Annotated in this window: 141 protein-coding genes and 2 riboswitches; of the genes, 111 read left to right on the forward strand and 30 right to left on the reverse strand. The window is 43.4% G+C overall.

Going from position 1 to position 110,902, the window contains the following annotated elements; genetic code table 11:
- Positions 1–235 precede the first annotated feature (235 nt).
- A complete protein-coding gene (locus J2S25_RS03855; protein ID WP_044395949.1) occupies positions 236–808 on the forward strand; it encodes a YdhK family protein in 573 nt (190 codons plus the stop codon).
- A 278-nt stretch (positions 809–1,086) separates the two neighbouring features.
- On the opposite strand, the gene J2S25_RS03860 is transcribed toward J2S25_RS03855, so the two are convergent.
- Complete coding sequence (locus tag J2S25_RS03860) at positions 1,087–1,779, reverse strand: response regulator transcription factor (RefSeq protein WP_044394524.1); 693 nt, start codon at positions 1,777–1,779, stop codon at positions 1,087–1,089.
- Between the two features lie 2 nt (positions 1,780–1,781).
- Positions 1,782–3,146 (reverse strand): sensor histidine kinase, encoded by a 1,365-nt coding sequence (locus J2S25_RS03865; RefSeq protein WP_044394525.1) that lies wholly within the window; start codon positions 3,144–3,146, stop codon positions 1,782–1,784.
- A 240-nt stretch (positions 3,147–3,386) separates the two neighbouring features.
- Between J2S25_RS03865 and J2S25_RS03870 the strand changes: the two genes are divergently transcribed.
- From J2S25_RS03870 to J2S25_RS03885, 4 genes are all read left to right on the forward strand, one after another.
- Positions 3,387–3,827: a GNAT family N-acetyltransferase gene (locus J2S25_RS03870; RefSeq protein WP_044394526.1), complete on the forward strand. Its 441-nt coding sequence runs from the start codon at positions 3,387–3,389 to the stop codon at positions 3,825–3,827.
- Positions 3,828–3,976: 149 nt separating this feature from the next.
- The gene (locus J2S25_RS03875; RefSeq protein ID WP_198528204.1) at positions 3,977–4,414 is read left to right on the forward strand and encodes a hypothetical protein; all 438 of its coding nucleotides are present in this window, start codon (positions 3,977–3,979) and stop codon (positions 4,412–4,414) included.
- 209 nt (positions 4,415–4,623) lie between these two features.
- Positions 4,624–6,060 carry a 4-hydroxyphenylacetate 3-monooxygenase, oxygenase component gene (gene hpaB / locus J2S25_RS03880; protein ID WP_044394527.1) on the forward strand — a complete coding sequence of 479 codons (1,437 nt, stop codon included), beginning with the start codon at positions 4,624–4,626 and terminating at the stop codon, positions 6,058–6,060.
- Positions 6,061–6,411: 351 nt separating this feature from the next.
- Positions 6,412–6,975 (forward strand): FAD-dependent oxidoreductase, encoded by a 564-nt coding sequence (locus tag J2S25_RS03885; protein ID WP_044394528.1) that lies wholly within the window; start codon positions 6,412–6,414, stop codon positions 6,973–6,975.
- Between the two features lie 167 nt (positions 6,976–7,142).
- Here J2S25_RS03885 and J2S25_RS03890 read toward each other — a convergent pair whose 3' ends face one another.
- The 3 genes from J2S25_RS03890 to J2S25_RS03900 all read right to left on the reverse strand — a co-directional run bounded on the left by J2S25_RS03890 (position 7,143) and on the right by J2S25_RS03900 (position 8,203).
- Positions 7,143–7,583, reverse strand: a complete 441-nt coding sequence (locus J2S25_RS03890) for an Hsp20/alpha crystallin family protein (RefSeq protein ID WP_044394529.1) — start codon at positions 7,581–7,583, stop codon at positions 7,143–7,145.
- Between the two features lie 23 nt (positions 7,584–7,606).
- Positions 7,607–7,849: a spore germination protein gene (locus J2S25_RS03895; protein WP_044394530.1), complete on the reverse strand. Its 243-nt coding sequence runs from the start codon at positions 7,847–7,849 to the stop codon at positions 7,607–7,609.
- Positions 7,850–7,924: 75 nt separating this feature from the next.
- Positions 7,925–8,203 carry a spore germination protein gene (locus J2S25_RS03900; RefSeq protein WP_044394531.1) on the reverse strand — a complete coding sequence of 93 codons (279 nt, stop codon included), beginning with the start codon at positions 8,201–8,203 and terminating at the stop codon, positions 7,925–7,927.
- A 138-nt stretch (positions 8,204–8,341) separates the two neighbouring features.
- On the opposite strand from J2S25_RS03900, the gene J2S25_RS03905 reads away from it, so the two are divergent.
- The 6 genes from J2S25_RS03905 (at position 8,342) to J2S25_RS03930 (ending at position 14,415) form a co-directional block, all read left to right on the forward strand.
- A complete protein-coding gene (locus J2S25_RS03905) occupies positions 8,342–8,770 on the forward strand; it encodes a cell wall hydrolase (RefSeq protein WP_044394533.1) in 429 nt (142 codons plus the stop codon).
- Between the two features lie 235 nt (positions 8,771–9,005).
- Positions 9,006–9,461 (forward strand): MarR family winged helix-turn-helix transcriptional regulator, encoded by a 456-nt coding sequence (locus J2S25_RS03910; protein WP_044394534.1) that lies wholly within the window; start codon positions 9,006–9,008, stop codon positions 9,459–9,461.
- A gap of 1 nt (position 9,462) precedes the next feature.
- Positions 9,463–12,582 carry an MMPL family transporter gene (locus J2S25_RS03915; RefSeq protein WP_307191247.1) on the forward strand — a complete coding sequence of 1,040 codons (3,120 nt, stop codon included), beginning with the start codon at positions 9,463–9,465 and terminating at the stop codon, positions 12,580–12,582.
- 256 nt (positions 12,583–12,838) lie between these two features.
- Positions 12,839–13,762 carry a selenium metabolism-associated LysR family transcriptional regulator gene (locus J2S25_RS03920; RefSeq protein WP_307191248.1) on the forward strand — a complete coding sequence of 308 codons (924 nt, stop codon included), beginning with the start codon at positions 12,839–12,841 and terminating at the stop codon, positions 13,760–13,762.
- A 106-nt stretch (positions 13,763–13,868) separates the two neighbouring features.
- Positions 13,869–14,141 (forward strand): ubiquitin-like small modifier protein 1, encoded by a 273-nt coding sequence (locus tag J2S25_RS03925; RefSeq protein WP_307191249.1) that lies wholly within the window; start codon positions 13,869–13,871, stop codon positions 14,139–14,141.
- A gap of 1 nt (position 14,142) precedes the next feature.
- Complete coding sequence (locus J2S25_RS03930; RefSeq protein WP_307191250.1) at positions 14,143–14,415, forward strand: MoaD-like domain-containing protein; 273 nt, start codon at positions 14,143–14,145, stop codon at positions 14,413–14,415.
- A 93-nt stretch (positions 14,416–14,508) separates the two neighbouring features.
- On the opposite strand, the gene J2S25_RS03935 is transcribed toward J2S25_RS03930, so the two are convergent.
- On the reverse strand, positions 14,509–16,350 hold the full coding sequence (locus tag J2S25_RS03935; RefSeq protein WP_307191251.1) for an aldehyde ferredoxin oxidoreductase family protein: 1,842 nt from the start codon (positions 16,348–16,350) through the stop codon (positions 14,509–14,511).
- 143 nt (positions 16,351–16,493) lie between these two features.
- Between J2S25_RS03935 and J2S25_RS03940 the strand changes: the two genes are divergently transcribed.
- Positions 16,494–17,522, forward strand: a complete 1,029-nt coding sequence (locus J2S25_RS03940) for a ThiF family adenylyltransferase (RefSeq protein ID WP_439117484.1) — start codon at positions 16,494–16,496, stop codon at positions 17,520–17,522.
- Between the two features lie 180 nt (positions 17,523–17,702).
- On the opposite strand, the gene J2S25_RS03945 is transcribed toward J2S25_RS03940, so the two are convergent.
- The 5 genes from J2S25_RS03945 to J2S25_RS03965 all read right to left on the reverse strand — a co-directional run bounded on the left by J2S25_RS03945 (position 17,703) and on the right by J2S25_RS03965 (position 22,354).
- Complete coding sequence (locus tag J2S25_RS03945; RefSeq protein WP_307191252.1) at positions 17,703–18,434, reverse strand: ABC transporter ATP-binding protein; 732 nt, start codon at positions 18,432–18,434, stop codon at positions 17,703–17,705.
- Complete coding sequence (locus J2S25_RS03950) at positions 18,431–19,129, reverse strand: ABC transporter permease (RefSeq protein WP_307191253.1); 699 nt, start codon at positions 19,127–19,129, stop codon at positions 18,431–18,433. The genes J2S25_RS03945 and J2S25_RS03950 overlap by 4 nt, the downstream gene beginning before the upstream one ends.
- Positions 19,130–19,163: 34 nt before the next feature.
- The gene (locus tag J2S25_RS03955) at positions 19,164–20,033 is read right to left on the reverse strand and encodes an ABC transporter substrate-binding protein (protein ID WP_307191254.1); all 870 of its coding nucleotides are present in this window, start codon (positions 20,031–20,033) and stop codon (positions 19,164–19,166) included.
- 2 nt (positions 20,034–20,035) lie between these two features.
- Entirely contained in the window at positions 20,036–20,956 is a 921-nt protein-coding gene (locus J2S25_RS03960; protein WP_307191255.1) for a helix-turn-helix transcriptional regulator, read from the reverse strand.
- Between the two features lie 615 nt (positions 20,957–21,571).
- On the reverse strand, positions 21,572–22,354 hold the full coding sequence (locus J2S25_RS03965; protein WP_307191256.1) for an undecaprenyl-diphosphate phosphatase: 783 nt from the start codon (positions 22,352–22,354) through the stop codon (positions 21,572–21,574).
- Positions 22,355–22,577: 223 nt separating this feature from the next.
- Between J2S25_RS03965 and J2S25_RS03970 the strand changes: the two genes are divergently transcribed.
- A complete protein-coding gene (locus tag J2S25_RS03970) occupies positions 22,578–23,753 on the forward strand; it encodes an FtsW/RodA/SpoVE family cell cycle protein (protein WP_044394544.1) in 1,176 nt (391 codons plus the stop codon).
- A 664-nt stretch (positions 23,754–24,417) separates the two neighbouring features.
- On the opposite strand, the gene J2S25_RS03975 is transcribed toward J2S25_RS03970, so the two are convergent.
- Together J2S25_RS03975 and J2S25_RS03980 are read right to left on the reverse strand one after the other, a co-directional pair.
- On the reverse strand, positions 24,418–24,753 hold the full coding sequence (locus J2S25_RS03975; protein WP_044391261.1) for a spore coat protein: 336 nt from the start codon (positions 24,751–24,753) through the stop codon (positions 24,418–24,420).
- Between the two features lie 24 nt (positions 24,754–24,777).
- Entirely contained in the window at positions 24,778–25,062 is a 285-nt protein-coding gene (locus tag J2S25_RS03980) for a hypothetical protein (protein WP_044391262.1), read from the reverse strand.
- Between the two features lie 218 nt (positions 25,063–25,280).
- Between J2S25_RS03980 and J2S25_RS03985 the strand changes: the two genes are divergently transcribed.
- A complete protein-coding gene (locus tag J2S25_RS03985; protein WP_044391263.1) occupies positions 25,281–26,198 on the forward strand; it encodes a proline dehydrogenase family protein in 918 nt (305 codons plus the stop codon).
- 33 nt (positions 26,199–26,231) lie between these two features.
- On the opposite strand, the gene J2S25_RS03990 is transcribed toward J2S25_RS03985, so the two are convergent.
- A complete protein-coding gene (locus J2S25_RS03990; protein ID WP_084221708.1) occupies positions 26,232–26,363 on the reverse strand; it encodes a YuzL family protein in 132 nt (43 codons plus the stop codon).
- Positions 26,364–26,592: 229 nt separating this feature from the next.
- On the opposite strand from J2S25_RS03990, the gene J2S25_RS03995 reads away from it, so the two are divergent.
- From J2S25_RS03995 to J2S25_RS04110, 23 genes are all read left to right on the forward strand, one after another.
- Positions 26,593–28,974, forward strand: coding sequence for a 3-hydroxyacyl-CoA dehydrogenase/enoyl-CoA hydratase family protein (locus J2S25_RS03995; protein ID WP_044391328.1), 2,382 nt, complete (start codon positions 26,593–26,595; stop codon positions 28,972–28,974).
- Between the two features lie 42 nt (positions 28,975–29,016).
- Positions 29,017–30,192 carry an acetyl-CoA C-acetyltransferase gene (locus J2S25_RS04000; protein WP_044391265.1) on the forward strand — a complete coding sequence of 392 codons (1,176 nt, stop codon included), beginning with the start codon at positions 29,017–29,019 and terminating at the stop codon, positions 30,190–30,192.
- A 57-nt stretch (positions 30,193–30,249) separates the two neighbouring features.
- A complete protein-coding gene (locus J2S25_RS04005; RefSeq protein WP_307191257.1) occupies positions 30,250–32,034 on the forward strand; it encodes an acyl-CoA dehydrogenase FadE in 1,785 nt (594 codons plus the stop codon).
- Between the two features lie 195 nt (positions 32,035–32,229).
- Positions 32,230–32,586 (forward strand): arsenate reductase family protein, encoded by a 357-nt coding sequence (locus J2S25_RS04010; protein WP_044391267.1) that lies wholly within the window; start codon positions 32,230–32,232, stop codon positions 32,584–32,586.
- A 53-nt stretch (positions 32,587–32,639) separates the two neighbouring features.
- Entirely contained in the window at positions 32,640–33,020 is a 381-nt protein-coding gene (gene gcvH, locus J2S25_RS04015) for a glycine cleavage system protein GcvH (protein ID WP_044391269.1), read from the forward strand.
- A gap of 145 nt (positions 33,021–33,165) precedes the next feature.
- Complete coding sequence (locus J2S25_RS04020) at positions 33,166–33,516, forward strand: toprim domain-containing protein (RefSeq protein ID WP_044391271.1); 351 nt, start codon at positions 33,166–33,168, stop codon at positions 33,514–33,516.
- A gap of 7 nt (positions 33,517–33,523) precedes the next feature.
- Positions 33,524–33,835, forward strand: coding sequence for a thioredoxin family protein (locus tag J2S25_RS04025; RefSeq protein WP_044391273.1), 312 nt, complete (start codon positions 33,524–33,526; stop codon positions 33,833–33,835).
- Positions 33,836–34,022: 187 nt separating this feature from the next.
- Positions 34,023–34,126: riboswitch (SAM riboswitch) on the forward strand.
- A gap of 80 nt (positions 34,127–34,206) precedes the next feature.
- Positions 34,207–35,523: an O-acetylhomoserine aminocarboxypropyltransferase/cysteine synthase family protein gene (locus J2S25_RS04030; protein WP_307191258.1), complete on the forward strand. Its 1,317-nt coding sequence runs from the start codon at positions 34,207–34,209 to the stop codon at positions 35,521–35,523.
- 113 nt (positions 35,524–35,636) lie between these two features.
- Positions 35,637–35,751, forward strand: a riboswitch (SAM riboswitch).
- A gap of 158 nt (positions 35,752–35,909) precedes the next feature.
- A complete protein-coding gene (locus J2S25_RS04035; RefSeq protein WP_044391275.1) occupies positions 35,910–36,935 on the forward strand; it encodes a methionine ABC transporter ATP-binding protein in 1,026 nt (341 codons plus the stop codon).
- Positions 36,928–37,596, forward strand: coding sequence for a methionine ABC transporter permease (locus tag J2S25_RS04040; RefSeq protein ID WP_044391277.1), 669 nt, complete (start codon positions 36,928–36,930; stop codon positions 37,594–37,596). The genes J2S25_RS04035 and J2S25_RS04040 overlap by 8 nt, the downstream gene beginning before the upstream one ends.
- A 15-nt stretch (positions 37,597–37,611) precedes the next feature.
- On the forward strand, positions 37,612–38,445 hold the full coding sequence (locus J2S25_RS04045) for a MetQ/NlpA family ABC transporter substrate-binding protein (protein ID WP_044391278.1): 834 nt from the start codon (positions 37,612–37,614) through the stop codon (positions 38,443–38,445).
- A gap of 282 nt (positions 38,446–38,727) precedes the next feature.
- Entirely contained in the window at positions 38,728–38,880 is a 153-nt protein-coding gene (locus J2S25_RS04050) for a YuzK family famiily protein (protein ID WP_198528152.1), read from the forward strand.
- A 518-nt stretch (positions 38,881–39,398) separates the two neighbouring features.
- A complete protein-coding gene (sufC, locus tag J2S25_RS04055; protein ID WP_044391281.1) occupies positions 39,399–40,184 on the forward strand; it encodes a Fe-S cluster assembly ATPase SufC in 786 nt (261 codons plus the stop codon).
- 18 nt (positions 40,185–40,202) lie between these two features.
- Positions 40,203–41,510, forward strand: coding sequence for a Fe-S cluster assembly protein SufD (gene sufD / locus J2S25_RS04060; RefSeq protein ID WP_307191259.1), 1,308 nt, complete (start codon positions 40,203–40,205; stop codon positions 41,508–41,510).
- Complete coding sequence (locus J2S25_RS04065; RefSeq protein ID WP_307191260.1) at positions 41,510–42,739, forward strand: cysteine desulfurase; 1,230 nt, start codon at positions 41,510–41,512, stop codon at positions 42,737–42,739. The genes sufD and J2S25_RS04065 overlap by 1 nt, the downstream gene beginning before the upstream one ends.
- A complete protein-coding gene (sufU, locus tag J2S25_RS04070; protein WP_044391286.1) occupies positions 42,729–43,175 on the forward strand; it encodes a Fe-S cluster assembly sulfur transfer protein SufU in 447 nt (148 codons plus the stop codon). The genes J2S25_RS04065 and sufU overlap by 11 nt, the downstream gene beginning before the upstream one ends.
- A 116-nt stretch (positions 43,176–43,291) precedes the next feature.
- Entirely contained in the window at positions 43,292–44,689 is a 1,398-nt protein-coding gene (gene sufB / locus J2S25_RS04075) for a Fe-S cluster assembly protein SufB (protein WP_044391287.1), read from the forward strand.
- 232 nt (positions 44,690–44,921) lie between these two features.
- A complete protein-coding gene (locus tag J2S25_RS04080) occupies positions 44,922–46,304 on the forward strand; it encodes a bifunctional metallophosphatase/5'-nucleotidase (protein WP_044391289.1) in 1,383 nt (460 codons plus the stop codon).
- Between the two features lie 66 nt (positions 46,305–46,370).
- Complete coding sequence (locus J2S25_RS04085) at positions 46,371–46,673, forward strand: YunC family protein (RefSeq protein WP_044391291.1); 303 nt, start codon at positions 46,371–46,373, stop codon at positions 46,671–46,673.
- Between the two features lie 589 nt (positions 46,674–47,262).
- On the forward strand, positions 47,263–48,375 hold the full coding sequence (locus tag J2S25_RS04095; RefSeq protein WP_044391294.1) for an HD-GYP domain-containing protein: 1,113 nt from the start codon (positions 47,263–47,265) through the stop codon (positions 48,373–48,375).
- A gap of 59 nt (positions 48,376–48,434) precedes the next feature.
- The gene (gene yunB / locus J2S25_RS04100; protein WP_044391296.1) at positions 48,435–49,193 is read left to right on the forward strand and encodes a sporulation protein YunB; all 759 of its coding nucleotides are present in this window, start codon (positions 48,435–48,437) and stop codon (positions 49,191–49,193) included.
- 152 nt (positions 49,194–49,345) lie between these two features.
- Complete coding sequence (locus tag J2S25_RS04105; protein WP_044391298.1) at positions 49,346–50,833, forward strand: sodium-dependent transporter; 1,488 nt, start codon at positions 49,346–49,348, stop codon at positions 50,831–50,833.
- 21 nt (positions 50,834–50,854) lie between these two features.
- Positions 50,855–50,962, forward strand: a complete 108-nt coding sequence (locus J2S25_RS04110) for a methionine/alanine import family NSS transporter small subunit (protein WP_084221709.1) — start codon at positions 50,855–50,857, stop codon at positions 50,960–50,962.
- A gap of 30 nt (positions 50,963–50,992) precedes the next feature.
- On the opposite strand, the gene J2S25_RS04115 is transcribed toward J2S25_RS04110, so the two are convergent.
- Positions 50,993–51,937, reverse strand: coding sequence for a M23 family metallopeptidase (locus J2S25_RS04115; protein ID WP_241768416.1), 945 nt, complete (start codon positions 51,935–51,937; stop codon positions 50,993–50,995).
- A gap of 258 nt (positions 51,938–52,195) precedes the next feature.
- Here J2S25_RS04115 and lipA point away from each other — a divergent pair, with 258 nt between their 5' ends.
- Complete coding sequence (gene lipA / locus J2S25_RS04120; RefSeq protein ID WP_044391301.1) at positions 52,196–53,110, forward strand: lipoyl synthase; 915 nt, start codon at positions 52,196–52,198, stop codon at positions 53,108–53,110.
- Between the two features lie 39 nt (positions 53,111–53,149).
- Here the strand turns inward: lipA and J2S25_RS04125 are convergent, their stop codons facing one another.
- On the reverse strand, positions 53,150–53,854 hold the full coding sequence (locus J2S25_RS04125; RefSeq protein WP_044391303.1) for a YhcN/YlaJ family sporulation lipoprotein: 705 nt from the start codon (positions 53,852–53,854) through the stop codon (positions 53,150–53,152).
- 125 nt (positions 53,855–53,979) lie between these two features.
- Here J2S25_RS04125 and J2S25_RS04130 point away from each other — a divergent pair, with 125 nt between their 5' ends.
- Positions 53,980–54,270 carry a YutD family protein gene (locus J2S25_RS04130; RefSeq protein WP_044391305.1) on the forward strand — a complete coding sequence of 97 codons (291 nt, stop codon included), beginning with the start codon at positions 53,980–53,982 and terminating at the stop codon, positions 54,268–54,270.
- Between the two features lie 44 nt (positions 54,271–54,314).
- Here the strand turns inward: J2S25_RS04130 and J2S25_RS04135 are convergent, their stop codons facing one another.
- Both J2S25_RS04135 and J2S25_RS04140 read right to left on the reverse strand, forming a co-directional pair.
- Entirely contained in the window at positions 54,315–54,602 is a 288-nt protein-coding gene (locus tag J2S25_RS04135; RefSeq protein WP_044391306.1) for a hypothetical protein, read from the reverse strand.
- An 82-nt stretch (positions 54,603–54,684) separates the two neighbouring features.
- Positions 54,685–54,951: a DUF3055 domain-containing protein gene (locus J2S25_RS04140; RefSeq protein WP_044391307.1), complete on the reverse strand. Its 267-nt coding sequence runs from the start codon at positions 54,949–54,951 to the stop codon at positions 54,685–54,687.
- Between the two features lie 263 nt (positions 54,952–55,214).
- On the opposite strand from J2S25_RS04140, the gene J2S25_RS04145 reads away from it, so the two are divergent.
- The 3 genes from J2S25_RS04145 to J2S25_RS04155 all read left to right on the forward strand — a co-directional run bounded on the left by J2S25_RS04145 (position 55,215) and on the right by J2S25_RS04155 (position 57,887).
- Entirely contained in the window at positions 55,215–56,504 is a 1,290-nt protein-coding gene (locus J2S25_RS04145) for an EAL domain-containing protein (RefSeq protein ID WP_044391308.1), read from the forward strand.
- A gap of 22 nt (positions 56,505–56,526) precedes the next feature.
- Complete coding sequence (locus tag J2S25_RS04150; protein ID WP_044391309.1) at positions 56,527–56,964, forward strand: DUF86 domain-containing protein; 438 nt, start codon at positions 56,527–56,529, stop codon at positions 56,962–56,964.
- A gap of 158 nt (positions 56,965–57,122) precedes the next feature.
- Positions 57,123–57,887: a TIGR01457 family HAD-type hydrolase gene (locus J2S25_RS04155; RefSeq protein ID WP_044391310.1), complete on the forward strand. Its 765-nt coding sequence runs from the start codon at positions 57,123–57,125 to the stop codon at positions 57,885–57,887.
- Positions 57,888–58,413: 526 nt separating this feature from the next.
- On the opposite strand, the gene J2S25_RS04160 is transcribed toward J2S25_RS04155, so the two are convergent.
- A complete protein-coding gene (locus J2S25_RS04160; RefSeq protein WP_044391311.1) occupies positions 58,414–58,923 on the reverse strand; it encodes a phosphatidylglycerophosphatase A family protein in 510 nt (169 codons plus the stop codon).
- 191 nt (positions 58,924–59,114) lie between these two features.
- On the opposite strand from J2S25_RS04160, the gene yutH reads away from it, so the two are divergent.
- The 5 genes from yutH (at position 59,115) to thrB (ending at position 64,665) form a co-directional block, all read left to right on the forward strand.
- A complete protein-coding gene (gene yutH, locus J2S25_RS04165; RefSeq protein ID WP_307191261.1) occupies positions 59,115–60,122 on the forward strand; it encodes a spore coat putative kinase YutH in 1,008 nt (335 codons plus the stop codon).
- Between the two features lie 72 nt (positions 60,123–60,194).
- On the forward strand, positions 60,195–61,172 hold the full coding sequence (locus J2S25_RS04170; RefSeq protein ID WP_307191262.1) for a 2-hydroxyacid dehydrogenase: 978 nt from the start codon (positions 60,195–60,197) through the stop codon (positions 61,170–61,172).
- A 186-nt stretch (positions 61,173–61,358) separates the two neighbouring features.
- A complete protein-coding gene (locus tag J2S25_RS04175; RefSeq protein WP_044391314.1) occupies positions 61,359–62,657 on the forward strand; it encodes a homoserine dehydrogenase in 1,299 nt (432 codons plus the stop codon).
- Positions 62,654–63,715 (forward strand): threonine synthase, encoded by a 1,062-nt coding sequence (thrC, locus tag J2S25_RS04180; protein ID WP_307191263.1) that lies wholly within the window; start codon positions 62,654–62,656, stop codon positions 63,713–63,715. Before J2S25_RS04175 ends, thrC begins: the two co-directional genes overlap by 4 nt.
- Complete coding sequence (gene thrB, locus J2S25_RS04185; RefSeq protein ID WP_307191264.1) at positions 63,712–64,665, forward strand: homoserine kinase; 954 nt, start codon at positions 63,712–63,714, stop codon at positions 64,663–64,665. The genes thrC and thrB overlap by 4 nt, the downstream gene beginning before the upstream one ends.
- 27 nt (positions 64,666–64,692) lie before the next feature.
- On the opposite strand, the gene J2S25_RS04190 is transcribed toward thrB, so the two are convergent.
- Entirely contained in the window at positions 64,693–64,929 is a 237-nt protein-coding gene (locus tag J2S25_RS04190; RefSeq protein ID WP_044391318.1) for a NifU family protein, read from the reverse strand.
- 152 nt (positions 64,930–65,081) lie between these two features.
- Between J2S25_RS04190 and J2S25_RS04195 the strand changes: the two genes are divergently transcribed.
- On the forward strand, positions 65,082–65,408 hold the full coding sequence (locus tag J2S25_RS04195) for a YuzD family protein (protein WP_044391320.1): 327 nt from the start codon (positions 65,082–65,084) through the stop codon (positions 65,406–65,408).
- 202 nt (positions 65,409–65,610) lie between these two features.
- On the opposite strand, the gene J2S25_RS04200 is transcribed toward J2S25_RS04195, so the two are convergent.
- The 3 genes from J2S25_RS04200 to J2S25_RS04210 all read right to left on the reverse strand — a co-directional run bounded on the left by J2S25_RS04200 (position 65,611) and on the right by J2S25_RS04210 (position 67,752).
- Entirely contained in the window at positions 65,611–66,813 is a 1,203-nt protein-coding gene (locus J2S25_RS04200; protein ID WP_307191265.1) for a tyrosine-type recombinase/integrase, read from the reverse strand.
- A 236-nt stretch (positions 66,814–67,049) separates the two neighbouring features.
- Positions 67,050–67,274 (reverse strand): helix-turn-helix transcriptional regulator, encoded by a 225-nt coding sequence (locus J2S25_RS04205; RefSeq protein WP_307191266.1) that lies wholly within the window; start codon positions 67,272–67,274, stop codon positions 67,050–67,052.
- Positions 67,275–67,371: 97 nt separating this feature from the next.
- On the reverse strand, positions 67,372–67,752 hold the full coding sequence (locus J2S25_RS04210) for a helix-turn-helix domain-containing protein (RefSeq protein WP_307191267.1): 381 nt from the start codon (positions 67,750–67,752) through the stop codon (positions 67,372–67,374).
- A 236-nt stretch (positions 67,753–67,988) separates the two neighbouring features.
- Between J2S25_RS04210 and J2S25_RS04215 the strand changes: the two genes are divergently transcribed.
- The 62 genes from J2S25_RS04215 (at position 67,989) to J2S25_RS04520 (ending at position 106,713) form a co-directional block, all read left to right on the forward strand.
- Positions 67,989–68,192, forward strand: coding sequence for a helix-turn-helix transcriptional regulator (locus tag J2S25_RS04215; protein ID WP_307191268.1), 204 nt, complete (start codon positions 67,989–67,991; stop codon positions 68,190–68,192).
- A gap of 14 nt (positions 68,193–68,206) precedes the next feature.
- Positions 68,207–68,476 carry a hypothetical protein gene (locus J2S25_RS04220; protein ID WP_307191269.1) on the forward strand — a complete coding sequence of 90 codons (270 nt, stop codon included), beginning with the start codon at positions 68,207–68,209 and terminating at the stop codon, positions 68,474–68,476.
- Between the two features lie 27 nt (positions 68,477–68,503).
- Complete coding sequence (locus J2S25_RS04225) at positions 68,504–68,977, forward strand: hypothetical protein (protein WP_307191270.1); 474 nt, start codon at positions 68,504–68,506, stop codon at positions 68,975–68,977.
- A 249-nt stretch (positions 68,978–69,226) separates the two neighbouring features.
- A complete protein-coding gene (locus tag J2S25_RS04230) occupies positions 69,227–69,364 on the forward strand; it encodes a hypothetical protein (RefSeq protein ID WP_307191271.1) in 138 nt (45 codons plus the stop codon).
- Between the two features lie 26 nt (positions 69,365–69,390).
- Complete coding sequence (locus tag J2S25_RS04235) at positions 69,391–70,104, forward strand: phage antirepressor KilAC domain-containing protein (RefSeq protein ID WP_307191272.1); 714 nt, start codon at positions 69,391–69,393, stop codon at positions 70,102–70,104.
- A gap of 93 nt (positions 70,105–70,197) precedes the next feature.
- Positions 70,198–70,782 (forward strand): hypothetical protein, encoded by a 585-nt coding sequence (locus J2S25_RS04240; RefSeq protein WP_307191273.1) that lies wholly within the window; start codon positions 70,198–70,200, stop codon positions 70,780–70,782.
- Positions 70,767–72,755, forward strand: a complete 1,989-nt coding sequence (locus J2S25_RS04245) for a coiled-coil domain-containing protein (RefSeq protein WP_307191274.1) — start codon at positions 70,767–70,769, stop codon at positions 72,753–72,755. The genes J2S25_RS04240 and J2S25_RS04245 overlap by 16 nt, the downstream gene beginning before the upstream one ends.
- The gene (locus tag J2S25_RS04250; RefSeq protein WP_307191275.1) at positions 72,755–72,988 is read left to right on the forward strand and encodes a hypothetical protein; all 234 of its coding nucleotides are present in this window, start codon (positions 72,755–72,757) and stop codon (positions 72,986–72,988) included. Before J2S25_RS04245 ends, J2S25_RS04250 begins: the two co-directional genes overlap by 1 nt.
- Entirely contained in the window at positions 72,985–74,088 is a 1,104-nt protein-coding gene (locus J2S25_RS04255) for a hypothetical protein (RefSeq protein ID WP_307191276.1), read from the forward strand. The genes J2S25_RS04250 and J2S25_RS04255 overlap by 4 nt, the downstream gene beginning before the upstream one ends.
- Entirely contained in the window at positions 74,085–74,786 is a 702-nt protein-coding gene (locus J2S25_RS04260) for an MBL fold metallo-hydrolase (protein WP_307191277.1), read from the forward strand. The genes J2S25_RS04255 and J2S25_RS04260 overlap by 4 nt, the downstream gene beginning before the upstream one ends.
- A gap of 32 nt (positions 74,787–74,818) precedes the next feature.
- Positions 74,819–75,169, forward strand: coding sequence for a hypothetical protein (locus J2S25_RS04265; protein WP_307191278.1), 351 nt, complete (start codon positions 74,819–74,821; stop codon positions 75,167–75,169).
- A 150-nt stretch (positions 75,170–75,319) separates the two neighbouring features.
- The gene (locus tag J2S25_RS04270; RefSeq protein ID WP_307191279.1) at positions 75,320–75,586 is read left to right on the forward strand and encodes an AbrB/MazE/SpoVT family DNA-binding domain-containing protein; all 267 of its coding nucleotides are present in this window, start codon (positions 75,320–75,322) and stop codon (positions 75,584–75,586) included.
- A gap of 38 nt (positions 75,587–75,624) precedes the next feature.
- Complete coding sequence (locus tag J2S25_RS04275) at positions 75,625–76,512, forward strand: DnaD domain-containing protein (RefSeq protein WP_307191280.1); 888 nt, start codon at positions 75,625–75,627, stop codon at positions 76,510–76,512.
- Between the two features lie 16 nt (positions 76,513–76,528).
- Positions 76,529–76,723: a hypothetical protein gene (locus J2S25_RS04280; RefSeq protein WP_307191281.1), complete on the forward strand. Its 195-nt coding sequence runs from the start codon at positions 76,529–76,531 to the stop codon at positions 76,721–76,723.
- An 11-nt stretch (positions 76,724–76,734) separates the two neighbouring features.
- A complete protein-coding gene (locus J2S25_RS04285) occupies positions 76,735–77,304 on the forward strand; it encodes a dUTP diphosphatase (RefSeq protein WP_307191282.1) in 570 nt (189 codons plus the stop codon).
- Positions 77,304–77,714: a RusA family crossover junction endodeoxyribonuclease gene (locus tag J2S25_RS04290; protein ID WP_307191283.1), complete on the forward strand. Its 411-nt coding sequence runs from the start codon at positions 77,304–77,306 to the stop codon at positions 77,712–77,714. Before J2S25_RS04285 ends, J2S25_RS04290 begins: the two co-directional genes overlap by 1 nt.
- Positions 77,715–77,725: 11 nt before the next feature.
- Complete coding sequence (locus tag J2S25_RS04295; RefSeq protein WP_307191284.1) at positions 77,726–78,100, forward strand: replication terminator protein; 375 nt, start codon at positions 77,726–77,728, stop codon at positions 78,098–78,100.
- A 36-nt stretch (positions 78,101–78,136) separates the two neighbouring features.
- Complete coding sequence (locus tag J2S25_RS04300) at positions 78,137–78,844, forward strand: hypothetical protein (RefSeq protein WP_307191285.1); 708 nt, start codon at positions 78,137–78,139, stop codon at positions 78,842–78,844.
- 19 nt (positions 78,845–78,863) lie between these two features.
- Positions 78,864–79,721, forward strand: a complete 858-nt coding sequence (locus J2S25_RS04305) for a hypothetical protein (RefSeq protein WP_307191286.1) — start codon at positions 78,864–78,866, stop codon at positions 79,719–79,721.
- A gap of 141 nt (positions 79,722–79,862) precedes the next feature.
- Positions 79,863–80,252: a DUF7694 domain-containing protein gene (locus J2S25_RS04310; protein WP_307191287.1), complete on the forward strand. Its 390-nt coding sequence runs from the start codon at positions 79,863–79,865 to the stop codon at positions 80,250–80,252.
- Positions 80,253–80,525: a hypothetical protein gene (locus J2S25_RS04315; RefSeq protein WP_307191288.1), complete on the forward strand. Its 273-nt coding sequence runs from the start codon at positions 80,253–80,255 to the stop codon at positions 80,523–80,525. It abuts the gene before it with no gap.
- On the forward strand, positions 80,526–80,810 hold the full coding sequence (locus J2S25_RS04320; RefSeq protein WP_307191289.1) for a hypothetical protein: 285 nt from the start codon (positions 80,526–80,528) through the stop codon (positions 80,808–80,810).
- A gap of 161 nt (positions 80,811–80,971) precedes the next feature.
- Complete coding sequence (locus J2S25_RS04325) at positions 80,972–81,121, forward strand: hypothetical protein (protein ID WP_307191290.1); 150 nt, start codon at positions 80,972–80,974, stop codon at positions 81,119–81,121.
- An 11-nt stretch (positions 81,122–81,132) separates the two neighbouring features.
- Positions 81,133–82,422: a DNA cytosine methyltransferase gene (locus J2S25_RS04330; RefSeq protein ID WP_307191291.1), complete on the forward strand. Its 1,290-nt coding sequence runs from the start codon at positions 81,133–81,135 to the stop codon at positions 82,420–82,422.
- 23 nt (positions 82,423–82,445) lie between these two features.
- Positions 82,446–82,766 carry a hypothetical protein gene (locus J2S25_RS04335; protein WP_307191292.1) on the forward strand — a complete coding sequence of 107 codons (321 nt, stop codon included), beginning with the start codon at positions 82,446–82,448 and terminating at the stop codon, positions 82,764–82,766.
- Positions 82,767–82,779: 13 nt separating this feature from the next.
- Positions 82,780–82,953, forward strand: coding sequence for a hypothetical protein (locus J2S25_RS04340; RefSeq protein ID WP_307191293.1), 174 nt, complete (start codon positions 82,780–82,782; stop codon positions 82,951–82,953).
- A 37-nt stretch (positions 82,954–82,990) separates the two neighbouring features.
- Positions 82,991–83,509: a DUF5651 domain-containing protein gene (locus J2S25_RS04345; protein WP_307191294.1), complete on the forward strand. Its 519-nt coding sequence runs from the start codon at positions 82,991–82,993 to the stop codon at positions 83,507–83,509.
- A 2-nt stretch (positions 83,510–83,511) separates the two neighbouring features.
- Positions 83,512–83,811, forward strand: a complete 300-nt coding sequence (locus tag J2S25_RS04350) for a hypothetical protein (protein ID WP_307191295.1) — start codon at positions 83,512–83,514, stop codon at positions 83,809–83,811.
- Positions 83,812–83,851: 40 nt separating this feature from the next.
- Positions 83,852–84,088, forward strand: a complete 237-nt coding sequence (locus J2S25_RS04355; RefSeq protein ID WP_307191296.1) for a hypothetical protein — start codon at positions 83,852–83,854, stop codon at positions 84,086–84,088.
- 82 nt (positions 84,089–84,170) lie between these two features.
- Positions 84,171–84,647, forward strand: a complete 477-nt coding sequence (gene ssb / locus J2S25_RS04360) for a single-stranded DNA-binding protein (protein WP_439117485.1) — start codon at positions 84,171–84,173, stop codon at positions 84,645–84,647.
- A gap of 36 nt (positions 84,648–84,683) precedes the next feature.
- Positions 84,684–84,851: a hypothetical protein gene (locus tag J2S25_RS04365; protein WP_307191298.1), complete on the forward strand. Its 168-nt coding sequence runs from the start codon at positions 84,684–84,686 to the stop codon at positions 84,849–84,851.
- Positions 84,852–84,866: 15 nt separating this feature from the next.
- A complete protein-coding gene (locus J2S25_RS04370) occupies positions 84,867–85,325 on the forward strand; it encodes a sigma-70 family RNA polymerase sigma factor (RefSeq protein ID WP_307191299.1) in 459 nt (152 codons plus the stop codon).
- A 317-nt stretch (positions 85,326–85,642) separates the two neighbouring features.
- Positions 85,643–86,557, forward strand: coding sequence for a terminase small subunit (locus J2S25_RS04375; RefSeq protein WP_307191300.1), 915 nt, complete (start codon positions 85,643–85,645; stop codon positions 86,555–86,557).
- Positions 86,541–87,806, forward strand: coding sequence for a PBSX family phage terminase large subunit (locus tag J2S25_RS04380; protein WP_307191301.1), 1,266 nt, complete (start codon positions 86,541–86,543; stop codon positions 87,804–87,806). Before J2S25_RS04375 ends, J2S25_RS04380 begins: the two co-directional genes overlap by 17 nt.
- Positions 87,807–87,817: 11 nt before the next feature.
- A complete protein-coding gene (locus J2S25_RS04385) occupies positions 87,818–89,263 on the forward strand; it encodes a phage portal protein (RefSeq protein ID WP_307191302.1) in 1,446 nt (481 codons plus the stop codon).
- Positions 89,256–90,269 (forward strand): minor capsid protein, encoded by a 1,014-nt coding sequence (locus tag J2S25_RS04390; RefSeq protein WP_307191303.1) that lies wholly within the window; start codon positions 89,256–89,258, stop codon positions 90,267–90,269. The genes J2S25_RS04385 and J2S25_RS04390 overlap by 8 nt, the downstream gene beginning before the upstream one ends.
- 13 nt (positions 90,270–90,282) lie before the next feature.
- On the forward strand, positions 90,283–90,591 hold the full coding sequence (locus tag J2S25_RS04395; protein WP_307191304.1) for a SprT-like domain-containing protein: 309 nt from the start codon (positions 90,283–90,285) through the stop codon (positions 90,589–90,591).
- 126 nt (positions 90,592–90,717) lie between these two features.
- Complete coding sequence (locus J2S25_RS04400; RefSeq protein WP_307191305.1) at positions 90,718–91,311, forward strand: phage scaffolding protein; 594 nt, start codon at positions 90,718–90,720, stop codon at positions 91,309–91,311.
- A gap of 16 nt (positions 91,312–91,327) precedes the next feature.
- Positions 91,328–91,639 carry a hypothetical protein gene (locus tag J2S25_RS04405; protein WP_307191306.1) on the forward strand — a complete coding sequence of 104 codons (312 nt, stop codon included), beginning with the start codon at positions 91,328–91,330 and terminating at the stop codon, positions 91,637–91,639.
- A gap of 39 nt (positions 91,640–91,678) precedes the next feature.
- The gene (locus J2S25_RS04410) at positions 91,679–92,701 is read left to right on the forward strand and encodes a major capsid protein (RefSeq protein ID WP_307191307.1); all 1,023 of its coding nucleotides are present in this window, start codon (positions 91,679–91,681) and stop codon (positions 92,699–92,701) included.
- Positions 92,702–92,715: 14 nt separating this feature from the next.
- A complete protein-coding gene (locus tag J2S25_RS04415; protein WP_307191308.1) occupies positions 92,716–92,997 on the forward strand; it encodes a hypothetical protein in 282 nt (93 codons plus the stop codon).
- A gap of 3 nt (positions 92,998–93,000) precedes the next feature.
- A complete protein-coding gene (locus J2S25_RS04420; RefSeq protein WP_307191309.1) occupies positions 93,001–93,372 on the forward strand; it encodes a head-tail connector protein in 372 nt (123 codons plus the stop codon).
- Positions 93,373–93,374: 2 nt separating this feature from the next.
- A complete protein-coding gene (locus J2S25_RS04425) occupies positions 93,375–93,740 on the forward strand; it encodes a hypothetical protein (protein ID WP_307191310.1) in 366 nt (121 codons plus the stop codon).
- Positions 93,740–94,132 carry an HK97 gp10 family phage protein gene (locus J2S25_RS04430; protein ID WP_307191311.1) on the forward strand — a complete coding sequence of 131 codons (393 nt, stop codon included), beginning with the start codon at positions 93,740–93,742 and terminating at the stop codon, positions 94,130–94,132. Before J2S25_RS04425 ends, J2S25_RS04430 begins: the two co-directional genes overlap by 1 nt.
- Positions 94,129–94,527 (forward strand): phage tail terminator family protein, encoded by a 399-nt coding sequence (locus J2S25_RS04435; RefSeq protein ID WP_307191312.1) that lies wholly within the window; start codon positions 94,129–94,131, stop codon positions 94,525–94,527. The genes J2S25_RS04430 and J2S25_RS04435 overlap by 4 nt, the downstream gene beginning before the upstream one ends.
- A complete protein-coding gene (locus J2S25_RS04440; protein ID WP_307191313.1) occupies positions 94,527–94,700 on the forward strand; it encodes a hypothetical protein in 174 nt (57 codons plus the stop codon). Before J2S25_RS04435 ends, J2S25_RS04440 begins: the two co-directional genes overlap by 1 nt.
- A complete protein-coding gene (locus J2S25_RS04445; protein WP_307191314.1) occupies positions 94,700–96,010 on the forward strand; it encodes a phage tail sheath C-terminal domain-containing protein in 1,311 nt (436 codons plus the stop codon). Before J2S25_RS04440 ends, J2S25_RS04445 begins: the two co-directional genes overlap by 1 nt.
- 14 nt (positions 96,011–96,024) lie before the next feature.
- The gene (locus tag J2S25_RS04450; protein WP_307191315.1) at positions 96,025–96,486 is read left to right on the forward strand and encodes a phage tail tube protein; all 462 of its coding nucleotides are present in this window, start codon (positions 96,025–96,027) and stop codon (positions 96,484–96,486) included.
- Between the two features lie 25 nt (positions 96,487–96,511).
- Positions 96,512–96,913 (forward strand): phage tail assembly chaperone, encoded by a 402-nt coding sequence (locus J2S25_RS04455; RefSeq protein WP_307191316.1) that lies wholly within the window; start codon positions 96,512–96,514, stop codon positions 96,911–96,913.
- Positions 96,914–97,104: 191 nt separating this feature from the next.
- Positions 97,105–99,402 (forward strand): tape measure protein, encoded by a 2,298-nt coding sequence (locus tag J2S25_RS04460; protein ID WP_307191317.1) that lies wholly within the window; start codon positions 97,105–97,107, stop codon positions 99,400–99,402.
- Entirely contained in the window at positions 99,402–100,070 is a 669-nt protein-coding gene (locus J2S25_RS04465; protein ID WP_307191318.1) for a LysM peptidoglycan-binding domain-containing protein, read from the forward strand. Before J2S25_RS04460 ends, J2S25_RS04465 begins: the two co-directional genes overlap by 1 nt.
- Positions 100,071–100,077: 7 nt before the next feature.
- Positions 100,078–101,040: an XkdQ/YqbQ family protein gene (locus J2S25_RS04470; protein WP_307191319.1), complete on the forward strand. Its 963-nt coding sequence runs from the start codon at positions 100,078–100,080 to the stop codon at positions 101,038–101,040.
- Complete coding sequence (locus tag J2S25_RS04475; RefSeq protein WP_307191320.1) at positions 101,040–101,357, forward strand: DUF2577 domain-containing protein; 318 nt, start codon at positions 101,040–101,042, stop codon at positions 101,355–101,357. Before J2S25_RS04470 ends, J2S25_RS04475 begins: the two co-directional genes overlap by 1 nt.
- A 5-nt stretch (positions 101,358–101,362) precedes the next feature.
- Positions 101,363–101,776 (forward strand): DUF2634 domain-containing protein, encoded by a 414-nt coding sequence (locus J2S25_RS04480; protein WP_307191321.1) that lies wholly within the window; start codon positions 101,363–101,365, stop codon positions 101,774–101,776.
- On the forward strand, positions 101,769–102,824 hold the full coding sequence (locus tag J2S25_RS04485; RefSeq protein ID WP_307191322.1) for a baseplate J/gp47 family protein: 1,056 nt from the start codon (positions 101,769–101,771) through the stop codon (positions 102,822–102,824). The genes J2S25_RS04480 and J2S25_RS04485 overlap by 8 nt, the downstream gene beginning before the upstream one ends.
- Positions 102,821–103,375, forward strand: a complete 555-nt coding sequence (locus J2S25_RS04490) for a putative phage tail protein (protein ID WP_307191323.1) — start codon at positions 102,821–102,823, stop codon at positions 103,373–103,375. The genes J2S25_RS04485 and J2S25_RS04490 overlap by 4 nt, the downstream gene beginning before the upstream one ends.
- Positions 103,375–104,709, forward strand: coding sequence for a hypothetical protein (locus J2S25_RS04495; RefSeq protein ID WP_307191324.1), 1,335 nt, complete (start codon positions 103,375–103,377; stop codon positions 104,707–104,709). The genes J2S25_RS04490 and J2S25_RS04495 overlap by 1 nt, the downstream gene beginning before the upstream one ends.
- A gap of 13 nt (positions 104,710–104,722) precedes the next feature.
- Positions 104,723–105,079, forward strand: coding sequence for a hypothetical protein (locus J2S25_RS04500; RefSeq protein ID WP_307191325.1), 357 nt, complete (start codon positions 104,723–104,725; stop codon positions 105,077–105,079).
- Positions 105,080–105,091: 12 nt separating this feature from the next.
- Positions 105,092–105,307: a hypothetical protein gene (locus J2S25_RS04505; RefSeq protein WP_307191326.1), complete on the forward strand. Its 216-nt coding sequence runs from the start codon at positions 105,092–105,094 to the stop codon at positions 105,305–105,307.
- 80 nt (positions 105,308–105,387) lie between these two features.
- Entirely contained in the window at positions 105,388–105,657 is a 270-nt protein-coding gene (locus tag J2S25_RS04510; RefSeq protein WP_307191327.1) for a hemolysin XhlA family protein, read from the forward strand.
- A complete protein-coding gene (locus J2S25_RS04515) occupies positions 105,657–105,899 on the forward strand; it encodes a phage holin (protein ID WP_307191328.1) in 243 nt (80 codons plus the stop codon). The genes J2S25_RS04510 and J2S25_RS04515 overlap by 1 nt, the downstream gene beginning before the upstream one ends.
- A gap of 94 nt (positions 105,900–105,993) precedes the next feature.
- Positions 105,994–106,713 carry a peptidoglycan recognition protein family protein gene (locus tag J2S25_RS04520; RefSeq protein WP_307191329.1) on the forward strand — a complete coding sequence of 240 codons (720 nt, stop codon included), beginning with the start codon at positions 105,994–105,996 and terminating at the stop codon, positions 106,711–106,713.
- A 36-nt stretch (positions 106,714–106,749) separates the two neighbouring features.
- Here J2S25_RS04520 and J2S25_RS04525 read toward each other — a convergent pair whose 3' ends face one another.
- The 3 genes from J2S25_RS04525 to J2S25_RS04535 all read right to left on the reverse strand — a co-directional run bounded on the left by J2S25_RS04525 (position 106,750) and on the right by J2S25_RS04535 (position 108,161).
- Positions 106,750–107,175 (reverse strand): hypothetical protein, encoded by a 426-nt coding sequence (locus tag J2S25_RS04525; RefSeq protein WP_307191330.1) that lies wholly within the window; start codon positions 107,173–107,175, stop codon positions 106,750–106,752.
- Positions 107,176–107,646, reverse strand: a complete 471-nt coding sequence (locus J2S25_RS04530) for a Panacea domain-containing protein (RefSeq protein WP_307191331.1) — start codon at positions 107,644–107,646, stop codon at positions 107,176–107,178.
- A 143-nt stretch (positions 107,647–107,789) separates the two neighbouring features.
- Positions 107,790–108,161 carry a hypothetical protein gene (locus J2S25_RS04535; protein WP_307191332.1) on the reverse strand — a complete coding sequence of 124 codons (372 nt, stop codon included), beginning with the start codon at positions 108,159–108,161 and terminating at the stop codon, positions 107,790–107,792.
- A gap of 186 nt (positions 108,162–108,347) precedes the next feature.
- Here J2S25_RS04535 and J2S25_RS04540 point away from each other — a divergent pair, with 186 nt between their 5' ends.
- Positions 108,348–108,563 (forward strand): hypothetical protein, encoded by a 216-nt coding sequence (locus J2S25_RS04540; protein WP_307191333.1) that lies wholly within the window; start codon positions 108,348–108,350, stop codon positions 108,561–108,563.
- Positions 108,564–108,597: 34 nt separating this feature from the next.
- Here the strand turns inward: J2S25_RS04540 and J2S25_RS04545 are convergent, their stop codons facing one another.
- The 4 genes from J2S25_RS04545 to J2S25_RS04560 all read right to left on the reverse strand — a co-directional run bounded on the left by J2S25_RS04545 (position 108,598) and on the right by J2S25_RS04560 (position 110,745).
- Positions 108,598–109,350 (reverse strand): Panacea domain-containing protein, encoded by a 753-nt coding sequence (locus J2S25_RS04545; protein ID WP_307191334.1) that lies wholly within the window; start codon positions 109,348–109,350, stop codon positions 108,598–108,600.
- Between the two features lie 13 nt (positions 109,351–109,363).
- On the reverse strand, positions 109,364–110,062 hold the full coding sequence (locus J2S25_RS04550) for a RelA/SpoT-related domain-containing protein (RefSeq protein WP_307191335.1): 699 nt from the start codon (positions 110,060–110,062) through the stop codon (positions 109,364–109,366).
- Between the two features lie 129 nt (positions 110,063–110,191).
- Positions 110,192–110,470 carry a hypothetical protein gene (locus J2S25_RS04555; RefSeq protein ID WP_307191336.1) on the reverse strand — a complete coding sequence of 93 codons (279 nt, stop codon included), beginning with the start codon at positions 110,468–110,470 and terminating at the stop codon, positions 110,192–110,194.
- Positions 110,471–110,526: 56 nt separating this feature from the next.
- Positions 110,527–110,745 (reverse strand): helix-turn-helix domain-containing protein, encoded by a 219-nt coding sequence (locus J2S25_RS04560; RefSeq protein WP_307191337.1) that lies wholly within the window; start codon positions 110,743–110,745, stop codon positions 110,527–110,529.
- Positions 110,746–110,902 lie beyond the last annotated feature (157 nt).

Genomic DNA, 110,902 nt, shown 5'->3' on the forward strand with positions numbered 1-110,902 from the left:
AAACAAAAACTCTTGGAACAAGAGGGTTAGCTCGGTCAGTTTTCGTTGGCTAGCAAAAGCAACGATAAGTCGAGAAGCCCCCACTTCAAGCGACCCGAAGGGTGGTAAGTGGTGGGAGTAGTTCACACAGTTCAACAAAAATTATAAAAAGAATAATAAACGTAAAGGGAAATGCACATTTTCTGCAATCTATTCGGGTATTTTGATTATTATAAAGAATTCTGGAGGAATCGTCATGAAAACAAAAAAACTAGCTCTATTTGTTCTGGGATTCATCACAGCACTTGTTTTAGCTGCTTGTTCAGATACCGGTAACGAAAAGGGAAAGGAAAATACCAGCTACGAGAACAACGAAGGGGACCATGCGGGAATGAACCATTCAGGTTCTGGCGAAGTTCCGGAAGGATTGAAAGAAGCAGAAAATCCCGCCTTTGAAGTGGGGAGGGAGATAGTGGTAAACTCCGATCACATGCAGGGGATGAATGGCGCAGCCGGAACTATTGTTGGAGCATACGACACGACAGTTTATGCTGTTTCCTATACCCCGACAACAGGCGGCGAGAAAATATCGAACCACAAATGGGTGATCCACGAAGAGCTGGAAAATGCAGCAGATCAACCTTATAAACCTGGTGATGAAGTTGTTCTGATGGCTGATCATATGAAAGGCATGAACGGAGCAACGGCGACAATCGACACTGCAGAGCAAACTACCGTCTATATGATTGATTTCACTCCAACGAGCGGAGGAGCAGTGGTGAAAAATCATAAATGGGTAACAGAAGAGGAACTTACGTCTGCAAATTAAGGACATTGCAAAGAAAAGCGCAAGCGCCTTGGTCAGCCCCGACAAGCGCTGCCCGCCGATAACGCCACGTCCTGTGGCTGGCGGGTCTAGCACATCCTGTGCCTCGGAGGCCTGACCAGTGAAGTCGTTCTTTGACTTCATTGGGCAGACCGAAGCGACTCGAGGGGCTAGGCGCTGGAGCTGGACAATTCTCGAAGTTAAATTTATACTTTCTTATTCTGCAAAAAAAGGCATCTACATGATGCCTTTTTGCATGTTTCTATTTCTCCTCAATTGACTTATGACGATGAACGTTCTGAACTCCATTTGTATCCGACACCCCAGACCGTTAGCAAATTTTGGTCGACGGGAAATCCGGACTGCCGTAATTTGTCTCTTAAATTTCTAATATGCGAATCGATTGTACGGTTTTCTGTTTCAGTTTTAAAACTCCATAGGGAGGTAAGGAGATAGTCTCTCGAGAACACCCGATTAGGGGTTTTTATAAAGGTGGTCAAGAGGGAGAATTCTTTTGGCGTCAATAGGATTGGCTTGTCTTTATAAAATACTTCCATAGCGGCTTCATTTATTGATAATCCATAAAAAGTAAGGGTATCATTTGCTGATGTAGATCCTGATCGTCTCGTCACCGCATCAATCCTTGCGAGCAGGACATCCTCGTTAAAAGGCTTGGTAACATAGTCGTCCGCACCCTTCTTTAAACCCTTTACGATGTCTTCGTCAGCGCTTCGAGCAGTCAACATGATGATTGGTACTGTTGAGAATTTCCTGATTTTCTCACAAGTTTCCCAGCCATCCATATCAGGCATCATGACATCGAGGAGAACCAGATCCACTTGTTCCTCCTCAAGAAACATTAGGGCATCATTCCCTGAAGTTTTTTTGACACAAACATAGCCATGTGGTGTGATATATAGTTCTAACAGATCAAGCATTCTCTGCTCATCATCGACTATCAGCACTTTATTCATTTTCAGCTCTCCTTAAGTACAATCGTAAATACTGTCCCTGCTCCGGGTTTGCTTTTAACAGAAAGGGATCCCCCATGGATTTCGACAAGCTGTTTTGCGATTGCAAGCCCTAAACCAAATCCGCCGGTGATCCTTGCGCGGGATTTTTCCACACGGTATAATCGCTCAAACACATAAGGAATGTCTTCTTCGGGAATCCCAATTCCCTGGTCCTGTATAGAAATGACAACATTTCTGTCCCTTTTAATTGCCCGAATCGTAGTGGTAGTGCCTTCATTTGAATATTTTAAAGCATTGTCTAAAATATTCGAAAGTACCTGTCCAAATCGGGAGGGATCAATATCGACGAAAATATCTTGATCACTATCGAGTTGTAACTCTATGTTTTTAGTTAAAAATGCGGGTAAAACTCTTTCGTAAATAGAATGAAGAAAAGGAAAGAGCTGGACACGTTCTTTGGTGATGAGAAATTCATTTTGATCGATTCTAGCAAGGGAAAAAAGCTCTTCCAAAAGTCGGTTGACCCGTTCTGATTCTTCACCAATGATTTGCAAGTAGTGCGTTCGCTCCTGTGGCCTTATATTGGTTCGCCGGGCAATATCGGCATACCCTTTTATATAAGTTAATGGAGTCCGGAGTTCATGGGATATGCTCGCTAAAAAATCATTTCGTTCCTGCTTCATATAATTCAAGTCGTTTGCCAGCGTTTGAATGGATTGGGCAAGCTCACCCAATTCGTCATGCGACTGAACAGGCACAGAAACAGAAAAATCTCCTTTGCTCAATTTTCGCGTGGCCTCCTTCATTATTATTAGCGGCCTTGTAAGCACCTTTGTTAAGAGAAATATAGTAATAAACATAAAGGATAGGATCCATATCGATGCCAGCATAAAATGCCTGTTTAGCTGTGATACGAATGCTTTCACATTTTCTGTGTCCCGAAACATATAAACAGATCCTTTATCTGTTCCTGTTTCATAAGGAGTAACGGTAGCTATGTACGCTTCCTCCTTCCACTCCGATTGCAGAATAACACCTTGCCGTGGCAACTGAGAAGAGGACTGATCAAGAATCTTTTTCATTCCTTCATTAATCTCCTTGGATGTTAATAAAACTTCTCCAGCGGAATTTGCTACTACTACAAATGTGTCAGTGTGCGCTTCCATTAACCGAATATGCTGAAGGGTTGAATCATTAAAAGCCATCTCGAGGACATCTCGATGACTGTTTCCGCGGGCTTTTAACGAGTTCAATTCCTGGTCAATTCGGGAACGAACGACATTGTTATGTAAAAAAATCATCGAAACAGTCTCAATCAGTAAAATGCAGATGAAAATCCACAGACCTAGCTTTACCGATAATTTCAATTTATTCACCTTCTTGAATGGGATAAATATAACCGAAATTTGTGGAGAAAATATGAAGTTCGGTTAAAAACTTAATTTGCATCCTGTTTTCATTTATACAGACAATATAGGTGAACTTCCAAAGTTTTTCAGTTGTTTCCTCTTTCCGAACATTTCGTTAGCCTGTTTATCGCTGACAGGCACTCACAGCACTAATTTTCGATATATTAGTACAAAATATATTTGAATCGAGGTTTGTTAATGGCAATCAGAAGAGCAACTCAGGAAGAGGCGAACCATCTTATTCAGCTGTCCGGGAAAGTGATGAAGGAAAGCTCGATGGGATATGCTGAAAATAGTGTGCAGAATGCCTATAACCTTTTTATGCCCGTCATTCAAAACGGGGGCTATTTTCTCATCGATATAGAACAAGGCAGACTAAGGGGATGGATTCTCTTGGTTACAAACTTCAATACTGTGAAGGGTCAGGTCATGGGGAATTTGGTTAGTGTATTTGTATTCCCAAAGTACAGAAAGTCGGGGATCGCCCGAAAACTTGCGATTGCCGCGATTAATGAGTTTAGGGCACTGGGAATCACGACGATCCAGCTTAATGTGTTTAATGGAAATCCTTCAAGAATACTTTGTGAAAACTTAGGGTTTGAACCTGTCTCGACGATGATGGAATTGAATATTCCATAATCCAATCGGCATCTGTTCATGGGATTGATTTCACCTCTTGTTCCATCATTGCAGTTTTATTAGCAAGGGATTTGGGATATTTCATGCTGATGGCCCAGACAAAGTAGGCAAAACATGCATACACATGGAATAAGAGGAGGTTCTTAAATATGCATCCATATGTAAATCGTTTTCAACGAAATGATTATAGATTTGGAGCTGGCTTTGGCTGGTTGCCGTTTTTAGGAGGTTTAGCAGGTGGATTCCTAGGTGGAGCTTTGACACCCCCCCGTCCATTGTCGCCACCGCCTTTCGGATATCCGGGAGCAGGCTTTCCTGGAGGAGCCTATTTTCCTCCTGGTGGATATCCTGGACCAAACTTCGGTGGGTACCCGGGAGGCAATATAGGCGGATATCCAGGTGGTTATGGCGGATATCCAGGAGTGGGGGCGGCAGGCTATCCAGGTTCGCCTGGTACCGGCTACCCAATGACACCAGGGGGTGGTGGATACCAGGCAAATGGCTATCCATTCTACGGAAAATCAGATTTAGATTTGTTCGGCTCTGTCTACCCGAATAATGCTAATAAAGCTCTTTCTAAATTTTAGAAAAAAGGCCTCAATGGAGGTCTTTTTTCATGGCTGTTTTCGCATTATTTGTTTCTTTTCGGTGTATACCTGCACTTTTCCGTGATATTTCAGGACAGGCTATCCCTCTCACTTCCGCTCTTCTTTTAATAAACCATGCAATACTGCCGGAAAATGTGAATAGATATAGGCATGATGGTTAAAAGCAAGAACAAGTCAGGAGTGGGAATATGCCTGCAATCAATGGAACTCAGTTGAAAGAAAGAATCGGTAATTTGAAAAGCAATATTTGGTTTGATGGACAGAAAATCACCGGAGACATACTAGCGCATCATGCCTTTAAGGGAGTGATCAATAGCAAGGCCCGTTTGTATGATTTCCAAGTGGAAGTGGGGAATTTGCCGCTGATGACCTATAAATCGCCGACAACCGGAAACCGAGTTGGCCGATCTTTTCATCCTCCGGTCAAAAAAGAAGATTTGGAACTCAGGAGGCTTGCTGCCGGTGAGTGGGCAAAGCTGACGGGCGGAATGATGGGAAGGACCCCTGATTACATGAATACTGCCTTAATGGCTCTTGGTGCTTCAGCACATGTTTTTGAAGGGGAAAATAAATTAGGCAGGAATGTGACGAATCTTTATGAAAAGGCGAGAGAGAATGACCTTACCTTCTCCCATACGTACGTCACGCCGCAGGTGAATCGAACTCTCGCGTATTTTGAAGATAAGGAGAAACCTATTTCTGCCCGGGTGGTTAGGGAGACAGCGGATGGGATTTTTATTAAGGGTGCCAGGTTATTGGCTACACAAGGCGGTATCACAGATGAGCTGATGGTTTTGCCGGCAGGCGGAAAATTCATCGAGGAGGATTATGTATATGCCTTTTCAATTCCGAGTAGTACGGAAAACTTAAAGTTTGTCTGCCGGGAATCCTTTGTCTATAACGAATCCCATTTTGACCATCCGCTCGGGTCGCGATTTGAAGAAATGGATACAATCGTGATTTTCAATAACACCTTTGTACCATGGGAAAGGGTATTTTTATATAAAGATCTTAAAGCTGCCATGAATCTTTTCAACGAAACAAATTTCAATACATTCCTGGTTCATCAGACATTATCAAGGCAGATTACCAAATCCAGGTTGTTTCTGGGAACTGCCCAATTAATCACGGAAACGATCGGTATTGGCGAATATCAGCATGTAAAAGAAAAAATCAGTGAAATGATATGTGGTGTGGAAATGATGAAGGGACTGCTTTTATCTTCGGAAATGCAGGCGAGGGAAAATGGTTCGGGATTGGTGGTACCGGATGCGAACCCTCTTACTGTTGCGAGTCTCATATTTCCAAAGCTTTATCCAAGATTCGTAGAAATCCTCCAGCTGCTGGGAGCCAGCGGAACCATCACGATTCCGACGAGCAATGATTTTGACTCGGATATAAGAAGTGATCTCGACCTGTATTTACAGGGAGCAGATACCGAGGCGAAGGAAAGAGTTCGCTTGTTCAGATTGGTGTGGGATATGTGCTCAAGTGCTTTCGCAGGAAGGGAAACCATCTACGAGCGTTTCTTTTTCGGCGACCCAGTCCGGATTTCAGTGGGCCTGTACAATCAGTATGACAAGAAACCAGCGGTGGATTTGGTGAAGAATTTATTGAAAAGTTGAATGATAGAGAAGGCGAAACCCGGAGATCAGTCTCCGGGCTTTTTAGTGTCTTTCGTTGCAAAGAACATTTCTTTCCTCTTAAATAATCCTGCTGTTAGATCTATAACTATACGAATGCAAGAGGACTATAATTTATGATAATGATAGGGCAGGATGTAACATTTTGTAAAAAAAAGCGGAGGAAATATCTATGCATGTTGTCAATGGAAAAGGTAACATGATCAGCTTATTGCAGGGGTTTTTATCGTAATTAGTTTAGCTCTTGGTGTTTTTGATGTTTCCTTAAACTTTCATTAATAGAAAGAAATTTGGTATGATTATCTTTGAATAAAGAAAAGGAGGAATTTCCCTATGTATGATGTAGCAATTATCGGAGCAGGGCCTGCGGGAGGAAGCGCAGCGATTTTCGCAGCAAAGGCTGGCAAGCAAACAATCGTGCTGGACAACAATAAAAGCGTAACGAAGCGTGCTTGGATGGAGAACCACTATGGCGCTCCTGAAATCGCAGGCCCAGACTTAGTCGAAACTGGAATCAAGCAGGCGAAAAAATTTGGTGCCGAATTCGTAGAAACGACAGTGACTTCTGTCAGCAAAACAGACAGCGGAGTAAAAGTTATAACGGAAAACGGCGAGTATGAAGCAAAGCATGTTATCATCGCTTCGGGCATGATGACGGATGTGGCAGGAGCGTCAGGTCTTGCAACCAAAGATGGCACAGAGCCAAGAATCAAGACGATTTTTGACGTTGATGCAGCTGGAAAAACGAATGTGGAAGGCGTTTGGGCGGCAGGCACTTGCGCAGGGGTTAGCATGCATACAATCATCACAGCTGGAGACGGAGCGAAGGTTGCTATCAACGTCATCAGTGAACTGAACGGCGAGCGATATGTAGACCACGATGTGCTAAAAGCATAAATAGGAAAAGCCTTGCAGGAATCTGCAAGGCTTGAATTTTGGAAGAAAGTTAGCAAAATTCCCTCCTCGTTTAGTTGGTATGCACCTATGAAAGGTAGTAAGATTTTATCCGCAAAAAACAATCAATAAACGCACCAAGGCAGGGTGGATATTTTTGGCGAGTTATCTTAGATGATCCTGGTATCTTCCTGTCTGTCTGCGGTTCTATCATCCTGTCGAGGGTACGTCACCTGGAGAATCCCATCTTGGAAGGTGGAGTGAATGAATTTTGTCTCGGTAGGTTGTGGCAGTGGGATCAGCCGCTCAAACTCACCATAAAATCTTTCCCTTTTCAGCTCCATATCAGCAGGGAACAAGGACCTTGAAATCCCCTTCACGACGAGAGTATCTCCGTGTCTTAGAGCCACGGAGAGATCGCTCCTGTCGATGCCGGGAAGCTCAATGATCAGGCAGAGGATAGAATCGCTTTTATAAATATCATATAATGGAAAATCATTAGCATGGACGATTCTCTCCGGGATTCCTTGATGAAATAACCCACGCCAAAAATCATCTTTTTGGTATTTATTTGTCAATTCTAGCCACATTTTTACTTTCTCCATATCCATGGCAGCACCCCCTAATCAAGATTCTAAATTTGATTTCCAATTGGCGCAGAAGGGTTGGCATTCTGATCCTGATCACTGACATCGGGATCAAAAACTCCGGTATTTTGCAAAGAAGAGGATGGAGAGAAATCACCTAGAGAAAAATTGACACCGAAATTCTTGCTGTTTGCCGTGTGGCTGTTTTGGATTGTTGAACCAACATCCAAGTTTCCGTTTTGAGTGATTCCATTGATTTTGATATTTAAAATATTAATTTGGTAAGGCATCGAAAACCTCCTTATCAAGACTTCATGCTGCAAAAATAGATTGCATTTCTTCTTTTTTCAGACATCCCATGGCATTCAAAGGAGATTAGCAGGAGGTTCATTCACTGGGGCTAGCGGGATACCCTGATAGGTGGAATCAGCTGTTGCAATCGCAGCTTGATCATTTACATCCGGATCAATATAGACATTATCCATCAACGCTTCTGTTGATGATGCATCCCCGAAGGAACAATTCACTCCTTGAGACTTATCATTGGCTGTATGGCTGTTATGGGTAGCTGAACCTATCGTGATCGAGCCATTTCCCGAAACGCTGTTAACCTTAAAATAAAAGAGGTTTATCGTGACTGGCATAGCACTACATCCTTATTCCGTCTTTGAGGTACTATATGCAGTCATTGGCCCAAAGGTTCATTAACATTCCTTCGATATTATGTGATAACCCAAGCCTTTTGAAAATATGATGTATTATAAAAAGCTGGAGGTTTTCACATGGCAGTGGTGAAGTATACAGAGGCTGATATCGAGTTGTTGGCGAGACTTCTCAGAGCCGAAGCTGAAGGGGAAGGCCAGCAAGGGATGTTAATGGTTGGAAATGTCGGGATTAACCGAGTCCGGGGAGATTGTTCGGACTTTAAAGGAATAAGGACGATTCCGCAGATGATCTATCAGGAACATGCCTTTGAAGCTGTTAAGAAAGGGTATTTTTACCAAAGAGCCAGAGAAATAGAAAAGCGGCTTGCGAGGCGGGCTGTGAAGGGCGAGCGTCTATGGCCATCGAAATTTGCACTTTGGTATTTCCGGCCTCCGGGCGACTGTCCTCCTACCTGGTACAATCAGCCGCTCGCCGGCCAATTTAAGCTGCACTGCTTCTATGAGCCGACTGGAGCAGAGTGCGAAAACATTTATAATACATTTTGAAAACTGCTAAGTTTATTTGGCAGTTTTCTTACTGTTTAAGAAATTATAAAAATTATTTAATTATGGATAACTATTTGCGGTTTTGTTAATCCAGCTTCAGCGCCTAGCCCCTCGAGTCGCTTGCGCTTTTTGTTCTCTTGACAGTAAAGTGGATTAGGATTAAAGTTAACAAGGTTAATAGTTAAACAGTTTAACAGTTAAAGGATAGAACGAAAGGGGAGGTGACTGCAGCTAAATGTCTGATCAGTCGATCAAAGAGTTAGTGGACCACTATATCCATGTTTCTTTTTCGGTGAACAAGCTTGCCGAAGGGATGGTCAAGGGGCAAATTGGTTTAGATCTTACGAATGACCAGCACTATACATTGCGCTATATCAACAAAGTAGGCTCCTGCACATCTTCAGAGCTGGCGGCTGTATTCGACGTGAAAAAAAGCGCAATTACCGCCATTATCACGCGTCTGTGGGAAAAAGGGCTAATCCTCAGAACAAGGGATGAAAACGACCGCCGTGTCGTCTATCTGACTTTGACTGAGAAGGGAAATGAACTATTTCAAAAAACAGAGGAACGAATCCAGGCGTTGGTGGAATCGATTATTACCAAGTTTGATCAAGATGAACTCGTCCAGTTCCTTAAGACATACGACAAGCTAAAAGAAATTTTACTAGAGAGAAAGAGCAGGGTGGAATAACGTGAACTTCATTATCAAGCAGAAATGGATCGTCATTATTGTGTGGATTCTGGTGGCTGCAGGAATGTTTATGGCTGCACCAAATATGGCAGGTCTTGTCCGGGAAAAAGGGCAGATCACTGTACCAGACGAATACTCCTCGACGCTCGCTGGCAATATTATGGAGGAGGTCAGGAAGCAGGAAGGGGGAGGAGATGAGACACAGGTCGCACTCGTTTTCCACAGCGAGAAAAAGCTAACGCAGGCAGAAATCAGTGAAGCGGAAAAAGCCATCCGTAAGCTTGAAAAAAACCGTGACCAAATCGGTATCACCAATATTCTAACACACTTCAATGAGGAAAGCCTGAAGGAACAGCTTGTCTCTAAGGATGGAAAGTCCATTCTGTCCTCGGTAACGGTCAGCTGGAACGACCGCGAACCGGCAGAAGTGAAAAAGCTGCTCTATGCCGTGATTGAGGATGTGGATGTCGACCACTACTATACGAGCCAGTGGCTGATCAATGAGGATTTGATAACCAGTTCTGAAGAAGGGTTGAAAAAGACGGAAGGAATCACGGTTGTTTTTATTCTTGTCGTGCTTCTCCTCGTTTTCAGATCGGTCATCGCGCCTGTTATTCCATTGGTGACAGTCGGTATGGCTTACTTTGTTTCACAGTCAATCGTATCGATGCTAGTGGACCAGTTCAATTTTCCGCTGTCCAACTATACGCAGATTTTCCTTGTTGCCGTTTTGTTCGGGATTGGAACGGACTACTGTATTTTGCTGCTCAGCCGCTTTAAGGAAGAGCTTACGCATCATGAAACAGTGCCGGCAGCGATTATCGCAACCTATAAAAATGCAGGGCGTACTGTATTTTTTAGCGGAATGGCAGTTATGATCGGCTTTGCTGCCATTGGGTTCTCCCAATTTATTTTATATCAATCCGCCGCTGCAGTAGCGATCGGGGTTGCGTTGCTTTTGGCTGGTTTATTCACTATTGTGCCGTTTTTCATGGCGTTATTAGGTCCAAAGCTTTTCTGGCCATCCAAACAAAGCGCAGAGCATGGGGAAAGCAAGCTATGGGGCACTGTCGGACGATTTTCGCTCGCACGTCCATTTCTGAGCTTGCTGATTGTCGCAGCGGTGTGCGTCCCGTTTCTTGTAGCTTATGATGGGAAGCTTAGCTACAATTCATTGGATGAAATTAGCGGAAATGTAAACTCCATCAAGGCGTTCAATGCGATTGCCACAAGCTTTGGTCCAGGCGAATCAATGCCGACTCAGATTATCCTGAAAAATGATGAAAGAATGGACTCGGCAGAATACATTAAACTAGCCGAAAACATCAGTGCGGAACTGAAAAAAGTCGATATGGTGGACACAGTCCGTTCGGTCACTCGGCCAACAGGACAGCCAATCGAAGACTTCTTCGTCTCCAAACAGGCGGAAACACTTGGATCAGGCCTGGGTGAGGGAAAGGATGGCCTGGATAAAATCAACAAAGGTCTCAATGAGGCAGAAACGGAATTATCCAAATCAGCTCCGGAGTTGAAGGGGGCTGCGGATGGCATCAATGAACTGATCAATGGAACAACTGCAATTGAAACAGGCCTCGGTGATATCCAGACTAATCTTGTGAAAATTGAGGACGGCATCAGAAAGGGTTCCGCTGGGTCTGGGGAGATAAAAGCTGGACTGGAAAGAGCAAAAGCTGGCGCAGAGGAATTGCTGGCTGGGTATCAGCAGCTACAATCTAAGTATGTGGAGATGGAAAAAGGGTTAACCGAGCTTGAAGCCGGATACAAGAATGCCGGAGAAGGCATCTCTCATTTATCCAGCGGAATCTCGCAGACAAATGGCCAGCTTTTTGGCTATTTAGAAAATAGAGATGAAACGTTAAAAGCGGATCAAACATACCAGGAAATGAAGGGTCAGCTCACTTACATGCAGGGAGAGCTTGCAAAAGCCTCAGCAGGTATAAATCAATTGAACGAGGTAATACCACAGCTTATTGGTGGAATGACACAGGCTAACGAAGCTTTTGCCGGAGCATTGGCACAACAAGCAACTTTCGGCCCTGGACTCCAACAGCTCATCGACGGCATCGAACAGCAACAGGCAGGGCTAAATCAGCTTGCTGACGGACAAGGTCAAATTGTTCAACATTTTCCGGATCTGACAACCGGTTTGTCCAGCGTTAATGCAGGCCAACAGCAGCTGTTAGCTGGGTTTGGAGGGCTTGGTACCCAAATGGATCAGCTCACGGACGGACTGAGTCAGAGTACGGATGGGCTGGATCAAGTTTCAAAAGGCCTTGGCTCCGCTCAGGAGTACTTAACCGGCTTGGCTAGTGCTGATTCCAATGGTTTTTACCTGCCTGAAGATGCGCTTAAAAGTGATGAGTTCGCCCAAGTGCTTGATGTCTATTTTTCAAAAGATCGAAAAGTCATGACGATGGATGTCATTTTTGAGGCGAATCCATACTCAAACAAAGCGATGGCGCAAATTCCAGCACTTAAGGATGCTGTTGAACGCGCAACAAAAGGGACAAAGCTTGAAAATGCTGATGTAGCCATTGGTGGGATCACCAGCACGAATGCGGACCTCGATAAAATGTCTGGCCAGGATTATACCAGAACAGTGATCTTAATGCTGCTCGGTATTGGCATCATTCTTGTGTTCCTGTTCCGCTCTATCATCATGCCAATTTACATGATTGGTTCCTTGATTTTAACGTATTATACTTCCATGGCGATCAATGAAGTCATCTATGTCGATATCCTCGGATATTCAGGGATCAGCTGGGCAGTGCCGTTTTTCGCCTTTGTCATCCTGGTTGCCCTTGGTGTGGACTACAGTATTTTCCTGATGGACCGTTTCAATGAGTATAAAAACCTGTCGATTTCAGAAGCAATGCTGCTTTCGATGAAAAAGATGGGTACGGTGATCATTTCAGCAGCCATCATCCTCGGCGGAACTTTCGCCGCAATGATGCCTTCCGGAATGATGTCCTTGCTGCAAATCGCTTCGATCCTTCTTGCAGGATTATTCTTGTATGCATTCATCATGCTGCCACTGTTCATTCCAGTTTTAGTGAAGAACTTTGGGGAAGCAAACTGGTGGCCGTTTAAAAGATCATAAAAAAAGAGACAGCCGGTTGGGTGGCCACTGAAAAAGTCCTTAAAGGTTGGCCTTGTTAAAATGGACCGGTTGATCTCCACTCCAGGTTGCTTCGCTTTCCGCGGGTCGTGCGGTGAGCCTCCTCAGCGCTAAAGCGCCTGGATCCCGCAGGAGTCTACGCACCTTCCGTTCCAATCAACCTAGTACTACTAGACCTATGTGGTAGACAAACTATATTAAAATAGAAGCATATACGTCTTAAATTGGAGAAAATGCTATGAATTTGAAAAAGCTCGATGCCTTTGTGATGGTTGTGGAAAGAAACAGTTTTTCAGAGGCGGCAGCGGCAATGAAAAGTTCCCAGCCATCGGTTAGCCTGAAAATTAAGAGTCTTGAGGAAGAACTTGGGTTTGAATTGCTCGATAGAAGAGCGGCTGGCATCAGGCCAACATCTGCAGGCATGCTTGTATACAGTGCCGCAAAGGATATAAAGGTTAGATGGAAAACACTGGAGGATAATCTCGATGAATTTCAAGGAAAACTGACTGGCACCTTGTCCATTGGTGCTAGCACGATTCCCGGAACCTACCTGCTTCCAGGCTGGATCAAGACATTCCGCAGTCTGTATCCAAAGGTGGATGTAAGGATAGAAATTGGTGACTCCAAAAGCGTGCTGGACCAGCTGCAGAATCATCAAATAGATGCTGCTGTTATCGGGATAAAAGTTGACTCCCGCCTGTTAACAAGCAAGCCAATTGCCTCAGACTCGCTAGTGTTGGTCACCCCTATTGGGCATCCATTGCTTCATGCAGAGTGTCCGGATTTTACCGAGATTCAGCAATATGATTTCGTCCTCCGAGAAGAAGGGTCAGGAACCAGGAAAATGATGGAGCATTTTTTGATGGAAAAAGGAATGTCAGTCGATGATCTGAATATTTCTATTTCCATCGGCAGCACAGAATCCGTTCTCGCTGCAGTGGAGGCAGGGCTAGGGATCAGCTTTGTATCAAGACTGGCAGCAATACCCGCGGCAAAAGCCGGACGCATTTCGATTATCAATAACTTGGAACCATACGATAGGGAATTCTATCTTGTGACCCACTCAGATTCCCAAAATCGACCGTTAATCAAGCAGTTCACCGAAACGGTTATGGATTCCCAGGGAATAGAAAAAGCGCAAACTTTCGAACAAAATGACTGACGGATATGCGTGCGGGAACGGAGAATATGCCTTATGTTTTCATAAAATGAAAGACATCTTTGCGTTTTCCCATTATTATTAAGGTAGGAGAAGGGGGCGATTGGGAATGCAGGTAAAAGTATTTGCTAATCTGAGGGATATATGTGGAGGCGTGACAATTGAGGTGCTTCCTAATGGTGACCGGGTGATGGACGTTTTGGACAAAATGTGTGAAATGTTCCCTGAAATACAGGAGGAAATTTTCACAGAGGAGAAGAAGCTAAAGCCCTTTGTCCATGTTTATATCAATGGACGCAATATTGTCCACGATCAGGAGCTGGAAACGATAGTAAAAGACAGCGACCAATTTGCACTGTTTCCTCCGGTTGCTGGTGGCTGATATGGTTGATAGAATTCTAGAATTCAGGGGAATCAATCGGGATCACCTCGGCATGTACTTTGAAGAGCTTGGCGGCAGACTCGTTACAGACTCCTTCCCGTACGTGTATGAGGCGGAGACATGGAAAGCAGAAATTCTGTCCGAAAACGAAATTGCTTTTACGAAAACGTTTATTATCCATGCTGTATCTATCCGTTTTGCAGCGGAAAATCAGGAACAGCTGGAAAAATTGATCAAAAATTACCGTTACAAAACAACTCGGGTAGGCGGGTAGCCTTATTATGCTGACTGGAAAAAATAAGTTCCAGATAATCATTCATTTAACGAAACAAAAAACCAGGCGAAATCACCTGGTTTTTTTTCATAATTAAACTTCTTCTGTAGCTGGAGATGTTTCTTCCCCGATGATGCCGAGTTCGCGAAGCTTTTCTGCTGGCACGACGCCATCTTTCCAACCCCGGATAGTATAGTAGTCTTCCAGCATGATATCCATACGAGAGACCAGTCCTTCACTGTTGCCGGAAGCTCCTTCTTCCGTGAAGCGTCTTGGCAGGAAGTCATCCTCCCGCTTATTGAAACCGGCAAGATTGTTATAGTATCGCTCTAGATTGTAGATTCTTTCCCCTGCAAGCATGACATCTTCTGCTGTCATTGGGATGCCGGTCATTGTGCTGTATTGCTCAGCATAATGTTCGGCATTTTCAGAGAAAGAAGAGAACTTGCAGATATCCATAGAATCCGAGAAAGAAAGCAGGTTCTGGAATACATTCAGTAGCTCAGCCTTTCCTTCTGCTACTGTACGGTCTGTTGGCTCTGGAATACCGGCGATTTCGGATGCGACCGTGTAGCCGCGAAGGTGACAGGCACCGCGGTTGCTTGTCGCATATCCAAGGCCGATTCCCTGGATTCCGCGCGGATCATAAGCAGGGATAGACTGACCTTTGACTGACATGGACAGTTCAGGCACGCCCCATGCAGCTGTCGCGCGTGCAGGCCCTTCAGCAAGGATGCTGCCAAAGCCTTCACGAAATGCAATTTTTCGAGCGATTTCGATCATGCTGTCCGCATCGCCCCAATCAAGCTTCTCGGCAACGATGCCTTTTTCAAAGGCTTCCATTGTGACAGAGATGGCGTGGCCTAGCTCGATTGTATCCATTCCATATTCGTTACAGATGTCGATCAAATACGCAATTGCTTCAGAGTTGCTCAAGCCGCTGTTCGCACCGAGTGCCCAGGCAGATTCAAACTCAAAGCTCTCAACGCGAGTCTTGTATTTGCCTTCCTTGACTTCAACCTCAATCTTACAGCCGACTGGGCACGCATGGCAGGTATTGTTTGCAACGAGAATGTGCTCGTTTACCCACTCACCCGAATGCTTTTCCGCTTCATCCCAGTATGTCAATTGAGAGTTGCGTGTTGGAAGCGCTCCCACTTCATTGATCAAGTTGGTAAGGACGTTTGTTCCATATACGGACAAGCCACCTTTGTTAGGAGCAGTCAGGCCGCCTTCTAGAATTGCTTTAACGGCTTTTTTGTTTGCCTTGTTGTAATCATCTTTTTGGGCAGGTTCCGGCATATTGCCCTTTTGTGCTGCTTTAATGACGATTGCCTTCAGCTTTTTGTAGCCTGCAACCGCACCGGTACCACCGCGTCCAGCAGCACGGTCATTTTCATTCATGATACTTGCAAACCGCACTCCGTTCTCGCCTGCCTGGCCAATTGTCATAACGCTTAGATTTTCTTCTCCATGAGCATCCTTCATAGCCTGTACAGTCGCGCGCGTGCTCAATCCCCACAATTGAGAAGCGTCGCGAATTTCTGCCTGGCCATTTTCGATATAAAGATACACAGGCTTGTCGCTTTTTCCTTTGAAAATCACGTTGTCGACTCCAGCCCATTTCAAACGAGCAGCTGTCCAACCGCCCATATGTGAGTCCGTAACTGTGCCGGTCAATGGCGATTTTGTTACGACTGCTAGCCGTCCGCTCATCGAAGAACGAGAACCCGTTACAGGGCCAGTCATGATACATAATATGTTTTCTTCTGATAGAGGCTCAACTTCTGGGCCGTTGTCGAGTACATACTTGACTCCAAGGCCGCGACCACCGATATACTTTCTGACATCATCTTCCTGGATGCCTCGGTAATCGACCGTGCCATTCGTCAGGTCCACTACGACTTCTTTGTTTTTAAATCCCCCAAGATTCATCTTACTTAATCCACCTCTTTCATTTTTTAGTGAAAAACTTATAAGAGGAGAGATTCCCTCTTACTATTCAGTATAGTTAAAAATTTCCCTAAAAAAAAGCATTATTTAAAGATATAATCTAAATATATGATGGAGGGATGACAATGAAGGAAATGGAGCGTTATTCAAGGCAAGTTTTATTCCAGCCAATTGGAAAGGAAGGGCAAACAAAGCTGTTGAACAGTTCGGCGGTCATTGTCGGCATGGGAGCGCTTGGAACAGTGATCGCGAATCATTTAGTCCGGGCGGGTGTGGGGCGAGTCCGCTTCATTGATCGGGACCTGGTCGAGCTGTCTAATCTCCAGCGCCAGACCCTTTATGATGAAGATGACGCGCGCGAAAACCTGCCAAAGGCGATTGCTGCTGAAAAAAAACTAAAGAAAATCAACTCCGAGCTAAAATTAGAGCCAATAATCGCGGATCTAACACTTGATAATGCCGAGGACCTGCTTGCCGGTTTCGATGTGATCGTAGATGGCACTGATAATTTCATGGCTCGATATCTTATCAATGATGTTGCTGTAAAACATGGGATCCCGTGGGTGTACGGTGGGGCGGTCAGTTCTAGAGGTATGTTCGCAGTCATTAAACCGGGAGAGACTCCTTGTTATCGCTGTCTTTTCCCGTCAGTTCCCACAGGTCTTGGCGAAACATGCGACAGCATCGGGGTGCTTTCCTCGATTACAGACATCATTGGATCATTCGAAGCGGTAGAAGCATTGAAACTGCTTGTGGGGGCCGATTCGAATCCTAATCTTGAACAGCTAGATATCTGGTACAACTCAAATTTTCAAATGGATGTCAGCCAGGGACGAAATCCTGAATGCCCGGTATGTGTCCACCATCAATACGACTTTCTCGATCGATCGTCTGACCAGCAGATCCAATATGCATCGCTTTGTGGGCGCGACACCATTCAGATCAACCCGCGACAGAAGGGGATTATCGATCTTGAAAAGCTGGCAAGTCGGTTGAAAACAAATGGCAAAGTAAAAGGCAACCCATTTTTGTTACGTTTTATGCCCGAAGATGAGATCACTATGGTCATCTTTCAAGATGGAAGGGTGCTCGTTCACGGCACGAATGATTTGGTAAAAGCGAAAAGTTATTTTGCCAGATACATGGGATCCTAATGTTTGACATAGACAGATTTGATAGTGCCCGATTTATGTGTGGAAGGAATGTGTCCATGAAAGAGCGGATGCGAAGATTATGGCCGCAAAAAAGGGAGCAATGTGCCCATAAAAGAGCGGACCCCGAAGATCATGGGCACAAAAAAAGCATGGCGTTTGCAGCCATGCCATTATAAGCAACTATTGGAGAAGACTTTTCCAATCATTTATAAAAGTGGAAGCAGATGCGTTGGGGGATGACAACACTTCCGATGTGGATCCAGTTTGTTTTAGCTCGCCATCTATTAAGATTGCAAGCGTTTCGGCAAGGTATTTCAATTCCATCAGATCGTGGCTGACAAAAACAGTTGTCGTTTTCGTTTGCCCGATGATCGATTTAATATCCTTCAATAACTGCACCTTCGTGGGGAAGTCCAGTGCAGAGAAGGGTTCATCAAGGAAAAGCACCTCAGGTTCGAGCACCATTGCCCGGGCAAGATTCACACGCTGGGCCTCTCCGCCGGACAAATGTGCTGCATGTTTTTTGGCAAGATGGCCAATCTGGAATTTTTCTAACCAGAAAAAAACCTTTTGCGTTACTTCTTGCCGAGGATAATTCCTAAGCTTCAAGCCAATTGCAACATTTTGAAAGACGGTTGTATCGAGAAGCAACGGCTGCTGCATTGCGACAGCGAATTTTCTGCGCATCTTCAACGTCAGTTCATCAGAGATATTCTGATTTTTGTAGAAAATGGTACCTTGTGCTGGTTTTTCCAGCAAGGACAAAGCCTTGATAAAAGTACTTTTTCCGGCACCATTTGGACCCATGATTCCGACTATTTCTCCTTCTTGTATTTCAAAGTAGGGAATGGATAGCAGGTTTCGCTTTGCGGCTCTTACTTCTAAATTTTTTACCGTAATCAGTGGGGTCATAGGCTCCGCTTCCTTTGTTGTAAATAAGTCAGGCTAAAAGTAATAATGAACGCCAATGTCATCAGGATGAAGGAAAGTGCTAGAGCAATGTCGAAATTGCCTTTGGAAACTTCCATGACAATCGAAGTCGTAAGAATCCGTGTCTCACCACTGAGATTGCCGCCAACCATCATCGCTGCGCCGACCTCGGCAATGACTCGCCCAAAGCCTGCAATGATGGCTGCGAGAATTGCAAGCTTGACTTCTTTCATCAAAATCCAATATAGCTGGAATTTGGTTGCTCCAAGTGCTTTGACCTGAAGAATCAGTTTAGGATTGATCTGCTGGAATGCTGTGCTTGTCAATGCTGTAACAATTGGCAAGGAAACCAAGATCTGTGCCATGATAATTGCTGTTGGCGAGTATAGCAAGGCGAGGTCACCAAGCGGGCCTGAGCGCCACAGGAAAAGAGTGATCCATAGACCAGCAACGACAGGAGGAAGGCCCATGCCGATATTGATGATGGCAAGGAGCAATTTCCTTCCAGTGAATCGAGCAAGTCCAAGGAACATTCCAGCTGGAATACCTATCAAGGTACTGATCAGCACCGCTGTAATCGAAACCCTCAGCGTAAGCAAGGTAATTTCGAGAATTTCCTGGTTTCCTGTCAAGATCATCTCAACCGCTTTTTTCAACCCTTCTAATAAAAGTTCCATGCGCAATCAGACTTTCTGTTGGATTTGAATTTTTTTATTCAAAAAGGAAAAATAGCGGTTCTCCGTACTCATCTGTGCCAAATTCCTTGATGATTTTTTTCGTCTCTTCGGAAGTCATATAGTCGACAAATGCTTTTGAACCTGCTGCATTCACTTTGTCATGCTTTTCATTGTTCACTTGCATGACATGATAAATATTCAGCAGGCTTTCGTCTCCTTCTACTAATATTTCTGTGTCAGGCATATTCTTTTTCTGGGCTAGGAAGGTAGCTCTGTCTGTCAAAGTATAAGCTTGCTTCTCGGAAGCGATCTGGAGAGTTGCACCCATCCCTTGTCCCGCTTCGATATAGGCATCACCAAGGCTTTTTGGATCAAGTGAAGACTTCTGCCAAAGCTCAAGCTCCTTTTTATGAGTGCCGGAATCATCTCCGCGAGACACAAATGAAGCTTTTGACTCAGTGATTTTTTTCAAGGTTTCTGGAACGGTTAGACCTTTAACTTTCGCTGGGTCTTCAGCAGGTCCAACAAGGATAAAGTCGTTGTACATGACTTTCTGGCGGTTGATGGCATCGCCGCTTTTGACGATCTCTTCTTCCGCTGCAGGTGCGTGCACTAGAAGGACATCCGCTTCACCGCGTGTTCCCATTTCCAGTGCTTGTCCGGTTCCGACGGCAATGATTTTCAGATTATAATTGTTTTTTTCTTCAAAATCAGGCTTTAGCACATCCAGCAGCCCACTATCCTGAGTACTGGTTGTTGTCGCAAGAATCAAATCGGTTTTTTCGGTACTTTCCGCTGTCGTATCAGGCTGTTTTCCCGCGTCCTTTGTCGATGTATCAGAACAGCCTGTAACAAAAGCAAATACGAGAACGAGTAAAAATGGGAGAAAATGTTTCAATTTCATGATTAAACCTCCGTAGTATGATTTGCGTAAATGATTTTTCCGAATTCTTCAGCATCATAGCCATCAAAATCTTCGATGCTGTCTTTGAAATTGGTAAGCTGAATCAGGTCAATCAAGTGCTGGAGCGCTGCTTTGTTTCCAGGAGTCCAGCGGAAAACTAAGTCAAACTGTTCTTTTGTGAGCGGGATGAAGTCGAGATTTAACTGGCTTGCTGCACATTTGATTCCAAAGGCAGAATCTGCTGTGCCTCTGCTGATATGGGCAGCCGCAGCTAGATGGGTCCATTCCTCGTTCTCATACCCTTTAACCGATGCAGGATCCAGTTTTTCACTGGCCAGAAATGAATCAAGCAGAAAGCGGGTTCCAGAGCCTTTTTGCCGATTGATCAGCGATACATCCGGCCTGGCTAAATCTTTGACTCCGGAGATCTTCTTTGGATTCCCTTTTGCGACAATCAATCCCTGTTCCCTTGAAGCCAGTCTCATCACCGTTATCGGTTCATGGACAAATAATTGGTGGATAAAAGGGAGATTGTACTGCTGTGAAGATGGATCAAGCAGGTGGACTGCGGCAATATCTGCGCTGCCGCGGTAGAGCATCATCAACCCTTCGAGACTGCCAATGTAGGAGGGAGTTACCGAAAGTCCTGTTCCATCCGTCGCTACGTACTTTACCAGCTGTTCGACCAGGAAATCATGACTGCCAGCCAGCTGTAATGAATGCTGGGCACTCCCCGTTGATTCCGGAGCTCTAGCAGGGATGCTTGACATGCTAGCTTTGTATCTCGTAAACTCGCTTTCTTCAATGCGCATTTTATTGCCCACTTTGAAAGCTGCAAGATCTCCTCGTTTAATCATTTCATAGACAGTATGCTTAGAAATTTTTAACATGGCAGCGATTTCATCTGGAGTATAAATTTGCAAAAGGCATCCCTCTTTCCTACTTAACTCTTAATATAATAAAAAATGAAGTAGAAAGGTAGAGGTTTTGTTAAGTTTTGTTTAGTTTTGTTCCATTTTATTAAAAAACTATCAATTTTCGTTCACAATTTTGTTCGAAAAATACTCCGGGCAGTATTATGTATTTCTATTTCAATACATGGTAAACTAAACTATAGAAATTTGATGCAGAAAGGAAAACGAAATAATGCAGATTTCAGATAAAGCGCGCGACATTTTAAAAGAAATCCTCGCAGAGCGCAAGGCAGAGGGTATCCGTGTCTACTTTGGCGGCTTTGGCTGAGGAGGCCCACAGATTGGTCTAGCTCTGGAAGAGCCGGAAGAAGAGGATCACGTAACAGTAATCAATGAAATCCAAGTCGCGATTGAATCCAATATTGTCGACTATACAGAAGGCATGGCGCTTGAATATGACGAATACCGTGAAGGTCTTGTGCTCATTGGCGGCGATGGGGGCTGCTGATAAAGCTGCACACACGGAATCATATAAAGGTATATCTCTGAGACATGCACTGCAAAAAATGCACATCTGAATGGTGTGCATTTTTTTCGTTTTGACCTCCGCATGAAAAAAGCCGTTTAGAACTGCCCGTTAAACTGAAGATACAGGACAATTAGTCCGATTCCCCAAACATAAACTGCAAAAGGCTTTAATGAGCGCTTTTTTAAATAGCCAATCATCCATTTTATCGCGATATAACCGAAAATGGCTGCGGAAAGGATGCCAACCAACAACGCCTGAAGCGAGATTGTCTCGCTCCCGGCGCTGAAGAGGTCCTTTCCCTGAAGTACGATTGCCCCTAGAATGGCGGGAGTCGAAAGCAGAAACGAAAAATATGCAGCTGTCTCCCGGTCTAATTTCCGCATCAGCGCTGCAACAATCGTCAAACCGGAACGGGAAAGAGCCGGAAAAATTGCTGCAGCCTGGAAGCTGCCAATCACGAGGGCATCTGTATAGCTGATGTCCTCCATCTTTTTACGCCCAATTGCCATCGAATCGGTAAACCACATGAACGTTCCAGTGATCAGAAACTCCCAGCCTATCGTCACGCCCGTTTTGGATAATTCGTCAAAAAAGTCCTCAAAAAGCAATCCAACTGCAACCGCGGGAAGCGTACCGACAAAAAGCAGGAAAGTTAGCTTCCCGAATGGGTTTTTCAGCATTTTGATAAATTCATGCCTATAAAATACAAAAACCGCCAGCAATGTACCAATATGTAGCATCGTATCGAGCAACAGTCCAGCTTCCTCAAGCCCGAAAAGGTTCCTGCCTAGATAAAGATGACCTGTCGAGCTGATTGGTAAAAACTCAGTCAGCCCCTGAATGAGCCCAAGAATGAAAGCTTCTATTTTAGATAACATGAACGATCCTCACCTTTTCAAAGACTTTGTCCATACAAAGCTATGAAACATGTTCCGGTCGTATGCAAATAATTTTAGGGAACCGCTTTTAGACGGTTTTGGATAGGTAATAATGACCATTTCAAAGTCATAAGTTGTGATTTATTGTCGAAAAAAATATAATAAAGTATTGAACAGTTCGTTATCGGAAAAAACGGTTCTTCCATTTAAAAGGGGAATATTCATGACATCGAATCAAAAAACGAATTCTCGGCTCGACTATGGGCTGGTTACGATCCTAATCCTATTATTTCTTGCAAGCTGCATCGCCATTTACAGCGCTCAGACGACGGGTCAGTATGGCTCGGAAAACTTCCTGTTCAAACAGATTATTTGGTATATCATCGGTGCTGGCATTATCACCATTGTTATCAAGCTTGATTCAGATCAGCTGCAAAAACTAAGCTGGTATGCATATGGGTTTGGCCTTGTGCTGCTTGTAGGACTCCTCATTGCTCCAACAGACATTGCCCCAGTTATTAACGGAGCGAAGAGCTGGTATAAGGTGCCGGCAATGGGGACACTGCAGCCATCAGAGTTGGTGAAGGTATTCCTCATCCTGGCACTTGCGAGAGCCATTGTTGACCACAACCAGAAATACCGTTTGAAGACGATTCAGACCGATTTTTGGTTATTGCTGAAAATTGGATTGGTGACATTGATGCCGCTGGTGCTCGTTATGCAGCAACCAGACCTTGGAACTTCGCTCGTATATATTGCGATCATGGTCGGGATGATTTTTATTTCCGGGATTACTTGGAAGCTACTTGTGCCAATTTTTGGGGCAGGGCTAACATTCATATCGATTATCTTTTATTTTGTCATCTGGAAACCTAACATTCTTGAGAAATACCTCGGTGTCAAAGAGTATCAATTTGGCCGTATCTATTCTTGGCTAGACCCGTATAATTACCAGAGTTCCACCGGATTCCAGCTTACGAGATCCCTGCTGGCAATCGGCTCTGGAGAAACAGTCGGGAAAGGGTATGGAACAAGGGAAGTCTACCTTCCAGAAAGCCATACGGATTTCATTTTCAGCATCATTGGGGAAGAATTCGGGTTTGTTGGTGCAAGCGTGCTGATCAGCTTGTTTTTCCTGTTGATTTACCAGATCACAAAAATCGGAATGGAAACAAAAAACGAATTCTACATTTATATTTGTGTCGGGGTCATCAGTATGATCACCTTCCACGTTTTCCAAAATATTGGGATGACAATCGGCCTGCTGCCCATCACTGGAATACCGCTGCCATTCATCAGCTATGGTGGAAGCTCGCTGATGGGGAATATGCTCGCCGTCAGCTTAATCTTTTCGATACGATACCATTACAAAAAATATATGTTTTCAACTTCTGCATAAAAGAGCATACAAAAGAACCTCGAGCGTGGAGCCCAATAATTCTAAACGAATTATTTTTGTGGATAGACCAGTAGGCGAAAAACGTCTCGAGGAGTTAGCGGCAAACCGCTTGCCTAAGCGTTGAGCTATGTGCTAATGCTGGACAAGACTAGAAATAGAAGAGGAAATGCCTTACAGAGAACTTTTACAGTAAGAGGAAGTTTTAAGAAAGCTGACTGGGAAAATTCGCTTATAAAGTTGCAATATCGGTTATTTCTTAGGATCATGGCTAGGTTTCAATATAATTCTACCGCTTGTTCTTGCTTGAATGATTTTATTGGCGGTTTTCACAATTTTATTGGCGATTTTCAGATTTTATTGGCGAACTGGAAATTCCGGGCTCTTTTTTCCACCACATAAGGGTATCTTTCCGCCTGAAAGGTGCCCTTATGGAGGTAAAAATGCTCGCATAAGGGTATCTTTCCACCTGAAAGATGCCCTTATAGAGGTAAAAATGCTCGCATAAGGGTATCTTTCGGCATTTGGATACAGTTTAGATACTAGTTCCAGTTTTTTTCTTTTGTATAAAGAATAGTGTCTTCCGTTCCAATCAATAGTCCCGATTATCATCCAAACCCAAAAAAAGACCGGGCGAAGTTTGCCCGGTTTTTCTCAACAATTACAATTATTGCAGCTGCTGCCCGCTATATGGGAATTGATTAGTATATCCCTGGAACTGCTGGTGGGATTGCTGCAACTTTTGAGCTTCGGCTGCTTCTACTCCATACCAGCCTTTTTTAAACATCAGATTATACAGGCTCCGCTGTGCGTTAGATGTTTCCGTGTAAATTGCGAGAATATCCTGATAAAGTTGGTCGTGGCTCAATTCTTTAAGAGCGGTATCATAGCCCTGAGTCATGTACTTTTCCGTTGTTAACATATCATTGATGAAATCGCGGTCATTCATCTGCGGTGTCTTCTGAACTTTTGTTTCCGGATTTTGGATTTTCTGTTCGTTCATGCGTTTTTTCCTCCTGTCTCCATTTTACTGCCTTCCAGGCACTTGAGGATTCATCTGGTTTTGCGGGCTGTTCAGGTGCGTAAGGATTTTCTCGTAATGCTTTTGGTGCATTCGCCCGCAATTTTCGATTTCCATTTTCAGCTCCTGATCCTGGCATTGCTGTGCAAAAAAATGTGCTTTTTTCATGGCTAGTAAATTCCAAGACAGCATATCTGTTAAGTAGAGAGAATCCTTTGTCGATACAACGGATGGCGGCGTTTGCAGGATTCCTTGCTGCTGGCTTTGAAAATTCATGTTTTGCTGCTGCATAGTAGAACCTCCTGTTTTCTAATCATTCCTACGAATAGTAGCGTTCCCGAGGCGAAAAAAAATATGCAATACAGGATTTGTCAAAAAGAACATTCTCCTACAAAAGTCATATTCAAAATGATAAAAAAATGATAAAATGATTTTGCAAAATCGATAGAGATAGAGCAATTTTTTTACCACGTGTTGTAATCGTTTTCATTTAGGGGAGGAAAAAAACTATGGAACAATTAATGAGGAATTTCTTTCTTTTTTTATCAAAAAATAAATTTTTCACGAAGATGGCAAAACAATATGGCCTGCGGCTAGGGGCAAAACGCTTTGTTTCAGGAGAGACAATCGATCAGGCTGTGACAGTCATCAAAGAGCTAAATGCAAAGAAGCTTGCGGCGACTGTCGATTATCTCGGTGAATTTGTGGACAGTGAACAAGAAGCCAACGAGAGAGCGGAAAGTTCAATCGCTACGATCAACGCAATTGGCCGGGAAAAACTAAATGCTCAGATGAGTGTCAAAATGACTTCTCTCGGTTTTGATATCTCTGAGGCAGTTCTCATGAACAATATGCGCCGAATCATGGATGCTGCCCAAAAAAACAATGTGTTTGTCACCATCGATATGGAAGACTACGAACGCTGCCAGAGGACGCTGGAGATTTTCAAGCAGCTGAAAACAGAATACGATAATATCGGAACCGTCATTCAGGCTTATCTATACCGGACGGAAAAAGATATCGAAGATTTGAATCCATACTCTCCAAATCTCCGTCTGGTGAAGGGAGCTTACAAAGAGTCACCGGAAGTAGCGTTCCCTGATAAAAAGGATGTCGATGAGAACTTTAAGAAAATCATTAAGATGCATCTGCTGAATGGAAATTATACAGCAGTTGCCTCACATGATGACAATATCATCAACTTCACAAAGGAATTCGCCAAGGCAAACAATATTCCGAAAAGCCAATTTGAATTTCAGATGCTGTTTGGAATCATGCCGGAAAGACAGCTCCAGCTTGCAGAAGAGGGCTATACGATGCGTGTGTATGTGCCTTTTGGAACGGACTGGTATGGCTATTTTATGCGCCGCCTCGCAGAACGCCCGGCAAACGTAGCCTTTGTTTTAAAAGGAATGCTCAAAAAGTAACCTTCAGGCTGACATGTGTCAGCCTGTTTTTCTTTATTTTTTGTATTGACTATTCTGGCTGTTTTGCTTTCTTTCGCCGCCCTGACTCATGGATGGTCCAGCGTTTCCTTTTACACTGGCAGCGCTGACTCCCGCTTTTGATGGATTCTTTTTCAATCTTGCCATGATGATCTCCCCCTGGTTAAAGAATTATTTATAGGGTACCCAAATCTTTCAAAATAACCAGGAGCACGAAAGTTTCAAAAAATTTTATTTTTTCCGCACCTTATTATTGCGCAAATTTTTTAAATATTTTATAGTAGTAAGTAACAGAACACATTTACATGCATATTTTTTTTGATGCAAAAATGAATGAGTATTCATTCAAAAAGAGTCAAAGGGGGAGACAAATGTGATGCGACAAATTCAAAAGGCAGCGGTGCTTGGTTCAGGTGTCATGGGATCAGGAATTGCCGCACATCTGGCAAATATCGGCATTCCGACATTGCTGCTGGATATTGTACCTCGGGAATTAACAGAACAGGAAAAAGCAAAAGGCCTGACACTTGATGATAAGCAGGTGCGCAACCGAATCAGTGCAGGCGCGCTGCAGAAGTTATTGAAGCAAAAACCGGCACCTCTGACCTCCAAAAAGAACCTTGCACTGATCGAAGCTGGCAACTTCGAAGACGATATGGAAAAACTCAAGGATGTTGACTGGGTGATTGAAGTTGTCGTTGAAAACCTTGAAATTAAAAAGAAAGTTTTTACAGATGTAGATCAATACCGCAAGCAGGGAAGCATCATCAGCTCCAACACCTCGGGAATTTCCGTCGAGGCAATGGCAGAGGGACGTTCTGAGGATTTCAGGAAGCATTTCCTGGGCACACATTTCTTCAACCCGCCGCGCTACCTGAAGCTGCTTGAAGTAATCCCAACGAAAGATACAGACCCGGAAGTCCTTGCGTTTATGAAGCAATTCGGGGAAGACAGACTTGGTAAAGGCGTTGTTGAAGCGAAGGATACCCCAAACTTTATTGCTAATAGAATTGGCACTTATGGATTGCTGGTAACAGTTAGAGAAATGGGAAAAGGCGGCTACAGTGTTGGTGAAGTTGACTCTGTTACTGGTCCAATGATTGGACGCCCTAAAAGTGCAACCTTCCGTACATTAGATGTGGTTGGACTCGATACATTCGCACATGTTGCAAAAAACGTTTATGACCAGGTGGAAGGGGAAGAAAAGGAAGTTTTCGAAGTTCCTGAATTTATGAAGAAGATGCTCGAGAACGGCTGGCTTGGCAGCAAATCAGGGCAGGGCTTTTTCTTAAAGCAGGGCAAGGAAATCCTTGAACTTGACCCACAGACATTGGAATATGGGCCGCGCAAGAAATTAAAAACAGCGTCTACTGAAACGGCCAAACAAGAAAAAGGGCTTGCCAATAAAATGAAAGCGCTTGTTTATGCAAAAGACAGAGCTGGCGAGCTTTTATGGAATATTTTCAGCCCAGTACTGATCTACTCTGCAGACTTATTGGGCACGATTGCTGACGATATTGTTGCGGTAGACCGTGCAATGAAATGGGGCTTTGGCTGGGAAATGGGGCCTTTTGAAGCATGGGATGCACTTGGCGTGGAAAAAGCAATCAGCAAGATGGAAGCAGAAGGCAAGGCCGTCCCTGCATGGGTAAAAGAAATGGTCGAAAAAGGCTTCCCTTCTTTCTACAAAGAAGAAGATGGCAAGCTGAACTATTACCATAATGGGGAGTATGTAGCTGTAGAAGAGAATGCAAAGGTCATCAACCTTAAACTTTTAAAGAAACAAAGAGGTGTCATTAAAAAGAATGGCGGAGCCAGCCTGATCGACCTTGGAGACGGGATCGCACTGCTCGAGTTCCACTCACACAGCAACGCAATCGGACCTGACATCCTCCAGATGATCCATTTCGCGATTGACGAAGTAGAAAAAAACTACAAAGGTCTGGTGATCGGCAATCAGGGCAAGAACTTCTCCGTTGGTGCGAACCTGGCGATGATTTTGATGGAAGCGCAGGATGATAACATTTGGGATCTTGAAATGGTCGTTCGCCAATTTCAGCAGACGACGATGAGAATCAAATATAGCTCCAAACCAATTGTTGTTGCTCCATTTGGAATGACACTTGGCGGCGGTGCTGAAATGTGCTTGCCGGCAGCCCATATCCAGGCATCAATGGAAACGTATATGGGACTTGTTGAAGCTGGCGTAGGTCTCATCCCAGGCGGAGGCGGAAATAAGGAATTATACATCAAGCACCTTCAAGGCCTGCCAAATGGTGTTGATTTTGACCTGCAGAAGGTAGCCAATAAAGTATTCGAAACAATTGCGCTGGCGAAAGTGTCTACTTCAGGAGAGGAAGCTCGTGAAAATAACTTCCTGAATGAAGCGGATGGCATCAGTGTCAACAGGGATCATCTGCTATATGATGCAAAACAAGCTGCCTTGAATTTATACGAAAGAGGGTATCGAGCACCGGTTAGAAAGAAAGTGCCAGTAACAGGCGAGCCGGGGTATGCAACCTTATTGCTAGGTGCTCAAACGATGCACCTGTCAGGTTATATTTCTGAGTATGACCTGAAAATCGCCAAGAAACTTGCTTATGTTATTTCCGGTGGCAAAGTGCCATATGGAACAGAGGTAGATGAGCAATATTTGCTTGATCTGGAAAGAGAAGCGTTTCTGAGCCTTGTAGCTGAACCAAAATCACAGCAGCGCATGCAGCATATGCTCGTAAAAGGAAAACCATTGCGCAATTAATAGATGGTCAGTTTTACCATCCGAGGAAAGAGAGGGAATGAGATGAGAGAAGCGGTAATTGTAGCCGGAGCCCGAACACCGGTTGGAAAAGCAAAAAAGGGAACGCTTGCTAATGTCCGGCCCGATGATCTAGGAGCTCTTGTAGTAAGAGAAACCCTAAAAAGAGCGGGCAATTATGAAGGAAATATTGATGATTTAATCATCGGCTGTGCAATGCCAGAAGCAGAGCAGGGTTTGAATATGGCACGAAATATTGGTGCACTTGCTGGTCTGTCCTATGAGGTCCCGGCGATTACCATCAACCGTTATTGTTCTTCTGGACTTCAGGCAATTGCAAATGCATCCGAGCGCATCATGCTTGGCCATGCAGACACGATCATTGCCGGCGGTGCGGAATCAATGAGCATGGTACCGATGATGGGCCATGTCGTTCGCCCGAATTCGAAATTGGCTGAAACAGCCCCACAGTACTATATGGGAATGGGCCATACTGCCGAGGAAGTAGCCAAGAAGTACGGAATTTCTCGTGAAGAGCAGGATGCTTTTGCGGTACGAAGCCATCAGCGCGCGGCAAAGGCTATTCAAGAAGGAAAATTCGAAGAAGAAATCGTTCCGGTTGAGGTAACCCATCGTACAGTTGGGAAAGACAATAAGCTTGTCGAAAAAACCTTTCAATTCAAACAGGATGAAGGCGTGCGTCCGGATACGAACATGGAAACGCTCGCAAAATTGCGCCCGGCCTTTCATATTAACGGTACAGTAACTGCAGGAAACTCTTCACAGACTAGTGACGGAGCAGCGGCTGTCATGGTGATGGATCGTGAAAAGGCGGAATCACTTGGATTAAAGCCACTCGCTAAATTCCGTTCGTTCGCGCTTGGCGGGGTACCACCTGAAATCATGGGCATCGGCCCTATCGTAGCCATTCCAAAAGCATTGAAGCTTGCTGGACTGCAGGTCTCTGACATTGGTGTATTCGAACTGAACGAAGCATTCGCTTCCCAGTCGATCCAGGTTATCCGTGAGCTAAGCCTCGATGAAGAGAAAGTCAATGTTAACGGCGGAGCAATCGCTCTCGGCCACCCGCTCGGAACGACAGGTGCGAAGCTTACTTTAACCGTAATCCATGAAATGAAACGCAGAAAGGAGCAATTCGGCGTCGTGACGATGTGTATCGGCGGCGGCATGGGGGCAGCTGGAGTATTTGAGCTATTGTAAACGAAATAATCCGGAGGGGTTCCATTCCCTCTAAAAAATAGATAGGAGGAATTAGCAATGAGCAATCAAACAGAAAACCTTGTAAAAGGCGGAAGCTTCTTAATCGAAGAGGTGTCATATGATCATGTTTTCACTCCAGAGGATTTCACAGATGAGCATAAAATGATTGCAAAAACAACGGAGGATTTCGTCACTAATGAAGTATTGCCTCAAGTGGAATACATTGAGCAGCACGAATTCGACCGCACGGTAAAATTATTAAAAGAAGCGGGAGAACTGGGCCTTTTAGGAGCAGACGTTCCTGAAGAGTATGGCGGCCTGAGCCTTGATAAAATCAGCTCCGCTTTGATTGCTGAGAAAATGGCTGTAGCAGGAGGATTCTCCATTTCTCATGGGGCACATGTTGGAATTGGTTCACTGCCAATCGTGCTTTTCGGAAAGGAAGAGCAGAAGCAAAAATACCTGCCAGAACTTGCGACCGGTGAGAAGTTGGCAGCATACGCCCTTACTGAGCCGGGATCAGGATCGGACGCTTTAGGGGCAAAGACTACGGCAAAGCTAAATGCTGAAGGAACTCATTATGTGCTGAATGGCGAAAAGCAATGGATCACAAATGCTGGTTTTGCAGATGTCTTCATTGTCTATGCAAAAATCGACGGCGAGCAATTCACCGCCTTCATTGTGGAAAGAGAATACCCTGGAGTGTCAGTAGGTGCTGAAGAAAAGAAAATGGGTATTAAAAGTTCCTCTACACGCACCTTGATTTTAGAGGATGCACAAGTACCTGTAGAAAATGTCCTTGGAGAACCAGGAAAAGGCCACCTGATAGCCTTCAATATCCTAAACATTGGACGGTATAAGTTAGGAGTCGGCGCAACTGGCGGTGCGAAGCATGCATTCGGGCTAACGGTAAAATACGCAAACCAGCGCCAGCAGTTCAAGACACCGATCTCCCAATTCAATTTGACAAAAGAAAAGCTTGCGACAATGGCTTCGAAAATCTATGCAACCGAAAGCTCTGTCTATCGTACAGTAGGCTTGTTCGAAGAAAGAATGAACCAGTTGTCTGAAGAAGAAATCAACAATGGGAAAGCGGTTGCTGACTCCATCGCAGAGTACGCAATTGAATGCTCAATGAACAAAGTCTTCGCAACAGAAACGCTTGACTATGTTGTAGATGAAGGCGTTCAGATTCACGGTGGATACGGCTTCATGCAAGAGTATGAAATCGAAAGAGCTTATCGTGATTCAAGGATTAACCGCATTTTTGAAGGTACAAATGAAATCAACCGCCTGCTGGTACCGGGAACATTCCTGCGCAAGGCAATGAAGGGCGAGCTTCCACTATTGCAAAAAGCCCAACAGCTTCAGGATGAGCTGATGATGCTAATGCCTGAAGAGCCAGGAGAGGAGCCATTGGCACAGGAGAAATACCTGGTGAAAAATGCGAAGAAAATTGGCTTGTTGGCAACTGGATTGGCTGCACAAAAGTTTGGCAAAGCGTTGGAGAAAGAACAGGAGATTCTCGTCAATATTGCGGATATCATTTCGAATGCTTATTCGATGGAATCTGCAGTGCTTCGTACAGAAAAGGCCATCGCTAAGGATGGAGTGGAGAAGAGCAAACAAAAGCTTCTTTATACGCAAATTTTCTGTCAGGAAGCATTTAATGAAATTGAGCAGGATGCAAAGGAAACGCTTGTCGCAACAGAAGAAGGCGACACCCTTCGTATGCTGACTTCAGCATTGCGCAAGTTCACAAGACACACTCCAATCAATGTCATCGCAAAGAAGCGAGAAGCAGCAGAAAAGCTGATCACTGTCGAACGCTTTGTCGTATAACATTCGTACTTCCAACACTCCTCTCGATCTCGAGAGGAGTGTTTTGTTCAAATAGCAGGATTTTTGCAAACTTTGTTGAATTTATGAAAAGGATGTTAAATTCATGCGCTGAAAGATAGTATTGCACCTAGATTATATGTTACTATCCGTTTATAGGGTTTTCTTTATGGGATACTAGCAAGGGGTGGGGAAGTCTTGGGAAAAACATTTTATTGGTACCCTAAATGTAGTACATGCAGGAATGCGAAGAAATGGCTGGACCAGCATGAAGTGGCCTATAACGAAGTACATATAGTTGAAAATCCGCCACCTCAGTCGCAGCTGGAAGAAATGCTTGCAAAAAGCGGTCTCGAGATCAAGAAATTTTTTAACAGTAGCGGCCAAAAATACCGCGAGCTCGGGATGAAAGACAAACTCAAGACAGCATCCAAAAACGAACTGCTGGCGCTGCTGGCATCTGACGGTATGCTCATCAAACGCCCGCTCATGACAGATGGGGAAAAAGTGACCGTTGGTTTCAAAGAGGATGAGTATGAACAAGCGTGGCTGTAATTTTGGTCCCATCGATATTAATCGATAGAGATATACAATTGGAGGGATAGTCAATGAGTACACCAAAAGATTTACGTTATTCTGCAGAACACGAGTGGGTAAAAGTTGAAGGAGAAAAGGCTCGCGTGGGCATTACCGATTTCGCTCAATCCGAGCTAGGGGACATCGTCTTCGTCGAACTTCCAGAAGTCGGCGACGAGATCACTGTTGACCAGCCATTTGGAAGCGTGGAATCAGTGAAAACCGTATCAGAGTTATATGCACCGGTAAGCGGCAAAGTGATTGAAATCAACGAAGAATTGAATGACAGCCCTGAGTTCGTTAACGAATCTCCATATGAAAAGGCATGGATGATTACAGTGGAACTGACAGACAGCAATGAAGTAGACAAGCTGATGACACCAGAACAATACGAAGAAATGATCAAAGAATAATGTATTGCCGACGCCTTGAGCATTCAAGGCGTTTTTTTTCAAAAAATAAGGATCTGCTGCTTAGACCAAATCTTTGCAATCTCAAGTGGAAACAGTAACAATAGTTGTAAAGTAATTATTTTCTGGTGCATAGGTGGTTATGGCGATGGACAAAAATCTTAAGGTGATCATAGTAGAAGGTTCGTCAGATAAAAAGAAAGTACAGACCGTACTGAAAGAACCAGTGGAAATTATTTGCACGAATGGCACAATCGGTGTTTCAAAGCTTGATGAACTGATAGATTCGCTGGTTGATAAGGATGTTTATATCCTTGTAGATGCTGATGCTTCAGGTGAAAAGCTAAGGAAGCAATTCAAAAGAGAGTTTCCTGAGGCAAACCATTTATACATTGACAGGATGTACCGGGAAGTGGCGACTGCACCAGAAAAACATCTTGCAACTGTTTTAATTGGAGCAAATATTGATGTGCATGCAGAGTACTTAGAAAAAGGATGACTCAAAAATGGAAGATTGGAACAAAACGGAAATCGAAACTTTTCTTGCAGAAAAGCACACAGGGTACCTATACTTTTACACCCCAATATGCGGTACTTGTCAGTTGGCAAGCAAAATGCTGACGGTGATCGAACAGCTGCTACCTGAACTCCGATCCGGAAAAGCAGATTTGAACTTCCTTCCTGAAATGGCTGAACGATTTGAAATAGAAAGTGTACCATGTTTGATTTTAATAAAAAACGGAGAGGTACAGGAGAAAATCTATGCCTTTCAATCCGTTCCTTATTTATTTGAAAAATTAACAGAATTGCAAGGCTGATGGCAAGGGACAAAATCCGGCATTCCAATTATGAAAACCGCCAAATGACCGTGGTTCTTTGGAGATATTTCTCGGGAAATGAAGAATTTTGCCGAATTAGCAAATTCATTCTGAAAAATGAAAATAGATTGACCTACATTTTCGATCGTGGTATCATCACTTTAACGCAATGAAAACAAACTGAATATTCTTATCCAGAGAGGCGGAGGGACTGGCCCGAAGAAGCCCGGCAACCGGTTGGTAAAACACGGTGCTAATTCCTGCAGAGTAAATACTCTGAAAAGATAAGGAGAGTTGATAAATGGCCCTCTTCTTAAGAAGAGGGCTTTTTGTATCACCTTTCCGAAAATTTTATGATTGGAGAGATGAAGATGGCAAATGAGCAAAAAAATTACAGAATCGAAACGATTGGTGTACACGGAGGACAGTCTCCAGATCCGGTAACGGGAGCTAGAGCTGTGCCGATTTATGCTAGTAATGCATTCCAGTTTGAAAACACAGATCATGCAGCTGATTTATTCGCACTCAAGGAGCCAGGCTATATTTATTCGCGAATTCATAACCCTACCGTCACGGCACTGGAGGAAAAGGTCGCCTTGTTGGAGGGGGGAGTTGGAGCCCTTGCCTTGTCAAGTGGTATGTCTGCAATTACGTTGGCGATTTTAAATATCGCCCATGCAGGGGATGAAATTGTCGCTGCTTCTAACCTGTACGGAGGGACTTACAATCTATTTGCCGTAACATTGCCGAAATATGGAATTACCGTTCACTTTGTGGATTCCGATGATCCTGAAAATTTCAGGAAGGCCATTACCCCAAAAACAAAGGCGGTCTACGCAGAAACAATTGGAAATCCAAGTCTTAGGGTATTGGATATAGAAGCTGTCGCGGAGATTGCGCATGAAGCTGGTGTTCCGCTGATCATCGATAATACTTTTGCGACGCCCTATTTATGCCGGCCGATTGAATATGGAGCAGACATTGTCATTCACTCAGCTACCAAGTGGCTTTTAGGCAATGGTACAGTTATGGGCGGAATCATTGTCGACGGTGGGAAATTCGATTGGAAATCCCCTAAGTTTCCTGGTTTCAATGAACCCGACTCTAGCTACCATGATATTGTTTATAGTGAAGCCATAGGAGCCGCCGCATATATTGTGAAAGCAAGGGTCCAGCTGCTTCGTGATCTTGGTCCGGCCATCAGCCCGCAGAGTGCCTTCCAATTGAATCTTGGAATCGAAACATTGCATGTCCGGATGAAAGAGCATGTTGCGAATACGCGGAAGATAGTAGACTATCTTGAGTCACATCCAGCCGTTACTTGGGTCACCTACCCTGGCCATGACTCTCACCCTGATAAGCATCTGGCAGATCGATACCTTCCAAAAGGTGCTGGGTCAGTGGTGATATTTGGAATAGAAGGTGGCCGAGAAGCAGGTGCGAAACTGATCAACGCCTTGACATTATGGTCCCATGTTGCCAATGTCGGCGACGCGAAGAGCTTGGTTATCCATCCTGCAAGCACTACCCATCAGCAGCTCGATTCAGACGGACTCAAAGCTGCGGGTGTTCCGGAAGATTTAATTCGTCTTTCTGTTGGCATTGAAAATAGTGATGATATTATCGCTGACCTCGAGCAGGCTATTGAAAAGGCAACGGGAGTACTTGGGATACCTGCAAGAGTATAATATCAAAGGACCATGAGAAAAAGAATTTTGAAATAATTTTATTGACACCCATTTTTGTTCCGTGCTACAATCACATTCGTAACTAAAATAGCTAGTAAAAATTTAATAGCATACTCTTATCAAGAGAGGTGGAGGGAAGTGCCCGTTGAAGCCCGGCAACCATCAGTAAGCTTGCTTATCTGAAATGGTGCCAATTCACTCAAAGCTGATTGCTTTGGCAGATGAGAGAAAGGATACCGCCTACGACTATGCCTTTCTGCTTATTTGCAGAAAGGCTTTTTACATGAATTTTTTGGTTGCTGAATGGGAAAATAGATTGATAACCTTCCTATTATACTAGGGTATTTTTCAGGTGGATAGAACGGTTGCGAAAGAGGGGGAGTCAATTGATTACGATAAAAAAAGCTAGAAAGATTTATCCTTCAAAAAAAGGCGAAGTCAAGGCGGTAGATGATGTTAATCTTGAAGTAAAAGAAGGCGAAATCTTCGGGGTCATTGGATATAGCGGCGCAGGAAAAAGTACCCTAATTCGTATGTTAAATGGGCTTGAAATTCCAACATCAGGATCTGTCATTGTTGCAGGCAGGGAAGTTTCCAAGATTAAGGGTGCAGAATTAAGAAAAGCAAGACAGGAAATCAGCATGATATTCCAGCATTTCAATCTCCTTTGGTCGAGGACGGTTGCAGATAATATTGCATTCCCTCTCGAAATTGCAGGAGTGCCGAAAGCTGAAAGGGACAAAAGGGTAAAAGAATTGATCTCGCTTGTCGGTCTTGATGGCCGGGGAGATGCTTATCCTTCGCAGTTAAGTGGCGGGCAAAAGCAGAGGGTCGGGATCGCCAGGGCGTTGGCGAATAATCCAAAGGTTCTTCTAGGGGACGAAGCGACTTCCGCACTTGACCCACAGACAACCGACCAAATTCTGGATCTTCTTGTCGATATCAATAAGCGGCTGGGGCTTACCATCGTCCTGATCACCCATGAAATGCATGTCATCCGCAAAATTTGTCACCGAGTAGCAGTCATGGAGGGCGGCAGAATCGTTGAGACAGGACATGTCTTGGATGTGTTTAAGAATCCGCAGCAGCCAATTACGAAAAGGTTTGTCCAACAAGTAACGGAACCAGAGGAAACAAAGGAAACGGTAGACCATTTACTCGACCGGTATCCGCATGGACGGGTGATCCAGCTGACATTCGTAGGCGAAGGGGTCGAGCAGCCGCTAATTACCAATTTGATCCGTAAATTCGAGATAACGGTTACGATTGTACAAGGAAAAATTTCCCAGACACAAAACGGGTCATATGGAATTTTGTTCATCCATCTTGATGGAGAAGAAGAAGAATTGGACAATGCAATTACATTTATCGGCCAGCATGAAGTCGGAGTGGAGGTGATTTCAAATGGCTGAAACTTTGTTTCCAAATGTTAACTGGGACCGCATGTGGGGAGCGACAGTTGATACACTATACATGAGTGCCATTTCTGTGGTCGCTACCTTCCTAATAGGAGCCATCCTCGGACTGCTGCTCTTTTTAACTGCTACAGATAATATATGGGGAAACAAACTGATTCATGTGGTGCTGAGCGCTGTGGTGAATATTTTTCGATCGATTCCATTTATTATTTTGATCGTCCTGCTCATTCCTTTTACGAAAATCATCGTCGGATCAATGATTGGCAAAAATGCTGCATTGCCAGCGTTAATTATCGGATCCGCGCCATTTTATGCTAGGATGGTTGAAATTGGTTTGCGTGAGATTGATAAGGGAGTTATTGAAGCTGCAAGATCCATGGGAGCTAAAACGACAACGATCATCTGGAAGGTTCTTCTTCCAGAATCAATGCCGGCCTTGGTTTCAGGCATTACAGTGACAGCGATCGCGCTTGTAAGTTACACGGCGATGGCAGGAGTCATCGGTGCGGGCGGTCTTGGAAATCTCGCCTATTTGGAAGGATTTCAGCGAGGTCGCAGCGATGTCACACTGATGGCAACCATCATCATCTTAATCATCGTATTTTTAATCCAGATTATCGGTGATTCCATCACAAGGAAATTAGATAAAAGATAAAAGGAGAGAAAGAAAATGAAAAAATGGTTAGTAGCATTTTTAGTATTGATTTTGACAACAGGCCTTGCAGCATGTGGTTCATCTGCAGGAAAAACAGACAGCGGCAAGGAGGACAGCAAGAAAATTGTCGTTGGGGCGTCCAACGTACCTCATGCAGAAATCTTGGAAAAAGCGAAACCGCTTCTTGAAAAACAAGGATATCAAATGGAAATTAAGACATTCAATGACTATGTTGTTCCAAACCAGGCATTGGATTCAGGAGAACTGGATGCCAACTATTTCCAACATATCCCGTACCTGGAGTCACAAATGGCTGACAATGGCTATAAGTTTGAAATTGCAGGGGGAATCCACATCGAGCCCATCGGAGTATATTCTAAGGACTACAAAAGTCTTGAGGAACTGCCAAAAGGTGCGCTAATCATTATGAGCAGTTCAGTGGCCGACCATGGCAGAATTTTGACAATGCTGGAAAAAGAGGGTCTGATTACACTTAATGATGGCGTGGAAAAAGTAAAAGCAACCATTGACGACATTAAAGACAACCCTAAGGAATTGAAGTTTGGTACTGAATATGAACCAGCATTGCTTCCGCAAATTTTCAACAATGGGGAAGGCGATGCTGTTCTGATCAACTCAAACTTTGCGATTGACGCTGGATTGAACCCATTGAAGGATTCGATTGCGATTGAGGAAAGCGATTCTCCATATGTGAACGTAGTTGCCGTCCGTGAAGGCGATGCAGACAAGCCAGCAATCAAAGCGCTTGTGGAAGTTCTTCACTCAAAGGAAATCCAAGACTTCATCCTTGAAAAATATGAAGGCGCAGTCGTACCCGTCAAAGAATAATACCGGAAGAGAGCAGGCGAAAAACCTGCTCTCTTTTTTGACCGCTTCTTAACAGGAAAGGCTCTATTGGAGAGGATTTTGGCAGTATTGTAAGAATGGCAGAGATGAACTCCCCAGAGGCCTTCTTATTCCATTCCATCCAAATATTAACGGTTTTAATCGCTTTGATAGTGGTAAATAAAAGGTGTTACGATTGGAATGTCAAAAAAACGCTTCTTAAAAAGCGAAAAACCGAAGGGATGATTCACTATTAGTCAGCTAAAACTGAACTACACAAGTGAAATGGAAAAGGCAATGCATGGAGCACATGGGATTAGTTACGAAGTTTACAGCATGGACCATGACGCAAGAATGGAAGTCGAAAGAAAACGCGAGCAGGATTATATCAAAAGTCAACGGATGGTCGCCGATCTGGACAGAAGAGTCCACTCCTAAACAACGAAATAGTAAATGGAAACCAGTGTATAGTGCACTGGTTTCTTTGTTTTTGTTGTGAATATGGAAAAACCCGGTTATTTTGACAGGTTTGGGTCGATGGAGTGAAAAGTTGTCAAGAAAGCAACGGTTTCTTGACAACTTATTGGAACTAATAAAAAAAGCTGTCAAAATTATTCGAATGAGGATAACTGCCCAGATGCTTTCGAGTACATTTTTTTACAAGAGAAGGCAAAAATAATACAAGCTTGTGAAGCTTTGTCTGATAAAATATAGGTAGACTGTTGCAGCGCCGTTTTGCTCAAATAAACGAAGTGGAAAAAGGCCGGCTTGTGCTCCTTATTCGCAGCATTAATGAAAAATTCCTACTTTTCAAGTTTTGTCGTATTTCTTTTCACTGCTTAAGTGTTGCTATCACTTTTCATTTGTTATAAGATTGTAATGAGAATAAATTGAGAATAGAAATTTTGACGGCAAGAGCCGGCTTAAATCTTTTCTATATTGATGGAGGTAATAGTATGGCAGGATCTGTATTATCAATTAAGGACCTTGAGGTTGAGATTGAAGGCAAGCAGATATTAAATGGGATAAACCTGGAAGTAAAGGGTGGAGAGATTCACGCGATCATGGGACCAAATGGTACTGGCAAATCTACTTTGTCGTCCTCTATCATGGGTCATCCTAAATATAAAGTAACAAAAGGTACAGTTATGCTAGATGGCAAGGATGTTCTTGAAATGGAAGTAGATGAGCGAGCGCGTGCTGGTTTATTCCTTGCGATGCAGTATCCAAGCGAAATCAGCGGTGTTACAAATGCTGACTTCCTTCGTTCGGCGTTGAACAGCCGCCTTGGCGAAGGAAACGAAATTTCGCTAATGAAATTCATTCGCAAGATGGATAAGCAAATGGAATTCCTTGAAATGGATCTTGATATGGCACAGCGTTATCTTAACGAAGGTTTTTCCGGCGGTGAGAAAAAACGCAATGAAATCCTTCAATTAATGATGCTTGAACCAAAGATTGCAATCCTTGATGAAATCGACTCAGGTCTTGATATCGACGCTTTGAAAGTTGTTTCTAAAGGGATCAATGAAATGCGCAATGAAGATTTCGGATGCTTGATTATCACTCACTATCAGCGCCTGCTTGATTACATCACTCCTGACTATGTTCATGTCATGATGCAGGGACGCATTGTTAAATCCGGCGGACCGGAGCTGGCGCAGCGCCTAGAAGCAGAAGGATATGACTGGATTAAGAAAGAACTGGGCATCGAGGACGAAACAGTTGGGCAAGAAGCTTAAGCGGCGGGGGGATTTATAATGACTACGGAAACAAAATGGGCTTTTGACCAGGAGTACATTACTTCCTTCTCAAAAGAAATGAATGAGCCGGCTTGGCTGACAGAACTTCGGGTACAATCACTAGCAATAGCAGAAGACCTTTCCTTGCCAAGACCGGAAAAAACGAAAATAGATAAATGGAACTTCACTCAGTTTGAAAAACTTCTTGTGAAAAGCGATATTTTTTCAGCTGTCGATGATCTTCCAGAAGAGGTAAAATCACTTGTGGACATGGAAGCAAAGGACAGCAGCCTGTATGTCCAGCGCAACAACAAGCCTGCATACCTCCAGCTTTCAAAAGAAATGCAGGAGCAGGGTGTGATTTTTACCGATATTTTCACAGCGGCACGCGAATACAGCGACCTGCTGAAGAAATACTTCATGACAGCTGTCAAATCTGACGAGCATCGCTTGACTGCTCTTCACACTGCATTCATGAACGGCGGGGCATTCCTTTATGTTCCGAAAAACGTACAGCTGAACAGCCCAATCCAGGCAATCTTCCTGCATGATGATGCAGAAGCGAACCTTTTCAACCACGTGCTGGTTGTAGCTGAAGATAATAGTTCTTTGACTTATGTCGAAAACTATTTTTCTACAACAGGAAAAGTGAATGGATTGGTCAACATCGTAACAGAAGCATTTGCTGGCCAAAACGCGAAAATTCAGTACGGTGCAGTGGATACATTAGCAGAAGGCCTGACTACCTATGTGAACCGCCGCGGTATTGCCGGAAGAGATGCAAGGATCGAATGGGCTCTTGGCTTGATGAATGACGGCAACACTATTTCTGATAATCTTACCAATCTGATTGGCGACGGTTCCTACTGTGATATGAAAACAGTTGCTATCGGACGGGGCGAACAGACGCAGAACTTCACGACAAGCATCATCCATTTTGGCAAAAACTCGAATGGCTTTATCCTTAAGCATGGCGTTGTGAAGGATAGCGCTACCTCTATTTTTAACGGAATCGGAAAAATCGAGCACGGCGCTTCTAAGTCAAATGCGGAGCAAGAATCACGTGTGCTCATGCTCAGTGAAAAAGCGCGCGGAGATGCGAACCCGATTCTTTTGATTGATGAAGATGATGTAACAGCAGGTCACGCTGCTTCGGTAGGACGCGTTGATCCATTACAGCTTTACTACTTGATGAGCCGAGGTATTTCGAAGCATGAGGCTGAACGCCTTGTCATCCATGGATTCCTTGCACCGGTTGTTAATGAACTTCCAATTGAGGGAGTAAAAAAGCAGTTGGTTGAGGTAATCGAAAGGAAAGTTAAATAATGAACGCTCGCGAAATTCGTGAATTATTTCCGATTTTAAATCAGGAAGTCAATGGCAATCCGCTCGTCTATCTAGACAGTGCGGCAACATCACAAAAGCCAGTGCAGGTTATCGAATCGCTGGACAAATATTATCGTGAATACAACGCTAACGTACACCGTGGAGTTCATACTCTTGGAACAAGAGCGACCGATGGGTATGAAGGAGCAAGGGAAAAAGTTCGCAAGTTCATAAACGCAAAATCAATGGAAGAAATTATTTTTACCAGAGGAACTACTACTGCCATCAACACGGTAGCTGCAAGCTATGGCCGTGCACATCTCAAAGAGGGCGATGAAATTGTTATCTCCTACATGGAGCATCACAGCAATATTATCCCCTGGCAGCAGGTGGCGAAACAGACGGGCGCAACATTGAAATATATTGACTTGCAGGAAGATGGCACGATTTCACTGGATACTGTCAGAGAAACGGTGACAGAGAATACAAAAATTGTTTCGATCATGCACGTATCCAATGTCTTAGGTGTCATAAACCCGATCAAACAGATTGCCGAAATTGCCCACGAAAATGGAGCAATAATGGTTGTCGATGGGGCTCAAAGCGCTCCGCATATGAAAATCGATGTCCAGGAGCTTAATTGTGATTTCCTTGCTTTTTCAGGTCATAAGATGTGCGGGCCGACAGGTATCGGCGTACTATATGGCAAGAAGGCACTTCTTGAAAAAATGGAGCCGGTCGAGTTTGGCGGTGAAATGATTGATTTCGTAGGTCTCTACGAGTCAACCTGGAAAGAGCTTCCATGGAAATTCGAAGGCGGAACACCGATTATCGCAGGTGCAATTGGTCTTGGTGCCGCAATCGACTTCCTGAACGAGATTGGACTCGATAATATCGAAAAGCACGAGCACGCTCTAGCGGCTTATGCGATCGATAAAATGTCTGAAATCGATGGCATGACCATCTATGGCCCGAAGGATGCAGGCATGCGTGCAGGCTTGGTAACATTCAATCTTGATGACGTCCATCCACATGATGTGGCAACAGTACTTGATGCGGAAGGAATCGCTGTTCGGGCGGGCCATCATTGTGCCCAGCCACTGATGAAATGGCTGAAGGCATCCGCGACAGCACGAGCAAGCTTCTACCTGTACAACACAGAAGAAGATATTGACAAACTTGTAGCCGGACTTGTTAAAACAAAGGAGTATTTCAGCGATGTCTTTTAATAATTTAGATAACCTTTATCGGCAAGTTATTATGGATCACTATAAGAACCCACGCAATAAAGGTGTTTTGGAAGAAGGCAGCCTGACAGTTAATATGAACAACCCGACATGCGGCGACCGCATCCAGTTGACGATGAAAGTCGAAGAAGGCAAGATCGCGGACGCAAAATTCGAAGGGGAAGGCTGCTCGATTTCCATGTCCTCGGCTTCGATGATGACGCAGGCAGTAAAAGGAAGATCCATCGAGGAAGCTTTAAAGCTTTCGACGGTTTTTTCTGACATCATGCAGGGTAAAGAATATGAAGAGGAGGATCTTGACCTCGGGGATATTGAAGCACTGCAAGGGGTGGCGAAATTCCCAGCCAGGATCAAATGTGCTACTCTTGCATGGAAGGCAATGGAGCAAGGTCTGAAGGAAGAGGAAGACACCCAATAAGAAATCATCTATTCGATGGTTTTTACAGAAAGCCTGCAGGAGATTGGCTTGCGGGGTCGGACTATTACAAAGCAGGAAACTTAGTTTCCTTGCTTTAAGAATGGAGGAATTGGACGATGGCTAAAAAAATGCCAGAGATCGGTGATTATAAATACGGGTTTTCCGATAAAGACGTTTCCATCTTCCGGTCAAAACGCGGCCTGACGCGTGAAATCGTGGAAGAAATTTCAAAAATGAAGGAAGAACCCCAGTGGATGCTAGATTTCCGATTAAAATCACTGGAGCATTTCTACAACATGCCAATGCCTCAATGGGGCGGAGACATGGCTTCCTTGAACTTTGATGAAATCACCTATTATGTCAAACCATCAGAGCGCTCTGAAACATCGTGGGATGAAGTTCCAGAGGAAATCAAGGCGACTTTCGATAAGCTTGGAATTCCTGAAGCGGAGCAAAAATACCTTGCGGGTGTTTCTGCGCAATACGAATCAGAGGTTGTATACCATAACATGAAGAAAGAGCTGGAAGATCTGGGGATTGTTTTTAAAGACACAGATTCAGCATTGAAGGAAAACGAAGATATTTTCCGTGAGCATTTCGGAAAAATCATCCCACCAACAGACAATAAGTTTTCAGCGTTAAACTCAGCAGTCTGGTCTGGCGGATCTTTCATTTATGTTCCAAAGGGAATCAAAGTGGATACACCACTTCAAGCGTACTTCCGCATCAACTCTGAAAACATGGGGCAATTCGAACGTACATTGATCATCGTGGATGAAGGCGCGCACGTACATTATGTAGAAGGATGTACGGCTCCAGTTTACACAACAAACTCCCTTCACAGTGCGGTTGTAGAAATCATCATCAAAAAAGACGCATATTGCCGCTACACGACGATCCAGAACTGGGCGAACAACGTCTTCAATCTTGTTACAAAGCGTGCGGTCTGTGATGCGAACGCAACGATGGAATGGATCGATGGCAACATCGGTTCCAAGCTGACAATGAAATACCCAGCAGTCATCCTTAGGGGAGAAGGCGCTCGCGGCTTGACATTATCTATCGCCATTGCCGGCAAAGGCCAGCACCAGGATGCCGGCGCAAAAATGATTCACCTTGCGCCAAACACATCATCAACGATCGTATCAAAATCCATTTCAAAGCAGGGCGGAAAAGTAACATACCGCGGTAGGGTCCACTTCGGACGCAAAGCGGACGGCGCGCGCTCTAATATTGAATGCGATACGCTGATCATGGATAACAAGTCTACATCAGACACCATTCCATACAACGAAATCCTAAACGACAACATTTCTCTTGAGCACGAAGCAAAAGTTTCCAAAGTATCAGAAGAACAATTGTTCTACCTGATGAGCCGCGGAATCTCCGAAGAAGAAGCAACAGAAATGATCGTCATGGGCTTCATCGAGCCATTCACAAAAGAATTGCCAATGGAATACGCAGTCGAAATGAACCGCCTGATCAAGTTCGAGATGGAAGGGTCGATTGGGTAATAGATAATCACGGTAATCCACCTGCTCAGCAGGTGGATTTTTTTACCGTAAAAGCATATATTCAAATGGAATAAGGGCAATACCGATCTCTGAAAATGAGGTTGGAGCATGTCTTAGTTCTTATTTTGCGCTTCAGTATGCTATTATGAAGATAAAATGGAGGTGCACAGCTGATGATTGTTGGCTTAACGGGCTGGGGAGACCATGAAAGTTTATATGAGGGCAAGATTAAATGGAAGAAATAATCCATATATACCATACGAATGATTTGCATAGCCATTTGGAGCACTGGCCGAGGATTCATAAGCTTGTAACTGAGCGACGGCGCTGGCATGTGGAAGAAGGCGACGAGGTTTTTGTGTTTGATATTGGCGATCATATGGACCGCTGGCACCCTTTATCAGATGCCACTCGGGGGAAGGCAAATTGCCGACTGCTGAATGAAGCAGGCTATGACGCCGGAACCATTGGGAACAATGAGGGGATTACTCTCCCATTCGAGGATTTGGATTCGATGTATCAGGAAAAAGAATTTGAGATGCTGGTCGCAAATTTGTACAAACAGGATGGCAGCCGTCCAGCTTGGGCAAAACCATATCAAGTTTACATAAGCAAGAAAGGTACAAGGATTGGAGTGATTGGTGTCACGGTCCATTTCGGGCGATTCTATGAGCAGCTCGGATGGAAGCTGACCGATCCGATGGAGGAAGTCAAGAACTGCGTTGAGGAGATTAAGGGAGAAAGTGATATCATCATTCTATTATCCCATCTAGGGATTCATGATGATGAAAGAATTGCCTCTCTGTTCCCGGAAATCGACATCATTCTTGGCGGACACACCCATCATATTTTGCATCAAGGCAAGGAGGTAGGCTCCAGTTTGCTTGCGGGAGCCGGCAGATTTGGTTATTTTGCCGGTCATGTAACTGTCAAACTGGACGTTGATACGAAGCAGATTTTGGAGAAAACAGCTGTTTTGTATGAAATGATGGAAGAAGGCTTGAGTGATCGCGAAAAAGAAAAGGCTGCAGCCTTTTACAAGGAAGGGAAGGAATTGATGAGTGAACAGGTGACAATCCTCCCTGTTGAGTTAGCAGCAGACCCTATGCAGCATAACGAACTGGCAAGTCTGCTCGTTCAAGCTTTAAAGGAGTGGTGCAATGCGGACTGCGCGTTCATGAATGCTGGCATGATTCTCAAGGGGCTGAAGCAGGGGGAAGTTACCAGGTTCGACCTTCTTGAAATCTGTCCGCACCCGATCAATCCTTGTACGATCACCATGTCAGGTGCGGAATTGAAAGAAATCCTCCTTCAGACGAGAGATGAAACATGGCCGCATATGCAGATAAAAGGATTTGGGTTTCGCGGCACTGTGATGGGGGTGATGGAATACGCTGGGATTGAATTTCGTCAAAAAGGCAATGTCCCGCAAGTGTTCATCAACGGGGAGCTAATTGCTGCGAAAAAGCAATACTTGCTAGCGATTCCCGATATGTTTACATTCGGCCGGTTTTTTCCGGAAATCCAGCGTGCTGAGGAAAAGCAATATTGGCTACCCGAGTTCCTCCGCCATCTGCTAGAGTGGAAGCTAACAAATAGGAAGATTACTATTTGAGAAACGTCACGCTTTTCCTGCCACCCTCATAGAGTGTTATTGGGATGGAAGGGAGGAGTTTTGGTCATGATCGATTTGTCACCCATTGAAATCGAAGGCAAAACATTTTTATCCATATCTGTAAAATTGCCGAAAACAAACCTGTTAGTCGTAACCGGCGACAAAGGCTATATAATGTGCGGAGCTCTTGATGTCGCGCTTCTCAATGAAAAGCTCAAGAGCAGGAAAATCATTGCAGGCAGGGCTGTTGGCGTTAAGACGATTGAAGAATTGCTTGAAGCACCACTCGAGTCTGTAACAAACGAGGCGGAGAATCTCGGCGCTGCAAAAGGAATGATCGGCAAGAAAGCATTGCTGCTAATGAACTAACCCGCTTCTGCGGTTATAGCACGGAAAAAAGACAGCCTTATTAGTTGTCTTTTTTTATTGGCAAGAGGCGAAGTCGAAAAGAGGGTCGAGGAGTTTCTGGCCAATGGCTTGCCTAAGCATTGGTGCTGCGCAAGAATCCGACGTTATTTAAACAGCTGCCCAGGTTACGAGCAGAAAGTTGTCGAGAAAACCCCGTTATTTTGACAGGTTTGGGGGTTACGAGCAGAAAGTTGTCGAGAAAACCCCGTTATTTTGACAGGTTTGGGGGTTGCGAGCAGAAAGTTGTCAAGAAAGCATCGTTATTTTGACAGATTCGTTTGAAATTCCGTTCCAAGGATTTTAAATAGGATTTTGCGAAGCCAGCTTTTGCTGCTAACTCGGATAGGGGAATTCTTTTTTCGTGTACTCTTTGTGAAATCATCCTGAAGCAGTAAAAAAAGTAGGCGTTTAAGCCGATATAGAAAACAAATGAACCAATGATTTGGAATTGTGGTAGAATATAAGAAAATATTGTCGTATTATGTAAATATTTCTTTATTTTACGATCAGGCACTATAGCCGCCAACAAACAGATAAAGTGGGAATGAACATGAGACTTGTAGCCACCACATCGGTAGCAGAAGGGGCTTTACTTGGAAAAGCCATTTATAATGACAAGGGCCAGACCCTGCTGAATGTAGGGGTAAGGCTAGAGCGGAAAATGCTGAAGCGCCTTGAAGAGTTTGGGATTAATTATATCTATATTATGGATCCGGATACGGATGATATTGTTTTTAAGAACTCGATATCAGAGGAATTGCGGATCAATGCGATCATGACGATCGGTGAAACCTTCAAACAAGTTCAAATGGATTCCAAGATCTCGCACACCTTCGTTTTGGAAAAATCAGCTAAAAAATTTAAGATGCTAATTGTTGCTTTACTTGATGAATTAAATAGCAGCAAAGCGTTATTGAACCTTCTTTCGGACGTATTCTTGCATGATCATTATATCTTTTCGCATAGTTTGAACGTCACGCTTTACTCCCTTGCAATTGGAATCGAAATGAAGCTGTCTCCGAAAGAATTGGAGCAACTCGGACTTGGGGCGATTTTGCATGATGTAGGCAAAATGAAGGTTCCTGAAGCTATTTTAACGAAGCCGGGTAAATTGACTGCAGAGGAATTCGAGATTATCAAGGAGCATGCAGAGGACGGCTTCCAGATGCTCAGGAATATACCCACTATCTCGCTGATTGTTGCTCATTGTGCGTATCAGCATCATGAACGTTTGAATGGCGGGGGTTACCCGCGAGGACTGAAAGAGGAAGAAATCCATTTATTTGGAAAAATTCTCGGAGTCGCGGATGTATTTGATGCAGTTACCTCGAATCGGGTTTACCGGCCAGCGATGCTGCCGCATGAAGGTTTGGAAATTCTTTATTCCGGTGTAGGAAGCCTGTTTGACCCAAAGATTGTCGACGCCTTTCGCAGAGCTGTCGCAATCTACCCAACCGGTTTGACTGTCACCTTGAGTGATGGCCGAGTGGGAGTAGTTGCTGAACAGAATGCCGGTTTGAGTGAGCGGCCGATTATCCGAATTCTTGAAGAAGGTGGCTGTAGAGTAGAGCAGCCATACCACCTTGATTTAAAATCAAATCTCTCATTGATGATTGTCAGCTGCGACACGATCATTCAATATGAATACGCCAATAATTATTAGATTTTAAGGCAAGTTCCCCCTTATGAAGCATACATATAGCTTTAGAGGGGGGATTTGTTTTGCCAAAATTCGGTCGGCGGATGCCTCGCAAAGGCCCTTTGCCATTAAGGTACGTCATCCTGCTTACGTTCGTTTTTTTTTCTTTTTCCACAGCGGCAGGACTTTGGATCATAGATAAAGGGCTCGAACCGACATTGATGAGATATGCAGAATCACAGACGAGAAAAATTGCCACGATGGTCATCAATAATGCGATTAATAAAGAAATCGCCAGTGGGATGGATATTGATAAAGTACTCGAGTTTGTGCCAATAGATGGCGGAACAACCACAATCGTAAAATTTAATACCGAAATTATCAATCGGGTAAAAGCAGAAACCACCAATTTAGTACAAATGAACCTGAAAGAAGCGGAAAGAGGAAATCTTAGCTCGCTTGATTTGGGCTCTAATATAGAAAATGTTCCAAATGAAGAAGACAGGAAAGCGGGCATCGTCTATTATATTCCACTGGGGAAAGCTACGAAAAATGTACTACTCGGGAATACGGGCCCAATGGTTCCGGTGAAGTTCACTGCAATCGGCGATGTGACAGCGGATGTTGTCTGGGATACAGAAGAGTATGGAATCAACAACAGCCTCATTAATGTTTCCGTGCGAGTTAAGGCAAATGTGCAAATCATTATTCCTTTTGCGACGGAGATCGCAACCGTCCAGGAAGATATTCCAATTGGAAGTTTTTACTATCCTGGAAAAGTTCCGCAGTTTTACAATGGCGGTGGAGTTGCTTCCCCAGCCATTCAGCTTCCAGGAAAATAAGGCATTTGTGAAAAGAAAATTATTATGAATCCAATAATATTTTGACAAGTCGTTGAAAACTAGCTATACTACTTTTAGACTAAATTAATAAATCTGAAAATATTAAACTTTCTAATTCATCTAGTTAGTTAGTGCAACGAGGAGGAGTCAAAATGGAAAATCGTCCGCAGTGGGGAACAAGGGCGGGGTTTATTTTAGCGGCAATCGGATCTGCAGTTGGGTTGGGAAATATTTGGAGGTTCCCGGCAGTAGCCTATGAAAACGGAGGCGGTGCATTCTTCATACCGTATTTGTTTGCGTTGCTGACAGCAGGTATCCCGCTGCTGATCATGGAGTTTACCATCGGCCATAAGTATAGAGGTTCATCCCCATTATCATTGGCTCGAATGAATAAAAAGTGGGAATGGCTTGGCTGGTGGCAGGTTGCAGTTTCGTTTGTGATCTCAACCTATTATGCAGGAATAATTGCATGGTCCGGTTCATATGCATTTTTCTCATTTGGCGAGAAATGGGGAAAAGATCCAGAAGGTTTCTTTTTTGGGAATTATCTAAAGCTTGCAGAAACTCCAGGGGATATCGGCGGCATCGTTCCAGGAGTCTTTTGGCCTATGGTTCTCGTTTGGGGAGTTACGTTCTTTGTCCTTTTAAAAGGTGTGAAAAAAGGAATTGAAGTTGCAAGCAAAATTATGATTCCTACACTAATCGTGCTTTTCCTGATCATTGTTATCAGGGCGTTGACTTTAGATGGCGCAGCACAAGGTCTGGATGCATTCTTCAAGCCGAATTGGGATACCATTGCCGATCCAAAAGTATGGGTGGCTGCATATGGTCAAATTTTCTTCAGTTTATCAATTGGTTTTGCTATTATGATAACTTATTCTAGCTATTTGCCTGAGAAGACAGATTTAACGAATAGTGCATTTATCACGGGTTTTGCTAACTCAGGGTTCGAATTATTAGCAGGTATCGGTGTATTTGCCGCCCTCGGCTTCATGGCTAATCAGGCAAATGTACCGGTAAGCGAAGTAGTAGCAGGAGGTGTGGGACTGGCATTCGTGGTCTTCCCGCGCATTATCAGTGAGTTCCCGGCCTTTAACGGGTTCTTCGGGTTTGCGTTCTTTACTTGCCTAGTGCTTGCCGGGTTAACATCCTTGATTTCCATTGTCGAAACGTATGTTGCTGGTGTGCAAGAAAAATTCAATATCAGCAGAACGAAAGCGGTTCTAGTTGGCGGCGGTTTATCTGCATTGCTTTCCATCTTGATTGCAACAAGGGGCGGTTTGTACTTTCTTGATGCAGCGGATTATTTTATTAACCAATTCGGTGTTGCTCTTGCAGGCCTAGTTGAAGTAATCGCGGTTGTATGGGTAATGAAAGAATTGAAAAATCTGCAAAATCACACAAATGAAATTTCCGATGTAAGCGTTGGTACATGGTGGAGATTCAGCCTTGGCATCATCACCCCTGTTGTCTTGGGCTATATGATGGTACAGAACCTTGTGACAAACATCAAGGAAAATTATGAAGGCTATCCAACTAGCTTCCTCCTTTACAGTGGTTGGGGAGTAGCTGTTGCTGCAATAATAATTGGGATTGTCCTTGCTGCAATCAAGTGGGACAAGGATATTACCATTTCCTAAAAAGAAGGGGGTTTCATCATCATGTCAGCAAGTGCGATCGCAATGATGCTAATCGGAATGATCATTATTTGGGGCGGCCTAATTGCAAGCGTGGCCGTAGCGGTTAAAAAGGGAAGAGAAGCAAAATAAAAAGGACCGGGCGCAGTTTGCCCGGTTTTCTTAATTTTTTAATCTTGCTCGTTCTTTTCTGGCCCATATTTTCAAATGAGGGTATGGATCAAACGACCATTCAGTATAGCCATTGTCCTTGTACATTCCATAATGAAGGTGGGGCGGGAATTTTCCGCTTGTTCCAGGAGGACCATAACCTGAGCTCCCAACACCGCCAATTATTGTACCAGGTTCAACGATTTGCCCTGCCTTAAGATCCTTAGCAAAGCCGCTCAAGTGGGCATAATAATGGTAGGTATTATTAATATCGCGTATGCCGACACGCCATCCGCCGTATTTATTCCAGCCCTTCATTTCGACGATCCCGTAGCCTGTGGCCCGAACGGGAACACCATAACCAGCAAAAATATCTGTTCCTTCATGGATCCTTCTGCCCCCCCAGCCACGGGCATCACCCCAGGTGTTGTTATAGCTGTGAATGCTCCTAAGAGGGAGAGGGAAGACATGGGTATCAAGATCTAAACGTCCAAAGTGTTTATAGATCATCGCTTTTCCGATGATGATCCCGACAGTCTTGTCACGTTTATAGTAGCTCCAGAGGCCGATTTTTATATTCTCATGGTCTGTGCCATACTTTAAGAGATATTGGGCGAAAGCATGCACTACATCTTCATCGTCCTTCCGGCTTGCTTTTCCGTCCCCATTTCCATCGAAACCAATTCCATTAAAAAATTGGATCGACACTGGGTTTTCATCTTCCGGGTTTGGATTCAGAAGTCCAGCCCATTCTTCCGGCTTAAAGTAAATTCCGGCAATTCCCTCCGCTTTCGGCAAATCCTTTCGTGCCTGACGCACATTCCGCTCGTATTGATCGACAGCAGCAAGATAATACCAGGGGATTTGCGTAACAGCTTCCACTTGGGTGTATAGATCCATTCTTTTTTTATAAATATCCTGTTCCTGTTCCTGCTCTGCTGCAGACGCGAGATCCACCGTAAGGACAAGGGATAGAAATAGAAAACCGATAACTGCTTTAAGAGATTTCACTGTAATCCTCCCTTCATGATTCATTCCTTTTCATAATGTAGTTTGCGATGGTGAGGGATTTTCATAAATATCAAATAATGGTAATCGCAGAATATCGTACTTGTCGATCGATTTTCATTATGTTAAAGTGACATCAGAAGCTGTATGCTGGCCCTGATTTTTCATGGTGTACTTGATGAGTGCAGCGGGAATGGAGTGAAAATAATGAGCAAAAAAGAGGTACAGAGAAAGCCTGAATGGCTGAAAATAAAGTTAAATACGAACGAAAACTATACGGGCTTGAAAACGATGATGCGCGAAAAAAATCTACATACTGTTTGTGAAGAAGCAAAATGCCCGAACATCCATGAATGCTGGGCTGTGAGACGGACTGCAACCTTCATGATCCTTGGAGATGTATGTACGCGCGCATGCCGTTTTTGTGCCGTGAAAACAGGATTACCTACGGAACTTGACTGGCAGGAGCCCGAAAGAGTTGCTGATTCCGTTGTGCTTATGAACCTTAAGCATGTCGTCGTCACAGCGGTAGCCCGCGATGATCTGAAGGATGGAGGAGCAGCGGTTTTTGCTGAGACGGTAAGGGCAATTCGCAGAAAAAATCCATTAACTTCAATCGAAGTCTTGCCTTCTGATATGGGAGGAGTCGCAGAAAATCTGAAGATGCTGATGGATGCTCGTCCAGATATTTTGAACCACAATATTGAAACCGTGAAGCGGCTGACGCCAAGAATTCGTGCACGTGCAACTTACGAACGATCTCTGGAATTTTTGCGCAGAGCAAAAGAGATGCAGCCTGACATTCCGACGAAGTCTAGCATTATGGTCGGATTAGGAGAAACGAAGGAAGAACTGATCGAAGCGATGGATGATTTGCGTGCAAATAATGTGGAGATCGTTACATTGGGCCAATATTTGCAGCCTTCCAAAAAACATTTAGAGGTGCAAAAGTACTATCATCCAGATGAATTTGCTGAGTTGAAAGAAATCGCACTTGCAAAAGGTTTTAGCCATTGTGAAGCCGGCCCGCTTGTCCGGTCCTCCTACCATGCAGACGAGCAGGTCAACTCTGCTGCAAAACATAGACAACAGCTCGCAGAACAAGAAGCGAAGCAAGCATAAGAAAAAGAGTTCAGCATCGATCATGCTGAACTCTTTTTCTTATTTCCCATTTTTTGTTTGTGTTGATAATTCGTCTTTGTCGGTTGCTTCGTTTAGTTCACCTGTTGCTTCGCCATTGGCATTCTCCCCAGTGGTCATAGGCCGACCTTGTGGAGACTTAAGCATCTGTTTGATTACACCATCAACCAGATTGTCCACATTTCGGCTGTCCGTATCCAATGTCGCAAAGTTCTCGACTTCTTTTCGTAGGCTAGTATCGTCCGAAACGTACACATGGAACCAGCGCGGAACGACTGACATTGCCATCCGTTTCACTTGATCTGCAGTCTCGTTTCGATTTTGAGAATCAGTTGCATAGACAATCAGCACTTCCTCATCTGTCACAAGAGTAGACACATCATCCACATTCTGTGCCATCAAGCTGAATCTGCTGATCATGTCTGCAATTTGTTCGCGATCGATCGCTTGGTATGGTGCAGTCTGCGCTTCATTCGCACCCATCACACCTGTTTTCTGATGGCGCACATATCCGAAATCTTCACTTCTGTTCCGCAATCCCTTGCGTTCCTTTTCATTATATAATTCTGGCCGGTTATCGTTTACATTCAGTGTAGTACCGCTTCGCTGGTAAATACCTGCCCCGCCATCGTTTCCGCCAGATGGTGAGGCATTATCATTCCCAGCCCCGCAGCCAGTCAAAACAACCGTACCACAAATCCCAACAGCCATTAATGCTTTTTTCATTAAAAACACCCCCTATAGATTAGAATGGCTCCAAAATTATTTTTTTTGCTTAGTAATTGATGGGGAATAAGTTATAATTAAGAAAAGCTCAGGAGATCGTTACGGAAAAAGAGGTGGACCAACCAATGATTTGCATCAATAACCTATGCTATGAAATAGTGGATGAAGAACGGAATGGCTTTAACGAAGAAGCCTTTCGCGCCAGATACAGCGAGATACTGACGAAATATGACTATATAGTTGGTGACTGGGGTTACGGGCAGCTTCGCTTACGAGGTTTTTTCGATGACCAGAACCAGAAATCAACATTTGATACGAAAATCAGTACGATAAGTGAATATTTATATGAATACTGCAATTTTGGCTGTGCCTATTTTGTCGCCAAGAAGGTAGCAAAGCCTCGTCAAACAGATTAAGAAAACAAGGAATGCTCCAATAATGTGTTGGAGCATTTGTTTTCTTAGAGATCGCTATATGGCGGCTGTTCACTTTCAGTCGGGTCATCATGGGTTGGATGGGCACCTGCTTCTTTTCGGGGAGTTCCCTGATGAAGAGACTTGAACTCGTAATTGAAATTACTGTAGGATCGTTGCCCCTCATGCCATGGTGTGCTTTTGCCCTGAATGAGTTCGTTTTTTCGAAACGGCGATCCGTATGGCCCTTCTGGAAAGTCTTCGGCCGTTATATAGTTTCTTTGCTTCTCCGCATTTGAAAAATCAGAGTATTTTTCGCTGTCTTCCTTGCTCATCAGTCTCACCTTCCTTTGCTTGTTTTTCTTTTCGTTAGTATTTCTAAAAAAAGTCAAATCTAACAAGCAGTTTGTTTCCAAATTAAAGGATGGGGCGCAGAAAGGAGCGAAGTTCTTCCGCATCTTCTTCTGTTAAGTTGTAGGCATATTCGAGGTAGCCTTCTTCATCCAGATCATCGAGGCCAAGAATGGCGAATTTGCTGCCCTGGATATCCATCACGATGCTCTTGCCAAAGTATCTGCCAGTCTGCAAGATGGCGAGATCAAAACGCTGGTTCTCACCTACAAAGCTGATGTAGCGTGTTTTTGTAGCTTCTGTTTCATCGTATAAAAAAAATCGTTCTGTCATTGTGAACCCCCTAAGATGGAATTTGAAGCTTGCGGTTTGAAAAACGAGTTGGGATTCTCATTCCATTAGTCTCTCTTCCCAATTTCCACTGCACGCTCACTCCTCATCAATCTTACCAGAAAACCTTTTAGCTTTGCCGAAATTTCCATCATACTATGTGTATAATTAATTCGAAATTACTATCTAGTAAAAAAGGTCTATTTTAGCGAAATATGGTACAATAAAGAAAACGTTCTAGTCATCATCTGAGAGGATTGAAACCTATGGCCCGCCGTGTTACTAGCATTTTGGACAACCTGCTTGGTTGGGGGAAGATTATTCTGCCTCATTCATCGCTTTGTTATTATCCGCCTCAGTTCGTCTTGAGAGATCCTGTTGTAGCCGGGGTAAAGAGGGCCTTAAACAGTGGATATGAGGTAGCAGTCATTGCCTATACGATCAAAAATCACCGCGAGCTGGCGGCTCAGCTTGGTGAGGAGACGAGGAAGCACCATAAGGCTTTGAAGCGTCATTTCAAAGCGGTCATTGAATGGGAAGTGGAAAAAAAAGACATGATTGTTTTTCACGATTACTACAGTGACAGCCTCAGTCTTTTTTTACGTATTGACCGAAACAAACATTGTGTTTCAGAGATTGAAACGAAAATGAAGAAAATTCTCAGGGAAGTGGAAAGTAGGATTTTTCTGGAGTATCCTACTGTTCAGCCTATCTTTGACACGGGATTTATTTTTATTGATAAATCAGTGGAGTCCGTCCATGAAGCAGTTTTGAAGGCCCACCAGCAGGCATTTGCGATGGCGGAAAAACGGATTCAGACGGAATTCAACGAAATGGTGTATGAGATCAACAAAATTGTTTCCCAACAAAACATTAAAATTCTTGCGCAGCCGATCATTGACGTTGCCACAAAAGAAGTTCGCGCATGGGAAATGCTGACTCGCGGTCCAGAAGGCACGGCACTTGAAAGTCCCCTTCAGCTTTTTTCAGTTGCGAGACAGACGAATATGCTGTATGAGCTAGAGATGATTGTCCTAAAGAAAACTCTTGAGCAAATTACGTTAACAGGCTGCTCGAATGATGTTTTCATTAATTTTACGCCGATCACGCTTGGCAATTTCCGGTTCGTGCGTGACTTGAAAGCAATGATGAAATCCTATGAAAGTATCAAACCAAATCAAATCACGCTGGAAATTACCGAACGGGATTCGATTGAGGGAATCGACAATTTTATCTATAATATAAAGGTGTTAAGAGGAATGGGTATTAAAATTGCGGTGGATGATACCGGAGCGGGATATGCCAGCCTGAATACCATCTGTGAAATCATGCCAGATGTTATCAAGATCGATCGATCCGTCATTCAGAACATCGATACGAACTCGGTGAAGGAGTCGATGCTGAAAGGACTTTTGCTTATTGCAAGGGAAGCAGGCTCTATTGTCATTGCCGAAGGAATTGAAACGGAGCATGAAGCATCAGTCCTAAAGCGGAACAAGGTCGAGCTGGCGCAAGGCTATTTTTACGCCCGCCCTGGATTGTTGCAAACCGTCTAGCATCTTTTAAGAGGTGAGAAGGATGTACTTTGTCGACAGGGATCAAATAGAACAAACTTTAGAATTTTTGGATGGGCAAATTGAATTTTTTGAAGGCAATAAATCTTGGGAAACGCCAATGGAAAAAGCGGCGCTGGAACGTGTGGCGCATACGATGGTGGAAGCCATTCTTGACGTGGGCAACGCGATGATTGATGGCTTCATTATGCGGGATCCCGGCAGCTACGAAGACATTATCGATATCCTCGATGATGAAAAAGTCGTGACGCTGGAGATAAGTGCAGGCTTAAAAAAAATGGTTTTATTCAGAAAGATGCTAGTTCAGCAATACACTGCCGTAGATCATGCCAGCCTGATCCAAACTTTCCAATCAGAACTTCCGCAACTCAAACTGTATTCGAAAAAGGTCAGGGAATATTTAACCAATGAACTGGGCCCGGTGTCCGCTTTTAAAAAATAAAGCTAGGAAAAAGAGTCTGATCAGCTGAACTGAACAGCAGTTCACCAATCGGCCTCTTTTTGTTTGCAGGGCTTTTCCTATACGCCAGTTCTGTTTTCCTAAAATGGAAGTATTCATTTACATTCAGCGAGGGAATATTATTCATAGGAGTGATCATCATGACAAAATATAAAGGCTATTTGATTGATTTGGATGGCACCATGTACAAGGGTTCAGAACGAATCGAGGCGGCTTCGGATTTTATTAAAAGGCTGATTGCAGCGGAAATTCCTTATTTATTCGTTACAAATAATTCATCGCGTACCCCGGCCCAGGTAGCGGAAAAGTTGCGCGGCTTTGATATCCCTGCAACTGAGGAGCAGGTCTTTACGACAAGCCAGGCGACGGCCAATTTCATTTATGAAAAAAAACCAGATGCAACTGTTTATGTAATTGGCGAAGAGGGAATTCAAATTGCGATTAAAGAAAAAGGCTTGAAGTTTGCCGGAGAGAATGCGGATTTTGTTGTATCTGGAATCGACCGGGGCATAACTTATGAGAAGCTAGCGGTAGGCTGTCTCGCGGTAAGGAACGGGGCAAGCTTTATTTCGACGAACGGAGATATCGCCATTCCGACAGAGCGCGGCCTCCTCCCTGGGAATGGTTCTTTGACAGCAGTCATCGCCCTCTCCACGCAAACAGACCCAATCTATATTGGCAAACCGGAATCGGTTATTATGGAACAAGCGTTGAAGGTTCTCGGAACGGCAAAAGAAGAAACATTAATGGTCGGGGACTATTATGATACCGACATCCTTGCAGGCATAAGGGCCGGGATGGATACCCTGCTTGTGCACACAGGGGTCACAACAAAGGAAATGCTAAAGGGCTACGAGGAAATGCCAACCTATACCATCGATTCACTGGACGATTGGGAAGTATAGGAAAAGTAAAATTTTCAGCAAAGTTTCTGATTTTTAAATTGGTCCAAAAATTTAGGGCTAAAGTGTAAGTAAAAAGGAGCATCCTCTCAGGTTGCCCTTTTTGCTATAAGAATGTATGTATGATATCCAAACACGCCTGAACGATTTCTTCTGGGGCTTCACCACGAGGACTGAAATTTCGTGTTCGCCAATTCACGCTTTTTACTTGATCGGTCAACACATACCCTTATATTTATTCCCGTTTTTATTCATACATACGCAAATTACGAAAAATGTTCAAAGACCCAATGTATACAGGAGGGAATGTTCGCATAAGGGTATCTTTCCGCATGAACGGTACCCTTATGGAGGAGGGAATGCTCACATAAGGGTATCTCTCCGGATGAACGGTACCCTTATGTAGGTGGAAATGCTCGCATAAGGGTATCTTCCGCATGAAAGATACCCTGATAGCAGTTGGTATAGTAAAAAAACACGAAACATCGCCAGCCACAGGACGTGGCGTTCTAGGCGCCCTGAGCTTTTCTTATTCCTCTACATTGGCCGCTCTGTGAGCGAGGCGGCTTGATGCAGCTGCAGCGACAGCACCGACGATATCATCGAGAAATGTATGGCATTTGCCTGAAGCTTCTTTATCATTAAGGAACCCAAGGATTCCTGGCTTTGCTTTATCAATGAACCCGTAGTTTGTGAATCCGATCGACCCATAGATGTTGACGATGGAAAAAGCGAGGATTTCATCTACGCCATACAAGCTCTCATCTGTTTCAATAATGGATTGCAGCGGTTCGCTAAGTAACTTCTGCTCAGCAAGGATATCAAGCTGGATTCCTGTCAAGATGGCATTCTGGACCTCGCGTTTCGACAATACTCGTTCGACGTTAAGGATGCAATCCTCCATCTGTAGGTTTGGGTGGTATTTCTCCTGCAAAAAGTACACAAGCTTAGCTATATCTTCTATTTCAACCCCGCGTTCCTGAAGCCACTTTCGGGCAGTTTCCTCTGTCATTTGGATGGCACTTTTCTTTTCTATCATCTGTATCACCTTTCTGTGTTTAATCGCAGCTTTCTTCCTCCTGTTTAACCTAAATTATTCCGCTTAATCCATTTTAGTGAAAGAATTCCTCTTTTAAATCATTTCCAGATGGAAGCCAGTTATTCATTTCATTGTTTTGCAGTCTGGTACATATATTTGTAAAAGAATGGCTTGGAAAGAGGTGCTATTTGATGTTACAAAAGATGCTAAAAGAAATATATGGAATTTCTCCTGACTCAGAAGTATCGCTTGGAAGATACAATGGGTATAAACAGAAGGAAGGACTATATTTGATTATGGACGCTAATGGCGCAAAAGAGCAAGAAATAAGCGAGCTTTCAAGGATCGCAGACCATATGCAAAAAGCTGGCGACCGCCATGTATCGAAACTGCTGACAGACAAAGAAGGACGGCAAATTTGCGAATGGGAGGGAAAGAAATACTGTGTGCTGGAAAATCGTGCCGCACCGATACCGGAAAAAATGCGCACAGGCAGGAAGCTGGCAAGATTTCATGCAAGAGGCCGACTAATTCCTTTCAAGGTGGAAAGCTTGAACAGGGTCGGACAGTGGAAACAGCTGTGGGAAATGCGCTTAGACCAGATGGATAAGGTATGGAGCAGCAAGCTTTATACGGAGCCCGAGAACGATTTTGAGCGTATGTTCATGGAATCTTTTCCCTATTATATGGGATTAACAGAAAATGCGATTCAATACTTGGCTGATACGGAGATCGACGATAAGCCGACGAATGCCGACCACGGTACTGTCTGCCACGAGCGCTTCACCAATACAGTCTGGAGAGGGCCTTATTTTATCAAAAATCCGTTTGAGTGGGTGTTTGACCATCGAAGCCGCGATTTGGCTGAGTGGGTCAGGGAGCGCTATTTTGCCAACATCCAGACGAGTCAGCCTGAAATAAAGAACTTCCTTAACGAATATCAGAGCCTGACGGTATTAACGCCGTTTTCATGGAGGCTGCTGTACGCTCGGCTTCTGTTTCCGCTTCATTACTATGAAGCTGTTGAAAATTACTATAGTATCCCATCTGAACAGACAAAGCGCCAGCAAGAGGATCGCTTGCGGAAGTACTTGGACCAGAGTGGTGATTATGAAAGGTTTTTGAGTCACTTTTACCAGATTGGCGATGCCCCGGTGAAAATTGGAAAGCTTCCGCCGGTGGATTGGTTATTACGGTAGTCGAGACTTTAGCGAAAATGTGATAGAATAATTATTATTCTATTATATTAAACGCTTACAAAGGAGCTAGACATGAAGCCGTATATTTTTATCACTAGGAAACTTCCTGAAGAAACCATTCTTGAGCTTACGGAGAAATTTGACGTGAAAATGTGGGAGCAGGAAGATTTCCCCGCACCAAGGGAAGTATTGCTCGCGGAAGCAAAAAAAGCCAGTGGGATCATCACAATGCTGTCTGATAAAGTAGACGAGGAGCTGCTGTCTGCGGGTGAAAACCTGAAAGTTATTGCGAACCTTGCTGTTGGTTTTGACAATATCGATCTCAAAGCAGCTACCGAGCGCGGAATCATTGTCACCAATACGCCGGATGTGCTGACCGAGACAACCGCTGATTTAACCTTTGCTTTATTGATGGCTACGGCAAGGCGCATTGTCGAAGCCGCTGATTATATCAAGGCAGGCAAGTGGGAAGGCTGGAGCCCATACTTGCTTGCCGGGCATGATGTTTATGGGAAGACGATTGGGATTGTTGGGATGGGGAAAATTGGGGAGGCTGTTGCCCGCCGCGCCAAAGGATTTGGGATGGAAATTCTTTACCATAACCGTTCCCGCAAACCGGAAGCGGAAAAAGAGACAGGTGCGGTCTATCGTTCATTCGAGGATCTAGTATCTACCGCTGATTATGTTGTGTCCCTGGCTCCGTTGACTGATGAAACGAGACACCTTTTTACCGCAGATGTTTTTGCGAAAATGAAAAAAAGCGCGATTTTCATCAATGCTGGCCGCGGGCCGGTTGTGGACGAGCAGGCATTATATCATGCGCTCCAAAAAAAAGAAATTGCCGCTGCAGGACTGGATGTCTTTGAAAAAGAACCGATTCCAACGAATCATCCGCTGCTTGAATTGCCAAATGTAACCGCGATCCCACATATTGGCTCCGCAAGTACGGACACAAGGACCGCGATGATTAAGCTTTGCTGCACGAACGTCAAAGCTGTTCTCACCGGAGACAGCCCGAAGTCTATTGTCAATAAAGCGGTGCTTCAATAAGGTGGAATCCTCCTTCTAACATCAAGGGGAGGATTTTTTTTACCCTTAGAACAGCTTGATGTTAAGCGGTTTCATGAAATATTTCTTTCCAATTATCTCTTGTAAAAGCACTGAGTCGTCGATATAATGTCTACTATATAAAAACAAATGTGTTTTTAAAAAACACAAAGAGAGAGGGAAGGGAAAATGCAGGCAATCTCGGTAGGACTTCTTGGATTAGGAACAGTAGGGTCGGGGGTAGTAAGAATCATTGAAAACCACCAGGATAAATTAATGCACCAGATTGGTTGTCCGGTGAAAGTAAAGAAAATCCTCGTTCAGGATATAGAAAAGGAAAGGTCGGTAAAGGTTGATCCTTCTCTCTTAACGATGGACCCAGCGGATATCATCGAAAATCCGGAAATTGAAGTGGTGATTGAAGTAATGGGCGGAATCGAAAATACCCGTGAATATATGCTGCAGGCACTGAGAAATAAAAAAAATGTCGTGACTGCAAATAAGGATTTAATGGCTGTCCATGGCTCGGAGCTTTTGACAGCAGCAAGTGAAAATGGCTGCGATTTATTCTATGAAGCGAGTGTCGCAGGAGGCATCCCGATCTTGCGCAGCCTCGTGGATGGGTTAGCGTCTGACAGAATCACAAAAATGATGGGAATTGTGAATGGAACTACAAATTATATTTTAACAAAAATGAGCCTAGAGGGACTTCCGTATGATAGCGTGTTGAAGGAAGCCCAGGAACTAGGATATGCAGAGGCGAATCCGGCAGCTGACGTGGAAGGGCTTGATGCTGCAAGAAAAATGGCGATTTTGGGAACACTTGGATTTTCCATGAAAATTGACCTCGATGATGTAAAAGTGAAAGGAATTACAGAGGTCACAGAGGAAGATCTGCAGTATGCGAGACAGCTTGGCTATACGATGAAATTGCTTGGGATCGCTGTCCGTGAAGGCGACAAAGTCGAAATATGTGTGGAGCCATCGCTGTTGCCGTCCTCCCACCCGCTAGCTTCTGTCAATAATGAGTACAACGCGGTATATGTGTACGGCGAGGCAGTCGGAGAGACGATGTTCTATGGACCAGGGGCAGGCAGTCTGCCAACGGCAACAGCCGTTGTGTCAGATCTTGTTGGGGTCATCAAGAACATGCGCCTCGGAGTGAATGGCCATTCTATGGTCACTCCGCAATACGAAAAACAGCTAATGGATGATGGAGAAATGAGTTCGAAGCATTTCCTCCGTCTGCATGTCCTTGATGAAGTTGGTGTCTTTTCGGAAGTCACCTCGCTGTTCGCTAAACATCAAGTCAGCTTTGAAAAGATTCTTCAAATGCCTTTGAAGGAACAAGGACTTGCGGAAATTGTCGTGGTTACACATCGAGCTTCACTTAAAGACTATCAAACCATTCTAATGGAGCTACGTGACCTCAGGGTCGTGAAGGAAATCAAAAGTTCCTACAGAGTGGAAGGGAGTGTCAATCGATGAGGTGGCAAGGATTATTGAGGGAATATCGTGAATACCTGCCAGTTAATGACCATACCCCGATGCTAACCCTGAATGAAGGGAACACTCCGCTGATCCGGCTAGACCATTTGTCAGAGGAATGGGGCATTGATTTGCATGTAAAAGTAGAGGGAGTCAATCCGACGGGTTCATTTAAGGACCGGGGCATGGTGATGGCAGTCGCAAAAGCGAAGGAAGAGGGCAGTGATACGGTCATCTGTGCTTCTACAGGCAATACATCTGCCTCGGCGGCTGCCTATGCGGCGAGAGCAGGTATGCGGTGCATCGTCGTGATTCCTGATGGAAAAATCGCGATGGGGAAACTTGCTCAGGCGGTAATGTATGGAGCAAGCATCGTTTCGATCGAAGGCAATTTTGATGAGGCGTTAAAAATGGTCCGATTTATCAGCGAAAACGAACCAGTCACGCTCGTCAATTCGGTTAATCCATACCGGCTGGAAGGCCAAAAAACTGCCGCCTTTGAAATCTGTGACCAGCTGGGTGCCGCACCTGAAATCTTGGCAATTCCAGTCGGGAATGCAGGGAATATCAGCGCTTACTGGAAGGGATTCAAAGAGTATGATGCCATTAAGCAGACCGGTTTGCCGAGGATGTTTGGCTTTGAGGCAGAAGGTGCGGCAGCAATTGTGCAAGGAAAACCGATTGAACAGCCGGAAACAATCGCCACTGCTATTCGAATTGGCAACCCGGCAAGCTGGAACCTGGCTGTTGCTGCCCGGGATGAATCTGCGGGGACAATCGATTTCGTCACTGATGAAGAAATACTACAAGCATATAGCAAACTTGCCTCCACAGAAGGGATATTTGCTGAGCCAGGGTCATGTGCCTCTTTGGCTGGCATTCATAAGCTTCTGAAACAGGGAGGAATTCCTCGCGGTTCTCGAATTGTTGCTGTACTGACCGGAAATGGCCTGAAGGATCCTTCCACTGCCATCGATATCAGCACGATCTCACCGGTGCTGCTCCCAAATGACGAGAGGATCGTCAGCGAACATATCAGGGGAGTGGTCAGACAATGAACGAAGTCGGCGAATCGCAAGCTGATCGCATGATGCCAAGACAGGTTTTTGCAGTAAAAGTTCCGGCTAGCTCTGCGAATCTTGGCCCTGGATTTGATTCCCTTGCCGTCGCATTGAATCTTTATCTGGAACTGGAAGCTTTTCGAAGCGACCAGTGGGAGGTAGAATTGCTGTCTCCTTCCTTAATGGACTTTCCGCGAGATGAAAAGAATTATATCTGCCAAGTGGCGTTTCAAACCGCTTCCTTGTACAAGCAGAAAATGCCGCCGCTCCGAATGACTGTCAAAAGTGAGATTCCGCTGGCAAGAGGGCTTGGTTCCAGTGCGGCGGCGATTGTTGCCGGAGTGGAGCTAGCCAATGAATTTTGCGGATTACAATTGTCCGAACGAGAAAAATTAGCGATTGTTACCGAATTTGAAGGCCATCCGGATAATGCCGGGGCCAGCCTTTTTGGCGGTGTAGTCGTGGGCAGCCAAATAGGAACGGAAGTCGATTTAACGGTACTTGACCAGATTCAGTTTGATCCAATTCTTGTTGTCCCCCAGGAGGAATTATTGACCGAAATTTCACGGGATGTTTTGCCGCAAGACGTGAAATTTTCGCGAAGTGTCCAGGCAAGTGCCGTTGCCAATCAGCTGCTTGCATCCTTGATGGTACAAAATTGGAAGCTTGCAGGCAAGATGATGGCCGCCGACTTGTTCCATCAGCCATACCGAAAGGAACTTGTGCCATTTTTTGATGATGTACGGGAAAAAGCAATCCAATCAGGTGCGTTCGGTGTTGCACTGAGCGGTGCTGGCCCGTCCATATTGTGTTTAACGGAACCAGGTAACGGGGATGAAGTCGCGGAAAAAATGAAACAGTGTATAAACGGAATGGAAATTATGAACTTGACCATCGACTGGACAGGGTGCAGAACGAGCATGAAAAAAAGCGGTTTTGCCTTATAAGGCAAAACCGCTTTGTGATTCGTTCAATTAAAATACCTGTTCAACCTCAAGAACACCTGGTACTTCCTCTAAAAGGGCGCGTTCGATTCCAGCCTTAAGCGTGATGGTGGAGCTTGGGCAGCTTCCGCATGCACCCAGCAGGCGAAGTTTTACAATGCCATCATCCACATCCACTAGTTCGCAGTCTCCTCCATCGCGAAGAAGGAATGGACGCAATTTATCTAATACTTCCTGTACTTGCTCAAACATTTGCTGTTCAGTCATGTAAATCGACTCCTTTCATAATACTTATTATAATCTCAACGGCCGGAAAAATCTATTCAATTGAATAAAAACCTTAGAATACCAGCGTTATCCTTAGGCAACCCTCTCATCGGTATAGTAAAATAAAAGAAAATAGTAGGGGGTAATTGAAAATGGAGTGCAAAGAAGTAGAAATTGTTATATACGGCGCAGAAGTCTTATGTTCAAGCTGTATCAACCTGCCATCCTCAAAAGAAACATCCGAATGGCTCGAAGCAGCGATCAGCCGTAAATACAAAGATCAACCCTTCAAAATCACGTATGTCGATATTCATAATCCACCATCAGCGGGCGATAAAAAGGAATTCGCTGAAAAAGTTATCGAAGAAAACATGTTTTATCCCGTTGTCCTGATCGAAGGCAAAATCGTTGGCGAAGGGAACCCGAAATTGAAGAATATTTATGCTGAATTAGAGAAATATGGGTACATCCCAGCTTAAAGCATTCCGATTTGGAGTGCTTTTTCTATTTTACGTAATAGACCAGTTGCAAATTAAGCTTGGTACTGCAAAAAACCCGGGATTCCCCGGGTTTCACTATCAACCGTTATGATATTTGTACTGGTTAATAGGGGCGAAACGATTGATGTATCAGGGTCTTTTGGGTGGTTCGTATAAAAACACCGCCCAATCACCGCCTGAATTACATTTTCTTTCGGTTGATTAAATCCCCAAACAAGGAGCCGATTTTATTTGCCGCATCCTTCTTCATCTTTTCGGTGATGTGAGTGTATACTGATAAAGTAGTTTTCGCGTCGGTATGACCAAGGCGCTGCATGATGGCCCGCAGATCCACCTCAGCTTCCGTGAGCAAGGAAGTATGCGTATGACGGAGGATGTGCGGGCGTAACTTTTTCTTAAACCCTTTTTCGGACATAATTTTTTCCAGACGCTTCATACGGTAGTGGACAAATCGCGGTGACATGGGATAGCCGTCTTCTCTGGTGACGATGAACCCTGCGTCGTGCCACAGGTTCCGTACTCTCATTTTTTGTTCATTCTGTCGCGATCTGTGCAATTTGAGAAGTTGTTCGATCTCATCGTCAAAATCGATTTTCCTGATGGACGTTTTTGTTTTCGGGGTCAAAAGGCGATACTCATCTTTCTTCCCATCTATATTAAAGATGGTTTTTGTGATGCTTAGCTCTTTTGATTCGAAATCCACATCTGACCATTTCATCGCCAGAAGTTCCCCTACCCTCATCCCTGTAAAGGCAAGCAAGGTGAAAATGATATCGTCATTCGGCCTTCCCTTCTTATCAATCGTTGATAAGAACAATTCCAGTTCTTCAGTCTCCAGGTATAAGTCGCTGATTTCACCTGTTTCCAGTTGTTCGATCGTGACCTTTGTTTTCGGCAATACAGCTGTATCAGCTGGAGAAGATTTTATGACGTCCCAGACAATCGCTTGCTTAAATATGTTTTTTGCTGCAGCATGGGCGGAATAGATCGTATTCATGGAATAACCTTCAGCTTCCATTTGATCCAGTACGTTTTGGTACATTTTCCGGGTGATGGCTCGGATTTCCACTCGAGCAATATACTTCTTGAATCTTTTTACATGGTATTCGCGGGAACGCTGTGCGCTCTCCTTCATATTCTTCTTGTGTGTTTTGAGCCATTCCTCGGCCAGCTGTTCGAATGTAATCTTGCTTTGCTCCGGATCCGTCGTTAATCCATAATCAGTGACTTCTTTCATCTTCCTTGCCAGTTTGGCTTTTGCCTCTGGCTTTGTTTTGCCCGTGGCAGAAACTCTTTTTCTTTTGCCTGTGACAGGATCCTTTGGAAGCTCGTCAAAGCACTCCCAAACCTCGCCTTTCTTTCGTTTCACTTTGCGAAAAAACATGTTGATTTGACCTCTTTTCCAAAATATCTAATTTTATTATAGAACACACGTTCTTATGTATGGTATACTTTATTCATAAATATTACCAGTGCCGAATGGCGTCGAATCGTGTCGGAATTTGATTCATAGTTTTTCGACAACTAAAATGCCTTATGAGGTAAAATTAATTTACATACAAAAATTGGTTCAGAAGTTAAAGTTAATGATGACTTTCGAGCCGCAGAGCAGACAAAAGTCTACTCTTTGTTGCCGATGTAGCGTACCTCATACAAATCTTCCATCCTGCACCCAAGTTCTTTCGCAACGCTATATGCTGTCTCATATGACATGATGTTGGCATTATTCACTATTTTTGACATTGCTTGTTTGGTTAAGCCTACTCGATCAGCAAGCTCTTGTTGGGTCCAGCGCTTTCGGCGCAGATGGGATGGTACGCGGCAACATACGACTTTATAAGGCACCGCAACCAATCTCCTTAGGAGCTGATGAAATTGATCAAAGAAGTAATTGACATCTCCGAAATTCTCTTGATTATTCAAAGTGAAAACGAAAAGGCCGCTAGTCCTCCATCTCCCTCAGGGAGCGAAGATAAGCCATGACACCTTTCAGTTCTCTTTCAGTTAATTCTTTTCCGTCAAATTGTATACTGTATTTTTCCCTCAATTCATCCGGTGGAAGTGAGCTGATATCACTAATAAACGCTTTGTTTTTCCTGGTATAGAGCATTTCAATATCCAGATCATCCTTCTTCTCGAAGAAAAAACCAGGCTTGACACCGTAGAGATCGGCAGCTTTTAAAATCAAATCGATGCTGGGTTTTTGTTTTTCTTTCTCAACCCTGGAGAGATAGCCTGGGCTTACATCTAATTTAAGAGCTGCGTCTTTCTGGTCCATACCCCTACGACGTCTAGCCTTGATAAAATTTCTCCCTAATTCCATATAGTCCACCACCTTCTATTATGTAATTTACTACAGAGTTTTCCGCTATTCAAACGGCCTCGATTGACTCATCAGTCAAATTAATTTCAGTTTAACCAATTTTTTTATAAAAAATAATTGACTATGTGGAAATAATGGAATATTATTGACCTATAAGTTAATTAACAACTTGTCAAACCGAATAAAAATTTTTAAATGCTGATTGACTTATAGGTCAATTAGGAGGTGAAAAAAATTTGCGAACCATCAATAATCTCGAACAACTCCCGTCTATATTGACCGCAAAGGATGTTCAGGACTTTCTGCAGATCAGCAAGAGTCGAGCTTATGAACTATTTAAAGAAGAAAGTTTTCCAGCTATTGTCATCGGGGGAAACAAACGCGTTTACCGCGATGAATTCCTTGAGTGGGTCGACACCAGGAAAATCATTAATAACTGAAAGGGGAATTCAGTTTGCTAAGCATCCAACTTGATGAAAAGGCGATAGAAGAACAATTCCTGCTCGAAATGAAAAAGAAACTGGAACAAATCGAGCGCCGCCATACTTTCTGGGATATGAAGGAGCTCACGCGTCAAACAAACATGGGCGAGAACAGCATTAAAGAAAAATTCTTTTATGATCCGCGCTTCCCGAAACATAAGATCGGAGGCAAATGGTATTTCCCTGCGGCCGAATGTGAAGCGTTCTTGCTACAGTGGATTAAAGAACAGCCAAATAATTAAGGACCTTAAAAGTAAGGAGGGCTAAAAATGTTCAAAATTAATGACATCGATTTCGAACCAGTTTTAAAAGAAGTTCGAGAGATAATGGATCCGCTCTATGTTAAACATGAATGTCTGCATGAGATGTTGCAGGAATTTTACGGTAAAAAAGATTTTGAATCAGACACAGTTAACTATTTGCTTAGAAAAATAGACGAATTAAATGGGCGAATGGATATTTTGCGAGATGTCCGTGATTATCTAACAAATATGGTTGCTGGTGTTCCGTTCTATGTGGACACGCGAGTTGGCATGTATATGGCCCGCTTTGGATTGACCGAAGAACAGGCTCAACTATTAGTGGATGTATACAAAGAGCACAGGAGATCAATGGGATCAGAAGACCGAAAAAAATACTTATTGGCAGCTGCGCACAAAGTGCGATGGGTTCAAGAAGAAAATTGTCTTCACGTCCACTTTGGCGATACCTGGTGGCACTATTCGGCAGACGGCTGGTGGTAACCTTGAAAACTTGTAAAAATTGCGGGAAAGAAGTTCCGGTGTACAGGTATTTTTGCGACATTAACTGCGAGATCGAATACACGAACAAGATAAATGAATTGAATACGCAATCTCCCAGAGGTGAATAACCTCACTTTTTTTGGCGAATGTTGCGAAAAATGTTGTCGATAATCACTAGATGCTGATGATTGCCGGAATTAAATAGGTGAATTGGTCAGTTCATGTTGTCGATTGAAGGAGGTGAAGGAGATGGCGCTAAGTAAAGACCTTTTAATGTACGTAGCAGATGGGGATCTACACGCTAAGATGGATTCTGTTGAATACTCTACCAATCTACGAGAAATCGTAACTTTGGGCTATATGTTGGAAAATCCATCTGAAGAATAAAAGTTCTTAGCGTAGGAGGGAAGCGGATGAACGAATTAATTGCTACATCGAAGAACGATCAAGGGGAAATCATTTTAAGCGGTCGTGAATTACATGAGTTTTTGGAAGTTACTACGCCCTATACAATGTGGTTCGAACGGATGTCTGAATACGGTTTTATTGATGGGCAGGACTTTATCACAAAAATGTTAGAAAGTACTGGCGGCAGACCCAAACAAGATCATTACCTAAAACTCGATATGGCAAAAGAACTCGCGATGATCCAAAGAACCGAAAAAGGGAAACAAGCAAGACAATACTTCCTGCAGCTAGAAAAAATGTGGAACTCGCCTGAAATGGTCATGAAGCGAGCTTTGGAATATGCAGATAAGAAAGTGCTCGAATTAAAGAGTCAGATTGCATTAGATAAGCCAAAAGTGTTGTTCGCTGAAGCAGTTGAAGTTTCAAAGACATCCATTCTAATCGGAGAATTATCTAAGTTGCTTAAACAAAATGGTATCGATATCGGTCAGAACAGATTGTTCCAGTGGATGCGTGATAACGGTTATCTCATTAAGAAGAAGGGAGAAATGTTTAATTTGCCTACCCAGTACAGTATGGACCTTGGACTTTTCGAAATTAAGAAAAGAGTGGTCAACAATCCGGATGGTTCTATTAGAACTACTAGGACTCCTAAGGTCACTGGTAAAGGGCAGATTTACTTCATTAACAAATTTTTAGAAGAACAGGCGGTGTCTTGATGATTCTGTTTGCCAAAGTATTCGGTTTAGTACTTATAGCTTTTATTGCAGGTGTCATCATCGGAGATTATCACGCAGACAAGGAGAAGGAGAATGAACAAACCATTTAATGTATTATCACATCACCTAGAAAAGGCAGTTAAGGAATACAGCTGCGTCTACTCTTGTATCGCCAGAGCGGAGAATGCACTGGTCGCAGGAGATTACGATCTAGTTATCAAACGTGCTGAGGATTTGATTCGCTCGGCGGCAGAACTTAAAGATATGCAGCAGAAGAAAAAAGTAGTGGATGAAATCATCGGGGAACTTACGGGAACATCAATCTTAGTTATCCAAATTGAAAGGGGTGATGCTAACAAAATAGGGGAGAAAAAAACTCCTGTCTGCAAACAGGAGCCAGAAAAAAACATTCAATTACCTTCAGTCTACCACGGTTCGGAGACTGAAACAAGGAGGTCAACCATGGAGGAGCGGTTGAGGAAACTAGAAGTCGCACTGCAGCACACTGAACTTATGCTGAGACTTCATCAAAGGTCAGTAAATAACAATCCCAAAGAATATAGCGACAGTTTCAAACATGGCCAAGAGTTAATTTTCAATGATGTCTTCCCTAGCCTGGAAGAGGCTAAGTCGGAATTTAAATTACTTAAGGAGGAATTACTTTGCCAAAAGAATTAAAGCTAATCAGCTTAAGGTTGAAGAACTTCAAAGGAATTAGAGACTTCCTATTGAAAGCCAATGCATTAAAGTTAAAAGTATTTGCAGATAACGGATTAGGCAAAAGTACGCTATTCGATGGATTTCTGTGGCTCCTGTTTGACAAAGACAGCCAAAATAAAAAAGATTTCGCTATCAAGACATTGGATAGCAACGGCAATGAAATGCACAACCTGGAACATGAAGTCGAAGGCGTATTCTCTCTGGACGGCCAGGAACTTACCTTGCGAAAAGTGTTCGCGGAGAAGTGGACCCGAAAGCGCGGATCCGCGACTGACGAGTTTACCGGGCACGAAACAAAGTATTACATCGATGGTGTTCCGGCCAAGAAAAAAGAATATGTCGATAAAGTCGACACGATCGTTAAGGAAGATATCTTTAAACTTCTCACTTCACCATCTTTTTTTAACGAGCAAGTAAAGTGGCAGGATCGCCGGAAAATCCTTTTGGACATCTGCGGAGACATATCAGATATGGACGTCATTGCATCTGACACTAATCTTTCCAGATTGCCTGACATCTTAAAAGGCCGCTCGATTGAGGATCACAGAAAAGTGATTGCTGCTAAACGTTCAGACATCAATAAAGAACTTGATAAAATCCCAGTACGAATTGATGAAATTCAGCGAGGATTACCGGATTTGAGTGAGTTAAACAAACAGGCGCTTGAGTCTGATGTGACCAGATTAAACGCAGAAATCGATGAAAAAAGCACGCTGATCAACAATATCCGAAACGGCAATGCGATATCAGCTAAACAGCAAGAAATCCAAAAGCTAGAGATTGCCATGTTGGATATCAAACAAGCCCATGAAGCCGGTTCGAAAGATAAAGTCTACCAGCTGCGTGCGAAGCTGCAGGAAGAATCATCAAACGCTTCCATCATTGAATCAAAGATAAACAATGCCAAAACTCGCAAACAGATGCAAGAAAGCTCTGTCAACACCTACAATCAGACGCGGGAACGATTGCTGAAGGAATGGCATGAAACCAATGACAAAGTATTCAAGCATGAATCGGACTGCAGCTGTCCTACTTGCGGACAGGCACTGCCAGAGGAGCAATTACAGGCGGCCAAAGACAAGGCGCTGTCGGACTTCAACCGAATTAAATCAGAGCGTCTTGAAAGGATCCAGAGCAACGGCAAAGCCAATACAGCACAACTTGAAAAGGCGCAGGCTGAAATTGCGGAAATTGACAAGGAAATCGAAAAGCTTACAACTCAGCTAGGCGAAAAGAAAGAGGCTGCGGCCAAGCTTCAGCAACAGTTATCAACAGAAGAAAGTATGGTTGTGGATATTCTGGATAATCCAGATTATCGGGCGAAGTTGGAAGAAAAACAAAAGGTTGTTGCTGAAATTCAAGAGTTGCGCCAGGCAGCAGATGCGTCAATCCAAGATGTATATAGCGAAATTGCAACATTAAAGACAACTCGTGACCAGAAACAATCAGAGATTGGGAAGTTTGCCTATGCGGATCAAGCCAAGAAGCGCGTCGCTGAACTGGCAGAACAGGAGAAGATGCTTACTGCTGAATTTGAAAAGCTTGAGGGCGAATTATTCCTGACTGAAGAGTTCATCCGAACAAAGGTCAACCTTCTGGAGCAGAAAATCAACAGCAAGTTTAAATACGCTCGATTCAAACTCTTCAAACAGAACATCAATGGAGGAGTAGAGGAAACCTGTGAAACATTGTTTGAGGGAGTCCCATATTCCAGTGGCTTAAATAACGCGGCGAGAATCAATGTGGGCTTAGATATCATCAACACTCTTTCCGAGCATTACGATTTCGCGGCTCCAATCTTCATAGACAACTCAGAGGCGGTTACCAAGTTGATTGAAACAAACACACAAGTTGTCAGTCTGGTTGTATCAGAGCCAGACAAGCAGCTTAGGGTTGAATATCAAGAAGAAGCAAGGGAGGAGGCAGTCTAATGAATTTATTCATCCAAACGAAAGCTTTTAACCCTAGCTTGATAGGATGCGCTGTAAGAATTAAAGGTCATGATGTGGATGGCGAGGCATACAACAGGTTGTTTTTAGTTAAAGACACAGAGTCTGACCATATCAAAGTTGTTAACTCAGTTGGAAGCGTACTTGAAATTGGAATGGAGAATTTTGAAATACCGGGATGCTTAGAAGTTACAGTACTGGAGGAGAAAGAATGAGCACGCAAAGCGAAGTAGCAAAACAGGAAAAGCCATTTGAAACAACATTAACAAAGGTGAATAACACCTATATGCCAATGATTCAACGCCAGCTTCAAGGTAATGGAGTTAACATGGATGATTACTCCAAACAGTGTGTTATTGCTGCTATCAGCACCATTAACAGTGTCCTGGATACAAAAGGGATCAAGTGGAATGATTCCCAGCTTGACCAAAGCAACATCACTCAAACATTGCTGGATGTCGCAGCTCTTAAACTAAATGCAGCGGCAAACCCTCGGGAAGTATATTTTCAGCTTAGGAATGTAAAGCGCGGTGATTCCTGGGTGAAGCAAATCGAAATGGGCATCGAGGGTGACGGAAACGACGCAATCCTATCAAGGTTCGGCCGTGGAGTGGAATCGGTTAAGCAATTCTGGCTGGTCAGAGAAGAAGACACATTTGTGTATCCCAGTTACAACGGGCTTGAAATGACACCGCCGCAATGGACACCTTCCGGGAAGGGTGATGTGATTCGCGTTGTATATCCAATCGTCAGAAAAGACGGTTCTGTAGAATTCCACATTACGGAACGTGATGACGTCGTTAAGAATCTAATTGCTCATGTTAGTAATAACTTAATGAACGAAACCTTCGGGATTGCTGCTGACCGTTTTAAAGCGACTCCAGACCAAAAGAAAAAAATCATGGATAAGAAACTGGAAGTGTTAAAGAAAGTACAGAGTCTTGGTTTGAAAGCTCTGGACGATGAGGAGTTACAAAACTATATCAGTCCAGCATGGAAGGATCCACAGAGCAGAGAGTCCATGATTATCCGGAAAATGAGAAACAACATCGTCAAGAAGATTCCTAAGGACTTCGGCAGTGCCTTTGTTGAGTTGACATACGATAAAAACGCTGATTCTACCTATCAGAATGTCAGGAAAGAAATCAACGACAATGCGAATCAGGAATTGTTGGACTTTGGACCTTCTGAACAGCCAGAAGCAATTAAACCAACGGCTGAGCCTCAAAGTAACCCAAATATTATCGACTACAGTGATCCGGCAGAAGAACCAAAGCACGAAGAGGCTAAACCCGAGAGAGTGGATCCGTTTTGATTAAGATACGGTCGTTCGGTAGCTCAAGTGCAGGAAACTGCTACTACGTTACCGACGGCCACACACCTTTGTTACTTGAGGCAGGAATCAAATTCAAAGAGATTCAGCGAGCGCTAAACTTTCAGACATCTTCGATTGCCGGCTGTCTGATAAGTCATGAACATGGCGATCACTGCAAGGCTTACAAAGAGGTAATGAAAGCCGGGATAGACATATACGCTACCCAGGGTACTCTCGAAGCAATCAAGGCTAGTGGACATCGTATAAAACCTATTCAAGCCAAGAAGCAATTCACTATTGGAACATGGACCATCCTTCCTTTTGAAGTGGAGCATGACGTGGCTGAGCCGGTGGGGTTCTTACTGGCTAATCAGCAGGGAGAGAAACTACTATTCGCAACAGATACCTACTACATTAGGTACAAGTTTCAGGGGCTAACTCACCTGATGGTCGAGGCAAATTATTCATTGGAGATACTCAACGAAAACATCAAGCGCGGATCCATACCTCCAGTTATGAAAAAGCGGCTCATTAGGTCACACTTTAGCCTGGAGAACGTGAAAGAATTCTTGAAAGCAAATGACCTTTCGAAGTTACAGGAAATATGGCTGCTTCATCTTTCGGATTCAAACAGCAATGCGGAGTTATTCAAGAGGGAAGTGCAGGAGCTGACCGGGAAGCTAGTTATCGTACCTTGACTCATAACGAAGTAATGGGGGTGTTGAGAGCGTTGTTTAAGTTAGGACAAGAAGTCAAATTCAATAAACGGTATGTAAAGTCTGGCGAGAGCGTTCCTAATGAAGTTGACTACATGAATGAAGAACAAAAAGAGAAATGGGAAAACGGTGAGGATATTCTAATTGAAAAGCTAAAAATGGAGGATTTAGGCGAATATAGAGCTGGAATTGTTGTCGGGAAACGTAACGTTGGGATATCGAGTTTATTAACTTGGCACGACAACGAATATGTCACTAATCCACATTGGAAAAGTATTGAAACCACCTATGAAACCGTTTATTTGGTAGCAACGAATTTGAAAGGTTTTCATAAAGTACCTGAAAAAGAGCTGCACAGTTTGTAGCAAACAATACAATCCGAAGATTCCCGGCAACACCGCTGGCACGGTATACCGGGATCGGATCCATTAAAAAGCTTGTACTAGAAATATACACAATAATTGTTCGGTTTATGCCTATTATTCTTTAAAAATATCAAATCGGAGGAGAAACAAATGAAAAACTTAGGAATCGTTAGAAACATGGATGAACTTGGCCGCGTGGTAATCCCAATGGAGGTTCGTCGCACAAACGGTTGGGAGCCTCGCACGCCTCTTGAAATTCTTGCAACTGATGAAGGTGTATTTATCCGTAAGTACCAGCCGAGGGACAGCGAGAAGGAAAAGGTCGCTGAAACACTAATCGCCATGGCAGCTACAGCGAAGGATCAAGCGCAGAAGGATGCTTTGACACAAGCAGTTGCACTCCTTAAGAAGAACTAGATTCATAGTTTGGCAGAGTAAGTAAGGGAGGTGGTCCCTTGCAGGGGTACATCAAAGATCATCGCAAAGAGCTTCATAGTGACATCTGGATGATGCCCCCTCTGTACCATCGCACATGGCAGTATCTCAAATACATCGTCAACCATAAAGACAACACTATCCCGATGAGGGACGGAACATTCATGACGATCAAAGCGGGTCAACACCTAACTTCTTTAAGAGACATTGCCAGGAACATTGGATGGTACGAGGGGGTGAAATGGAAAGAGCCAAACCCTAAGACCGTAACGACCATTCTTGAATGGTTAGAGAATCAATCCATGATAAAAATTGAACGTGGTAAGGGTAACAGGCAATACACACTGATAACGTTGTTAAATTGGCATTTGTATCAGCAAAACTCTATTGAGGGTAACAGCTCGGAAACAGCCGGTAAACAGCTCGCGGATATAAACAAGAATGATAAAGAATGTTTTAAGAATGATAAAGATTCTACTACTACCACGGAGCACCCAATTCAGCTTTTTGAAAAAATGTTTTGCCGGTTATCAACCAGGCAGATGGAAGACCTTTATCAATGGCTGGATGATTTTAACGGCCAGGAGGAAATACTTAACGAAGCGATCAGGATTGCGGACAACAAAAATAAGCGTTATTTCGGATTCGTGGAGTATCTGCTGAAAGAATGGTCCAACAGCAAACTAGACAGTCTTGATAGAATACGAGCTTTTGAGCAAGAGAAATTCAATAAATATCAAAAGCCGCGTACTGGGAAGTCGACGGTAAGGAAAGAGCAGTTGCCGGACTGGTTCGAAAAACAGAAACAAGGTATTGAGTCGGAGCCAGAAAATAAAATACCTGATGAAGAATTCCAAAAGCTGAAAGCTGAACTTGAAGAGAAATTCAAAAAACGTAGCAAAGATTAGAAATGAGGTTAGGGGAATGAGAAAAGCTGATGCAGCCATGTCTGCACTTGTCAGGAACAACCTCATCGAGAAATTAACATCCAAGGGCATTAAGGAAACAAAGGATGGTACAAGCATTTACACGCTAAGCGAGAAGGCGCTGGTACGTGAGATTGTAATCTCTCAGTACCAGGAGAGAAATATTGACAGTCCGGATAACGGATGGTTTTAGGAGGGGAAGAATTGAACCTTAAACACATGTTTGAAATGCAAAAAGCACTCGATGATCACATTTTGGACGAGCATCCAGAACTGAAAGGCCAGGACAACCTGGAATGGAAGACGCTGGCTCTGTTAGTGGAAGTAGGTGAATGTGCTAACGAATGGCGCGGGTTCAAGAAGTGGAGTAAAGATCAACAGCCCAGGGTGAAAGTGAAAACAGGCTATGAAATGGTGGATAACCAGTTTGGTGGTATTAGTCCTGACTTTAATAAGCCAGTTTTTAAAAACCCACTCCTAGAAGAATATGTGGATGGATTGCATTTTGTTTTATCGATTGGAATAGAACATGAATTTGTTGATGAAGTTTTAGAGTATTTCGAACCACATTTCATTCAGGATCATAAAGACCCAAATGTAACGAAACAGTTTAATTCGGTATTTGAAGCTGCGTCAGGATTACATGGATATGAAAGTCTTCTTTACAGTTATCTGGCTCTTGGTGAAATGCTTGAATTCACACAGGATGAAATCGAAGAAGCATACATGGCCAAGAACGCTATCAATCACAAACGTCAGGAGAGTGGATACTGATGATTCAGTTCACAGTCTATGGAGAACCAGTCGCACAAGGTAGACCGAGAGCATCTACATTTCACGGCCAAGTTAAGTTATATGATCCAGCCAAATCGAAGGATTTCAAGAAATACGTGAAACTGGTAGCTTCTCAGTATCGGCCAGTCAAACTTTTGGAAGGTCCGCTTTCTATGAAAGTGGTTATCTATAAATCATCTTTGAAGAGTTTCAGCAAGAAGAAAACGGATGCAGCTGAAAGGGGGGAGTTAAGGCCAGTTACAAAGCCGGATGTTGATAACTATGTCAAGGGAGTCAAGGATGCACTTAAATCGGTTATCTGGAATGATGACAGCCAGGTCGTGGATTTGCATATCAGTAAATTCTACAGCCAGACACCGAGAATTGAAATAACGGTTGAAAAACTTTAGGAGGTTAACACATGTCAAACAAGATCATTGATTTAAACACATTTGCAGATGGAGCACTTGCTGAACGTGCCAACGTGGAGCTACAGAAAATCCTTGAGAACATCGCCGATCCAAACACAGACGCTAAGGTAAAAAGAAAGCTAACCCTGACAATCACCCTTGCTGCTGATGATAAAAGGGATGTTGTTTTAACAAATGTTGTTGGAAAAAGCACTCTTGCACCAGCTAAGCCAATTGAAGCGAAGCTCATCATGGATTTGGATAACCAAGGCAAGGTGACAGGAGCAGAACTTAAATCCGGTGTTAAAGGCCAGACATTCTATGACGCAGAAACTGGCGAGATTCAAGATGACCGTGGAACGAAAATCGTAAACTTCAAAAACTAATCTAAAAATCTACTAAAACCATATGGAGGAATGAACATGATTAAAGAAGCACTGCAGTATCTTATCAACCTTGGAAATGTTGAAGTGAAATATGAAAACGAACAAGTTTACTCAACGCAGCCTCTTCACCTTTTGAAAGAACCGATTGCTAAACCTCTTGAAGTAAGAAGCCTTTCAGGGGTTGTTGAGTATCTAAAATCAAAATTCGATGTAAATCAGCAATTGATGGTTCACGTTAATAGCCCGACCGAAGTTGTAGCTTTTGGCGCTTTGAATGCAAACGAAAATCGTAATCAATTCATTCAGGCAAACGCCTTGATTCCAAGTTTCTCTTTCGACCGCTGGTATGACGCTGAAGAATTCAATATTAAGCTGCAGTCCACATTTGTCCGAAACGAAGATCGCGACATCATGCTTAAAGTGGTTGGGAATATCAAAGAGGAAAATGTAAAGACAGTAGGTGACGACGGTGTATCACAAGCAGTTTCAGCGAAAGTTGGAGTTGCAACAGTCGCTACAGTCCAGGTGCCGAATCCGGTCGTTCTGAAACCTTACCGCACATTCGTTGAAGTAGATCAACCTGAAAGTGATTTTATTTTCCGTATGCAAAACGGCCCGCGCTGCGCATTGTTTGAAGCAGACGGCGGTGCCTGGAAGCTTCAGGCAATGAAAAACATTCGTACTTACCTCCAAGAAGCTCTAGCAGAAGAAATCGAAGCTGGAAAGATTGTGATCATAGCTTAATAGTCTGCGAGGTGTTTAGATGGCAAGGTTGACAAAAATATCTCCTTACCGAACCGGGGCTCCCCGGTTCGGCACTAAGGGGCACGTTGAAAAGTGGGATAACAGTGTCAAGGTATCGTATCTATCGCCAGAGGAGCTTGAAGAATACAGGAGCGGACGAAAGGGAGGAAGCAGGATGGTAACGTTTGACGACTATCTTAAACTCGAAAAGCAAGGTCTCAAGAAAGAACAAATCGCTAAAGAATTGGGGATGAGCACAGCTACCCTTTACAATCGTTTGAAAGTCTGGAAGCAACAGCCACTCAAAAGTGAGCCGGAAAACGCACAGGAGCCTCAAGAGCAAAAAGAAAAACCTTCCGAGGGTGAAAGGAAGCAAGATGGTAAATCAGGTGAATTGGTGGCTCTGATTGCGACATTGAAAGCGGAAAAGGCAACGCAGGAGGAAAAGGTCCGGGAACTTGAAAAGATTAATCAAGATCGAGAAACGGCTTACGAAGCTCTAAAACATTCACATAACGATCTCAGCAGTCAGTACTCAGCGTTAAAAGCTGCTGTATCGGAAAACGATTTTGAAAAAACGAGAAAAGTTATTGAGGAATATCGCATACAGGCTAGGGAGTTGCAGGATAAATTGCAGGAAACAGAAGACAACATGCAGGAAGTGCTGGGTACTAATGAAAACTTGCATAAAGAAATCCTCATCATGAACGAAAGCGTCATCCGATCAACCGAGCTTCTTAACGGAGCATCAGATGAATTTGAAGCACTTACCAGGAGATACAACGAATTATCTAGGAAATACACCAATTTAACTAGAGAGGTAGAACCTTTACGCCAGCTGGCACTCATGAAACTGCAACAAGATGTAGGCGCATGAGAAGGGCGCGACTGAGGTTCTGGGTCGTGATGATGAAATACGAGGAAGGTCTTGCGATTTGGATTTGCGAGCCCTTGCGCCGAAAGGAAATCCAAAAAAGACTTGAGAAGGGCTGGAAGCTTCATGGGTGAGAGGTGGAACATGAGTAGGTCTGAACGCAGGCGACAGGATAAAGATCAAATTGTTGGGTGGGTCCGCCATCCCTCTCCTAAGCAATTAAAAACAGGTTCTGGATGGTTCGGAGAACTTGATCGAGTTTACCGAGACAAGAACAGTAAATATGTCGTGATGATTCGGAATGTTGAAACTGATTGGGGAACCGTGGAACATGCCTGCATACGAAACGCTGCCAGCACAGATATTCCTTGGAAAGAGAAGCAGTGGATCAAGGATCAAATCTTCGGTCCAGAAAGAATTGCGGTAGAAGTTTTCCCAAAGGAAAGTGAGCTGGTGGACGAGGCAAACATGTATCACCTGTGGGTTCTTCCGCCAGGAATGGATCTACCATTCGGATTACAGGAGGAGAAATAGATGGGCGAAAAAGCTTTTGAAGGAACCATCCTTGAAGGCAGAGAAAGACGCTACACGATATTGAACGAACGTGACATCGCCAAGTATGCGGGCAAGAATCAAGCGGATCTCATGAACGAAGCGATAGACGATGTGCTCAGAGAAGTAGAAACAGGAAGAGAACAAGAGGGGAAAAAGCCTTTTAATTCGTATGTTGTGATTAATGTTGACGAACCATACATCGATGAAATCATTGCTGTTATGAAACGACACGGGCATTGGGAGGAGAAATAGGTGCCAATCTTAGATATTGGAAACACCAAGCAATTGGAATTTGGTTATGGCGACATCGAAGTCGCACCAGGGCTACTGGAGCTCGAGGAAACTATCGGTGTAGTTTGCTTCATTCAGACGGAACGGAAGCCAATAGGGGTGCATACGGACTATGATGAACCTATTAAACTGCCAATGGAAGAAACACCAGTCCGCATGACGTTCGAGAAAACGGAAAGTATTGACGTGTTGATCTGGGCCTTACAGGAAGCTAAACGCAAGATGATTGCCAAAAGCCTCCGATAAAAACCAAAAAGCCATGAAGCTGGTTAGGCTATCAAGGCTTTATGGCTACTCTTTTTTAAAATTAATCAATACTGAGGACCTTAATCATATCAATTGTTTCAAAAGATGTAAATATCAGCCACGAATAATACAAATTTATACAGTGGAATGAGGGAATTCACTTGAATCTTAGAGTAGATATTTATTCATGCAATGGCTGTGGCCAGGCGATTGTCAGTGAGGAGAACGAGGATATTGCTGTTTGCCCATATAAAGGTTGCGAGTCGTACGATTTTGAGTATTCCCATTCTGGCCATGTTGTGAATGATTAGGAGGTCACCTGGTGAAGCAACTTGATTTATTCAGAGAAATTATTGTAGACAATTTCGCCGGTGGTGGAGGTGCTTCGACAGGGATTGAAATGGCTACAGGGTTATCAGTTGATATCGCTATAAATCATGACCCAGCAGCCATCGCCATGCATAAAGCAAACCATCCGGACACCGAGCATTATTGTGAAAGCGTTTGGGAAGTGGATCCACGCGAAGCCGTCAAAGGAAGGCCAGTCGGATTAGCGTGGTTTAGTCCAGACTGTAAGCATTTCTCGAAAGCTAAAGGCGGTAAACCGGTCAATAAAGAAATCAGAGGTCTTGCTTGGGTAGCGGTCAGATGGGCAGCTACAGTAAAACCAAGGGTTATCATGTTGGAAAACGTTGAAGAATTTAAGACCTGGGGGCCGATTGGCAAAGACGGTCAACCTATTAAGGAAAAGCAGGGCATAACGTTTAAACGCTTTGTTAAATCCCTCAATAAGCTTGGATATAAAGTAGATTTTAAGGAGTTATCTGCTTGTGATTTCGGAGCACCTACTACTAGAAAACGATTCTTTATGATTGCTAGATGTGACGGCCGGCCGATCTTATGGCCTGAGCCTACTCACGGGCACCCAGAGAGTTTAAGAGTGCAATTAGGAAAATCAAAGCCGTGGAGAACAGCTTCAGAAATAATCGATTGGTCAATTGGCACACCATCTATTTTCACTCGTAAAAAACCATTGGCTGAAAACACGTTGAAACGGATTGCTAGGGGCATGAAAAAGTTTGTTATTGAAAATCCTGATCCTTACATCGCGCCGATCAAGCCATCAGATGAAGGCAATAGCAATCGCGTAGCAGCTTTTTTGACAAGCTATTATACCGAGCAAAAAGACGAAGTTAGAGGACTTTCGCTGAATAGCCCGCTTCATACGATTACAACCTCAAATCGATTTGCGCTAGTCACGGCATTTCTAACTAAATATTACGGCGCAGGAATCGGCCAGGAGCTAACCAGCCCAGTGCACACTATCCCAACAAGGGACCGCTTCGGATTAGTGACAGTCCAAAGTCAAAATTACAGGGTAACGGACATCGGAATGCGTATGCTACAGCCACATGAGTTATATGAGGGGCAAGGATTTCCGGAGATTTACATCATTGATCGAGATGATTTAGGCAAGCCTTATCCTAAAAAAGAGCAAGTGGCCAGATGTGGTAATTCGGTGCCCCCTAATTTACCTGATGCACTGGTTAGGGTGAATTTACCAGAATTCTGCGTTAAGGAAAACCGTTATAAAAAAACTGTTGCTAATTAGAAAGTTTCCTAGAGGTGAAAATCATGATCGACAAAAGACAAATTAAGAATTGGTTGTGTGAAGATTGCACATTCGTGTTCCAGACGTTCGGCATGGTTAAGCGAGGCGGGAAGAAGAAATATTACTGCCCGAAGTGCGGGGATAATGTCGCTGTGACCGAATATACATCCGATCGGGTTAATAAAAGTCGGATGCCAATAGCCTGGAAAGAAGAAGAATTGAAAGTGATTGACCAAGTCATGAAGGGTGAGCTGCTAAGATACCAGGCTGCTATTCTGCTGGGGCGCTCGATTCAATCGGTCAAAAGGAAAGTTGAACGGATGAATGAATTGAAAGCTAAGTAAAGGAGCGAAGAAATTGGATAAAACGAAACTGGATATAAACAATCCGCACCATCAATTGCTTATCGGTACGTTATCAATGTTTGTGGACGACTTCGGTTATACCACTAGAGAATTATTTGAGCTAATGAACGATAGTCAGAAACAGTTGTGGAGCGGGTTGGTTGAAATGGGAAAAGAAAAACGGTAGGTAATAAATCGACCCATGCAGGGAAGGAGTGAAAGCAATGAGGGATTATCTTAATTCGAATGAAAAAAACCAGTTCATGGTTCTACAGTCGATTGTGCAAATGATGGACGGCTTAAGAAACAGCGGAGTGAATGGTCCAAAAATAAGCAGCATGTTGGAAGATTGGACGAAAAGAGACAACATGACGAAAGCTGAACACAAAAATCTCAAAACATCTGAAACGTTTTTGAGAAAGTTTTTGGCTTCTGTTTACGAACGGTTAAATTCCAAAGAGCAGGATGTCATAAAGAAAAAACTCGTGAAGTTTGATTTCAAGCTGATTGATGATTATACGCTGAAGCAAATTGACCGGGATATTAAAGATAAAATCACCAATGCTGTATTACCGAGGCAACAATTCTACGACTGGTCCTCAGAGATCATGGCGGTTAAATGTAACGGGTGTACACAGGAGTGGAATACATGCCAGCTGCACCAAGTGTTTGATGATAACCTCGTTCCAGAGAGTGGATTCGATTGCAAGAATTGCAAGTTTGCTTATACCACTGGGGAATGAAAGTGGATAGAAAGCGGGGCGAAATGCAGCAATTAACTATTTTTGACTTGGCGAACGAATACGATGAACCTGAAAAAGATGAAATTGTGATAACTCCCAGGACTGGCATCATCAAAAATCAAGCTTCGATTTATTACAAAGGTTGCCACATCGCAAACGCTCGTATATGCGGAAATGGGCTCTATGAAGTTAGACCAAGATTAGAATATTTCGCTAGTCGGGATTCGGCAATCCAAACAATGAGCGAGGAAGAAATCGCAGAGTTTAGCAAGAGGTCATTTGTTAATTACGTGGTGAAGTGAAGACAAAAAATGCGACACAAACAAAAAGGAGGAATGAAGAATGAAAAGAACAGTTGAGGTTAGGCACGACAGTACAGGCAAGGAAATACAGTTGCATGATGTCTTAAAAGACGAAGAAACAGGAGAAATGGCTTTAGTGGTCTATGCTTCAAATAAAGCTGGCGTTCGTGGGTTAGCAGTAGAAAACAAACTAATTGGAGTAAATGATTGGTTAGATGTTTTTCCAGACGGTGTATGGACTATTGTAGGAAACGCTAGTGTGTCATCACATTCTTAGACTGGTGAACATTTCGAAGACATACCTCATTAGCCTTACCAATCTAACAATCTATAAATTAGACAGGAGAATATAACATATGATGAATCGCGTTGTTCTTGTAGGTCGCCTGACCAAGGATCCAGAACTCAAAGTTACACCAAATGGAATTGCTGTTGCTGCTTTCACGCTTGCGGTAAATCGTTCGTTTACTAATGCGCAGGGTGAAAAAGAAGCGGACTTCATTAATTGTGTGGTATGGCGCCGTCCTGCTGAGAATGTTGCTAACTTTTTGAAGAAAGGTAGCCTTGCAGGTGTCGACGGACGAGTGCAGACTCGCAGTTATGAAAACCAGGACGGAAAAAGAGTCTATGTCACAGAAGTACTGGCCGAAAGCGTTCAGTTCTTGGAGCCGAAGAAAGAAGGAACCAATGACGAGTACGCCGATCAAGCCAGGAGAGAAGCGGATAAAATCGGGCAGCAGAATCAAAACCAGCAACGTGACCAGCCATACAGTCAACATGATCCGTTTGCCGGTGGCACTCAAATCGACATCTCAGATGATGATCTTCCGTTTTGATTTTAATAAATTCATAGTTTTACAGGGGGAGTAAGCATGTATAAAGTTGAAACCTGGTTTATGACAGAAGAAGAACGCTTAGCTTACATCGAGAAGCATCCCATCAAGCCTACGAAAAAGCCAAAGCGGTCTTCAAACATAGAATTCATCGATTACAAATGGAGAAGTGAAAAAGCCACTGAAAGTCGTTGGGGAAAGAACTAGATAGGAGTGGTACTGGTGACAGCTGAAGAAATTGAAAACTTAATACGCGATTATTCATGGATGGCCAGAGAAGTATCAAGACTTGAAAGATGCTTAGAAGGTGCACCACTCTCATCAGGTAGCTGGGGAGTGGCACAGTATGGTATAGAGGCAGCAATGCCGCGAGGATCAGCTGGCAAAAGCCAAGTAGAATTAGCTGCAATGGATGAAAGAGAAACGCGTATTTATAAACGAATTATGAAATATAAAAATAAGGTTATCGCTCTCGAGCATGCCTCTGACTTAATTACCGGTGACATTCACAAAGCGGTTTATGATTGTTTGTTGTTTGACCAAATGAGTATGAGAGAAATTGCGATTCAGTTAGGAGTTTCAAGAGACAAGGTGAAGCAAACCAAAGAAGAAGTTTTATACCAATTAAGCCAACATGACCATTTTCAGCAATTGTTGAAATCGTCAAAAAAAACAAGTTAAAATTGGAGGTAGGTGCGGCGCGGCAGAAACAAACGCCGATACCACTGAAATATACTTAAGCCAGCGTCACCTTGCGGTGGCGTTTTTCTATGTTCATTTTATGGGGTGAGAATGATGAAATTAGCCAATAAACTGTCTCAAAAAGATAAAGAGAAATTGGACAGGCTAACATCACCTAAGAAAGATCGTCATATGAGTCAAGATGAAATTGAGGACCTTATGGGAATGCATCGGGATACATACAAAAGGGTGCACGGAAAGATAAGACGTCGTTAATTGACATACAGAAAAAATGTTCCGGGGGTGGGTGAAATGTAATGCCAAGAGCTAGAGATCCTAATCGAGAAAAAGCCTTCGAACTATGGAAAGAGAAGAAAGGCGAAATAACTAATAGAGCCTTAGCTGAACAATTAGGTGTCCCAGAAAAGACCATTGGTGCTTGGAAATCGAAAGATAAATGGGTACAACAAACAAATGGAGTACTACAAACGAATAAACGGAGTACTCCGAAAAAGAAAGAGAAGCTGCATCCTCTTGAGTTGGATGAAGATATTACGCTGGACAATTTTCTTGAGGACAGTGAGCTTACCGAGAAACAAAGGATATTCTGCCTCTATTACGTTCGAACCTTCAATGCGACTCAATCTGCTATCAATGCAGGCTATTCTTCTGTTACAGCACATGTACAAGGGTCTAGATTGTTAACCAATGTTAAAGTTCGTGAGGAAATCAAGCGAATCAAGCAGGCGATGACCAACGAGTTATTCATTGAAGCTGTGGATGTGCTAAACAAATACATCAAGATTGCGTTTTCCGACATCACCGATTATCTGACATTCGGGCAAAGAGAAGTACCTGTAATGAGCGCGTTTGGTCCGGTATTAGATGAAGAAGGCAATCAGGTATACAAAGAGGTTAATTATGTAGATTTCAAGGATGCGGGCTTTGTGGATGGAACCATCATATCTGAGGTTAAGCAAGGTAAGGATGGCGTATCCATTAAGCTCGAGGACCGCAAGTGGGCACTAGATAAACTAGACAGATACTTTGATATTCTACCAGATCAATTCAAGCGAAAAGTAGAGGAAGAGAAGCTTAAGCTAGCAAGAGAGAAGTTGGAATTCGAGAAACTGAAAGCTACTGGTGAGGATGGGGAAACTGAGGATGACGGTTTCTTAGAAGCTCTTCAAGGCAAAGTGGATGAGGTATGGGACGATGCTGAAGAAGATTAAAGCAGCTGTGTTTAAATTCCAACCATTCTCAAAGAAGCAGATGAAAATCCTTACTTGGTGGCTGCCTACTTCTCCGATGAAAGATAAAGATGGAGTTATCGCAGACGGAGCGATCCGGAGCGGAAAGACACTATCCATGTCATTATCATTCGTACTCTGGGCTTTTTTTGCGTTTGATCAACAGAATTTTGGTATGTGTGGGAAGACAATTGGCTCATTCCGCAGGAACGTATTGTTCTGGCTTAAATTAATGCTAAGAGCTCGTGGTTACAAAATAAAGGATCAACGAGCAGACAACCTGATTATCATCAGTAAGAATGGCAAAGTGAATTACTTTTACATTTTCGGCGGTAAGGATGAACGTTCCCAGGACCTGATTCAGGGGATCACACTTGCTGGCGTATTCTTCGATGAAGTCGCATTGATGCCGGAAAGCTTTGTCAGCCAGGCAACCGGTCGTTGTTCTGTCGACGGGTCAAAGTATTGGTTCAACTGCAACCCAGCTGGTCCTTATCATTGGTTCAAGGTCAATTGGATCGATAAAAAGAAAGATAAGAAGCTTATTTATCTGCACTTTACGATGGACGACAATTTATCATTGTCCGAAAACGTAAAAGAGCGTTATCGCCGCATGTTTGCCGGTGTGTTCTATAAGCGGTACATTCTTGGCTTGTGGGTAATGGCCGAGGGAATCATTTACGATATGTTTGATAAAGATGAGCATGTCGTTAAAACTGAACCAAGGCGCTACACAGATTACAAGATAGCAAGTGACTATGGTACACAGAACCCGATGGCTTTCGGTCTGTGGGGGCTATGCGATGGAGTATGGTACAAAGTCAAAGAGTACCATTATGATGGCAGGCAAAGAAAAATTCAAAAAACGGATGAACAATATGCGAACGATCTTGAAGAGTTTGCAGAAGGATTGACAAAGACAATTGTCGTTGACCCAAGTGCTAGCTCATTCATTATCCTGCTTAAAAAACGTGGGTGGGTTGTAAAGAAGGCCAGGAATGATGTTTTGCAAGGCATTCGAAACATGGCCACTGCCTTATCGACTGGATTGATTAAATATAACGACGTCTGCAAGGAAACATTGAGGGAGATTCACTCTTATGTTTGGGATGAGAAGGCTATAGCACGTGGTGAAGATAAGCCAGTGAAGCAGAATGATCACCAGATGGATGCTGACCGCTATTTCGTTAATACAATCTTATTCAATGACAATATTAAATTCTTGAAGTGAGGTGATAGAGAATGGTTCTATCCCATTTGTTTGGACAGGCAGATTACGAAAAGTTCAATGAGATCATTGATAATCTTCCTGAAGGGCTCATTACCGATGAGGAAGTCCTGGAACTCGAGCTGCAGAGCTGGATGAAGTCAGAGGTTCGTAAATTAATGATCCTTGGTGAGGAATACTACAAAAATAAGACTGACATTCGCACAACCAAGAAAGTGGACCTTGATTGGAAGTCGAATAATAAGCTAGAGCACGATTTTGTTAAGAAACTGGTCAACCAAAAAGTCGGTTATCTCTTATCAAAGCAGCCTACGATTTCAACAGAGAAGGACACTTACGCAAAACTGCTTGAGGAAGAAGTATTCAACAGGAACAACCTGAAAACAATTAAAAATCTTGGTAAAGAATCAATCAATAAAGGCATTGCCTTTCTATATGTCCATTACGATGAGAACGGGGAGTTCAGGATCCGCAAGCTTAAGAGTGAGCGCATTTTGCCTTTCTGGGCTGACGATGAACATACAGAAGTGCAGGCCTTTTTGTATTTTTATGACGAGGTCCGTTACATCAATAAACTGAAGAAAACGGTGACTCTTGTTGAATACCATCATCCATACGGCATTACTCATTTCATTCTGGATGGCGGCAAGTTGGTTCTGAACGTGGAGAAAGAGGAGCAAACCTACCACGCCAAAATCGGTGAACAGGAGCTGCTCTGGGAGCGAATCCCGCTGATTCCTTTCAAGTACAACGAGGAAGAGCAGCCGCTAATCGATTCAATTAAATCGCTAGTCGATAACTACAATCTGCAGGCATCAACCAATGCTGACCTTTTGGCGGATATCCCTCACTTTATCTATAAGTTAGTAGGTTACGAGGGTGAGAGCTTAGCAGAGTTCATGGAGAACCTCAGAACGTTTAGGGCAATCAAATTTGGTGAGGGCGGTGACTTGGATAAACTCCAGGCAACACCTCAAACCGAAGCAGCTGAGAAGGAGATTGACCGGGACCGTAAGTCCATCTATGAGTTCGGCCGCGGTGTCGATACGACAGATGATGACCTAGGCAATGCATCAGGTGTTGCTCTGAGATATCGTTATTCAGACCTCGATATGGACTGCAACATCCTTGAATCAGAGTTTCAATCGAGCCTGGAGCACCTTATCTGGTTTGTGGATCAGCATTTCATTTTGACCGGCAGAGGTGACTTCACGAATGATTCGGTTGATATCATCTTCAATCGAGACATTATCATCAACGAATCAGAAGTCATTGAAGACTGCTCTAATTCAGTTGGCATCCTGGATGATAAGACAATCCGCGAGAACCATCCGTGGTACACACGAGATGTTGAACAACGATTGAAAGAACAAGAAGCATCCATGCAGCAGAAGACTAATGAGCAGCTGAAGCAGGAGTACAATGCAGCATTTAATAAAGATGTGAATAACAATGAGTAGGTATTGGGATGAACGCGCAGCTCAACGGGAGATGGAAGCCCAGCTGATTGCGAGCAAGTACCTCTCGCAATACCAGAATAGATTGAGGGAAGCGCAGCTTGAGATTATCCGAGAGATTGAAGCATTCTATGGCCGCTACGCTGTTGAAAATAAAGTGACAATGAAAGAGGCCCGCAAGATCCTCAACTCCAAAGAGCTGGAAGAGTTTAAATCAGTTAATTTGGAGAAGTTCAGAGCATTGTCTCTGACAGGAAATCCAGAATACAACTTGCTGCTGAATGCCATCAGTTACCGTGTTCGCATCTCTCGCCTCGAGGCATTAGAAGCTAAGATTCGAATGACGATGATTGAGCTTTACGGCGGCACAAACGGATTACAGGACATTACCTATTCTGGACTCGCTGAGGTCTATCACGATTCCTATTTCAAACACATGTATGACTTCTATCAGGCAGGTGTTTTCGCAGGTTCTGTGGCCAGGTTGGATGATGACACGATGAAGACAATTCTCTCCTATAACTGGAGCGGGAAGGAATTCTCGCCTCGGATTTGGGGTCATCAAAGTGAAGCATTGCAAAAAATCCAGAATGAACTTGAAAAAAGCTTCACGGCAGGTCGTTCACTGAAACGTACATCACGAGCTCTTGCCAATGTCGCAGACGTTTCTTATTCAAGGGCCGAGGCGTTAGTCAGGACAGAAGCTAACTTCTTCCACGGGTACGCTGCTCATAACAGTTACCAGGATGCAGGAGTCGATAAGTATGAAATTCTAGCCACACTCGATTTCAGAACGTCAGATCGCTGCCGTGAAGAAGATGGAGAAATTTACGATGTTTCAAACTATCAGCCAGGCAAAACAGCGCCGCCGTTCCATGTGCGCTGCAGGAGCACTACCGTTGCCTATTTTGATGAGGATGAGTACATGGATGGGGAACAGAGACAATCAAAAGATGGACTGGTTGACACTGTCACCTTCAAGGATTGGTACAACCAATACGTAGCGTAAAGTAGGTGTTCACATGATTCCGGATAAAATCAAGGTCGCTGGCATTGATTATGAAATTGAGGAAGTGGATGTTGTCATCCTGGATGGTAGCACGAGTTATGCAGGCTCATGCCTCTACACAGAATCTAAAATCGAACTTCTAAAGAATTTGCCGAAGACTAAAAAGGAACAAACCCTGGTACATGAAATCATTCATGCTTGTCTTTTCGAGGCCGGGTTTAATGAGCACGATGAGGACATGGTGAATCGCTTAGGCATCGTTCTATATCAGGTGTTGAAAGATAACAACCTGAACTTTGGAGCTGATAAAGCGGAAAGGTAAGGTGGTCCAATTATCTCGGAGCTATCCGTAAATAGCGACTGGCCATGTTAGCATTTGTGGGCGTAAACTACCAAAGCCTCATGAGGTCGTGACCTCGTAAAAAAACGTATTGAGAGGAGATCCACAATGAAAAGAGATTTCTTAGAAGGCCTTGGACTGGAAAAAGAGGCTATTGATAAAATCATGGCAGAACACGGGAAAACAGTCGAGGCACAGAAGCAAAAGGCAAATGAATTGTCTTCAAGTCTGGATGACCTGAAGAAGCAGCTGGACGCAAGGGACGCAGACCTCAAAGACCTGAAGAAAAAAGCGGAAGGCAATGAGGAGCTGCAAACTAAGTTTGCTGACCTTGAGAAGCAATACAAAGTCGACAAGGAAGCATACGAAACTAAGCTGAAGGATGCACAATTGGCAAGCGCAGTTAAGCTAGCACTTGCTGGGAAGGTCCACGATGCTGACCTTGTATCCACGTTGTTGGATAAAGCAACGATTGAAGTAGGCGAGGATGGATCAGTAAAGAAAGGGCTGGATGAGCAAATCAAGACTCTCAAGGAATCCAAGCCCTTTTTGTTTGTGCCTGAACAGCCGGCTAAGCCTTCTGGATTCAGAGTAGGAGGCACAAAGCCTGGAACAGGCACAACCGATGAAACACCAGGTTCGCTTTTTGCTAAACAAGCAAACGAAGCGGCCAAAGTTTCGGAAAATAACCCATGGAAATAAGAAAGGAGCATAACACATGCCGTATGTAAAAAAGCAAACAGCAGAACGTATTAACTTTTTAGCAAGTGCACGTTATCAAAATTTCACTGAGCAGATCTCTGATGCCGGAGTAACTGCCAATGCAGAAGGACGTAAAATCGTTCCTGCAGGTACAATCTGGCCAGCAAACGATGCCACAGCTAAAGGCATCCTGTTCAGTGATGTAGATGTGACTGAAGGTCCACAGCCAGGAGCAGTGATGGTTGAAGGGTATGTCCTTGAAGCACGTCTACCTGTTGCGCCAGCTGCTCTTGCGAAAGATGCATTAACCAAAATCACATTCCGCTAAAATCGATTAAATTTTGAATAGAAAAGGAGCTAAAACACTATGCCAGATGTATTAGAATTATTTAACCAATCCGAACTGTTGACTTATACTAGCCAACGCCAGTACCCTGCACTGTTGGGTGAAACGCTATTCCCGGAGAATAAGCGTCAGAGTCTGAAATTCGACATGATTAAGGGTGCAGGTTCCCTGCCTGTCGCAGCTAATGTTCACGATTTTAACACAGAAGCTGAGATCGGCTCTCGTGAAGCTAGCGCAATGGCATTGGAGCTTGCGTTGATCAAGCGTAAGATGCAAATGAAGGAAGAGGATATCATCGCTCTTAACGCACCTCGTAGTGCTGCTGAGCAAGAGTACCTGATGAAGAACGTATTCAATGACGTGGATACACTTGTTAACGGTGTTCGCGCTCGTGTGGAAGCAATGCGCATGGAAGCACTTGCTAGTGGTGTTGTGACATTGCAAAGGAACGGTTTGAATATGGAAATCGACTATCAAGTGCCTGATGAGCACAAGGAGGCTCTAGCGGGCACAGCTGCATGGACAGATGCATCATCTGATCCTATCGGTGACCTTGAGCGCTGGGCAGATACGCTGCCAACACGTCCGACTCGAGGCCTGACATCAAATGCAGTCATGCAAGCATTAATGCGCCATCCTAAGATTGTTGGTGCGCTCTTCGGCACAGGTTCACAGCGTGTACCTACACGACAGGACTTGAATGCTTTCCTTGAGCAGCATGGCCTTCCTGTTCTTGCTGCTTACGACAACAAGTATCGTGTTCAAAACGCTAACGGTACGTACACTCAGAAGCGTTATTTCGCTCAGAATGCGCTTGTGTTGTTCAGCGAAGGTACTCTTGGAGAGACCATTTACGGACCTACTCCTGAGGAAATCCGCTTAATGCGTGATCCAGCAATCGATATCACTAAGGTCGGAAATATCCTGGCTATGGTTTATGAAGAGACTGTTGATCCAGTCGGCACTTGGACAAAAGCTGTTGCTACTGCGCTACCTTCATTCGCTGCAGCTGATGAAGTATTCCAGGCAAAACCAATCGCATAAGGAGGCTATTTCTAATGATCGTCAAAGTAAAAGGAATTAATGTCCGTTATAACGGCAAGTCCTACGTCAAGGGTGAGGAACTGTCCATCCAAGACGAACACATGCGCGAGGACTTGTTTGATTTTGTCGCTGAGGAACCTAAGAACCCGGAGAACACAGGGGATGGCGAGCTTGAATACGACAAGATTACCAGAGAGCAGATCATCGACATTCTGGAGAAGGATGAAGTTGATTTCAAGAAGTCAGCAGATAAAAAAGAATTGTTCGAGGTCCTTAAAAACCACCTCGAAAAATAGGAGGTGGAGGACTTGGACGTTTTTGAGATCGTAAAGGCAAAAGTACCGTCAGAACAACTGCCTAGTGATGATGTCCTGGCTCTGTATGTTGCGGAGACAGGACAGGCTATCAAGAACTTTTGTAATATCCAATCGGTACCTAGCGAGCTAGTTTTCACCCATGCAGAGATGACCATCGATGCCATATCAGCTGATCAACGGCGTCGCCTTCTGAGCAGTACAGGGGAAACACCTAATTCCGTGAAATCGGTAAAAGAAGGCGATGTCCAAGTAACGTTCGAAGGATCTAAACCAGGGTTAGGTGAAGCAGAAGTCGAAAATCTTCTGTTCAACTATAACTCGCAGCTGCTGCGTTTCCGTAAGGTAAGGTGGTAGTTGTGGATATCAAAGCCATAATGAGCAAAGCTATCCCGGCTGTTGAGATGATGTATGATAAGCGGGCCACCATCAAGCGGCACCAGGAGGTTGTAAAACCTAATGGAGCTGACGGAATGGATTGGGTCACCATTTATACCGATGTTCCTTGTAGGTTATCCACAATGGGGCAGTCAACTCTGGATAACTCCAATCAACAGGCTGCTCATGTCATCGACTATGATGAAAAGATGTTCCTTTCTGCAGCATATGAAATTCGCGCTGGTGATATCATCACTATCAACGGTGAGGAATACGAAACGGCGCGAAAGCCATTTAAATATGTATCTCACCAGGAAGTCCGCCTGAAATTCAAGGGGTATGCATAATGGGATATGAATTCTCCGAAATGAAAGTTATGAAAGACAAACTGGTGGATCTTTTGAAGGAGTCTCATAAGATTCACATGCGCATAGCAAACCGAATTGGATTGATGGCAGTTCGAAAGGTGAAAAAAATGACACCTGTTGACACTGGAGACTTGCGGAACAACTGGAAACACTATGTATTTAAACGTGGAGATACGTTTTTCATTGTAGTGTATAACCAGGTTGAATATGCTTCTTTTGTTGAGAAAGGGCACCGGATTGTTGTGGCAGGTCAGACAGTCGGGTGGGTAGAAGGAAAGTTCATGTTGAAACTGACGATGGATGAAATGGAACGGATCGCACCGAGAATGTGGCAGCGTGAAGTCGAGAAGGAAATGAGGGGATTATTTTGATTGATGAGTTGAAGACTCTCATAATCGCCCAACTGAAAAGCGTGTTTCCAGGTTACAAAGTATATGATGAAGACGTGCAGCAGGGGTTGATTACCCCTGCTTTTATTTTGCGCACTCTTACATCAGACCAGGAGCGAAAGCTGGGCATAAATTTAGAACGTACCTATCCATTCGTGATCACTTTTTTTCCTTTGGATGAAAGGTTGTATCATTCTGAATGCGATTTAGTGAACGAGATGTTCTATTCAAACTTCCTCTACATCGCTGATCGGTTTCACGTCCATAATATTCAATCGGAAAAACACGACCGTACTTTGATCATCACATTTTCTATCAAAGTATATTTACAGGATGTTAAAGAAGACATCCTGATGGCAAACTTGGAGGTGCTGTAATGGCAGAGAAGGCCGGTAAACAACAAACCTACAGTAAGCAGGCATTTGTTGATGCAGCTAAAAACAGTAAGGAACGGCTGATTTTACAGGTAGTCCTTAATGATAAGAAAAAGTACACTCAGATCGATGTAAAAAACCTAGTGAATGAGTGGAAGAAGAAGGAGGTTAAGTAATGACTGGCGGAACTTGGGAAACACAAAACAAAGTGCGCCCTGGCGCATATATCAATTTTGAATCAAACACTCCATCTGTGGCTGGTCTTGATTCAGCAGGAAAGTTGATTATTCCTTTGTCCCTCGATTGGGGTCCAACAGGACAATTCGTGGAAGTTAATCCGAAAACAGCGTTCAAATCTCTTTTCGGTAAGGCGCTGGATGACATTAAATCCTTGCGGGAATCATTCAAAGCGACTAGTGATATCAGCGTGTACAATCTATCCGGAGCCGGAGAAAAAGCCACGGCTACGAGCACTCCTTTCATTGCGACAGCAAAATATGGCGGTACTGATGGAAACAAAATAACTGTTGTAGTCACCAAAGGATTGACGGATTCAACAGTTAAGACTTTCTTTGAAGGCAGCCAAGTTGACTCTCAGGTTGTTGCAACTGCAGCGGATCTAGTCGCGAATGATTATGTTGTTTTCTCCGGAGAACTTCCTGCAGCTGATGCCACTCTATCTTTAGCTGGTGGAACAACTGTCGCATCAACAAGTGAATCATATGCAGATTTTGCAACAGCTCTTGATATGCAAAACTTCAAGGTTGTAGCTGTATCGACTTCTGACGAATCCATTAAGCAACTGATGGCGGTAAAGGTCAAACAGTTAAGGGAGTCTCAGGGTAAGAATGTCACTCTTGTTGTCAATGATTACAATACGGCAGATTACAAAGGTGTAGTATCCGTACTAAACGGTGTCACTCTAACAGGTGGAGAAGTTCTACCTGCAGCTGATGCGTTGTACTGGTACGCAGGTGCCTATGCTGCTGCCACAACTAATTCTTTGACCTATGCGGAGTATCCAGGCGCGATCGATGTAGAGCGACTTGGCCATGATGACATCGTTGATGCCCTCAAACAAGGCCATATCGTTTATACGTATGATGCCGGCGCTGATGGAGTGGACCGTGTTGTCGTTGAACAGGATATTAATACTTTCCGTTCCTTCACTCCAGAACACAACCAGGACTTCCGCAAAAACAAGTTGGTCAGGACCATGGATATTATCGCCAATAATGTCCAGCACATCTATTCTCGCTTTTTCATCGGAAAGGTGACCAACAACTTAACCGGAAGGAACCTTTTCAAGGGTCAGATTATGACAGTAGTACTGGATCCACTTGTAGGCAGGGGTGCGATTGATGCTTATATTCCTGATGAGATTACGATCACTGAGGGAGTAGATAAAGACGGTGTCGTTGTTGAAATGTCAATCAAATTTAACGACGCTATGGAAAAACTATACATGACAGTTAACTGTCAGTAGGGAGGGAACGCTGAATGGCCATTTTACAGAATAATGATGTGATCAGCGGTAAGGAAGGTACGGTTTTTGCTACAATTGACGGCCGTGTCCATGAATTTGCTGAAATCGTGAAAATTGAAGCCCGTATCAACTTGTTAAAAGCTGATGTAAAAGCAGTTGGCAAGAGGATGAAGGGCTCGAAGGTAGTTGGTGCTGAAGGTGTTGGCAGCTGGACCATTCACTATCATCGTCCAGAAATGCGCGACTACGTATACAACTTCGTAAAAAACGGTGTTACTCCTCAGATTGATGTCATGATCACGAATGCTGATGTAACCAGCCGTGCAGGAAGGCAGTCAGTACTGCTAAAGAACCTGGTACCGGACAGTGCTCTCATTGCTATGCTTGACGGCGATACTGAAGACACTTTGACGGATGAGAGTGATTTCACTTGGGATGACCTAGAAATCCTCGAACGTTTTAAAACTATCGAATAGATAAGTAGAGAGGGAGATTATACAGATGGGCAATCTTAAAAGCTTCTTAAAGGCCAATGTAAAAAAAGTTGAAAATGTGGAACTGAAACTCGAGCGATTTGACGAACCAATTATCCTTCGTCCTTTAACATCTGCAGAAGGTGATCGAATCACAGAAATGTGTTTTGAGAACAAGGCAGGTAAAAAAGGAAAACAAGAACGAGTGTTTAACCCCGTGAAATACAATCGTGAAATTGCGGTTGCGTCGATTGTCCATCCTGATCTTCAATCTCTTGAGCTTCAGGAAGACTATGGCGTGCGGGGCGCTACAGCATTGTTCAATGAAATGTTTTACGCAGGAGAAGCTACGAAAATCTCTGAGAAGGTTATTGAGCTTAGCGGTCTCGGGGACTCCACTGACGACTTGATCGAAGAAGCAAAAAACTAATAGAAGGAGGGTATGGTGATGATGCGGATCCAGAGGCAAATTATTATCACTATACCCTCCATAACTTTTATTGGACACCGAAGCAATGGTTGGATTTGAATGCTAGAGAAAAAGCTTTAGTGATTGCAAGTATTCAAATCGAGCAGAAAAAGATTAAAAACAAGATGAAAAAGTAGTCAGGAGGTGAATACATGTCAGGTACTCAAACCAGTCTAGGATTACAGGACCGTATGACAGGGCCTCTGCAAAAGATCATAAAGGCGATGGATCAGACAATCTCCACCATGGAGAAGATGAACCGGTCAGCAGGTAACGTAGAAAATCGAGGGTTATCCAGGGCGCGAACAGGATTGCAGTCAGCTTCGGCTGATTTGGAGCGATTCATGTCGGCAGCCCGAACGGCGCGTATAAACGGCACAAGGCCGTTACAAGAACAATTCACCAATCTGCCGGGTCCTATTGGAAGGGCCACGGGCGCTGTGCGGAACTTCTTTTCTAGCTTTGTAGGTGCGGCAGCTGCCTATCTTTCCGTACAAGCGCTGATCAGTGGATTCAACAAGCTGACCACAGCATCTGACACCTACGTTTCAACTGCAGCCCGGCTATCTCTTGTCAACGACGGGTTGCAAACACAGGTGCAGCTGCAGAACGAGGTGTATAACGCGGCCCAGCGGAGTAAATCCGGATATAACGACATGGCAAGCTCGGTGGCAAAGTTGAACCTTTTAGCAGAGGAAGCCTTCAGTGGTAACAAAGAGGCCATTCGATTTGCTGAGCTAATGGGTAAAGCTTTTGCCGTATCCGGTGCATCGACTCAGGAACGTCAGGCAGGTATGTATCAGCTTACCCAGGCAATGGCAGCAGGAAAGCTCCAGGGCGATGAATTCCGTTCCATCATGGAGAATGCGCCGTTACTAGCACAATCCATTGCGGAGTTCACTGGCAAGTCAAAGGGTGAGCTGAAGGATATGTCAGCTGAGGGAACCATCACAGCGGACATCATCAAAGGAGCCCTGTTCAAGGCAGCGGATGACATCGAGGATAAGTTCAGTAAAATGCCGATGACCTTCGGACAAGCCATGACGATGCTGGGTAACTGGGCGACAAGGGCATTTGAACCGATACTCGTAAGGTTCAATCAATTCGTGAACTCAGATGCATTCGGAGTCCTGGCGGGTCACGCAATGTTCTTCGTGAATATGTTCGTCGCAGGAATGGGACTGGTGTTCGACACACTCGAAGGGTTTTACAACAGGGTAGGGGCGATTGGCAGCTTCATGGCCGAGAATTGGTCCATCATCGGACCGATCATCGCAGTTCTCTCAGGTGCCCTGATTGGATATCTCGGGATACTCGGATTAGTAACCGTCGCAACGTGGGCATTGAATGCAGCGAAAGCATTTCAGGCGGCAGCATCAATGGCAGCAACCGGAGCGACATTCGCTCAGACGGTGGCACAGCACGGATTGAATGCGGCAATGTACGCTTTCCCTGGCACTTGGATCCTGATTGCGTTCGTCGCGGTTATCGCACTTGTGGTCTATGCCATGGTCACATGGGGTAACCAGACAGCGAGCGTCATCGGTTTTATAACCGGCCTGTTTTCCGCACTTGGTGTGTACGTCTGGAACGTGTTTGCCACGATGTGGAATTTCATTATTAGTTTTGCCGAGTTCCTGATCAACGTGTTCATCGATCCAACATATGCGGCCAAAAAGCTATTCTACGATTTAGCCAAAGGCGGCATCGATATGATGGCATCGATGGCAGGGTCATTTGAAGGAGCAGCTGACATTCTGGCCAAAGTATTTGTCACAGCAGCCAATATCGCAATTGGCGGCATCAACGGACTGATAGCGGCTCTAAATATGATTCCTGGTGTTGATATTGGCAAGGTAGGTAAGCTTGATGCTGGATCAGTGTCAGGCATCTCAAATAAGTTGCAGAACATGGCCAGCAATTTAAAAGCACCGACAAGTGCCGAGAATGTAGTGAGCCTACCTCGATTAGGCCTTGGTAATGTTCCAGCGGCATTCAATAAAGGTAAAAATGTCGGCGAAAAGTTATCCCTTTCAGCTTCGGAAAAACTAAATGGGGCGATTGATAAGGTTAAGGGATTATTTAAAGGACCTGACCAGGCATCGAATCCATTCAACGGAAAAATTGACGATTCGCTCATCAAGGCTCTCGAGGGAGCAGATAAAATGGGAAATCCACTTGGTGGCGGCAAGGGTAAAAACCCAACCGGAGGAAAACTCGATTCGGTGGGTAAGATCGATGACGAAATCAACATTGCTGATGAAGATCTAAGGTTCCTCAGGGATTTCGCAGAGAACCGTTCAATAAAAGAAGTGAAGGTAACTCTCACTCCTACTGTGAAATTCGAAGGAACAACCGTGAGAGAAGAGGCGGATATCGATAAGATTGTCAGCAAAATCGAAAGCACCATGATTGACGAAATAGCTCGCAGTGCTGAGGGGGCTTACTAATGACCAATGGTATTTATTTGAGTATCAACAATGATACCGAGGGATTTCGGCTGCCTGTTAACCCCGAAAAGATTGAGGTTACAATGAAGGGGTCTGGGGAAGAATTCAAGATTGCGAAGCTAGGAAGTGTCAATGTTCCGAAAGATGTAGAGCTTCAGGAGTTTACAATAGAATCATTTCTACCTGGTCAGAAGTATGCATTTTCGACTTCTGGCCAACAACAACCTAAGTTTTATATCGATAAAATAAAAAAATGGCATGAAGAACGGACTTCTGTTCGTTATATCTATGCTAATGGTGCATTCACGATCAATCTTCTTACGACAATTGAAGAATTCACATACGACGAACAATTCGGATCTAACGATGTGAACTTCAGTTTGCATTTGAAACAGTACAAGCCATTTGGTATTCAGAAAATGAAAATAAAAAAGTCGCCATCCACAAACAAGCCGGTTGCCGTTAAAAAGAAGACGCCGCCTAGACAAAATCCTAAACCACGGTATAAAACCTATTCTCTTGTTAAAGGCGATAGTCTGTGGAAGGTGGCTGAGAAGTTTTTAGGAAGCGGCACCAGATATCCGGAAATCGCTAAACTCAACAATATTAAGAAGAGCGATTATAGAAGGCTGCCAATTGGCCTGAAAATAAAACTTCCTCCGAAATGAGGAGTGCATGATGGAATTCTTAATTGATAATCGCCAGGGCGATGTGTATGACATCCCTATAAGGGATTTAACTTGGAAGACTGAACGAATCGGTAAAGCCGGAACGGTCGAAGCAAGTCTAGTCCTGGAAAACCCTTTAAAGTATCCTATTCAATCAGGGGCAATCGTTCGTGTGATGGATGGCAAACACAAAGTTTTCTACGGATATCTCTTTGATGATGGATATTCAAAAGACAGTGTCATGACCATCAAAGCATATGATCAGCTTCGATATTTGATGAATGAGGACACTTTTGTAATTCCGGCTAGTCCTGCCGACAAAGCCATCTTGACCATTTGTAAGAGGTTCGGTCTAAAAGTTGGCACTTTCGAGAACACAGGTTATGTTTCTCCTGGAATTGTAGAGGATGGGAAAAAGGCTTTTGATGTGGTTTCAAAGTTTTTGGACGCCTCGTTAGTTGCAACCAACCAGAATTATATCCTGTTTGATGATTTCGGCAAATTGTCTCTAAAAAACATCAAGAATATGGTTATAAAAGCAGACGATTTCTATATTGGTGAAGATAGTCTGCTTTTTAGTTTTAATTATAAACGGTCGATTGACAACGACACCTATAACAGGGTTAAGTTCGTTCGGGATAACAAAAAAAGAGGTAAGAGAGAAACCTTTATTTTTGAAGATTCCACAAAGCAGAAAAAATGGGGCCTGCTCCAACACTGGAAGAAAATCGATGAGAACATGACTGATGCTCAGATTAAAGATCTCGGCACAAAATATATCCAGTTGAAAGGAAATCCATCCAGGACTCTTGATATTGAATGCCTTGGTAATTGGAAGATAAGAGCTGGATCCATGGTTTTTATTTATATCGAGAAAATAGGGATAAAAGAATATTTCCTTGTGGATGAATGCACTCATCGATGGAAAGAAGGGATTCATACGATGTCCCTGAAAGTGAAGGTGATTTAATGAGCCTGGTCGATTTAATTAAACGAACTGCCCTGAAAGCAGTAGCAGCTACGAACCCTGTTGAGCATACTTTCGGGGTGGTTAAAACAATAAGCCCATTAAGTGTCGAGATTCATTCAAAACTGACTTTGCCAGAAGAATTCCTAGTCGTCTCCGAGCATTTAACCGTGCACGAAAGAAACGTAATTATCAATAATTCAGCAGAGGCAGTGGTCATGAAATTCAACGATGGCTTAAAACCCGGGGACAAAGTCATTCTTTCTAGAGTCCAGGGCGGCCATCAATATATCGTAATCGATCGTTATAAGGGAGGCTAATTGATATGGTCCTACCCGAAGAAGGGATAACGCTGACGGAAGACATGGACGTCATCGAGGAAGAGAATGCGCCCAATAAAACTTATAAGCTTGATTTTGTCAGGGGTAGATGTCGGGGGTTCATTGATGGACGAGAGGCGATGGAGCAGGCCGTTTTCAAAGTGCTGAATACCAGGAGGTTCGCCCACTTGATTTACTCCGAGGACTACGGCTTTGAGAGTTTGATAGGGTATGAGCAACTTTTCGTAAGAGGGGAACTTCCAAGACGGATTGAAGAAGCTCTTCTGCAGGATGACAGAATTACTTCCATTGAGGATATGACATTAGAATTTATAAAAGACGAAGCATATATTTCATTCACCGCAAAAACGGTTTACGGCGATGTAAATGTGCTGAGAGGGGTGATTCCTTTTGTTTGAGGATAAAACATTCGAGGCCATCAGAGATCAAATACTCGAGTCTATTGATGACTCGATAGATAAGCGTGAAGGATCCGTGATATATGACGCGACTGTTTATATCGCTCCAAAAATAGCGGAACTATATAGCTTTCTGGATGTATTCCTTAGCCTGGCATTTGCTGACACAGCTGATGGTGAGTACCTAACACTGCGTGCTGCTGAATTCGGCGTTTACAGGAAGCTGGCAACACAAGCCGTTAGGAAAGGTGTTTTTCGCGACTCTACAGGAGCCCTTATGGATATCCCTCTCAACACTAGGTTTGCCTATGAGGATGCGACGTTCCTTGTATCCGAACGGATATCAGTGGGTGAGTATAAATTGACCGCTGAACAAACAGGGACCGGCGGGAATAGTGGATCCGGTGAAATCATTCCTCTTCAACCTGTTACTGGACTTGGATCAGCTGTGCTAACGGATGTATTGGTTTCGGCGATCGATGAAGAGTCTGATGATAGTTTAAAGAACAGGTTAAAAATAAGGGTACAACGGCAAGCGACCAGCGGAAATGTGTACCATTATGAACAATGGGCTCTCTCCGTTCCTAACGTGGGTGGTGTGAAGGTTCTGCCAGTTTGGAATGGACCTAATACCGTCAAGGTCGTTCTGGTGAGTAACGAGAGCACTGCAGTTACGCAAGGGACCATTGACGAAGCTGTCGAGCTGATTGAGAAGGAGAGGCCAATCGGCGCCATTGTGACTGTAGTATCAGCAGTAGAATTGCCGGTTAATGTAACGGCTACACTTACCCTGGCTCCAGGAGCAACTGTAGAGGACGTAGAGTCACAGTTTACTGAAGGCTTGAGAGAATACTTGCAGTCTATCGCATTCAAAACCAATGATATTACCGGAGAAGCAGAATTGATTCGGTATACCCGCATTGCAAATATACTTTTGGACTTGCCTCCAATCATTGACTATACCGATCTATTGGTTAATGGCGGAACGGTTAATATCCAACCGGCAACTGAGCAAGTACCGGTAATGGGAACGGTGACCTTCACATGATCACAGTCAATGAAATGGTTATCGAATTAAAGAAAGAGTTGCCTCGTTTCTATGATCAGATTAAGGACTTTTCTGAACTGGTGAATGCAGACGCTTTAGTGTTAACGGATTTGCAAAACTCAGTGGATGATGTCCTTGATCAACTGTTCATCGAAAAAACAACATGGGGACTGGACAGGTGGGAAGAGTTTTTCGGAATATACCCTGACAGTTCGAAGCCTATCGATCAACGAAGATCCGTTTTAAAATCGAAAATTCGAGGCGCAGGGGTAACGACAGTATCTCTTGTGAAAGATGTTGCTGAATCCTGGTATAACGGGGAAATTGAAGTTATCGAGATGCCTGAGAAGGTGGAAATAAAATTCACTTCTAATTACGGTGTACCAGCCAACCTACAAGACGTTAAAAACGCTTTGAGGGAGATCGTTCCTGCCCATCTGTTAATCGAGTATGTATTTCTTTTCATTCTGATTAAAGACATACATCAAAGTATGACTCTTACAGAAGTGGAATCGTTAACCTTGAATAAATTTGCTGGAGGTGACAGCTAATGGCGGAAAACACTCCGAATTTATCATTGTATCTCAAGGATCCTATCGCGGATGGCAATGATACGTTTAATATTGAGACCATGCTTAATGAAAACTTTCGTAAGATCGACAGCTCAATAGGGGGAAAAGCGAATTCAACAGATGTAACTTCGGAAAAAGTAAACGTAATCTCAGCAAAGGCAGTTTCTGATTTACCAGCTGCCTACCCGAATGGAGTTTCTGTATTCACTTTATCTTCGACTGCAGCTGCAGCATGGAGAACCGAAATCGGTCATTCTGCAAACAATGCTGCAATAGTCGAGACATCGAAGGTAACAGGCGGCACGACTGGAGAATATCTCATTTTTCAAAAAGTCTCATTCTACTCGTCTACCCTCGGACAGGAAAAAATAACAGCGGTTTATCAGCGCTCATCTGGCGCAAACAACAGTTGGAAAAGTACATGGCAAAAGGTTGTTTCACCGGAAGAATTTGCGTCGCATCAGGCGGAAAGAGCGTCAAATACAGAATATGGTCATGTAATGATTGGTAATGGAATTAATGTAAATGATGGCGTTATCAGCGTTGCTGAAATGACTGCAACAAATGTTTCAACAACAGATGGTAATGTACAAACAGAGATTGATAGTTTAAAGTCATCTGTCAGTGATGGGAAAACTCAAGTCAAGAACGCTATCACTGGCAAAGGCGGGACAGTTCTTGACGCTGACGGGGATGGGATTCCGAGTTTTTCGGAATTATCGGCTGGAGTGAATGGGATAACCACTGCCGCGATAACGGTTCCGAATGGAACCGCGTTTAGTGGTAAGAGGTTAGCTGGCTTAGACGCATCAGGAAACTTCTATGCTATTGACCTTGTAAAAACTCCAAATACCGCGGTTATGTATGATAAGAATTTTAATTTAATTAAAGAAATTACTTTACCTTACAGCGTAAGAGCCTTTTCAAAAGATTATGTCGTTGATGACGATAGCGGAGCAGGATTAATGAATCTTCGCGATCACAATAAAAATTTAATCCAAACGATTCCCGCTGGAGGAGCTCGAACAATGTGGGGAGCCGTCGGAAATAATCTATATGCTTATTATACCTCGTCGGCTAAGTATGCCCGATTGACCGACTTTAACGGAACCTATCTCGTGAACGTGAATGACACCTCTTACCATTATCATACTTTTCTAAATAAAAAGGGGAATATTATTTTCCTTAAGTTGGCTGGTTTAGGGACAAATTTCACTCCTATTGAGTTTTGGAAATATGTACCGGGAACGGGAATTGTTAAACTTTTGGCAACCGATAATTTCTATTATGGACTTGATATCGCTTATTGGTAAAGGAGAGGATCATATGAAAATTATTAAAATCACAAACCTTATTCACCCGGGAGGCCGAGCTGATTACAAAGGCCTCAACCTTGAACAGATTGTTCCCGGTTCTCAGCTCTACCCGTCTTATGATAATGTGGCATATTTCTTCTATGACGGAGCAGTGACCGAGGGAGGAGACATTTCAATTGTCACTCAAGCAACCTATGACTCTCACAAGCAACGAATCGCAGATGAATTAACGCAAATCGTAACACCGGAAAAACGAATTGAGAACCTAGAACTAGAAAACCAAACGTTAAAACAGCAATTACAACAGACTAACAGTGACTTAGTAGGATTCATGGACTTCTACTTTACAACCACACCAGGAGTATAGGAGGAATAAGCAATGGCAATCTACTCATTCAGAACATCATCTTACGCAAGGGACATTTACCTCTATGGCAATCGTAGATTTGCAGATATTCCATTAGAATACCATGTACCGGTAAAAGAATACGCTGCACTCAATTTTCAGCAGATCCAAATTGATGAAGCGTTAGCAAAGAATTTCATTTCACAGCAAGAGTACGATGAAACAATGGCATACAAAGCAACTTCTTAATGCAACTCAGGAAGATGATGTGCAATAAATAAAGCACCCGTAGAGGTGTATTTTTTATGCTTTCAAGAGGGGGGAACAAATTGGAGGCGACAGAGCAGATGGATATCTGGAAAACTTCAGTGCAAAGAGACATAGAAGAGATGAAAGGTGATATTCGCCGTCTTCAGGACAAGCAATTGTTACAAGACCAAATCATCCAGAACATACAAAGTGATCTTAAAGAAATTAAAGAGGACACAAAATGGCTGAAAAGAACAATAACGACAGCTCTAATCTCAGCCACAGTGATAGGCGTTGTCGGTGGAGTCATTGCCATTGTATTTGAAATATTTAAAGGAGGATCAGTGTAATGAAAAAGGATATCACAACACTTCTGGGGGGCTTCCTAACAGCTCTCCTTTTATTTTTGGGAACGATTGGCATTTCATTTGAATGGTTTAACCAGGATAGTATTAATGCATTTGTAATTCTTGTAGGAGCAGGAGCTGCTTTCGTCATTAACTTGTATGCCGTATGGAAGAACACCTATACATCGAGGAAAGCGCAGCTGCAAAAGAAGGCATTACAGGCTCAGGGCCTGATGAAAAAATAGGAGTGATCATATGCGCTTCCTGAGTTTATTAGAATTGAGGGACTATCGGGACAAACTGACCAAGCACAAAACTAAGAGGTATTTGAGGCGTTCCTTGTTAGATATCAAAAAAATAGCCGTCCATCATGGTGCAACGCGTGAAGGTTCACCTGAAGCATACGCGAATTACCATGTGAATGAACTCGACTGGCCCGAAGTCGCCTACCCTTTGATTATCGGAAAAAACGGAGTCATTTACTGGACAATGGACCTTAATAAAGTCTCATACAACGTCGGTCTCCACAATCGATATACATTGGGGATTTGCATGATTGGAGACTTCAGGCATGACCAACCGACTGTTGCTCAATATCAGTCACTCTATCGTTTGCTGGAAGCACTGAAGATTGATTTCTCGCTTACTGATCAAGATATACTTGGTCATCAAGAGTTTGCCGGTTATGAATGGAAACAGTGTCCGGCTTTAGATATGGACGGTTTGCGCGGACAGTTAGCATCAAAGCAATATAGTCCAGTGATTAATAATTTCAATAACGATAAGAAGATTCTTATCACGCGCCCTGCAGTAGTCAAATTAGCGAAGGAGGATGATGGAGGAATGGCGAACACACTTTTTCAACCGTCGAATGCAGCGATTAAGAAGTCAGCTGAAAATGTCTTAGCAAGGTTATCTAGTTCAACAACACACGGGGATAAAGCAATCGGACGTAATTGGGTTGAGCAGTTGAACCAGGATAAACTTTCGGAAAGTGATGCTGTTGGCCTGCTTTATGTTGCGCTTGATCGAGAGTTAATTCAAGGCAGAAAAGAATAACAAATAAGCCCTTCTCAATCGAGAGGGGCATTGAAATTAGATACTGATTATAATGGAATGGGCATTAGTTCGTTTATTAACCCACTCACGATTAAGTTCAATAATGCTATTAAAAGTTGCAGGCAATGCTTGCTTTAAGTCACCAAGCATTTCATCGATTCTCATATTCTTAACATTTGTCCAAGAAGTTTTATGTGACCGAATATAAGAAGGCCTGTCCAAACCTATTAGGTTATATGTATCTTCATTCAGATAAAAGTCAAAATTCGGATCAGGATTGATATTGGCTAAGCTTGAAATAGGAAGTACTTCATAATCAATTTTTATTGGATTATCATAAGTGTCTTCAAAACCAATAATAAGGACTGGACGACTTTTTACTTTTATTCTCCCAGTCCGTGTATCAAAATATTTTTCTAGTGATTTGCATACTTTACCAACATTATCATATGGATTTAGCAATTACTGGCGCACCTCGCATTCGTCAGAATAATCGCTATCAAAAGTTATTATATCTTTAATAATATCACTTTTCTTAATAGTACGTGTGCCTATTTCCTTAGGACCAAGGCCTTGCCTGGAAATTTTATAAGCATCTTCATCATGACTCATTTCACTAAGTACTTCAGCAGGATAATCGCCATATTCAAAGATTATTTCTCTTATTGTTAATTCTTCTTCTAACGTTAAATTGGTCGAATCCTCAGAAACGAATATGTTAAAGTAAGAACTTCTAACTTTGCGATTTACAGGTCCATGTACCCACCCTTGAAAATCATCCTCAAAAAGCCATTCTCCGAAATTTTCGTAGTGTTTTTTTTGTGCAAAATATAGTAATTTATGCATTTTCATTTCAGTTAAATCACTTTTTTGGAGAATATTTGTATAAAAACTCTGTATGGAACGAGCTATTTCTATTATGTCTTTCGCCATAAAAAGCACCCCCCTGTTATTTAATTCCATTTTATTACTGTTACTTAATGAATGCAACATATATTGAAATTTGTTTATTTTTGTGAGATTCAAAAACTTATCGTCAAACTAAGCCTTTCTCAATCGAGAGGAGCTTTTTACAATTATTGTTCTCTAGAGATCGCTCCCATGCCTTGAAGAATGGTTTTTGCATCAGAATTCAAGTAGGCTAGGGCATCTGGTCTTAACAATAGGTTAGGATTATCCTTTACCAGCATCTTGATCCCTCTAACATCAAACTTATTTGCATATGTATTAATTGCATTAATGATTGCCATTTCCTTTCTCGTCAATGGTTGTCCACCGTCAGCTTGCAGTTCTAAAAGGAAATCCAATAACTCTCTTGCATTCTTATTTAACATATTTTTATGCTCATTTAAGATTTCAACATTTTCTTCAATATAAACCCTGGCGGTAGCAAGTTCCATTTCTCCTACGTATTTGTTAATCTTTGCTGTTAGAACCTCTAAATTCAATGAATCCATCTCCTTGTGAGTAGTTACATTGTTATATCGGTAATAATCAGTTTTATTAAAGTTGGAGAGAATAAAGGCCCTTTTCAATCGAAAGGGGTTTTCCCTTATATAAATAAATCAATATTGTGAACAACAAGGGCAATTCCCTCTAAGTATTGAATTCTAATATTAAGGGGGGGATTTAACTTGGGAAGAAGAGTGCTGGAGAAAGTGCAACCGATATGCGTGGTATGCCGGCAGCCAATGCGTAAAGATGACATTGTGCAAGTGGATAAACTGTTTGATCATTTTACTCATTTTAATTGCTATAACTTAGAGAAAATTGAAATCAAAGAAATCGGCAAATTCGGTGAGATTGTCATGGCCAACAATAAATACAAAAAGCTCTACCTGGTTTATTAAAAAGAAGCCCCACTCGATGAGTGGGGTTTTTAAGTCAGCGTGCAAAATCATGATATTGAATAATTGACTCATCACTAATTATTGAATTTTGTCCTGGTTTATAAACCCTATCCCATGGTCCGCCTACTTGGTGGGTTTTATCTACTAAATCAAATGGAGCCATGTCACCATAAGCTTTAAGGACATCAATAATACAATCTAAAGCTACAAGACCGTGTTCAGAAGATGCCACTTTGATAAAGGATGGAGTAGTAGCAATATCCTTAGTGGTTATAAGGAATGTAGCGTCCTCTTGATAATCAATTATTGAGGATCCATGCGATCTGAAAGTGCTAAAAACACTCTCAACAACTGGACCATATTTATATGCAACAAATGATTCATCGAATAATTTTTGACCAGTTCTACTTAAAAACTCTGCATAGCAGTAATAAAGCAATTTCTGCAGTTTTAAGTGGGAAGATGGAATTAATGTTAATAAGAATTTAGCAACATCATTTGCTGTAAGTTCTTGATCTGCTGATACGTAATCTATGAATGTGTCCATTTCTTCAGTGATAAATACATCGGCAAAGAACTTATCCTTTTTAACAACAGAACTCCATTCAGGAGATTCAGTAGATAACTTGTGAATTCCGAAATGCACATCTCCACATCTCTTTTTTACCTTACTGAAAAAGGAATTAATAACTTCTTTGTCCAACATATCCATACTTGAATAGTGCCAACCTATTCGTGTTCCTCTTTGATAATGGCTCATAATAGCAATAAAGTGAAAGGCAGCCATACTGTTGACCTCCTTATATATTCAAAGCCTGTTTATGAATCCTCGCAGACTTTATATACTCCTGTTTGTGTTTTTCGTGTGAATCGTAATTTTTTTCGTAATCTTCTGGTAACCAGATCTGTAATTCCCAAGGGAAGTTTTTATTATTATCGCCATAAAAATAAACATGTGTAGCTTTATATTCCCCTTTTGAGGAATTTCTATACTTTATTTTGTATGTTCTCTCAATATAACTACACATTTTTTTAAATAAAGTACAATCATGTTTGAAATTTGGCAGGATAACTCTAAACCCCAAAAGGTCATTTAAACATTTATTCAACGGTAATTTCCCTTTTTCCTGCTTACCTGAATAATAATGTACCAATTTATAGATAATAGATTCAGGTTGTTTAACTCGTAATCTAAAATCTAAATCACTATAAGTGTAGTCTAGATCAATGTCAATCGTCAATTCGTCAACTTTTGTTAGATAACGATTTAAAAAGAAATGGAATCGTTTATCAATAATATATGTATTACTTTCATCGACTTGTTCTACAATATCACTAACTTGTGTTCTTTTTAAATTAAATGGGCTCTCGCTAATCAGACTCGAGGAAAACTCTTCATGAAGGTCAATAATTTCATGAATGACTTGGCATATAACATCTATAGCATAGTCCAATTTTGTATACTCGGGAGTCTCAAGCAGACTCAAAGTTTTTTCCATCAAAATAATCACCCAGATCTAGAGGTTGTACAATAATAATAACAGTGATAGGGTTTGATTTGTTAAATTTGAGGAATAATTTTTTTGCCAATTGGCGATTTTTATCTCAAGTTAGGAAATAATTGCTTATTAAACAATCGTATAAGCGCCTTCTTTTTTGAAGCGCTCCATGATCCTGCGGGCCTGTTCTTTTGACAACGGGATTTTGATATCTTCTCCTAAACTTTCTTTAAGTTTTTCAGAAGACCTATCGATGGGTGTTTCTTTTATGGAAGCGCATAATACATCTGCTTGTATGAATGCACCTGAATTAACCTCTTTCGTAACACTAAGCAATTCCACAATAGAACCATCTTCACTTTCAAAAACAAACTTTTTCAGATAATACTGGGTCAATATGTGCTGCATATTTATCTCCCTTAATGAAATCCATGATGTGTTTTAAGTATCACTGAAAATATCGGTTACTTTTCATTTTTGTTAACTCGGGATACACGCATGAGACCCAAACCATAAAAGTCGATAAGCAATTTTAAGGTTGATTCACGATGGTTACCTTTATTATTTTCAATTTGTCCTAGTAACCTAACGGAAATATTAGTTTTTTCACTCACATCTTTTTGTGACATGCTTCTTTTTAACCTTTCTATTCTTAGCTGTGCGCCTATGCTGCCGTTATTCACCTTGCAACCTCCTGGTGGTTTACTTATGGATATAATTTATAGAACGGGAGGGTTATTACTTATTTAGTTCTAGTCCATAATAATCAATTAACCTTTTATTGGTCTTTCCAGATACACTTTTATCATTTTCGATTTTATGTAACGTCTTTATATTCAT

Origin of the sequence: Mesobacillus stamsii (assembly GCF_030814065.1) — a bacterium.
Classification (GTDB): domain Bacteria; phylum Bacillota; class Bacilli; order Bacillales; family Cytobacillaceae; genus Mesobacillus; species Mesobacillus stamsii.

Bases quoted from the DNA above. Each gene is read 5' to 3' on its own strand.
- J2S25_RS04550 (WP_307191335.1), bottom strand. From the start codon at position 110,062: ATGGAAAAAACTTTGAGTCTGCTTGAGACTCCCGAGTATACAAAATTG.
- J2S25_RS04230 (WP_307191271.1), top strand. From the start codon at position 69,227: ATGGCGCTAAGTAAAGACCTTTTAATGTACGTAGCAGATGGGGATCTA.
- J2S25_RS04490 (WP_307191323.1), top strand. From the start codon at position 102,821: ATGATCACAGTCAATGAAATGGTTATCGAATTAAAGAAAGAGTTGCCT.
- J2S25_RS04445 (WP_307191314.1), top strand. From the start codon at position 94,700: ATGACTGGCGGAACTTGGGAAACACAAAACAAAGTGCGCCCTGGCGCA.
- J2S25_RS04195 (WP_044391320.1), top strand. From the start codon at position 65,082: ATGGAGTGCAAAGAAGTAGAAATTGTTATATACGGCGCAGAAGTCTTA.
- J2S25_RS04095 (WP_044391294.1), top strand. From the start codon at position 47,263: ATGAGACTTGTAGCCACCACATCGGTAGCAGAAGGGGCTTTACTTGGA.
- J2S25_RS04460 (WP_307191317.1), top strand. From the start codon at position 97,105: ATGTCAGGTACTCAAACCAGTCTAGGATTACAGGACCGTATGACAGGG.
- J2S25_RS04210 (WP_307191267.1), bottom strand. From the start codon at position 67,752: ATGGAATTAGGGAGAAATTTTATCAAGGCTAGACGTCGTAGGGGTATG.
- J2S25_RS04310 (WP_307191287.1), top strand. From the start codon at position 79,863: ATGAGTAGGTCTGAACGCAGGCGACAGGATAAAGATCAAATTGTTGGG.
- J2S25_RS03900 (WP_044394531.1), bottom strand. From the start codon at position 8,203: ATGCCAGTCACGATAAACCTCTTTTATTTTAAGGTTAACAGCGTTTCG.
- J2S25_RS04030 (WP_307191258.1), top strand. From the start codon at position 34,207: ATGGCAAATGAGCAAAAAAATTACAGAATCGAAACGATTGGTGTACAC.
- J2S25_RS03980 (WP_044391262.1), bottom strand. From the start codon at position 25,062: ATGCAGCAGCAAAACATGAATTTTCAAAGCCAGCAGCAAGGAATCCTG.
- J2S25_RS03950 (WP_307191253.1), bottom strand. From the start codon at position 19,129: ATGGAACTTTTATTAGAAGGGTTGAAAAAAGCGGTTGAGATGATCTTG.
- J2S25_RS04430 (WP_307191311.1), top strand. From the start codon at position 93,740: ATGGGATATGAATTCTCCGAAATGAAAGTTATGAAAGACAAACTGGTG.
- J2S25_RS04380 (WP_307191301.1), top strand. From the start codon at position 86,541: ATGCTGAAGAAGATTAAAGCAGCTGTGTTTAAATTCCAACCATTCTCA.
- J2S25_RS04025 (WP_044391273.1), top strand. From the start codon at position 33,524: ATGGAAGATTGGAACAAAACGGAAATCGAAACTTTTCTTGCAGAAAAG.
- J2S25_RS04020 (WP_044391271.1), top strand. From the start codon at position 33,166: ATGGACAAAAATCTTAAGGTGATCATAGTAGAAGGTTCGTCAGATAAA.
- J2S25_RS04400 (WP_307191305.1), top strand. From the start codon at position 90,718: ATGAAAAGAGATTTCTTAGAAGGCCTTGGACTGGAAAAAGAGGCTATT.
- J2S25_RS04290 (WP_307191283.1), top strand. From the start codon at position 77,304: ATGATTCAGTTCACAGTCTATGGAGAACCAGTCGCACAAGGTAGACCG.
- J2S25_RS03990 (WP_084221708.1), bottom strand. From the start codon at position 26,363: ATGGCAAGATTGAAAAAGAATCCATCAAAAGCGGGAGTCAGCGCTGCC.
- J2S25_RS04170 (WP_307191262.1), top strand. From the start codon at position 60,195: ATGAAGCCGTATATTTTTATCACTAGGAAACTTCCTGAAGAAACCATT.
- J2S25_RS04405 (WP_307191306.1), top strand. From the start codon at position 91,328: ATGCCGTATGTAAAAAAGCAAACAGCAGAACGTATTAACTTTTTAGCA.
- J2S25_RS03905 (WP_044394533.1), top strand. From the start codon at position 8,342: ATGGCAGTGGTGAAGTATACAGAGGCTGATATCGAGTTGTTGGCGAGA.
- J2S25_RS04410 (WP_307191307.1), top strand. From the start codon at position 91,679: ATGCCAGATGTATTAGAATTATTTAACCAATCCGAACTGTTGACTTAT.
- J2S25_RS04450 (WP_307191315.1), top strand. From the start codon at position 96,025: ATGGCCATTTTACAGAATAATGATGTGATCAGCGGTAAGGAAGGTACG.
- J2S25_RS04505 (WP_307191326.1), top strand. From the start codon at position 105,092: ATGGCAATCTACTCATTCAGAACATCATCTTACGCAAGGGACATTTAC.
- J2S25_RS04390 (WP_307191303.1), top strand. From the start codon at position 89,256: ATGAGTAGGTATTGGGATGAACGCGCAGCTCAACGGGAGATGGAAGCC.
- gcvH (WP_044391269.1), top strand. From the start codon at position 32,640: ATGAGTACACCAAAAGATTTACGTTATTCTGCAGAACACGAGTGGGTA.
- J2S25_RS03935 (WP_307191251.1), bottom strand. From the start codon at position 16,350: ATGAATCTTGGGGGATTTAAAAACAAAGAAGTCGTAGTGGACCTGACG.
- lipA (WP_044391301.1), top strand. From the start codon at position 52,196: ATGAGCAAAAAAGAGGTACAGAGAAAGCCTGAATGGCTGAAAATAAAG.
- J2S25_RS04225 (WP_307191270.1), top strand. From the start codon at position 68,504: ATGTTCAAAATTAATGACATCGATTTCGAACCAGTTTTAAAAGAAGTT.
- J2S25_RS03895 (WP_044394530.1), bottom strand. From the start codon at position 7,849: ATGCCTTACCAAATTAATATTTTAAATATCAAAATCAATGGAATCACT.
- sufD (WP_307191259.1), top strand. From the start codon at position 40,203: ATGACTACGGAAACAAAATGGGCTTTTGACCAGGAGTACATTACTTCC.
- ssb (WP_439117485.1), top strand. From the start codon at position 84,171: ATGAATCGCGTTGTTCTTGTAGGTCGCCTGACCAAGGATCCAGAACTC.
- J2S25_RS04375 (WP_307191300.1), top strand. From the start codon at position 85,643: ATGCCAAGAGCTAGAGATCCTAATCGAGAAAAAGCCTTCGAACTATGG.
- sufB (WP_044391287.1), top strand. From the start codon at position 43,292: ATGGCTAAAAAAATGCCAGAGATCGGTGATTATAAATACGGGTTTTCC.
- J2S25_RS04050 (WP_198528152.1), top strand. From the start codon at position 38,728: ATGGAAAAGGCAATGCATGGAGCACATGGGATTAGTTACGAAGTTTAC.
- J2S25_RS04515 (WP_307191328.1), top strand. From the start codon at position 105,657: ATGAAAAAGGATATCACAACACTTCTGGGGGGCTTCCTAACAGCTCTC.
- J2S25_RS04295 (WP_307191284.1), top strand. From the start codon at position 77,726: ATGTCAAACAAGATCATTGATTTAAACACATTTGCAGATGGAGCACTT.
- J2S25_RS04235 (WP_307191272.1), top strand. From the start codon at position 69,391: ATGAACGAATTAATTGCTACATCGAAGAACGATCAAGGGGAAATCATT.
- J2S25_RS03945 (WP_307191252.1), bottom strand. From the start codon at position 18,434: ATGACCCCACTGATTACGGTAAAAAATTTAGAAGTAAGAGCCGCAAAG.
- J2S25_RS04160 (WP_044391311.1), bottom strand. From the start codon at position 58,923: ATGATAGAAAAGAAAAGTGCCATCCAAATGACAGAGGAAACTGCCCGA.
- J2S25_RS04040 (WP_044391277.1), top strand. From the start codon at position 36,928: ATGGCTGAAACTTTGTTTCCAAATGTTAACTGGGACCGCATGTGGGGA.
- J2S25_RS03925 (WP_307191249.1), top strand. From the start codon at position 13,869: ATGCAGGTAAAAGTATTTGCTAATCTGAGGGATATATGTGGAGGCGTG.
- J2S25_RS04495 (WP_307191324.1), top strand. From the start codon at position 103,375: ATGGCGGAAAACACTCCGAATTTATCATTGTATCTCAAGGATCCTATC.
- J2S25_RS03885 (WP_044394528.1), top strand. From the start codon at position 6,412: ATGTATGATGTAGCAATTATCGGAGCAGGGCCTGCGGGAGGAAGCGCA.
- J2S25_RS04125 (WP_044391303.1), bottom strand. From the start codon at position 53,854: ATGAAAAAAGCATTAATGGCTGTTGGGATTTGTGGTACGGTTGTTTTG.
- J2S25_RS04345 (WP_307191294.1), top strand. From the start codon at position 82,991: ATGAGGGATTATCTTAATTCGAATGAAAAAAACCAGTTCATGGTTCTA.
- J2S25_RS04255 (WP_307191276.1), top strand. From the start codon at position 72,985: ATGAGCACGCAAAGCGAAGTAGCAAAACAGGAAAAGCCATTTGAAACA.
- J2S25_RS03985 (WP_044391263.1), top strand. From the start codon at position 25,281: ATGGAACAATTAATGAGGAATTTCTTTCTTTTTTTATCAAAAAATAAA.
- J2S25_RS04000 (WP_044391265.1), top strand. From the start codon at position 29,017: ATGAGAGAAGCGGTAATTGTAGCCGGAGCCCGAACACCGGTTGGAAAA.
- J2S25_RS03920 (WP_307191248.1), top strand. From the start codon at position 12,839: ATGAATTTGAAAAAGCTCGATGCCTTTGTGATGGTTGTGGAAAGAAAC.
- J2S25_RS04385 (WP_307191302.1), top strand. From the start codon at position 87,818: ATGGTTCTATCCCATTTGTTTGGACAGGCAGATTACGAAAAGTTCAAT.
- J2S25_RS04240 (WP_307191273.1), top strand. From the start codon at position 70,198: ATGAACAAACCATTTAATGTATTATCACATCACCTAGAAAAGGCAGTT.
- J2S25_RS04080 (WP_044391289.1), top strand. From the start codon at position 44,922: ATGGAAGAAATAATCCATATATACCATACGAATGATTTGCATAGCCAT.
- J2S25_RS03995 (WP_044391328.1), top strand. From the start codon at position 26,593: ATGCGACAAATTCAAAAGGCAGCGGTGCTTGGTTCAGGTGTCATGGGA.
- J2S25_RS03955 (WP_307191254.1), bottom strand. From the start codon at position 20,033: ATGAAATTGAAACATTTTCTCCCATTTTTACTCGTTCTCGTATTTGCT.
- J2S25_RS03910 (WP_044394534.1), top strand. From the start codon at position 9,006: ATGTCTGATCAGTCGATCAAAGAGTTAGTGGACCACTATATCCATGTT.
- J2S25_RS04480 (WP_307191321.1), top strand. From the start codon at position 101,363: ATGGTCCTACCCGAAGAAGGGATAACGCTGACGGAAGACATGGACGTC.
- J2S25_RS04065 (WP_307191260.1), top strand. From the start codon at position 41,510: ATGAACGCTCGCGAAATTCGTGAATTATTTCCGATTTTAAATCAGGAA.
- J2S25_RS04365 (WP_307191298.1), top strand. From the start codon at position 84,684: ATGTATAAAGTTGAAACCTGGTTTATGACAGAAGAAGAACGCTTAGCT.
- J2S25_RS04470 (WP_307191319.1), top strand. From the start codon at position 100,078: ATGATGGAATTCTTAATTGATAATCGCCAGGGCGATGTGTATGACATC.
- J2S25_RS04530 (WP_307191331.1), bottom strand. From the start codon at position 107,646: ATGGCGAAAGACATAATAGAAATAGCTCGTTCCATACAGAGTTTTTAT.
- J2S25_RS04355 (WP_307191296.1), top strand. From the start codon at position 83,852: ATGAAAAGAACAGTTGAGGTTAGGCACGACAGTACAGGCAAGGAAATA.
- J2S25_RS04440 (WP_307191313.1), top strand. From the start codon at position 94,527: ATGGCAGAGAAGGCCGGTAAACAACAAACCTACAGTAAGCAGGCATTT.
- J2S25_RS03870 (WP_044394526.1), top strand. From the start codon at position 3,387: ATGGCAATCAGAAGAGCAACTCAGGAAGAGGCGAACCATCTTATTCAG.
- J2S25_RS04200 (WP_307191265.1), bottom strand. From the start codon at position 66,813: ATGTTTTTTCGCAAAGTGAAACGAAAGAAAGGCGAGGTTTGGGAGTGC.
- sufU (WP_044391286.1), top strand. From the start codon at position 42,729: ATGTCTTTTAATAATTTAGATAACCTTTATCGGCAAGTTATTATGGAT.
- J2S25_RS04500 (WP_307191325.1), top strand. From the start codon at position 104,723: ATGAAAATTATTAAAATCACAAACCTTATTCACCCGGGAGGCCGAGCT.
- J2S25_RS03930 (WP_307191250.1), top strand. From the start codon at position 14,143: ATGGTTGATAGAATTCTAGAATTCAGGGGAATCAATCGGGATCACCTC.
- J2S25_RS04465 (WP_307191318.1), top strand. From the start codon at position 99,402: ATGACCAATGGTATTTATTTGAGTATCAACAATGATACCGAGGGATTT.
- yutH (WP_307191261.1), top strand. From the start codon at position 59,115: ATGTTACAAAAGATGCTAAAAGAAATATATGGAATTTCTCCTGACTCA.
- J2S25_RS04085 (WP_044391291.1), top strand. From the start codon at position 46,371: ATGATCGATTTGTCACCCATTGAAATCGAAGGCAAAACATTTTTATCC.
- J2S25_RS04395 (WP_307191304.1), top strand. From the start codon at position 90,283: ATGATTCCGGATAAAATCAAGGTCGCTGGCATTGATTATGAAATTGAG.
- thrB (WP_307191264.1), top strand. From the start codon at position 63,712: ATGAACGAAGTCGGCGAATCGCAAGCTGATCGCATGATGCCAAGACAG.
- thrC (WP_307191263.1), top strand. From the start codon at position 62,654: ATGAGGTGGCAAGGATTATTGAGGGAATATCGTGAATACCTGCCAGTT.
- hpaB (WP_044394527.1), top strand. From the start codon at position 4,624: ATGCCTGCAATCAATGGAACTCAGTTGAAAGAAAGAATCGGTAATTTG.
- J2S25_RS03965 (WP_307191256.1), bottom strand. From the start codon at position 22,354: ATGTTATCTAAAATAGAAGCTTTCATTCTTGGGCTCATTCAGGGGCTG.
- J2S25_RS04005 (WP_307191257.1), top strand. From the start codon at position 30,250: ATGAGCAATCAAACAGAAAACCTTGTAAAAGGCGGAAGCTTCTTAATC.
- J2S25_RS03970 (WP_044394544.1), top strand. From the start codon at position 22,578: ATGACATCGAATCAAAAAACGAATTCTCGGCTCGACTATGGGCTGGTT.
- J2S25_RS03875 (WP_198528204.1), top strand. From the start codon at position 3,977: ATGCATCCATATGTAAATCGTTTTCAACGAAATGATTATAGATTTGGA.
- J2S25_RS04300 (WP_307191285.1), top strand. From the start codon at position 78,137: ATGATTAAAGAAGCACTGCAGTATCTTATCAACCTTGGAAATGTTGAA.
- J2S25_RS04045 (WP_044391278.1), top strand. From the start codon at position 37,612: ATGAAAAAATGGTTAGTAGCATTTTTAGTATTGATTTTGACAACAGGC.
- J2S25_RS04190 (WP_044391318.1), bottom strand. From the start codon at position 64,929: ATGACTGAACAGCAAATGTTTGAGCAAGTACAGGAAGTATTAGATAAA.
- J2S25_RS03855 (WP_044395949.1), top strand. From the start codon at position 236: ATGAAAACAAAAAAACTAGCTCTATTTGTTCTGGGATTCATCACAGCA.
- J2S25_RS04280 (WP_307191281.1), top strand. From the start codon at position 76,529: ATGAGAAAAGCTGATGCAGCCATGTCTGCACTTGTCAGGAACAACCTC.
- J2S25_RS04335 (WP_307191292.1), top strand. From the start codon at position 82,446: ATGATCGACAAAAGACAAATTAAGAATTGGTTGTGTGAAGATTGCACA.
- J2S25_RS04415 (WP_307191308.1), top strand. From the start codon at position 92,716: ATGATCGTCAAAGTAAAAGGAATTAATGTCCGTTATAACGGCAAGTCC.
- J2S25_RS04475 (WP_307191320.1), top strand. From the start codon at position 101,040: ATGAGCCTGGTCGATTTAATTAAACGAACTGCCCTGAAAGCAGTAGCA.
- J2S25_RS04150 (WP_044391309.1), top strand. From the start codon at position 56,527: ATGTACTTTGTCGACAGGGATCAAATAGAACAAACTTTAGAATTTTTG.
- J2S25_RS04110 (WP_084221709.1), top strand. From the start codon at position 50,855: ATGTCAGCAAGTGCGATCGCAATGATGCTAATCGGAATGATCATTATT.
- J2S25_RS04455 (WP_307191316.1), top strand. From the start codon at position 96,512: ATGGGCAATCTTAAAAGCTTCTTAAAGGCCAATGTAAAAAAAGTTGAA.
- J2S25_RS04315 (WP_307191288.1), top strand. From the start codon at position 80,253: ATGGGCGAAAAAGCTTTTGAAGGAACCATCCTTGAAGGCAGAGAAAGA.
- J2S25_RS04555 (WP_307191336.1), bottom strand. From the start codon at position 110,470: ATGCAGCACATATTGACCCAGTATTATCTGAAAAAGTTTGTTTTTGAA.
- J2S25_RS04305 (WP_307191286.1), top strand. From the start codon at position 78,864: ATGGCAAGGTTGACAAAAATATCTCCTTACCGAACCGGGGCTCCCCGG.
- J2S25_RS04250 (WP_307191275.1), top strand. From the start codon at position 72,755: ATGAATTTATTCATCCAAACGAAAGCTTTTAACCCTAGCTTGATAGGA.
- J2S25_RS04175 (WP_044391314.1), top strand. From the start codon at position 61,359: ATGCAGGCAATCTCGGTAGGACTTCTTGGATTAGGAACAGTAGGGTCG.
- J2S25_RS03860 (WP_044394524.1), bottom strand. From the start codon at position 1,779: ATGAATAAAGTGCTGATAGTCGATGATGAGCAGAGAATGCTTGATCTG.
- J2S25_RS03890 (WP_044394529.1), bottom strand. From the start codon at position 7,583: ATGGATATGGAGAAAGTAAAAATGTGGCTAGAATTGACAAATAAATAC.
- J2S25_RS04155 (WP_044391310.1), top strand. From the start codon at position 57,123: ATGACAAAATATAAAGGCTATTTGATTGATTTGGATGGCACCATGTAC.
- J2S25_RS04140 (WP_044391307.1), bottom strand. From the start codon at position 54,951: ATGACAGAACGATTTTTTTTATACGATGAAACAGAAGCTACAAAAACA.
- sufC (WP_044391281.1), top strand. From the start codon at position 39,399: ATGGCAGGATCTGTATTATCAATTAAGGACCTTGAGGTTGAGATTGAA.
- J2S25_RS04135 (WP_044391306.1), bottom strand. From the start codon at position 54,602: ATGAGCAAGGAAGACAGCGAAAAATACTCTGATTTTTCAAATGCGGAG.
- J2S25_RS03975 (WP_044391261.1), bottom strand. From the start codon at position 24,753: ATGAACGAACAGAAAATCCAAAATCCGGAAACAAAAGTTCAGAAGACA.
- J2S25_RS04270 (WP_307191279.1), top strand. From the start codon at position 75,320: ATGAAAAACTTAGGAATCGTTAGAAACATGGATGAACTTGGCCGCGTG.
- J2S25_RS04545 (WP_307191334.1), bottom strand. From the start codon at position 109,350: ATGGCTGCCTTTCACTTTATTGCTATTATGAGCCATTATCAAAGAGGA.
- J2S25_RS04105 (WP_044391298.1), top strand. From the start codon at position 49,346: ATGGAAAATCGTCCGCAGTGGGGAACAAGGGCGGGGTTTATTTTAGCG.
- J2S25_RS03940 (WP_439117484.1), top strand. From the start codon at position 16,494: ATGAAGGAAATGGAGCGTTATTCAAGGCAAGTTTTATTCCAGCCAATT.
- J2S25_RS04145 (WP_044391308.1), top strand. From the start codon at position 55,215: ATGGCCCGCCGTGTTACTAGCATTTTGGACAACCTGCTTGGTTGGGGG.
- J2S25_RS04130 (WP_044391305.1), top strand. From the start codon at position 53,980: ATGATTTGCATCAATAACCTATGCTATGAAATAGTGGATGAAGAACGG.